Origin of the sequence: Paenibacillus lactis (assembly GCF_017873605.1) — a bacterium.
Taxonomy (GTDB): domain Bacteria; phylum Bacillota; class Bacilli; order Paenibacillales; family Paenibacillaceae; genus Paenibacillus_AQ; species Paenibacillus_AQ lactis.
This window is the reverse complement of the sequence record NZ_JAGGKI010000007.1, coordinates 115,343-230,685: the sequence shown is the minus strand read 5'-3', so window position 1 is coordinate 230,685 and position 115,343 is coordinate 115,343. Positions and strand designations below refer to the sequence as shown.

Sequence of the window (115,343 nt, the reverse complement as noted above, 5' to 3'; positions counted from 1 at the left end):
AACAACGATACTGAAAGTAAGAATGAGCGACATCATGCCAAGCGTGACGAGTAACCACCCATCATCAAGAAATCGAAGCCATACGGTTTGCCCTGTCGCCCCCAGTTTCCAAAAGCCGAGAGGGGTCATGGCATCCCGGATTAAAATGAATCCCAATACGAGAATGAAAAGCCTTGCCTCTACTGTCTGCTTTGGCAACAACAAATACGCCATGATTAACAACAGGATCCCCGGCATAATTCGCAATGAATAGTCCATGAATTGTTCTAACAAGCAGGACAACTTCCTTTCTGTGTGATTTTTACTAAACGTTGAGCTCTATCAGGATTGGGATCCAATCCAGTATAAAATGCGCAGCTATCCCCCTTTACCGATTGTTGCGCTTTCGCCTCCCCATAACAGTTCCCATCATACAATGTAAAAAACTGGTGGGTCTAGAGAAACAGTTTTGTTATGATCTCTAAAATTAGGGTGTTGGAAAAGATGGTGCCTTCCTAGAAAATAGATAGCTTCAATGAACAATTTTGTAGGAGTGCACAAAACCAATGAAGAACCCTCTCTTCAATGTCATGAGATATTTCAACATTGTCTTCCTGATCAAAAGCACACAAAAACGCATTGTCCCATACAATGCGTTTTTGTGTGAATTCTTATTCAATTGAGTTTGCTCCAAGTTCTCATTGGCCTTGTCAATCGTTCAAATCTGCGATGTCGAGCTAATTAAGTTAAGTGCAACAGATGGATTATGATAAGCTGCCTTCATTCCTATGGACCGAACATGTAACGGTTAACCTAGTGTTTTTGGAACATGTCAATTAGGCTCGTGAAGCTATCACCAGCGTGTCCTCTAGCAACACCGCGTTTGAAGACATCCAGGACAGCGGCCGGCAGCGAAGCATCGATTCCTGCTTCATTTGATGTTTGAACGACGTGTTCGACGCTCGCCAGCCCCATCGCAAGTTTCTCCACATCACCGCTGTGTGTCCCAGCGTCAATCCTGGGAGCGTAGAATTCCAGTAACTTCGGCATAGTGGATAGAATGTCCGAAACATAAGCCAGGAGCTGTTCAGCCGTGATTCCGTTTGCTCTCGCCACCGCAACTGCATGCAGGTTGCTGAGCATAGCGGTCCAGAAGACATCGATTTGCAACTGGTAGTACAACATGGCAAGTCCCGGGTCCTCGCCCTTATAGCTAGTACTGGTCAGCACCTCCAGGATATTTTGGTGATCGTCGAAGGTTTTCCTAGGGCCGCTATATAGAGTGACGGATTCTTTATTACCGATACCCGGAGGCGAGGCCAACACTCCGCCGGTGAGCTGTACGGCGTTGCGTTCGGCTAACCATTCTGACGCTTCTCGTACTTTTTCAGGGGTATCCGAGCTCAGGTTTACGATAACTTTTCCGGTTAATTGCTCCGAGATCGGTTCGAAAATAGCATACATCGCACGGTAATCCGTTAAGCTGAGAACGATCAAATCATTGGACGTAATCGCTTCGCTGACCGTGGATGCCTTCATCGCACCTTTAGCCATCAAATCATCGGCTTTACTTAACGTGCGATTCCACACAGTCACCTCATAGCCCTTATCCAAGAAAGCGCCGACGATCGCCTTCCCCATGGGGCCTAGACCGATAACCGTAACCGATAAACGACTCCCAACTTTTTCAGTTCCATGACTGGCAGACTTGTTTATGTTTTCAATATGATCACTTTTCATTGGAATAACTCCTTTCATGGGATTGTCACTAATTACGACGGTTTAGTCTTAAACGCCTATAAAGATGCACAGAAATAATCAAGTTCACGTGTTTTGGTGCTTTGCTTGTTTAAAAAGCTCGGTAACAGCGGAGAAGTCGTCATCGGGGAACCCGGCAGCGACACGCCGGTCCATAAGAGATTGGATCGGGTCGAGCAGCTCTGTACTAATCCCTTGGTCCTTGCTGGCTTGCCGAATATTTCTGAAACCCACCTGCTGCATGGCAAGTTTGGCCGAGACGCCAACCGTAAATTCTTTCGTGTCGAACTGGCGGGCTAGATTAGGTATGATGCCGGTAATTGCAGTGAGGTAGGGAATCAAGAGTTCTGACGAGAAAGCCTGTGCCTTGATCCCTTCTGTGGCAACTACCGAGATAGCGTGCATGGCACCGGCGAGCATCCCATACATCGCACCATTCATCGCTAGATCCAGCAAGGATGCTAAACCGGCATCTTCGCCTAAGTAGGTGGACGCGCCCATTACATCCAACAATTCCTTATTGGAATCGAAGGAGTTCTTGTTTCCTCCACTGTAGAGGATAAAAGCATCCTCGGTTCCGATGATTTGCGGAACGGCCATGATACCGGCATCGATATAATCGTAACCTCGATCCTTAGCCCATTGTGCGGTATCACGTGCCTGCTTAGGAGTTCCGTTCGTTAGGTTGAACAGAACACGACCCTTAAGTGCATCACCGAGTGGATCAAGGATTTCATGTACGGCATCGTAATCCAGAACGCACAGGATCACGACCGGGCTTGCCTGTATGGCTTCACGAGGTGTGGCAGCAAGCACAGCTCCCTGCTTCACCAAGGCTTCTGCCTTCGCTGCCGTCCGGTTCCAAACCGTCGTAGGATATCCGTTTTGCAAAAATACATTTGCTAATGCCTGCCCCATCTCGCCAAGACCGATGATGGTCACTGGAGAGAGAGCTTCGTTCTTGCTTTGATCGGTACTCACTTTGATTTCCCCTTTCCCTTGTCGAAAGAAATATCGAACCATATAGAACCGTCTCCTGTTGGCCGCGTTCGTCCTTTATTCTAGACCTTGACACTAGTGTCAAGGTCAAACAAAAAACCACTGATGCTTGATCAGTGGCTTTGTAGAACTGAGATACTCGGTCGAAACGATGGTGCTTCGAAATATATTACCGTTGGTAATGGGACTTTTATTTAAGCCGGGCGGGGATTTCAAGCGTTACCTCAGCCCCGCCTTGAGGCCGATTGGAAAGCTGTAAAGAGCCATGATGGAGCCGTGCTACATTATTGGCAAATGTTAATCCGATGCCGTAGTGACCTTTCGCTGAACGGCTCTTGTCTCCCATATAAAACAGCTGGGTAGCCTGCTCCAAACCTTCAGTCGTAAAACCGCGCCCGCTGTCCGTCACTCGAAATTGCACGTGCTGGCCCGATGAGGAGACCGCCATTCGAACTTCTCCACCGTCCGGCGTATGATCCGCTGCATTCGTCAAAATATTCATAACAGCACGATGGATCAGTTCATGATCAAATGCCGGCTCCAGCGTCACTGTCTCTTCCAGGTCGAGTGCAATCTCGATCCTGCGCTGCCCGATATAACCCGAGAAGTCTTGTATCAGCCCAACTGCAAAATCCCTCAGACAGGTGGGCTTGAGCGTTATGTTCATGTCCTGTTCCGTCTTTGAGATATGGATGAGCAGGCTGACATACTCTTCGATCCTGCTGCTCGCATTTAAGATATATTCGGTATATCCTGCATGCTCCTCGCTTTGCTCATCAAGGCTCAGCAGTTCGGCATTTCCTTTGATAATCGTGACGGGGATCTTGATGTCGTGAGCCAACGCACTAATCTGCTCCCGCTTCCGGGTTTCCGTTCTCCACTGGGCTTGAAGCGAAGCTTCCAGCGCTTTGGCCATTTCCTGAAGCGAGGACAAAACATCATCGAATTCCTTAATCGGTGACCTCTCCGCCTCCATACTCAAATCCCGATTCCGAATCCGCATGGTCAGCTGCTGAATGCGATCAAATTGCCGCTGTAATCGCCTGGCAAAGATCGTGGTCACCGCAAATACGATGCCAATGATCGCTATTATGCCGATGATGAGCGTCGTAAGCTCATAATCCGGAAAATGCGCTCTTAACCATGGCAATGTAAAGCGGGAACGGACCTTATAGTGGAGAACCACATATTCTTGCTCTCTTTCGACCACACGGTAAACGGCCTGCCCCTGATAGGCTGTTCTGTTCTGAATCGCTCGAATGGCCGCCTCCTCCCCGGAAGGATCCAGCGTGCCTTCAACCACCTGAAGCGTGCGTTTATCCACCACAACATAAGGAATGTCTTCAGGAATCAGTTCATGGGAAAACAATCTTGCCTCCTGTATACCCGGCTCCGCATCCAGAACCCGCCGTTCGTCATAATTGGCATGGACGACGAGACCTGCATTTATCGCCAGTCTGTTTAGGAGAACACCCAGCAGGACCAATACAATAAGGCAAACGGATAAGAGGATGACGTAATGCAGCAGTTCCCGCCTAAGGCTGGATTGTCTTAATCGTTGTCCCATCGGTAGCCCACTCCCCACACCGTTGAGATGGGAGAGACCCCACACGCCTTGAACTTACTGCGAATCGACCGGATAAACTCCGTAATCGTCGTAAATAAGGCATCTCCATCAATCCCGTAAACCTCCTCATGGATTTCTTCACGGGTGAATACCCGCTCTCTTCGTCGAACGAGCAGCTCACAGATTTTGTATTCATTCGGAGTCAGCCGAACCTGATGATCCCCTACCCATACTTCCTTCGCGTCAAAATCAAAGCTGACTCCCGAAACGGTAAGCCTGGACAAGCTTTTCTCCCGTGATTCTCTCCGCAAATGGGCATTCACCCGCGCACTAAGCTCTTTAACGCCGAACGGTTTTGCGATATAGTCGTCCCCTCCATGCATCAGCCCGTTCACCACGTCCTCCTCGTCCGACTTGGCCGTGAGAAAAAGAATCGGGCAGCTGACATACCCTCGAATCTTCCTGCACAATTCGAAACCGTCCACGTGAGGCATCATGACGTCCAACAGGATCAGATCGTATCCTTGAAATGCTTCAGGCTGGATCTCCGTCACTTCCGATCGGGTAATCACCTCATGACGGTCACGTCGCAGAATATTTGCTATCAATGCCAAAATGTCCATTTCGTCGTCGATTGCCAGTATTTTTGCCATCCTTACACCTCTTTCTATGTACAAGCGCCTTATTCATGCGCAGTCTTTCCTTCCCATCGGCGAAACCAGGCGATGCTTACCGCAAGACCGACCGCAGTCAACGAGACGGCAAATCCCATGCCCTGCGCCATCTTGTCTTGCACGTAGTTCGCCATTTCCGGAGCCAAGGAGCCGTCCAATACCATGCCGGTTAAACCACTGAATCGAACTCCCCACGCCCAAGGCACGTACATCCATACCTGATCGCCAAGACCGGTCGCCATGAGCGCAGTCATCAGCAATCCGGCTCCTCCCATAAGGATCGATGCGCCCATCCCGAACACAAACGCAATAAATAAATGCATCATCAGCAGCATGAAATTGGAACATGTAAGCCAGAACCACCCACAAACGTAACTCCAAATAGGAATATCGGTCAAGCCCATCCCCCATTTCATACCCCCGATCCAAAGGATTACGGCAAAGAATATCAATAATCCTTGCAATAAGAGCAACAAAAGCAGTTTGCTCATATATCCGCTAATCCTGGATGTCGTTCCCCCGAGCAGCACTTGGAAATGGCCGGCTTGCCTTTCCTGGTCAATCATGAAGCCAGCCGCAAGTCCTATGAAAAAGGGCAGCGCAACGCCCAAACTCTCCATGTAGAACAAATACATCTGTGAGGAAGATTCTGTCCTGCCGGTAAAATACGCCAGAAAAAGCGCGGCGTAAGCGACGGGAATTGCGGCGAGAATCCACATAAGCTTGGTTCGCTTGAGCTTCATCAGATCGGCTCTAAAACATCCCCATACGTTCATTCCCTGTCAGCGGCCTCCTTTGCCGCTTCGAATTTGCGGACCAAATCGCTGCATCGTCAACATGCTTAGTACCGCCGTAAGTAACAATGACATTCCAACCCCTATCGGCAGAACCTTCATATCCAGCATCGCATGCCCCGGCTCCAGCAATGTCCCATTGGGGTGGACTCCGGCAATCGGAGCCATCAGCCGGATGGACCAGCTCCATGGGCATGCCCACCAGAATGTCCGTGAGGAGAGCGGAATCCCCAGGCCCATTGCACATGCGATGTTGATTCCGATCGCTGTTGCTGCTCCCCATTTTTTGGCGACCCACATGAACAGGGGAATTTCCCAGAGAGTGGTTAGCCACAGCACCAATGCGGACATGAACGTGGCCATCGTAATGATGCTCTCTCCCGTAAAGAGCATGCCGACCGCCCCCAGAACCAAAAGATAGGCCGCGAAGGCTGCAAGAGAGTAGATGCTAATCACGATCAGCTTGGCTAGCCAGATATTTCGGAGCGAAACCGGAAGCAGATAGACCCCTTGATAACGTGAAGCAAGCTGTTCCTTCTGATGGGTCTGGACGGCCCATAGAGCGAGCATCAGCGGCAGGAACAGAATAGACCACCAATTAATGGTATTGGATACAAAATACATCGGATTCATAAGCAACGAAAACGCCACATTTGCGATGGGTACCAGAAAGAAAAGCTTGGTTGAAAACGTACGTTTGAGCTTTAGGCGTTCCGATCGTAGATAAGGAATCATCTGTACCCCCCCTTTCGTCTTGCAGGAGTTGTAGCGACATCCATAAATAGTTGCTCTAAATTTTGTCCGGATTGAACTTCCCCTTCATATAGCAGCTCGCCGTGGTTAATAATACCGATTCGGTCGGCTGTTTGTTCCACCTCGGACAACAAATGACTGGAAAGGATGACGGTCACCCCTTGACGGGGAAAAGAACGGATCAGCTCACGGAGCTCATGGATACCGACCGGATCCAGCCCGTTCGTAGGCTCATCGAGGATGAGCAAACGGGGGCGGTTGAGCAGTGCAATCGCTATTCCTAAACGCTGCTTCATCCCCATTGAAAAATTCCTTGCTGTTTTTTTGCCGGTCGTTGACAAATTCACCAAATCCAATACTTCTTGAATTCGCGAATCCGGAAGCCCGAGCAGCAGGCTGCGAACCTTCAGGTTTTCGAAAGCCGTTAAATTTCCGTAAATCGGCGGAGATTCGATCAACGCTCCGATTTGCTTCAAATCCTGCCTGCTCCAGCGGTGACCGTCAAACCAGATGCTGCCGGATGACGGCGCAATGATGCCGGTCAGCATCTTAAGCGTCGTCGACTTGCCCGCTCCGTTAGGGCCGAGAAGTCCATAAATGCAGTTTGCAGGCACCTGCATGGAGAGCTCCTTGATGACGTTTTCCTTGCCAAAGCGCTTGGAAACCTTCTTCATTTCTAATAAAGGGCCGTTAACCATTTTCATCATTCCTATCCTTTGTAATATGTTGAATTGATGCAGTTCTTTACTCTTCACGGACCAGCTCTGCTTCCAGAACCTTCCGGTTAAGCTCAATGATGATCCGGTTGGAGCTCCCCTTGGGCTCTCCTTTATGTCGATAGACGGAACCATACGTCATGGGATTTTTCTCCCGAATTTCATTCGGATCAAGGTATAGGTAGGGCTTCTTCAGTTCATCCTCGGTCCACCTCTTCCCCTCCTGATCCACATAATACGTTTCGCCGATAAAACCTATACGGCCGCCTTTAGACTCCGGATCGGCTTCCCCTTGCAGCTCATACAGTCTTCCGTCGAACACCAGACGGTCCAGTCGCCCTTCATCGATAAGCTGCTCGATCGTAAGGTCCGTTTCCTCGTCGAGTTCCAATGTATAGTGGGCTGTTTTTTGCGTTTCCTCAACCACCTTTTGCGTGAACTGTTCCAGCCTTTCGCATCCTGTTAGTAGGAGCAGCGCGCTAACCGTAAAGAGGATCCAGCCTTTGGACGTTATCTTCATGTAACAAGCCTCCTTATATCCTGCATGTCAAAGATGATGTGGTAACAACAACGGTAATCGGGAAATATCAGAGAACCATCAAGATTCGAAGATTTTCTTCATGCCATGCAAAAAAGCCGCCTTCAAGGCGACTACTTTTAGTTTACATAATATTTATTATGTTTCTTTGGAAAATCCTACATATTTATAACTGACTTAACACAAGGTTAATCCATCGATAATAAAGCGATTATACAATTGGGTTGGCTTTCAAGGCCGAGGTCAGCCCGTGTCTTGAGAATCACTATTATAATCAGGGGGACTTATGTTGAAGAAAAAAATGACGCTTGTATCCGTATTCGCTTTGGTTATCGCGCTGCTTGCCGGCTGCGGCTCCAGCTCCAGCTCCGGCTCGGGCAATTCAACGCCTGATGCCCCATCATCGCCGACTTCGACTTCCCAATCCACAGGCGGTTCGGGCACAGCGGCTCAGACAATCGAAGCGCTGAAAATCAGCTTCGTCCCGTCCAAGGATCCGGATCAAATCATTACGGCAACGGATCCGCTCAAGGAATTGCTGAAGAGCCAGCTAGCATCCGAGGGATTTGATGTCGGAAAAGTCAGCATTGATGTAGGAACCACCTATGAAGCCGTCGGCGAAGCACTGACTGCCGGTACAACGGATGTCGGTTTTATACCGGGCGGCACATATGCTCTGTACGATGACGGAGCCGACGTCATTTTGACCGCCACCCGTGCTGGATTATCCAATGACTCCGACCAGGCTAAGGACTGGAACGATAATAAGCCGACCCAGCCGACAAGCGATCAGGCAACGTATTATCGGGCTCTGTTCATTGCAGGTCCATCCGATAAAGGTCAAACATTGGCTGCCAAAATCAACAACGGAGAAGAACTGACATGGGAAGAGTTGAACGATGCGAACTGGGCTGTGATGTCCACCTCTTCTTCCGCCGGATACATTTACCCTACGCTGTGGCTGCAAGACAACTATAACAAAAGCATTACCGACCTTTCCCACGTCGTAACATCCGACTCTTACGGCAGTTCCTTCGCCCGACTGGCGGCCGGACAAGTCGACATTATCGTTGCTTTCGCGGACGCAAGACGCGACTATGAAGAGCAATGGACAAATGAATTCGGCCGTAAACAATCGATTTGGGACGAAACGAATATTATCGGGGTCACTCAAGGCATTTACAATGACACCATTAGCGTCAGCAAGAACAGCCCAACCATGAACGACGAGCTGAAGGCCGCGCTTCAAAAAGCCTTTATCGCCATCGCCCAGACGGAGGAAGGGAAGAACGTGATCGCGGTATACAGCCACGAAGGCTACAAGGAAGCACAGCCTTCCGATTACGACGGCGAGCGCAAAGCGCAGGAGATAATTAAAAACTTGAAAAAATAATAAACACCGCATGATCGTCCAACGACTTTATTCTTTTATTAAAAGTGAGAGCATCAAGCCTTTAACCGATGTTCTCCTTTTTTTCTGTTCAGCAGCTGAATATGCGAGGATTGGAGTTTAGCCATGATTGAGTTTAACCACGTAAACAAGACGTATCACAACGGCACGAATGCACTCAAAAATATCAATCTGAAGATCGAACAAGGAGAGTTTGTGGCCGTAATCGGTTTATCCGGTGCAGGCAAGTCTACGCTGATCCGCTGCATTAATCGCATGCACGATATCACCAGCGGCCACCTTTACGTGAATCATGTCGATGTGTCCAAATTGAAAGGAAAACAAATTCGCCGTTTCCGAAGACGGATCGGGATGATCTTCCAGTCCTTCAATTTGGTCACTCGAATGAGCGTCATCAAGAATGTTCTGGTTTCCTTCGTGCCTGACCTTCCGATGTGGCGCAAGCTGACCGGTGTATTTACCAAGGAACATAAGCTCAAAGCATTGGAGGCTCTCGATAAAGTCGGCATTCTGGATAAAGCATACGTGCGAGTAGACCAGCTCTCGGGCGGGCAGCAGCAGCGTGTAGCGCTGGCGCGAACACTCGCCCAGAATCCGGATATCCTGTTGGCGGACGAGCCGATTGCTTCACTGGACCCGGTAACGTCGAAATTGGTTATGGACGATTTCAAAACCATCAATCAGACCATGAAGATTTCTGTGATCATGAACATTCATCATGTGGAGATCGCGCTGGAGTATGCCGATCGCATTATCGGAGTGCGCGAAGGCGAAATCGTCTTCGACGGAGCAGCCGATCAGGTGACCAAGGAAACCCTCGATAACATTTACGGCAGCAAGTCCAATGAAACTCCATTTTTGGCGGAGGCGAATTAGGCGCATGTTTGATAAATGGTTTCCTCCCAAAAAGATGGTTCTTCCAAACGGTAAAATTGTCCTGGAAAAAAGATCGCGGCTTCCCCTTACCTTGCTCACGCTCGCAGCCGTGACCGCGTTATCCGTCAATTTGACGGGGTTCAGCCTACATGTTCTGTTCACGAGGATCCGCCAGTTTTTTATCATTCTAGGCGAGATGATCCCCCCCAAATGGAGTTATACGCCACAGCTGTGGGGAGCCTTGCTGGATACGCTGCAGATGTCCGTGCTTGGGTCGATGATCGGCGCCCTTCTGGCTCTACCGTTCGCCCTGCTTGCTTCGTTCAACGTCATTCGCAACAAAGCGGTCGTGACCATTTTTAAAGTTATGCTTAGCCTGCTCCGAACATTGCCGACGCTGGTGACAGCGCTGATTGCAACCTTCGTTTTCGGATTGGGACCGACGGCGGGCCTGGTGGCCATCCTGCTCTTTACCCTATCGTACGTCGGGAAGCTTCTGTACGAGCAGATCGAAAACGTCGATATGGGCTCCTTCGAAGCCATGGAGTCCATTGGCATGACCCGTGTTCAAGCCTTTCGCTACGCTATTTTTCCAGAAGTGCTCCCGCGTTATCTGTCCACCACTTTGTTTTGCTTTGAGGGGAACGTGCGCTATGCAGCCATTCTCGGTTATGTAGGGGCAGGCGGAATCGGACTCTTGATCAACGAAAATCTCGGATGGCGCGACTATCCGCGCGTAGGTATGATCATTTTGTCGCTGGGAGTCACCGTATACGTGATTGAAACGATCAGCGAGCATTTTCGAAAAAAGTTAAATTGAGGAGATCCATGCTATGACGACAATTGAGAAGCAGCTGCTTGCATCCCCCCGCAATCATCGCTATGTGTTGACCGTGGCGGCAATCGTTCTGATTTTGCTCGCCTGGTCATTAAGCGCTGTAAGCTTTAAAGACGTGAACCAAAACGGACTGGCAATCGCCCTTAACATATTGAAAGGCATTGTCCATCCGGATTTGGACCTGCTGTTCAGCGTCTCGAAGCAGAGTGTTCTCTACCTGCTCGTTCAAACGACGGCCATTGCATTTCTGGGTACGCTGGTGGGTGCCGTGCTGTCTGTTCCGCTCGCCTTTTTGGCCGCCTCCAATATCATGCCGAAGCCGATCGCTTGGCTTACAAGAATGCTGCTTATTATGATCCGAACGATCCCTGCCCTCGTCTATGGGCTGATGTTCATCCGGGTATCAGGTCCGGGACCGTTTGCCGGGGTGCTCACGATCGGGCTGACCTCGATCGGTATGCTGTCCAAGCTTTACGTGGATGCGATCGAGGAGCTGGACAAGAAAGTCCTGGAGTCGATGACATCCATCGGCTGTACCACTTTTGAGAAGATCCGCTATGGAATTATTCCGCAGTTGTTCTCGCTGTTCCTGTCCGTTACCATTTATCGGTTCGACATGAACATGCGTGAGGCTTCAATTCTAGGACTCGTGGGAGCCGGCGGGATCGGAGCGCCGCTGATCTTTGCCATGAACAGCTATAAGTGGAATCAGGTCGGCTCCATCTTAATCGGCCTTGTCATCCTTATCCTCCTTATCGAATGGTTCTCGAACAAGCTTCGATCCAAACTGGTCCAAGGATAACAAGCTTATCTGACGGTCCTAATATGACGCTCCGTTCATCCGTAAACGCATAAACCTCCAACCCTGATGCAGCGCAGGATTGGAGGTTTTTTTCATAGGATGTCATACAAATGGTTGGTTTTGTTATGTGCGGATCTATTTAGTAGACGACCTTCCAGTTGTGATCGCAGACGGCATGGATGACCTGATGCTTCAAAATATAATCGGCCAAAATCTCCGTCATGTCCGTCGGAATCTCCCTGACGACAGGCTTGTTCATCAGCATCCGGAAGTTTCCGCCGCCTCCCGCCCGATAGCTGTTCATCACCACTTCGAACGTAGCGTCGGGATCCAAGGGGCGTCCGTTCCGCTGCAGCTTAATAACCCGTTCGCCTTCGGATCTTGAAATGTCAAGCTCATAGTCAATCCCCTCCCACATGTCGTAGTTGAAGTGCTGCGGCTTCGGCTCCAGGTAACTCTCTGACACTTGCAATTGCCCCAGCTCGTCCAGAGTAAAATAACGGGCGTTCTGCTCCAACGCGTCCCGGATATCGCGTCCGGTTAGGAGAATCACCTTCAACGTATTGGGGTAGATATAGTTGGACACCACATCCCGCATCGTAATTTCCCCAAGGAAGCCCCGGGCTTCATTCGTAAAGATCGCGGCGCAGGATATACTTGCTCCCGTAACTTCCATTTGCACCCGATTGACGAACTCCGTGAATGCGTGATCCCCCAGTCTTGCCTCGAAGGGGTCCATGATGGACATATCGCCCTCGGCCCTGCCGATCGGCTGATCCAGCCAGGCTTGCGTTTTCCTTTCTTGCTCGGCAAACATCGCAAGCACGACATGATCCGCCTCTGCTTGCTCCGCTGGCAGCAGCTGGGCGCTCTTGCCGCGGATCGACCATCTGCCTTCCTTCTCCCGCTCGAATGTCAGCTGAACCTTGGCGATTGCCTGTCCTGCGGAACCGGGCTGAGCAAATACAACGCCGTTCAGCTCGCCGGCAAGCAACCGATGTTGGTGCCCGGTCAGCAACACGTCGAGGCCTTGTAGGCGCATGCACATCTCGTAGCCTTGATTTTCTCCCGTCTGCGGTTCGGTAGGGTCTCCGGTAGCAGGATCCCGCTCGAAACCGCCATGATAGCATACAACAACAGCGTCGGGACGTTCGTTTTCTCGAATATGGTTGATCCATCGCTGTCCGGACTCAAGGGCATCCTCAAAGGTTAAGCCGTGAATGTGCTTAGGCTCTTCCCAGTGTGGGATATGATGGGTGGTGACGCCAAGCACCGCGACCCGAATCCCCTCTTTCATCTCAAACATCCGGTAAGGCTGCCCGAACGCCGGACGACCGCCTTGTTCGTTCATAATATTCGCGCACAGATAGGGACAGGTTGCGTCCTCGATCGCTTGATTCAACAGCTCCTGCCCGTAATTGAACTCATGATTGCCGATCACCGCCGCATCGTACTGGAGTGCGTTCAGCGCGCTTGCAGCGGGGTGCGTGCCGGTTCTGTCGTACTTGGCGTAATGATACATAAACGGCGTACCCTGCAGAAGGTCCCCGTTGTCCAGCAGTATAAGCTGCGGGGCTTCCAGCCGTTCTCTGTGAATGATCTCAGCCAGCTTGGCGAGCCCAATGGGCTTGTCCCCGGGCCCCCGATAGTCCGTCGGATAAATATGGCCATGAACATCGCTGGTTTCCAATATCGTAACGACTACTTTTTCTTTCGGCTCCACTCCGCGTGTCCTCCTATCGTCTCCGTGTTCAGACCTTACAGTCTTCTATTATACGGGTGGAGTATTATGGATATATAAAAAAACAACAGGATAAGGATTATCCATAGCGCATCGCTTCATCGGCAGCTTGTTTGGCGCTCGCCATCCCAGCGTCGGCAAGCCGTCCTTCTGTTCCTACCCAATCACCTGCGACGAATAGACCATGAACATCGGGAACGACAGGGCTTGGAGTCAGCCCATTCCCATTTTGATGGATCGTGCGCGAATCGTGGCCTACGAGGACGTTCGGAGAAAATCGGATTGCAACGACTTCCTTCTCCCAGCCTGGCTCCAGAAGATCCAGAAGATCGGTCAACGCTTTCTTGTCCGCTTGCGCATCTCTCCTGTTATCGTTGCCGTTATACCTCATCGCGTGCAAGACGAGCGCACCGTTGTCGCTCAGCTTGACGGGTCCTGAATGTTTGGAGAAGTATAGTGGTGCATCCAATCCAAGCGCAAACACACGCTCTGGATATGGGAAATGTCTCAAAGCCACGTCCAGACATGCGGCATACAGCGGACGCGCTTGTGCTTTCCATCTGCTGATCGATAGCCCATCCGCTCCCGGCAAGAGTCGGCAAAGTTCATGCGGCCCTATTGCCGCGATGACGACGGATACTTTCACTTCTTTACCGTCTGATAGCTCGACGCCATGTACGAGGCCGTTCTTAATCTGTATTTGCTGGGCGCCATTACCCGTAACGAAGGAAGCTCCGGCATGGATCGCTGCATCGCGCAAATTGTTTACGACGCTCTGCCAGCCTCCCTCTACATACCGGACACCATTACCGGCAAGCTGCCCTTGCCGGATTGCAAATCCCGCGCTCATCAAGTCCATCGCATCGCAATAGGTCCACTGCCGACACATGGCGAGGAAGAGGAGACGAACGCGCTCGTGAAGAATGTTATCGTCCGCCCACTGTTGCAGGCTGATCGACCGGATTGATTCAGCATTGATTTGTCCGATGCCGCCCATCAGGGAGCTCCACTCCCGGCTTTCTGCCGAGGTCAAATCCTTCGGTACCTCTACGATCTTTTCCCGTATGATCCCGATCATGCTGCCCTTGGACGCATAGCCGCCCTCAGGCAGGCAGCCAAGCTCGTTTAAGATCCGAAGTGCCGCTCCCCCCTCATACATCGCATGGGGACCCAGGTTGAATAGCGCTCCGTTTAACTTAACCGTTTGGGCAAGTCCTCCAAGCTGGTTTTCCTTTTCCAGCACGATGACGGATTTCCCTGCTCTCGCCAAATAAACGGCTGCCGTCAATCCTGTAAGTCCACCGCCGATCACGGCAATATCGAAAGATTTATTATGGAAAGTCATCTCGTTCACCTCAATTGTTTATCCTTTTGCAGTCTAACGATGAAAGCTACCGTCACTCTATTACAGTGCTAATTTTTCCGTTGTTTTTAACAAGGTTACATTTACTTGAACTTTCGAAGCTGCCGCCAATCGGGCTTCAATATTCGGGGTTTCGTTGTAGATTGGCGGATATTGCATGGTTCCATAGTGAATAGGCACAAGTGTTTTGGCACCGAGAACTGTGGCTGCCGCGATTGCCTGCTCCGGAGTCAGGCAGATGGGTTGCCCGCTGGGCATCATCCCCGGCAATTCAAGCACTGCACCGTTGACAGGTAAAAATGCTGCGTCGAACGGCCCGTAATTTTGAGCAAAGCTCCACCAGTATCCATGCCAGAGAGTATCCCCGCAATGGATAACCTTACGTCCTGATCCTTCGACCAACCAAGCCACTTGGATGTCGCCAAGACCATCTACGGATGGTAGAGCTGTCGCCTTCACATCGCTACTAAGCTCGAAGGATGAGCGGACTGCGACGCCGTTTACGTTCGTCAATCCTAAAGCCCTAGCTGCACCTTCCAATCCGGCTGGCACATAGACCGGAATCGCAGCCCCGTAAGCCTCAATAATCCCAGCCGGATCGAAATGATCCTCATGCAGATGAGTAATTAATACGGCATCTGCTTTGCCGAAATAGCTGATCGGATACATGGGCTCACGAGCGCCCCCAAACTCTTCTAGAATGCGAGTAATTGGGTCGATTACAATCGCGATGTCGTCTGTTTCGATACGGATACCTGCCCAAGGCAATTTTTGAATGTTCACTTACAGTCCTCCTCTTTTATAACTGAATATCATTGTTTTTCCGGCTATCCTATCATCGTGTATCTTTGTTATAACCTGAATTAATATTTTTAGAGGTTATACGCAGCATCAAGCCGCCTTCGATGTTCATGCATGTTTAGTCAATTTATTCGTTTATTAGCTCCTAGTACATTTTTGCAGATATCGCCTCATCAAAGCATATGCAGACGGCCTCACACTCTGCACTTTCCATTATCTTAATGGCTTCATATGTGCTTTCGCTCAAGTCAAAGAATGGAAACAAACTTGAAATTTGTACTCATCCCAATCAACCCCCATGTATGAATTTATAAGCCAGCAGGCTATTTATAGTTTAGAAGCAATGCGATTTGCGGTCTTGTAAGATACAAACATCTTTTTGTATGATTTGCCCATCTGAAGATTTGCCGTAAAAAAGAAAAAACCACAACGAATTGTGGTAAGAGATTGGTTCATCATTTCCAACTATCAAGTTGACATCATGTATTCCTTGGGAGATAATCCAGTGATTCGTTTAAAATGGCGATTCATGTGACTTTGGTCGGTAAACCCGAGGATCGCTGCAATTTCCCCAATCGTATATTCGCGGTTCATCATTAGCATCTTGGCTTTCTCAATCCTGAGGTGAATGAAATATTGATATGGACTCAGTCCCGTCTTCTGTTTAAACATTCGAACCAAATGGGTCTGACTTAGATTGGCCACCGCAGCCAATTGTTCCAGAGAAATATCCTGATTATAATGGGTATGCATGTACTCTATAACTTTTGATAGTTGCTGATCCGATAATTTCCTGGAAACATAAAACTGTTGTTTGGGCTGAGCGAATATCTCCAACAGATGAAGGGCCAGCAGGTTGGATAGTGATTCTATGTATAACGTTCCCCTGGCTCCGTTACTATTGATTTCATCCACCAACCATTGACTCAACTGAACGAGCTTGGAGTCGTAAATAGATAGCTTATTGGTAAACTCATTCTGACCTTTAAATGTCATATCCGCTTGGGATGCAACTTGATGCACCAAAGAAGGAGACAACATCATGCCAATATAAGAAGCCTCTATTTTCTCCCATCGAAAGTAATCAAAATTGCCCGGTACGTAACAAGAGATTTCACCGGTTTTCATCACCCTCTCGTATTCACGCCCTTCGAAGAGCGTTAGAGTCTTTAGCGGCTGGGGTGATGTGTGCATGGTGATCAGATAATTCGGCATCGATTCTACATAGGCTTCCTGAGGAGCAACTTTATCCCATTTAGAAAGTTGGATGTTCTTCCACCCAAGATGTTCACTATTTAAAACAGGTTTGCTGTTAAACATATATCGAACCTTCATGGTATCCATCCACGTCCAAACCGTGCCGTCGCTATTCAATGCCATAGCATCCCCCTTTTTTTAACCTCTGAAGGCCATCCCTGATATTTAAATTATATCGTATCACTCGTAATGTGGATACTCAGTAACCGCATTGAACTCCTCGAAACATCCATTTCACCAAACAAAAAGTGTTTTCTGACAATTCGCTGAAATCTATGACCTGGGGCGCTTGATGCAGAGCTTAATCGGTGTTTTAGAGCTGCGAGAGTTGACTTATTTTAAAGTTGCAAATCACACAATTTCAACTGGAAATCTTCAGCGTTATCTCGACTGGAATAACATAAAGGATCCTTTCAATGTGATTTTAGGAATTACCAAATCTACTTTCCACAAAAGTGCTATTCGATGATAATCGCTCCTCCCTTCTCCTCATACCAACGGATCATTTTCCAGGAGCCGCTGATTCTAGCGATTTAATGATGTTCGGAATTTCTATTATATCATCGCAAATTGCATCGGGCAGCGTCGAGAGAGCATCCTTTGCTTTAAGAATGGTGAACATTCCAAGTTCTTTGGCAGGAATGATATCTGCTTCGATGCTATCACCAACGAATACAGTACGTCTTCCGATTGATCTCAAATGCTTCAGAGCGATTTGAAAGATGGCATGATCAGGCTTCTTGATATTCACAGAACCGGAAGTAACAATGTCCGTGAAATAGTCATGAATGCCTAATGCGGATATTTTGTTTCGTTGGTAAAAATCTCGGCCGTTCGTGACGATTCCTAACTTATAGCCTTCCCTCTTTAACAAACTGAGCATTTCATGCAGCCCAGCATATCCAACACTATAATGATGAAACTTGTGGTTCAGATCCGCAAGCAGCTCATGATATAAGTTCCTCTGTCCAACTTGAAGAGCTCTGCTAACTTACGGTACACCTCTTCCTTCGGTATGATCATATGATTAAGCTCAGAGAAATTTACGATAAATTCATTCCTATCCGGAATGAACATGTCCAAAGAATATTGCTCATATTGATAAGCAGCAAATTGAACGGACGACTGGTATTTATCTAGCAATGTTTGGTCAAGGTCAAAAACAACCGTATCAATGTTCCTCAACATGCGCCTCCCTTGCACTATACCCTTGCACTATACCCTTGCACTATAATCTCATATTAATATACCACATTTTGGAATCCCCCCCTTCCATCCATCTTAAAACCATGAAAAAGGCCACCCAGAAATCAAATCTCTGGCTGACCTATATAATATTACTGGTTTGAAACCAGTCCATTTATTCTACTCGAATTGTTTGAAACGGCTTGCCGATCTGCCTTCACTATCTGCACGCTAGCCGCGAAGATACCGCCCTGTCAGCGAATGCTCTTCGCGCAACAGCTGCTCGGGAGTGCCTTCGAAAACACTGTTCCCCCCCTTCTTTCCTCCTTCTGGACCCATGTCGATAATCCAGTCCGCCCTACGGATGACGTCAAGGTTGTGTTCGATTGCGATAACGGTGTTCCCGGCGTCCACTAACTGGTTCATGATCGCCAGCAGGTGGCTGATGTCCGACATATGCAGCCCGGTCGTCGGTTCATCCATCACATAGATGCTTCCCTGCTTATGTAGCTCACCAGCCAGTTTGATGCGCTGGCATTCGCCGCCGGACAGCGTACTGAGCGGCTGACCAAGCGTCAGATAGTCGAGGCCGACGTCGCTCATTGCCTGAAGCTTGCACACGATGTCAGCGTGGTTCTGATCGAAGAAGCATAGCGCCTCGCGTACCGTCATTGCCAATACTTCGGCGATCGATCGACCGTTCAGCATGTACTCCAACACTTCATCCTTGAAACGTTGACCGCCGCATGCTTCGCAAGGCAGTTTCACGTCATCAAGGTAAGCCAGATCTGTGTATACAACGCCGAGCCCCTGACAGTTTTCGCAGGCACCCTTGGAATTGAAGCTAAACAGTCCGGCGTTCACTTTGTTCGCGGCGGCGAAGGCTTTGCGTATATCATCCATAATTCCTATATAGGTAGCCGGAACCGATCGGGTCGAGACACCGACTGCGGACTGATCGATCAAGATCGCGTCAGGATACTTTTGCATGAACACCCGATTGATCAACGTACTCTTTCCCGAGCCTGCGACGCCAGTAACGACGGTAACGACCCCTGTCGGGATGTCGACATTTACATTTTTCAGATTATGCAGCGTGGCGTCACGAATCGGCAATTGGCCTGTCGGCAGGCGCACATCGGTTTTGATCGGCAATGCCTGACTTAGGTGTTTGCCGGTTAGTGTATCCGCCTGCAACAAACCTGCATAGCTGCCTTCATAGACGATCGTCCCACCCCCGGAGCCAGCATGCGGACCGACATCGACAATGTGATCGGCGATCTTGATTACATCGGGATCGTGTTCGACGACAATCACCGTGTTCCCCTTGTCGCGCAGCTTACAGAGCAAGTCGTTAAGCCGATGAACGTCGCGGGGATGCAAGCCGACGCTTGGCTCGTCAAGTATATACATCACATCAACGAGGCTGCCGCCGAGATGCTTGACCATCTTAACACGCTGCGATTCCCCGCCTGACAGCGTGTCAGTCGGGCGGTCAAGCGTCAGGTAATCCAGGCCAATATCCACCAAATACTGCAGCCGCTGCGTCAAGGTTCTCACGATGGGCAACGCGACAGGATCATCGATTTGCTGCAGCACGCCGATTAGTTGGCCGGCCTCCATCGCCGACAGCTCGGCAATATTGTACCCGCCGATCCGGCAGGCGAGCGCTTCTTGACTTAGGCGGGCGCCGCGGCAAAGATGGCATGGACCTTCCGAGATGAACGGAGCCACCATCTTCTGAGTGCGCTCGGACATCGTTTTTACATCGCGTTTAATATACTTGCGGGTGAACTTCTCAAAGATACCTTCGTAAGAGAAGTTCATCGCTTTTCCGCCGACGTTCATTTCAATCTTACGTGACTTGCTGTACAGCAACTCCTCCATCTCGGCGTCACTAAAGTCGCTCAGCTTCTTATCCAAATCGAAGCTGCCGGTCTGCGCGATAATCGTCCATTCGTAGCTGTCGACGGCATATTCCGGCAGCCGAATCGCCCCTCCGCGAAGCGTCTTACTTCTGTCCAGTGCGGCGTCCGAATCAACAACGACCATCCTGCCCATCCCGTTACAGCTCGGGCACATCCCATGCGGATCATTGAAGGAGAACCGATTGACGTTGCCGATATGGGGACGGCCGACACGCGAGAATAAGAGCCGCAGTACCGGAGAGATGTCCGTCACCGTACCAAGCGTCGAATGCGAGCCTCCACCGAGCCGCTTCTGGTCAACGATGACCGCCATGTTTAGATTTTCTATCGCATCGGCTACCGGTTGAGGATAGCGTGGCAGAAAATTGCGTACGAAGAGGCTGAAATTCTCATTCAGGAGCCGCTGCGCTTCGCCGGCCAGTGTGTCGAATACAATCGACGACTTACCAGAGCCGGACACCCCTGTGAAGACCGATATTTTGCGTTTGGGAATGCGAAGCGACACATTCTTCAGATTGTTCTCTCGCGCACCGCTTATCTCTATATACTCCTGCTTCATGGCAGCCTCCTATTTTGATTTCATGAGATTGGGAGTACGTCCCTACAACGAGGAGTGGTTGAAGGAAGAGGAGCAATTCCCATTCCTGCTACCGTATTTGCCTCCTTAAATAAACATTGATCGTCAGCGGAGCAAAAATAGCAATCAACAGCAGGACGACACCGATGCCTGCCGCCAGTTGAGCTGCATTCGCCGTTCCGTGTAGCAGTCCTCGTATGAGCGTAACAGCGATGCTGATTGGGTTCAAGTCGATCGCCACCTGCAACCAGCGCGGCATTGTCGAAGTATCGACAAGCACGTTGCTGGCAAATAGAAGCGGGTAAACAATCATCATGCTCGTACCCGACACGGTCTCTGGCCGCTTGGCCGCATTGCCGATGAGTGCAAAGACCCAACTAGTACCGAATGCAAATAAGAGGACATAAAGTGCAGCTGCCATGGTACCTTCGAGGCCGCCGTCCGGCCGAAATCCAAGCCCAAACCCCATCGTCAAGACAACGAGTAGTGCCACTGCATAGCGCAAGCTGTCTGCGATGATCGAGCCGAAAATGGCTGCGGGCTGCCAGAAAGGCAACGTACGAAACCGGTGGTAGACGCCTTTGGCGATATCCGTGCAGATTGTCGTACCACTGTACACCGTCATCGGCACCACCGTCAGCACCAGGATGCCAGGCAACAAATACTGAATATATTCCCGAGCGGAACCGGCAATCGCTCCGCCGAACAGAAAGGTGAATATGAGCAGCATAATGATTGGAGACAACACCGCTTCAACGGCAAGGCCGAAGATGTTATTACGCATGTGATGCAGCGTTCGCCGCATGAACAGTCCTGTCGCGGTCAAGCCGCCTGGACTTTGGCCTGGCTTTCGGGCACGAGATGCTTGTATGGAACTCATCGCGTCGCCTCCTTTCCGGTTGTGGCGGTCAAAGCGAAAAATACGTCGTCAAGGCTTGGATCACTCAAGGCGAAATCCTTGATCGCCGTTTGGTGCTCCATAAGCGTACCGATCGCAGCGTGTGCCAGCGAAGCTTCCCGAACCGCCGCTTTTACGGTCACCCCGTCTTCATCCGTATGGGCACTTAGCCCATGTTCGTCTGCAAACAGACGACAGATCTCATACGGGTCGGTTGCTGCTGACAGACGGATCGTCAGTGTTTTGCCGCCGGTCGATGCTTTGAGCTGCTCGGGCGTGCCGGTCGCGATAACCCTTCCGTCTGCGATGAAACCGATCCGATCGGCCAACTGGTCTGCCTCTTCGAGATACTGCGTCGTTAACAGCACGGTTGTCCCCTTCTTCACCAGCAGGCGAATCGCCTCCCACAGCTCGCGCCGGCTCTGCGGATCGAGTCCGGTGGTTGGCTCGTCGAGGAACATCACCTCGGGCTGCGAGAGAATGCCGGCGGCGAGGTCCAGGCGCCGGCGCATGCCGCCGGAGTAGGTTCCGACGGTTCGATCACCTGCATCCCCCAGCCCGAATGATTCCAGCAACTCAGACGCCAGTACGACGGCTTCTTTATGCGAAAAACCGTGGAGCCCGGCGAACAGCCTCAAGTTTTGCCGGCCGGTCAACGATTCGTCCAGCGCCGCATACTGGCCAGTAACGCTGATTCGCCTGCGTACATCGGCTGCTTCGGCGACAACATCGCTGCCGCAGATGTACGCCGTTCCCCCATCCGGACGCAGCAGGGTGGTTAACATGTGCAGCGTTGTTGTCTTCCCTGCTCCGTTTGGTCCAAGAAGCGCGAACAGCTCTCCTTGCCGAATCGCCAAATCCACCCCGCGCACAGCCTCATGCCCCCGGAATGATTTGCGTAAGCCTTTCGCTTCAATGGCGTACGTCATGGGCCCTCCTCCAATCTCTTATAGAAACTCCCGTTTATGCTCGGCTGCCCAATCGGCGAACGTACGCGCCGGCCGCCCGAGCACCTGCTGGACCGTCGACAGCACCGTATATCCAGCCTCCGGCGGATTTTTTGCGATCTGCACGAAAAATTCGACGCTCTCCTCGTCATACCCCTGCTGCCGCCACTGCTGCCTTGCTTCTTCCTCTGTCAGTTCGACGAACGGGATTTCCTTGCCAATCGCTGCAGCGATGGTCCGTACTGCTTCCTTACGCGTAAGCGCTTCGGGTCCGGTGAGCGGATAGCTGCGTCCGTGATGTCCATCCTCAAGCAGGGCCAGGACCGCAACCTCCGCAATGTCTTCTTCGTGCACGCGCGCGCTGAGAGCATCTCCATAAAACTCCCGGACAACGCCTTCCGAACGGATCGTATCGCGCCAATCCACCAAGGCATTGGCCATAAATTCCGCAGGCTTCACCAGCGTCCATTGCATGCCGCTTGTTCTAAGTGCTGCCTCGACCGGCCCCTCTTCATAGCCGACCAGAACGATAACGCGCTTTACACCAGCCTCTTTCGCGAGCGCCACCATCTCCGGGTCCGTGTTAAGATCCGCGTTCGGTTCGTCACTTGAAGTGATCAGGAAGATTGCCTCTACCCCCTGCAATGCATCCTTCAGCGTACCCGGCTTCATCAAATCGCCTTCGGCGATCTGCACGCCGTCCGGCAGCTTCTTTCTCGCCCGCTCCGCATTTCTCGTTAATGCGCGCACGGATGCGCCTTGTTTCAACAGCAGCTCCGTCACATGCTGTCCAACCGTACCTGTTGCCCCTGTTACCAGAATCGTCATATCCGATCTCCTCCTCGTGGTTTCGCGTAGTGTTGGCGAATGGCTTCGATATGCGCGATGACGTCGCGCCGAAGGTCTTCCGGCGATATGATGTCAACATTTGTCCCGTAGCTCGTGATGACCGACAATGCATACTCTTTTTTATAAAAGATCGTGCGAACTTCAACGCAATCGCCCTGATACGTGCATTCTCCCGGGAATTGCTCCAGTACGCGAGTACGTACCGCTAGGTCGAACCGAAGATGCGCATGAATCCCATGCACTTCTTCCTGTTCCGGCTCATCAAGTAGGGGCTGCGGTATAAACGTTTCTTCCATCACCTGGAGTTCCGTAATCCGCGAGATGCGGAAATACCTTTTCCCTCGGCGTGACCTGCAGTACCCTTCCAAATACCAGACACCTTTCTCCCAGAGCAATTTTCCCGGCTCCACGCTGCGCTCGGACGGTGTGCCGGATGCGCTCGTGTATGCCAGTCGAACGATGCGCGATTGCCGGATTGCCTGAAACAGCTGCCGAATCCTATCACGTTCGCTCTCCGATGCGCTCATGCTCAAAATAACCGCCTCGCGGTTGCTTTCGTTCGCCAGGCCCGGATGCAGGCTGACCAGCTTCCGCATCGCAGGCGCTACGGCGCCTCCCATCGAACCTTCCATCGCCTTCAAGAGCGTGTAGATGACCGACAGATCGTCGACTGAGAAGTGCTGCCTTGTCAAAAAATATCCGTCCATCAGCTCGAATCCGCCGTCTGCGCCGGTGAACGATGCGACCGGAATTCCGGCCAGATTGATTAACTCGACGTCACGATAAACCGTGCGCACCGATACTTCAAACTTGGCGGCTAGCTCCGTTGCGGTCACTCTTTTTTTGGCCATCAGCTCAAGCGTCATTCCAAGCAAACGCTCCAGTCTCACGGTGATCCTCTCCTCTGTCGATGAACTATTTCGGATCATCTAGCTATGATCCTACTTGACGAATTCTGACAACATGGTTGTCAGGATTAAATCGGCCGCAATTATTTTTGCTTCAAGCGGCACCCGGATTATTGTTCTACCTCTCGGATCAAACGAATGTTGCAGGTAAAAGTTGAACAGCGGCAGTCACTAACTTCAGACTGCCGCTGCGGTATAAAACTAGTTATGATTGGATTCTAATATAAATTGGATAACATCCATCGCAAATCTTTCCGGTTCCTCAAAGTGAAGCAAATGACCACTTTCTTCATATACCTTTAAATGCCCGTTTCTGACGTCATTCACAAATGAATCAGTCTGCTCTTCGCAAATAATGGGGTCATGCCGGCCTTTGATCAAGAGTACAGGCAATGTCAGTTCTTTAAGCTTGGGAAGTAATGAATCGAATATCCGTCCTTCGGCAAAAATTTTCGAAACATGAATATTCGTCCTTCTTCCAAACTCTTCCCTCTCACGTTCCGAATATATCATCTTGGTGTAGTTGCTGCCACCGTTCGGAGTATAAACCTTCATTCTTAAATCTCCCAGTCCCTGACCTAGCTCAATAAAAGCATCCAAGATTTCTGGCGGCGTTTGAGCTCCGTTGGCGATGTCAATACAGGCTGCCATTTTTTCAGCATCGCCAATGCTTTCATACAGGCTTGCAGCTTTGCGCAGCCAGTTTCTGATTGATTTTATTAAATCAAATGATGGGCCTTCCAAGATCAAGGACGATACAGAGTTTGGATAATGGATAGCATAAAGCACCCCCAATAATCCGCCGAATGAATGCCCAAGAACCGCCCATTTTTGTATCCCCAGTTGTCTACGAAGCTGCTCGCAATCCTCCACCAAATCATAAATGGTTAAGGGTTCGTCTTCCTCGATTGCTTCGGATCGCCAAACGCCGCGTTGGTCCATACTAATTAGCCGAAGTTTTTCCGAGAGACGATCTGCCTGATGTATCATGAATTCATAACAGCTTTCTCCTGGTCCTCCGTGGAGGTACAAAAGCGGGGGAGCTTCCTCGTTCCCGTGAATTTCGACATACAAGCTTTTCCCACGTATTTTGATGAAGGTACCCTTCAATGAAACCCCCTCTTCCTTCTATATAATGACCACCTGGCTGCTAGGACTGATCATTTTTATGCGAAGTTAAATCAGCTTCACCATTTTTTTACGGTGATGTGCTCTATCGGCAGCTACGGCAAGCTTCTTGAGGTTAGCTTTGCGCGTGTACTATTCTCGAAAGCCGCTTGAAAAAGTAGACTTTTCGATTTAATCCAACTCCGCAGCGGCAAACACCAGCACTCTCCCGTCGGTATTGATCACCTGCGTGCCGTTGTCCAGCTCCGCCATTGGCCTGTCCCAATGGACATGCCCGCAGCAAAGAAGCAACGGAGGCCCGGCCGAAAGCTCTCGCCGGATTCCGGCATGGCCGGGAAGCCCGAATGCAGGCACATCCGGACCCTGATGCAGCATAAGCACATCCGGATTGCGTCGGAGCAGTTTTTGTAGCTCGCCTATGTACTCTTCCTCCGGCATCCGATTCGGCTTGCCCGCTCTTCCTGTCACACCGCCCAGCCCGGCAATATTCAACCCGCTATGCTGCGCCGTTCTAGGCTCGCCATAAAAATCAATACCCGGGGCGGCCGCAAGCCTTGCTTTCCCTTCTGCCGTAACCATATCGTGATTCCCCGCTACGCCAAGCACGGTGCCGAAATGCGAGCGAAAGGCTTCCCACACCGGAAGCGGATCGCCGCTTGAACCTCTTTGAGCCGGGTCGCCGTACAGGTCACCACACAGAAGCACGACGATACGTTCAGGATCACACCGGGGACAATAGCTTTCCAGCAGCAAGGCCAGCATTTCGGGCAGCTCCTCGCCGATCAGCCGCGGGCTATGCATTTCATCAGCAGATAAGTGTCCTGCGACGCCTTGCAGGTCTGAAGCTAGGATTAGTGCGTCTACTTCATCCGGAAGCCCAAGCATCTCTCCAAAATAAACCGGTAAATATTCATAGGTGACCCCTCTGCTCCCTGGAGCGGCTGCCGTATAAGGCAGCTGCTCGATCGGCTCCTCCGCGATGCTGACCACGTTCAGCCGAGCCTCCCCTTTGCGACGTGATTTCATTGCAGCCTCAACTCCTGATTTTACGCTTTACCCAATGGTGGAAACGACGTTACCATCTTGGTCCTTGATATGGGTTTTAACGACTTGAATGATACATCCTTTATAAGCAGTCAACTCGATTCTGTCTTCCTTCGGAAGCAGTTTTCGCGAGAGCTCGTCCGCAGTCGCTTCATCCAGCCTGAGCCGTACTTCTTGCTCTCCTGCTTCGTAGCCGGTTTCCGCACCAGGCTCCAACACAACTCTCAAGTCTTGGCTTGCCAATGTCAAGTCCTTTCCTTTCAGAAGCCTTCCGCGAAGCAGCTTGCCGACCGTTCCCGCTTGCTTTGCCCCCAAGGTGAGCACGGTCGGCGTCTTGCTAAACAGCCGGCTTTTGCCGGGCTCCCAAGCCAATTGATCCACAAATAAAAATCCGGTATTCGAACCTTCCTGCTCCAAACCTCTTTGGACGGTTTCCGCTATGGAAGGGATCCGCAAGAGGGAGTCTCTGGACAAATCGGTGATATACCCGGGAAGGTTCGTTTGGCTGGCACCCAATACGCCCGAAGTACTCCACGTTTTCATCGCCTCGAGCTCATCCTCCGTAATTCCAACCATTTGCAAAAACTCAACTTTTCCGTTAGGCGTAACGACGCTAGGGAGCTCAGGATCTTCTACGAAGGCAAGCGCGGTTAACTGAGTATCGGTTCCTAAACAAATCGGACCGTTGGCATCCAAGTAATCGCCGGAAGCGAAAACGTTCCCGCTGCTAAAAACATACCGTCCCATGTTCTGAAGCAGGTTCAGCGCCCACATCGGCGGCTCTTCCTCGTCTTCCGTGCGCGCCACCCGAAACGTAAGTTCAAATCCATATCCGCTATACTCCTTATTTTCCGACTCTTTCTCATAAAGCTCGGAAAAGCCGAACGTGACGATATGCCAATGCGGCAGCGGGTTCTCCGCTTTGTAGGCGCTCAGACCGTCCAGCGGATCCTTACCACCCAACATATAAGGAATCACCGTACCGTAGTGCTTAGGCTCCTGGGCCCCATATAGCTTTTTCATTTGCTCTTCAATTGCATCCCAGCCGGTTGTAACTGCTTCTTCGTTCATCTTGTTCCCTCCATTTTGTATTTACCCTGGTCAGGGCAGCTTTCGTTGCGGCTTCTTCAGTGGTCGAGGCTTCCAGGCCACCAGAAATCCAGCTTCTCCGCATAATTGATTTATCTGGTCAAGATGCGTTGTCTCCACTTCCCACAGCCAATGTTCCTTTCCGATATTCGTTAGCTTGCCATGTTCCCGACTGCCCGTAATCCATTCTCCCAGCTTTACTCCGCCGATTTCGATATGTAAATGGCGACTGTTCACCAGGTTGCATGGGTAAACCATCCGCAGCAATTCCCCTGAATACCGCCCCTTACCCTTATACAGTCCCGGAGTCTCTTTGCTAAATGCGAAACCGTTCTCGTAGGGGAACAGCGTCACCCCGCTATTCCCTGCCGCATAAAGATATGCGTTAGTCATTTTTTCCGTGGAATAGACAATCCCGTAAGCAAAGCGGGGAAACCGCTTCGCCAAGCTTTTAAGCCACGCTGTGAGCGAGGCGTAAGCTTCTTCAAGTGAACATTCACAAAATGCGGTAAGATGAGGAAAACTTCCGAATTCACCGGTTTGCCTGCTGAATGCGGCATGCCAAGGAACCGAGCCTTTTCGCTCGTGATAGAGCCAGAACGCATCGCATTCTCCTCTTAACACGTTCTCTCTTAAACGATCCGGGGAAATCTCGAACAGATCGTGATCTCCTTCATGATCACCGTTGCTTAAAAGTCTATAATACGTGGCAGAGTTCACGCTGACGCCGATTGCCTCAAAAAAAGACAGCCCGATCTCGAGTGCCTCGGGCGCTGTTATTTTCTCCGTATCGTAAATCGCGATGCCCGTACTCAAAGCAACCACCTCCGTATTTGCCGCAATTGTGAAAAGTTATGTAGTATGTATTTCGATATAAGGCTCTATGCAGCCCATAGTTTCTCATTGATAAACGTGCAAAGGCAATTGTCATTATCTTTATGTATGTCGGATTCAACGAATTGACCCATGATCGAATAATCATTAGGAATTCCGAGCGAATTACATGATAAACCCTCCTCATCCGTTTTGGTTATTGCTGTCTTCGTGCTTATTCTCTTTCGTTCACACCCTAGGCCAAAACATTAGGCTCAACTGGCTTGCTGAGCCAGTGCTCGTCGGTTTGCACATGATTTTTCCGGACAAACTTGGCGACCGAGCGCTTGAAGTCCTCATAAGGAAATTCTGAGGCGAGCCGTACCACGTAGCCCTCCTGCTCTCCGCCGCATCGGGACTGCTTCGTGTAGCACTGCTTGGCGGCTTCCTCGCTCCACACTCCGCGGTACAGAACCGGAACAAGCGGAATCCCCAATTTCTCCGCCCATGCTTCGGTTTCATCCCAGGAAAGACAGATATTGCGGTCGTTCCAAACCGAGAAGAGCATGAAATAGCCGGGCAAGGATGTATACAGCAGCGAATGCTTGGCATATACGTTCTCCCCGCAAAGCCGGTACCCTTCCGGAATCATATACCGGATTCCTCCGTGCAGCGTCTTCACATAGTGCCGGGAAGAGTGGTCTTTACTGTCGAGTGACCTCGCGTGAATGAAGTCCGAGTACATCGTTGTGTTCTCTCCATCCATTTTCTCGGTTATGACAACCTCTTGTCCGGCAAAATGGTCCGTGCTCCGCAAAATTTTATCATCGTCCGTATAGCTTCTGGACCACGGCAAATGCATCGTTTTCGGATATTTCACTTTATTCATCTCATCACCTCTATTTGGCGAACGTGTCCGCTTCCGCGAAGAAATACAGCTCTGCCAGCATCCGGCCGCCAAGCAGATGGTAGATCTTGGAGGCCCCGGCATCACCGCCGTGCAGAATCTCCATATGGAAGCTCACCATGTTCACCACATGTAAAATAAAATCATCGCCATCCCCCAGTTCCTTCAGAACATGGCAGGTGATCCCTGCGGATACATGCTCGTGTCCAAAATATGAGTAATATCCCCGGTTCGGCTTCCATACCTTGCAAAGGGGTTTGCCTGTATCGTGAAACAAAGCCGCCAGCTGCATCTCAAGCATATGCTCCCCTTCGTAAAACGCATGGATATACTCCAGAACGGCATGCGTATGCTCGGACAAGGTTTTGGAATGATAGGGATTTTCCTGGTCATATCCCAGCATCACGCTGAAATAAGGAGAATGGCGCAAGTAAGCAAACAGCTCGTCATGACCCGGCTTCCGTTCAAGAAGCTGCTCCAGCTCGGCCCGCTCAAGTCCGACATCTGCCGGCGTATGGACGATATGCAGCTGATTGAAGCCTTCGGCAAGCAAGGGAAACTCGAAGTTTTTGGCATACTTCTCAAGGACCTTGTCCTCGATTTTACGCTGTCTCGCCTGCACCCGTTCCCTGGCCAATTCGTAGGGCGTGTTACAGACATGGCATTCCACCGGAACCTTGTTAAATCGCTTCAGGAATTGAACTCTTCGGTTGCGGGCAACATTGGTAGCGTCAAACACGACGTTTCTCCCGGACGCAAGCGCCTGCTCAATCTCGGCAAAAGCTTCGTCAAAAATCCGGTAGGTGTTCTTCTGCCTTGTCTCGCTTCCGAACAGCTTTTCCCGGATGGCGTCCGTCGCTACAAGTACGGCTCTTTCCCGTTTGCAGCATTCTTTCGCGTATTGGCTTTTACCGCTGCCGGGAATGCCGGCCAGCATATGAATGGTGTTCATCTTCATCACCTCCTTTCCGTGTGCTGAATGATAGTAAATCAACCATTTCCGCCCAAAAATACAGGCAGCCCTCCACATAAAAACAAAAAAAATCGGCGAATGAAAGGATACAACACATTCATTCGCCGATTGAACAAAAATAGAGGGGCTTGCTATCCCGCAAAATTTACGTGTCTATTCCTTCTGCATTGGTGCAGTTTTCATTTCATTCAATTGTTATCGCACTCCGGACCAAATTGAATCTTCTTACCAGCGCAATGGCTCCTGATCCCGCCACAGCACCCAGCGCCCCGTCTCTATAACATTTGCGGTTCCAATGCTGTATTCGCTTTTTTGGCCGCTATCCAGCTTCAGTAGATGGAGCATGCCCCCATATGTGCCGACAGCCAGCATCGATTCATCCGCGAAAGCAGTCATGCCAAATATGGTGCTGCCGACGAAATACCGCCAGATCTCTCGGCCATCTCTATCGATATACTTAAGATAGCCGTAGGCATCTCCGAGGATGAATCCATCTTTCAGCGAGGCAGCCGCGTACACCCGCATTTCTTCATTCATCATAGGCCATTCCTTCTCGATATCGCCGTAGCTCTCCTGTCCGTCCTCCGTCAGCGGCACTTTGAACGTCGCCCCGTTGTAAAAATGGCACGCATTATACCATACCTCGCGGCTATCCTTCGAAAACCGCGCGAAGTGCGGATAGCTTGACGCCGGTTCAAATGCATGTACCTCTCCGCTTTGCAGGTCCTTCAAAAAATGCGAACTGGATTGCGAGCCGTAAGCCAGCCACCGGCCATCAGGAGAAACATCTCCGTGAGCCATATCCACAATTGTATCCTCTTCCTCGTACTCGATGAGATCCGCATGTTCAGGATTAAGCAGTTCGACCCCGCCCTCGTGATCTAGCAAATAAATGCCGTATCCGCAAACGAGCAGCAGCTTTCTTCCCCCGTCAAAAGGGATCAGCTCATCGACCACATTTTCGGGGTGCTCCACATCGGCAAGGGATTCGAGGTTCGGAAGCGCCAATTTCAGCTTGCTCTGCACTTCCTCCCACGGATACACGGCAACCTGCGCTCCATCCGAATCGGCGGTCATCCCTTCGACAACCCGAATGCCTTCTTCATTGACAAGCGCCACATATGCGCCATCCCGTGAGCCTCCGGCAAAGTTTGCATCCGGTACCGTGGTCAGCTGCTCCCCATGCGCCAAATAAAGCGTCCCGTGTGTTCTCTGGCCGCCGGCATGGACCAGCAAGCTCCCATCCCGTAAAAAGGTCAACGGGTTTATCGGCTGCAGCCGATCTCCAAACTCGGACGTGATCGGCCAGGATGCCGGCGGAATTTCCTCGCGCAGCCTCTTTGTTTCCCCAGCCTGATTGGCGCCCTGGATCATGCGAAGAATATCCCCGGCAATGCTTCTGCGCTGATCATCCTCAGGGGGCTGCAGCTCTTCTGGCCAACCGTTCTCCATGCCGATGCGCACATATTCGTTGATCTCGGAAGCGTATCTCTTTCCTTCTGTCCGCCAACGCTGTGCTATCTCTGTGTTCAACCAATTCATATCCAATCGTCTCCCTATGTACATCATGAAGCTGTGTTCATGCCGCAGCATTATGACCATCTTTTCATGATACACTGGAAAAGCAAGGAAGCGGTAGGTACAAAGTATTCAGAATGGCGGGAGATCCTACATACGCACGAACGGAGAAGGAATGGGTCGATCGGGTAAGTCAGCGCCTAAGGGGAATCCCTTGTATTTTTGTGACTGTACTCTAACAATTCCTCCTCCAACCCTCCATCTGTGAGAAGCATTAAACACGGCCACCCAATTGATAATTGAGTATAAAGTCCTAAGAATGAAATGCTCTCCAGAACTCACCCTCGGTATTGATGATGTTCATGATCTGAGTGAATGGAATCGTGAATGTCGGAAAACCAGCGGCATAAGGAGCGATCTCATAGGGGGCAAACACAAGATGCAGCGCGTCCTCGGTTACGTTAAAGGGCTGATTCGGCGCAATTCCCTTATAGCTATCCGGAAATACATACGAATACTGCGGATCCTCTTGAATCTGCTTGCCAACGATGCGGCTGAGCTCCTTCACATAATCGCTGCCCGCTTTAAACAAATCCTTCAATTCATAGATCCTCCCATTGTCAAGATTGATCGCGGCAAACACTTTGGAAGGCATGCCATGAGCGGCACCGAAGGGATAGTTATATCCGGTGAGCTCCAGTTCAAGAAGCTGGTGCTTGTAGAAAATAACGTCAAAATCACCCGTGTACGAGTAATCCAGCTGTTGGTTCGGAGGAATGTACTTCACCTGCGACATTTCTTTAAGCTTCGTATTCAACGTTTGCTGAGCTGCTTGATCCCTCATTCCCGCGAGCTGTGGATAATAGACTAAGTAATCCGGATTGGGTTTATACTTCTCTTCGATTACCTGATAAGGCGGGTTCAGCGGAATTACCGTGTTTTGCCTCCATATGACGTGACCTGACCGGTCCAGGTAAGACAAGCGCTGATCGACCAATGCCTTAATTAGCCCTCCGGGTTCCAGCGTGAGCGAACCGCTGCCGTCCACTCGAGGATATCCTGGGGCGGGGTGTCCTGTACGGTCAATGAAATACGTCTGCTTCCCGTCATAAACCGAAGCCAAGCCGTGCTGGTAGTCCGAGACATCACGATACATAAATTCAGAAAGTCTCTTCCCTTCCCAATCTGCAATGGCATAGATCGAACCAATATACGGCTGTTCGGGATCAACTGCACGCCCAAGCGCAAACCGTTCTTCATTCAAATCCCGAATATCGTTATACTCCGGCTGGATGATCCATTTACCTTGTGAATCAATGACCCCGTACTTCCACCTGTAATCCTCCGCCGTGTTCACGATCGCTCTGCCTTGATGAAACGGGAATGCCGAGGTGTACGTCGGCGATATAACGATATTCCCCTGCTCGTTGATGTAACCATATTTGCCATTTGGATCCTGCTGAAAAGCCAGCAGCCCATCGCCAAGCGGTCCGACATAGGCAAATGGATAGTCGGCCAATCGCCGGCCATGGGGATCTATGAGGGCGTAATGGTTGTCTTTTATCTTCACAACGGCTTTCCCATCGGCAAAATCATTTGCTTCCTCGAATTGGGCAGGTATCACCTCCCGACCTTCTGCATCAAGATATCCGTATCGGCTGGCCGCTCCATTACCGCTGCCCTGATCGGTTACATAATAAACCGCCCTGCCTTCCTTCAGTACCGAAATGTACGGATATGCTCGTCGTGTCAGCACATTTCCCTGTTCGTCAATCATTTTAAATCCCTGATGATCGATCACAATCGCCCGATGCTCCGAGAACGGACTAATGGACTGATATATGGGTGCCACTACATAACGTTCAGATCTGTCAATAAGACCATAATTGCCGTGCATCCCTACGATGGCAAGTCCATTATCCTGAAAATCCTGTGCATCCTCATACTTTGGTTGTATGATTAATTTTCCGCTGCGATCAATATATCCCCACTTGGTTCCACTCGTGGTCTTTACGGAAGCCGGAAATAATCCGACCGGCTGCCGGGGCTCCCACCTGCCGGCCAGCATTTGCTTGATCCGGCTCTCAAGCTCTAACAGCGTTTCGCGCATAGGGTAAGGCTCCGGGAAACGGAGTGCCATGCGAACCGACGCCAAAGCTGCCTCGGGCATCCCCGCCCGATATTGGGCATCCGCCAAGTAATACCAATAGAAGGAATAATCCGGATGTTTTTGCGTCAGCCTCTCGTAGTATCTTACGACAACAGGAAAGTAATGAGGGTAAACATCCGGCGCGGTCACAAACCTTCCTTGGCTCCACCTGACGACTTCGACTCGATAGGCTTCGCCCGTATCGTGTATCCATAACACAATTTCAGCTTGGCCGTCAGGTCCCGAACCTCCCGGGATATCCAACACATCGATATAGCTGTAACTCATTTCAGGAGGTGCGATATCCTTAAGTCCCTCCGATGTCCAGTCGTAAATTGATAATTTGGACCAGATGGAGCCAACCTGCCAGCCAACGATAATTTGGTTCTTGCCGGGAGCCATCACAGGGACCGCACCTAATAAAGTGACCGCATACCCCTGCCCCATGATATTGGCCATGACCTCATAGCCGCCATTGCGGTATTGCAGCACAAACAGATAAAGCTCATCATTCCATCGATATACACCGGCTATTTCGGGAATCCGATCTCCCGTGATGTCGGCAGCGATAACTGCCGCATGCTCCATAGGCTTTCCAATGGTGACAAGCTCAGCACCGTGGGGCAGATAGGCTTTAGCGATTTGCGCCAGCTGCTGATCGTTAACGGTCATTTGGGTATCCTCCCTTGCTCAGAAGCAGTCTCGCCTAATCGTATGCTGACGATGGTCAAATATGCCCTCATGGGAGTAGTGACATAATCCCAGTTCTTTCTTAGTTTGCAGCCGACCCTTTTCTGCGATAGTTCGCCGGGCCGACGCCGTAACGTTTGCGGAACAGTGCGGCAAAATGATTGTAACTCTGAAAGCCAACATCGACTGCCGCCTCACTTGCCGTGCGGCCGGCGTGGGTCATGAGCAGCGCAGCTTGCTCAAGACGCATGCCATTCAACGTTTCCAGGATCGTCTGTCCGGTCTCTGCTTTGAACAAGTGAGATAGCCTAGAAGCTGACAACCTCACCGCAGCTGCGAGCTCATCGATGGTCAGAGGCTCCTGCATCCGAACGGATAGAATGCGCAGCACCTGGCTAACCCTTGGGTCATGCCGATCTGCAAGCTGCTCGGCGACAAGCAGGAGCACGCTGCTCAGTTGATTCTCGCACAGCTCCTGCCACAGCTTCCCGCGATCGCGGAAATCATGCAGCAGCGTCCGGAATATCCGCAGCACGCGTCGCTGCATGGTGCCGTTCGGCATTTTGCAGACCGATACTTCGTCATCGGGCAGCAGCGTTGTCTCCGGCAGCCGCTGGAAGTGCGCCCACATGAAATGCCATATCCCGCCCGACGTCGTCCCGTACGTGTGGGGCACTCCTCTGCGTATGACTGCGACATCACCCGGGCCGCATGTTTTCTCACCCGCGGGGGTTCGCACATACCCTCCCCCTTCGATCGTGTAAAAGATGAGCCAGTCATCGATTCCGTTCGAGCGCGTCATCGAATATTCTTCGTTCTCCCGGAAATGACCAATCAATATCCCCCCGTCTTTAGCTCCATTTTGCTGTTGGTTTTCAACCAATGCGTTCTCCTCCCATAAGAATATTCCTTGATTCCTTCTCCTGATAAAATAAGGTGTTCTGCACATTCTGTCCAGCAGGATAGCAGAATCCAACCTGTTATGAGCATGAATGCGACTTCAAGCCTGCGTTCTCTTCCATTAAACTGTAGATAATTCATCTCGGAGAGGAGCAGTCAATATGTCAAAGGTGTTAAAAACGTTGTCCACAGAGCAAATGAAGCAATTTGAAACGGAAGGTTATCTAATCGTTAAAGAGGTTTTTCATCCGGGAGAGGTCAATGAGATCCGCTTGACTTTCGATGAGATCGGACAAACAACGATCTCGGGCCATTTCGAACCGGATCTGAATGCGGACCGGTCCGACCCGCTGAAGCGGTTCCCCCGTGTCATGCATCCGCACCGGTTCAATCCGGTGGCCATGAAGTATATGCTACATCCCGGCGTCATGGCGATTCTCGAGGACCTGTACGGCGAGGAAGCCTACGCAGCACAGAGCATGTTCTACTACAAGCCTCCGGGTTCCAGAGGACAGGCGCTGCATCAGGACAACTTCTATCTGAAGGTTGAGCCGGGCAACTGCATCGCCGCTTGGACGGCGATCGACCGGTGCGACGAGGAGAACGGCTGCATGCTGCTTGTGCCGAAAACGAACACGTACGAGATCGTCTGTCCCGATGTGTCGGATTCTAAGGAATCGTTCACAACGCACTATGTTAAACCGCCAAAAGACGAGAAGCCGGTGCCGGCCGTCATGGATCCAGGTGATGTGCTGTTCTTCAACGGAAATCTGATACACGGCTCATACCGCAACAAATCAAAGGACCGATTCCGCCGGGCGTTCATTTGTCACTACGCCAACTCCAGTGCCGACAAAATTTCGCGCTGGTATAATCCGCTCTACCGTGCCGACGGGACTACGCTTGAGCTCGAAGGCAATCCTGACGGAGGCCCCTGCGGCATCGAAACGCCGGCCTATCACTGAGTCAGTAATGAAGCCCGCTAATGCCTGAGCATTTGCGGGCTTCATATTAGAATGGATATCCGATACTTACTCAGGGGCGTTTGCGACCACAAGCGGCTTCCCCGCTTCGACCAATCGCTTGTTGCGGGCGAAGAATACAGTCAGCACGAGCATAAGCAATCCGGTACCGATCAACAGCCATTCGACTTTGACCACATCGGCAAGCGGTCCAAAGATCAACATCCCGATCGGCATCATGGAAGTCGAGATCATTCCAAAGACGCCAAAGATCCGTCCTAAATAGTTTTCATCCACCTTCTCCTGCAGCATGACGGTCGTCGGCGTATTGAAGACAGGCATGGCTACCCCGAATACAGCCATAATGGCTAGATACAACCAGAAGACTGGGACGATGCCAAGCGCGAATGTGGACAATGCCATCACGAGGCTGGCAATCGCCATCGTGTAGACTTTATTTTTGAAGCCGCCCCAAGACGCAATAATCCCCCCACCTGCCATCATGCCTACCGAAAACGCGATTTCGATCGCGGTCAAGCGCCATACATCGTCTCCGAAAGTTCGTGTGACTTGCAGCGGAGTCAAAAATGCCGCAGGTGCCATAAGCACGAAAAAGATGGCAAAAAAGATAAAGAATGATTTGAGAAAGGCATGTTGTCCAATATACACCAAGCCCTGTTTGAAGTCGTCGAGATAGCCTGTGTTTTGCGTGTCAGCTGCCTTTTTATGCAACGGGATTTTAAGGAAAAAGAACAAGATAAAGATCGCGATCGCCGCTGTAACGACATCGATGAAAAAAATCATTTCGATCGTAGCCATCGTTAGCAAAGCAGCGCTGACAATAGGCGCAACGAACATCATGAGCGCTTGCAAGCTTCCGTTAATGCCGTTCACCTTGGTTAGCTTATCCTGAGGTACGATTTGAGGCAATATCGCTCCGACAGCGGGTGTTTGAATACCTCCACCAAGTGCGCGTACCGCGGCGATAACAAACAGCAGCCATACGGCTTGGTAACCGAGCAAAAACGTGATGGCCAAGATGAGCGTTACCACCGCGATCATGGCATCCGCAATGATAATGAGCGATTTTCGATTGAACCGGTCCGCCCATACGCCTGCGAACGGCGATAGTAGAAACGTCGGTATAAAACCGCAAATAATGAACAGCGTCATCATAATGCCTGACTGTGTCGTCAGCGTAATATGCCACATAATGGCGTACTGCACCAAGGCAGAACCGAACAGCGAGAGCGTCTGGCTGCTTAAAAAGAGAATGATGTTTCTTTTCCAATGGATTTTCTGAGCATCTTCGGTTTCCGACATCGTCCCACCCTTTCATATGATTTCTCTCTCGGAAATTACACTTATTATAGCGTGTATCGAGAGGAGACATTTCTTCTTGATTGCTCAATATTGCCACCTGCGATCCATACCCATACATCCTACAGATTATTTCTAAGTTATTATCTTATAACCTCTTGTTAAAAACATGCATCGCTTTTTATTTGCGGTCTTGCCGCACCCTTCGTTCCGTCAAAAAGTATAGCATTGCCAAAGCCGGGAAAAAGACGCCAAGCCACATCGCCGCCTTCCACCCGCCCATAGCGTAGGCCCATCCCCCGGCAGCAGAGCCTATGGCCCCCCCGGCAAAAAAGATCGCCATATACAAGCCGTTCAGCCGGCTCCGCACCTCGGCTCCCAACGAGAAGATCGCGCGTTGTCCCAACACCATATTGGCAGACACGCCCATATCCAGCAGGATGGCGGCAAGCACCAGGATCACGATCGAGAGCAAAGAACCGCCAGGAAAGACAATCGGCAGAAGTCCGGATAGTAGCACCAGCGCGATGGATATTCCGGTTGCAGGCCGGATCAGGCCCTTATCCGCAAAGCGGCCGGCCAGAGGCGCTGCGACCGCGCCTGATACCCCTGCCAAAGCGAACAACGCAACGCCTGCAGAGGAAAAATGATATAGCGGACTTGTTAAGACAAGCGGAACCGTTGTCCAGAACAGGCTGAACATCCCGAACAAACAAGCGTGATACAGCGCCCTGCGACGAAGAATCGGCGTCGTTTTGAGCAGCCGCAGCATGGATGAGATGATTGCCGGATAGCGTTCGGTCGTTTGCGGCTTCCTTGCCGGCAGTGCTTTGATCAAAACCAGAGCGAGTAGGAAGAGTAAGGCGGAAGACATCATAAAGATCGCGTGCCAGCCGAAATAATTTTCCACCAAGCTCGATACCGGCCGGGCCAGCATGATTCCTAACAGCAGCCCGCTCATGACATTACCGACATTACGTCCTCTCGTCTCCTCCGGGGAGAGATGAGCTGCATAAGGGACCAGGATCTGAGCCGCGACGGACCCCACACCGATAAATAAAGAGGCGGTTAGAAACAGAGCGGCATTTCGGGCAGCGGCTGCAATGATTAAAACGATGGCCGTCAGCATCAGCAGCGCAACCACCAGTTTGCGGTTTTCAAGCAGATCTCCCAAAGGAACGATAAACAGCAAGCCGATCCCGTAGCCGATTTGGGTCAGCGTGACAATGACCCCTGCTGCTCCTGAAGATAATCCTATAGATGAGCTAATGGACTCAACTAATGGCTGCGTGTAGTAAAGATTTGCTGCAATCAAGCCGCATGCAACAGCAAGAATCAGCATAATCCAGGGCGATGGCGAATTCGCCAGCTTTCCTTTTGCGTATCCATTTTCATTCATGTGAAACACTCCTTATAAGATGATCGTGCAAGAATATTGGAACAACCATTCCAGTTTGAGAAGAAGTTCCCCTTCTATGCTTAAGCAAGAGGGAGACCCTTTCGGAATGATTGTTCCAGTATGGTGAAAAAAAAGCTCTACAGCGACTCGATCACGGCGTTCATCATGCCGCGGACCTTTTCGCTGTCGCTTTGGATCCTGGCCATCACGTTGATGCTATGGTTGAGATTAAGCAGCAGGAACGATAACATTTTTATATCTTTATGAGGAGAAATTTCGCCCGTTTCCTGGCCCTCTTTTAATTTCTCATAGAACAGCTGCTCCAGCTCCGTAAAGCTTTGGCGAATCGTATTCTGCAAGGGCTCATCCATGGCATCCAGACCCACGGAAGCGTTCGTAATCAAACATCCGTGCGGATAAGCTTCACCGTGCGTCGCAAATGCGTTCGTAATATGCAGCTCAAAATATTGGCGGATCCCGGTGATCGCAGAAGGAGCATGGATCATCAGATCGCGTTTTTTTTGCGACATTTTTTTGTATTGCTGGATGGCCTCGTAATAAAGCGTCTGTTTATCCTGAAACGTTTCGTACATGCTGGATCTGCTTATTCCCATGGATTGCAATAAATCCGGGATGCTTGCCCCCTCGTATCCTTTCTCCCAAAAAACGATCATCGCCTTGCGAAGCACCTGCTCACGGTCAAATTCTTTGGTCCGTCCCATTCATACCTCCTCCTTCTCAACACGAGTATAAACTAATCGGAACGAACAAAACATCCGCTTTCCGCATACTTTGGCTCATTGAGTTTCTTTATCCTTAAATACTAAGAAGCCGTGGAGATCACGGCTTCTTGTTCATGTACGTTCTTGGCTTCCGTCATTTCTTTGGTGTGGAAAGATTATCTGGCTCCATCGTTTTCCACAAGATCGTGTCGGTTGTTATATATGTGGCTCCCGCTTCTTCAAACTGCCGAGATATCTCTCTTTCGTTAACGGTCCAGATCGAGACGTCAATTCCAGCCCTGATGCAGTTGCGTACGTCATCGGGCGTCGTTGTCCGGTAGTCGTAATCTAGAAAAGCTGGCTGCAATCGGCCAATAAGCTGCAGGTCTTCAGCAGCAGGTGGTTTGGCTGACAAAAAGCCAAGCGGCACCGTTTCATCAATCGCCCGCACCTTGAACAGATCATCGGCATTGAAACATATGAAACTGCTTTGATCCGCCATGCCCGCGGTGCGCACAAGCTCTACCAGCACCTCCAGATCACCGTCTTGATGATATTCCTCGATCTCGATGAAAGCGTGCATGCCAAAGAATAAACAGACAGACATCACTTCCTCAAGCGTTGGAATGTACAAGCCATTGTAGTCGTCAATTCCGTTGCCTGCAACGATATCCAATTTGCGAATTTCCTCAAATGAGAAGTCCTTTGTCCTCCCCGTCCCGTTCGTCATTCGGTCGACGGTCCGATCATGATGGACAACCCAGCGACCATCCGTCGTGCAGTAAGTATGGCATTCAATCCCCCAGAAGCCCGATTTGCCCGCCAATTCAAATGCTGCAATGGTGTTCTCAGGTGCGAACATGCTTAATCCGCGATGGGCTACATATTTCGGTTTACTAATCATGTTATTACTCACCTCGTATCGATATTAATTTAATCTGCTACTTATCCTTTAACCGATCCAAGCATTACTCCTTTATTGAAGTGCTTTTGCAAGATCGGAAAGATCACCAGCAGCGGCAAGGCTGTTAAAATAATCGCCGCCATTTTGGCTGCAGGCGTGTACTTATACATGACGTTGGACGCATTGGATATTGTAGGATCGTCCTCAACCAGCATCTGTCTTAGGAATACTTGAAGCGGCATTAAGTCAGCATCGTTTAAATAAAGAATCGCAGTAAAATACGTATTCCAATTGGTTACCAAATAAAACAACGTAAACGTAGCGATCACGGGTTTGGAGAGCGGGACGATAATCGACAAAAACAAACGCCATTCCCCGCTTCCGTCGATTTTGGCCGATTCTTCAAGCTCGGAAGGCATGGACTGGAAGAAGCTTCGCATCACAATAACATTGAACGGCGCTATTGCGGTGCTTAACCAAATCGCCCAGAAGCTGTCTAAAAGATGGAGAGACCGCACGACCAGATAGGTTGGGATCATTCCGCCCGAGAATAACAATGTGAAGAACACCATAAAATTCAAGGAACTGCGAAATCTAAGCCACCGCTTGGACAATCCGTATGCCATGAGGGAGGTCAGCACAATATTCAGCGCCGTTCCAACCGCGCTAAGAATAACCGCATTTCGAAATGCGGAGGTAAACCCGGGATGTCCCAATAAATACATGTATCCTTCCAGGGTGAACTGCTTCGGGATCACGAAGAACCCGCGCGTTAAATACTCAATTTCTGTTGAGAAGGAAACGGAGAGCACGTAAAACAAGGGAAAGATCGCCATGGCTGCCGCAAGGATAAGTATGAAATACACAAGAATCGTAAATAACCGGTCAAGGCCTTTTTCATGCCGCATCTTAAAAAACTCCCTCCTGCCCCATTCGTTTGGCCAGCCGGTTAACGAACCATACCATCACCAATCCGACAACGGATTTAAATAAACCGACAGCCGTTGAGTAACTGTAATCACCTTGGATCAGGCCCGTTTTGTAAATAAACGTCTCAAATACCTTGGAAACGTCTTGATTCATCGGATTCTGGAGCAAGAAAATATGCTCGAAGCCGAGATCCATGATATGGCCGAACCGTAATATAAACATGATGACAATTACGTTTCGCAAGCCGGGAAGCGTAATATGCCAGACCTGGCGCCAGCGGTTCGCGCCATCCATCGTGGACGCCTCATACAAGGTGGGGTCAATGGTAGACAAAGCAGCGAGAAAAATGATCGCTCCCCAGCCCGCGCCTTGCCAAATATTCTGCAGCAGCCACACCCACCGAAAGTATTGGGGATCCGTCATCAGTTCCAGCGGGCCAAGCCCCCAATTGTCCAGAATCTGATTGATCCCTCCGGAGCCGGTTGCGAATAGCAGAATGGTAATGCCGACGATGACGACCCAGGAAATAAAATTAGGGGCATACAGAATGGTTTGAACCGCCGTCTTGAAGCGCTTCGCTCTAACTTCATTAAGGAGCAAGGCGACTAGAATGGGAGCAGGAAAAAAGAACACAACGTCAAGCAGATTTAGCAGCAGCGTATTTTTGAGCAGCACGAGGAAATCGCCTTCAGCAAATAATCTGCGAAAATAATGAAGTCCTACCCACTCGCTTCCCGTTATCCCTTTGAAGGGGCTATAATCTATAAATGCAATGGAGATCCCGATCATCGGGATATACTTGAAAATGATAAAAAAGAGAAAACCAGGCAAGATCATGAAATAGATCGGAAATGCTCTCTTCCAGTACGCATTCATTACTGCACTCCTCCATTTAAGCCTGTCTGGAAAATAACACTCCCGAAAGGTTGCTGCCGCTCGGGAGCTTCAGACGAACGTTATTTATTCGCCGTAAACGCGGCATTCACTTCCTCTATGATCTTATCCCCGCCGTTACTCTTCCACTCCGTAATCGCATGATCGATACTTTCAATCGGCTTCTTCCCTGCGATGATTTCGATCACGGTTTTGTGGAAGCTTTCATTCAATGCCGACCCCTTCTCCAGATAGGTTCTTGACGAGAAGATGTAGGCGTCCGACGCGTTCTTATATGGATATTTGCCAGCATTAGCAATGGACTGCTCCATTTCCTTTGCCCAAGTAGGATCGCTCCATTTATACGTGTTAAACGTATTGTTGTTGTTCCGTAGCACCCAGTTCCATAAGAGGCTTTGGCGCCCCTCGCCTTCAGCCTTCAACTCGCCGGTCATCTCATAGGCTCCGCTGCTGTTTTTCTTGTAATGAATATTTTCAATTCCATTCTTTAGGATGTCTTCGCCTTCTGGAGATACCCACCAATCAAACAGCTGCAAAATGCGATCCCGCTTCTGGTCATCCACGTCCTTGCTTAACACGACCTTTATCGTTCCACTCGTCGGCGTTGAGTTGCCCCTTGACCCGTTATTTCCCATCGGCGGGCTGAGTTCCACAAAATCGGCACCAGGGGAAATGGTCTGCAGCTGTTGGTTCGTTTGCTGGCTGAACTGATAATGCATGTCGGCAAAACCTACTTTACCTTGCGCATATTTCTCATTGAAATTTGTGTTGGTAATGAAGTCTTTGTCAAGGACTCCTTCCTTATATGCACGACTCATAAAGGTCAGGAATGCTTTCCATTCATCCGACTGTACTTGCATTGGAATCAACTGGCCGCCCTCTTCCTTCCAGCCATTCGCCAATCCGAAGGCTGCGAACAACTCCGGAATGCCAAAGAGACTCGAATTGCCGAGCGCTGAAAACCCAAAGGTATCATTCTTTCCGTTGCCGTCCGGATCTTGAGTGGTGAACGCCTTGGCAATTTCATAAAATTTATCGATCGTAAATTCTTCCGCGGTCGGTATAGGGATGTCCAGTTTAGCAAGCCAGTCCTCCCTTACATAAATGGTATTTTGAGCTGTGGCGTATATCGGAATGCCGAAAATCTGATCTTTCGGGTTCAGCAATGCCCATTCCTCAGGTTTAGCGATGTTTTGCAAGCTTGAATACTCGGCTAAATGGGGCTTTAAATCCAGGAATACTCCCTGTTCTACCCATTTTAAATAGAGGCTTGGACTATCCATCCTTATGACGTCCGGCAGCTTGCCGGATGCAGCGATCACGTTCAGCTTCTCGGCAAAATTTGCATTCGGTACCCACTGAATTTGCAAATCCACATTAAATTTTTCATTAATGTGCTTGATAATCGGATGGTTGTTGTCCGGCCAGCCCCCTCCCTTCCAAGAGGCGATCATCATATCAATTTTGATTTTCTTCTTCTCCTTGTCCCCGTTATCTCCGGAAGCCGTGCCGGCATCCTGTTGTCCCGTCGATGTACATCCTACGATCGACAATAATACGACGCTCACAATCATGATCATGGAAAGCATTCTTTTCACTTCGGGTGACCTCCATTACACAATTTTTGATTTGCCCTTATGCCATTTAATATATCTTGTTGCCGGGGGTCATTTTTTCACAAATGGATGATCTTTTTATCCGATTTTCTGATCATGAATTTATCTTATTTGGGAATCGAAGCGACACTTTGCTTCCTCTTCCCGGTAATGAATGCACACTAACGCCGTATGGCGGGCCATATCTTAATGCCATTCTGGAATGGACATTGATGAGTCCAACCGATTCCTCGTGGGAGGCAGGCTCCGGCTGTTGCTCCACAAGTTTCATTCGATGACGAATCCGGGCAAGGTCCTCTTCAGGAAACCCATTCCCGTTATCCGATATATCAATGATGAGGTCACCGTCGCTCTCATATGCCGTAACCGTGATTTGGGCATTTCCGTTTTTGGGTTCTACGGCATACTTTACGCTGTTCTCTACGATCGGCTGCAGGGATAGCTTGATCACGCGGCAATCCAAACAAGATTCATGCACCGATATGCGGCTTTGAAAATGCTCAAAACGAATATGTATGATTTCTAAATAATGCTGCAGATTTTTCAGCTCATCCCTTAGCAGCACTTCAGCCCCGGGCATTTTTGATGAATACCGGTATACGGCTGCGAGACTGGTCACCATTTTCTCAATCGTCGGAACCTTTTCTATAAAAGCAATGCTTTTGATAATTTCCAGTGTATTGTAGAGTAAATGAGGGTTGATTTGATTCAGTAATGCCTGAATATGCGCATCTCTTTGCCTGAGCTGAAGCTGCATCTCGTTGATCTCCAGACGATGAACCGTGTGTATGAGTTCATTCAGCCTGGTCGTCATTTGATTAAAGCTTCCGTTAAGCTGCTGAATCTCGTCCTTCCCGGCAATCACCTCCGCGTAGACGCTTGTGTCCCCCTGCTCCACTTGTTTCATCAGATTTCGCAGGCGAAGAATGGGACGTACTACTTGGTCGACCATCCTTGGGATAAAGAGCAGGGATATAACAATAATGCCGCTCATGACAAACAACGTTGCTTTTCGCGCGAAGTCCAGACCGCTCGCCATCTCGTGCATAGGGACGGAAGCAACCAGATTCCAGCCTGTCAGCTCCGACCGGTTGCCGGACATCAGAATTTTCTCCCCATTTCGTTTGATAACAGCCCCCTGCCCTCCAAGCGGGAGAGCTCTAATTGCGGTGTCTTCAACACGACGACCAGCTAAGTTGACGTCCGGATGATAAACGATCTCCCCTGAGGAATCGACAATAAAGAAGAATCCGGTTCTCCCGAGTCGCGTCTGTCCAAGAATATCCTCGATTTCGGTCATGGATAAGGCGATATTCAAATTGCCGACGAGCTTAAGTGAATTTGGATCAAAGACGGGAACGATCAGAGTAATATAGGGGTATGCCGCCATGAGGGTATTTTGCGGACGATAATGGGAGGGAACGATGGTTAATGTGTCGGCCAACGTATCGTTAATCCAAGGTGAGGATCTAATCATGGGATGACTTAAAGAATGGTCTTTCGAATAAATCAGCCGGTTGTCGTGTGAACGGAGCACAAGCCCCAGGACGTTGGAGTAGTTAATTGCAATATACTTCGACATGATCCCTTCAACCAGTGCCTCCTGCTCCCGACTGAACAATTGACCACGAATAAGCCATTTCTGCAGCAGCCCGCTTTCCGGATTGTCGCCGAGCATGGAATTCGAGGGCAATGGACCGGCAATGGATGCATATGTCGATTGGGCCATTTGCGTGAAATACCGGTCAAGCTGATGGTTCATTCTCGCCGTAGAATCCTGGGCAATCATGTAGAAATCATTTTTAGCTGATTCGGTATAGTAATACGATGTGAACACCGCCATCAGCGAAACGGAAATCATGCTAACGGAGAATACCAGCCCGAGGATTTTCGTTTTGAATGAGAATCGATAATGCCAGTTCCGCCATTTCATGAACCCATCCTCCTTCTGTATTCGAGGGGCGACACGCCGGTATGTGCTTTGAACACTCGCGTAAAATACGGACCGGAAGCGTATCCGACGATGTCCGCAATTTCGGATACAGCGTAGGAGCTTGTCCTCAGCAGCTTTTTGGCTTCATCAACACGCAATCGGTTCACATAGCTGACGAACGAACTGCCCGTATGTTCTTTAAACAACATACTGAAATGGGAAATGCTGAAATTCGTTAGGTTCGCCATTTCCGCGAGCGATAGGTTCGTTTTAAAATTGGTCTCAATGTAGCGACATGATTGGGCGATGGCCTCAGGCATGCTTGATTTCACCATTCGGGGATACTCGAGATACCATTTTTCCAGCATCGCCATGTAGTATTTCAAGATGGAGGTCTCATCCTGGTGCTTGGATTTCGGGATATCCCTAAACTCAATGCCAAAATCATTAAGCAGGGTCTTCAATTTGTTGTCCAATATATTCAGCAGCCCGACCCGGGCATTGTTGTTCAGACCATGTAACCTTAAGATCGACTGAATCAATTGGTTTTGCTTCTGCATGATGGTATCGAGCGCCAAACCCTGACTGTTTTCCAATAAACACTGGAACCTGACGATATAGTTGTTCAGATCCTTTAGCGACTCCAGCTTATCCTTGGATCGCTTTAATGCTTCAGTCAGTATTTCATATTCCAGCGGCTTCAGTAAATATTCGGATACACCATAGCTCATGGCTTTTTGTGCATATTGAAAATTGTCATAGCCGCTGATAATGACGGATACCATGGGAATTCGCTGCTCGGCGATTCGTTTAATCAAAGATAACCCATCCAGCTCAGGCATCATGATATCCGTGATCAAGAGCATGGGCCACACTTCTTGTATCATGTTCCATGCTTCATTTCCATTGCTGCATTCTCCAACAACCTGGAATTCCATCCCGGCAGCTTTCACCATCTGGACGATTCCTTTCAATACCCATGGTTCATTCTCGGCGATCAGAACGGTGTACATTTAGCGACATACCTCCATCGATTTGCTTTTATTCAAGATGTTCCGTTTATTGAAAGAGCATTTCGTTAATGAATAGGGTTTTCCTGCTTTTTTCATCGCGTAAAAATACGCCTTTTAATCATTTTGTTATAAAAAAATTCTATTCATTGTATACCTACTTCCCCAGTCCAATCATATAAGATCTATGTTAATTTTGATCAAAGATTTTTAGAAATCCCAATATGGTAAACACATAAATTGATGTTCAGCACAACACAAATAAGCCCCATCCGTATTGGAAGGAGCACAGAACATGTTTGGAATGATTTATAGGGCTATCAAATGTTCAGGCTGTCATTATCTCTTAACCTGATGAGTTTTTCACTGTGTCGGGTTAATTTAGCTTCAAAATGGCTTCGGTTCCTCTCAAAATCCTCCGTCCACTTGTACATCATCATTAACATTGTTCGGTCTGGCTTATAATGACACTTCTCAATGCCAAGGTTTTGCTTTAGGAATCGCGTCAATATCCTAATTCTACGCTTCCATAATGGAGTGTCCAAGAATATGATGGTATCCGCCATTTGATATAAACATTGGTATGATTCTCGATCCGTGCCTTCTAATATCCACGGACCATTCCGGTCGATTTCCAACAGAACTTCAATTTGCTCTTCCTCTGTTCGTTTATATCGTCCAGTCGATGTTTGATGATGGACAATGGTATCAAGTTCTAACCAAGGAATATGCAGCTGTTCGGATAATCGTCTTGCCAATGTTGTCTTACCACTGGCAACACTACCTATGATGAGGATTTTGTTCATAACCGAAACATCACTCCCAATCTGCACATGTTCATATTGGTTTCGGTAGAAAAGTTACAAATCCTCTTTATCTTTCCGGTATGCGATAAGATCGTGTCCTCGGTTCTAGACATGATTCTGCATCGTTGCAGCAAGAAAAGCCGCCAGTTCGGCGACTTTCATGCGGAAAAGTGTTTGACCTCCAACAGGCCGTATGGACATCTTGTTATACGATACGCAATTATATCATCGATTTTCGTTCAATAGTCTAATCGCTATCACTGCTCATTTGCTTCCTGAATACAAAGATCGCAATAATCAGGATGGCAACGGCATACCCGATCACCCACCAAAGATGAGGTAAAATCGATGTGTAATCTCCCGAAATGGCTGCCCTTCCCGCGTCAACCGCATGGGCAAAAGGAAGCATGTAGGCAATCCCCTTAAACCAACCGCCCACCAGATGAAGATCAAACCATGTCCCGCTCAGCCATGCGCTGAGATTCGTCAATAAAGCTCCGCATACGCCCCCGACGACCTTATCGTTAAACATGCTTCCTGCAAGCAGACCAATGCCGATAAATAAAATGGCTACCGGAATCAGCACCACGATGGACAGCAGAACATTGAAATGGAGGACCAGTCCCAAGAAGGCTGCCGCGATAAAGGTTATCGTTATTTGAAGAACCGCCATCGGAATTAAAGGTAACGTGTATCCCAGGATATAGTCCGGAGCCGTTAATGGAGCCGTAAATAATCGCATTAAAAATGAAGTGCTTCTGTCCTTAGCAATGAGCATCCCTGAAAAAAGCGAGATGAACGATAATCCGAATACGGCGACTCCCGGAACCAGCTGATCGATAGCAAACAATTCAACTTGAATATTCGATTGCAGCGCCGTTAAGAGCAGCAAAATGACCAGTGGAAAACCAATACCGAAAGCCATATTCAACGGATCCCGAATCATTTCCTTCCGGTTTCGTGCGGAAAATGCTGCCGTCTTCATCCAGTTGCCTCCTCTAGTGTTGCCAAAGATACGAATGCATCCTCTAGCGATCCCGTGCTAGTCTTTGCCGTCAATTCAGCCGTCGTACCGACAGCCCTCAGTTTACCTTTCGACATGACTCCGATGCGATCCGAGAGCGCTTCCGCCTCCTCCATGTAATGTGTTGTTAAAATGATGGTAATATTGCCTTTTAGTTTTTCAATGGCTGACCACAACTGCCTTCTAGCGATAACATCCAAGCCCAAGGTAGGCTCATCGAGAAACAGGATTTGGGGATCAGAAATCAGCGCCATTGCAATGCTAAGCCGTCTTTGCATACCACCTGATAACGTTTTTGCTTTGTTTGGGGACACCTCTGCAAGACTGAAGGTGTCGAGCATTTCCTGTACTTTCAAGGCTGTTTCTTTCCGGTCGAATCCATAGATTTTTGCAGTAAACTCGAGGTTTTCCTTGACGGACAAGTTGCGAGCGACTGCCGTTTCCTGCGGCGAAATGTTAATCTTCTCCTTCACCGCAAAGGGATTGGAGATAATGCTGTCTCCCAATAGAATCGCATCGCCGCTGGTAGGTTTGCTCAGACAAGTCAGCATCTTGATGGTCGTTGTTTTTCCTGCGCCGTTCACGCCAAGCAGCGTGAACAACTCGCCCTGCTTTATCGAGAGATTGAGCGAATCGACGGCCGTTTTGGTTTTGTATCTCTTGGATAAATTCTTCGTTTCAATAGCTAACACTCATCTTCCTCCTCGTCGTTCTGCGATTGAAGGATCTCCTCGGCAAACTGCAGCAAGCCTTCGCTCTTCAAAATGGCGATTCCCTGCGCTTCATCCCCCAGAACCACAAGCCTGTCCCCAGGACGGATATCGAATATGTCTCTTGCCTTTTTGGGTATCACGATCTGTCCCCGGTCTCCAACCTTTACCATCCCGAACATGTGCTTTCCCTTCGGCCGAATCCCTATTTTGACATGCTTATCGGAATTTTTGACCAAGTCATCCAATACAACATCGTAAAGTTCCGCCAACGCCAAGCAATTTTGAATATCCGGCACGGTCTCTCCATTTTCCCATTTAGCTACAGCTTGCCTGGACACGCCGATCTTTTCAGCCACTTCTTCTTGAGTCAATCGGTGCAGCTTGCGCATGGTTTTTAAATTCATACTAATCATATTTTTCACATCCCTTGTCTTCATTATATCGATCTGAATGGAATGCACCACCAATGCTCATTAACATGAAATGTTGTTCTCGGTTGCCTTTTACGGTGATGTTCAAAGGGTGCTTTATGCCATAGCGGTATTGTTCGGCCGTAAAAAAGAAGCCGCGTTATCCGCGGCCCCTCTCCTTGCTCTCAATATTACTGCGTTTTTTAATGGGAAATGGTCACTTCCGTATCTGCATTTTTCGATACCTTAGGCTGTTTAAGCACCAAGAAAGCTACTACGATGCCAAGCACCGTAGTGACAGCCGCAATTTGAAACGCAGTCCGGATCGCTTGGTTAAGCTCCGTCGCCATCATGGTTTCGAGACTTTCGTTCGTACCCATACCAGCCGAAATCATGGCCATGATCACGGCCAAGCCTACTGCACCTCCAATTTGCTGGCCGGTCGAAATGAGCGCGGAAGCAACGCCCTGTACTTTAGGATCCACTCCCGTGCTTCCGGCGATAAACATCGTTGTAAACACAAGCGCTTGGCCGAGGCCGATAATAACCGTGCCTGGTATGATCCCCCACGCCGTCCCTGTTTCCGACAGTCTTGTCAGAAGTAAAAAACCGATCGTTCCCAGACCCATGCCGGCAGCGATTGTACCTGCTACGCCGATCCTAGTGAGTATTCTGTTAATGAACCGGGCACCAAGTAAAGCGCTAAGCGTAAGCGGCAGGAAGCTAAGGCCGGATTGAATGGCCGAATAGTGCAAGACACCCTGCGTATACAGCGTCAGAAAGTAGTACAGTGACCCGAACGAGGCCGACAACAGAAATGCAGTGAGTGCTGCTCCGGTCAAATTGCGATTACGGAACAATCCGAAGGAAATCAATGGCTCTTTCGTACGCCGCTCAATGATTATGAAAGCGAGAAACAGCACCGCTCCAAGCAGCACATAAGGAAGTGTCGATGCACTGAACCAGCCTTCCACCGGTGACTGTATTAGATAATATACGACGAGCATTAACCCAGCAGTAACGGAGATCGTTCCGGCAGCATCATAGTGCCTGGTTGCCGTGGATACCTTGCTCTCGGCAAGTACAATGGGTGCAAGAATAATGACGATAAGCGCGATTGGCACGTTAACGAAGAAGGTTGCTTCCCATCCGATATAGCTGGTGAGCACACCGCCAAGGAGTAATCCAAGCGACAAGCCTACACCGCCCATGGAAGCCCATATGCCCATTGCACGGTTACGTTCCGCTCCTTCGTTAAAGTTAGACACAATCAATGACAACGTTGCGGGAGAGAGCAGAGCTCCTCCAAGACCCTGCACCCCTCTTGCGACGATGAGCATCAGCTGCGATTCAGATAATCCTCCAAGCAGCGAACCTAGGCCAAAGAGTGCCATAGCGATTATAAACATGCGCCGTCTGCCAAGAAGATCCGATAAGCGCCCGCCAAGCAGCAAGAAACCGCCGTAAGCGAGTGAAAATGCACTGACGACCCATTGCAGATGGTTTGCCGAAAACCCGAGTTCGTTGCCGAGAGACGGCATCGCTACAAAAATTATGGTGTAATCGAGTGCCATAACGAGCTGGGAGATGGCTAGAATGAAAAGTGCCAAGCCTTTGAATTTACTTGAACTCATATACAATTTCCCCTTCCATTTTATAGACTAAACGATCTAATATAAACATAATTAGGAACCAATCGATCTAATATGCGCAATATTATAGACCAATCGATCTAATATATGCGCGATTGTAGACTTGAATGATCCAAAATGATCGCCATTACGGACTGATCATTCTATTATTCGCATGAAAAAATGAAGCGCGAAAAAGGACGCTTCATTTATGATCAAGTACAGATAGAGTAACTGAAGCAACTTGTTCGATGACGAGAGGGTCGTCCGTTAATTTTGCTACTTGCGTCAGTGCATAACGCGAATGGTATAAATATCGTGCCAGCGAGCGAAGATCCTGATTCAATCCTAACTCTCCCTGCTCTTGGCCACGGGCTAGTGCCTCGTATAGCGCTTGCTCCAAACGAATCTTATCTTGCTCGAAAATCTGTGCAATCTCGGGATCATGAGGTACCTGATCAATTGCGCTATGCAGAATTAGGCACTCCTTGCGGCGCTGCTCATCCTTCAAAGTATCGACGATAATCGCAAAGATTTCGGCAATCGTACCCTTGACAGAGCCTGGTTGAGCCAAATGGGCGATGACGGCAGATGATTTCTCGTCCAGGTAATACTTAACCGCTTTGATAAAGAGATCTCGCTTCGTTCCGTAGGTGTCATACAAGCTTTGTCTCGCTATACCCAATCCTTCGAGCAAAAGCTGCAGTGACGTGCCTTCATAACCGTAATGACCGAATACTTCCATAGCCTTATGTAGGACCAGTGTCGTGTCAAATTCTTTGTTCCTTGCCAATTTTCGTCTGCCTCCTTCACTCCCATAATACTATCGTTATCGGATTATTCAGTCAAGAATGAGGGTTCAAGAAATCGACTTTCCAGACCGTTCGGTCTATATTGATTAAAAAAATACAGTGCTTCAACTACATTGTCTTATTAGCACCTCCTTTTGATGGCTTCATCATATCAATTATAGATCGTTCAGTCAATAATAAACCATAAAATTTTCTTCTCGAACTTTGCCGTTCAGTGCTTAAGCATAGGACGGGATGCTGCAAGAAATAAAGCTCTCCCTGCCCAGGTTACTGGACAAGAAGAGCCGAAGTACAACGTGCTATTGTTTCATGTTCATCCGTTTGCGACCTAACCATACACCGAAAGCGATCAGCCCGAGACCCGCTAAATAGAACGGATAAGGACTCGATTCACCCGTTTTTGGAAGCATCGGAACCGTTGGCTGCGGTGTCGAAGCGTTCTCAGACGGAGTTGGTGCATCCGGCTTTTGAGGCTCAGGCTCGACGCCTCCTCGCGGAATATCCTCTTCGTCAATATCGACGGCAGGTGTTTCCGGTTCTGTCGGAGGTGTCTCAGGCGTTTGAGGCGTTGTTGGTTCACCTCTTGGAACATCCTCGTCCGGCACCTCTACCTCACCGGTCGGATTGCCCGGATTACCTGGGTCTGTCGGATTGCCAGGATTCGTTGGGGTCCCCGGGTTACCTGGATCTGTCGGATTGCCTGGATCCGTTGGGTTCCCCGGATTTCCTGGGTTCGTCGGATTGCCCGGATCGGTTGGGCTCCCCGGGTAGCCTGGATCGGTCGGATTGCCAGGATCCGTTGGGTTCTCCGGATCTGTTGGATCTGTTGGATCCGTAGGCTCGCCAGGTATAACCGGCTCTTCCTTGCGGTTTGTAACGATCATTTTCTTAACATGATCTTGATTCTTGATGCTGGAGTCAATCGTTACGTCCCACTTCGCTTGCTCGATCTTATATCCTTCAGGAGCGGCCAGCTCTTCCAAAATATACTCGTCGTACAGCAGCTTTGTAAACAGGATCTTGCCTTCATCATCCGAGGATTTTACGATCGGCGCACGTTTGCCAGCTTTGTCGTAAAGCGCAAACTTGGCTCCCGCCAGCGGCTTCGTCTGTTCGTCCTGATCCACCTTCGTTACTTCCAGGCTTCCCGTTACGCCGCCTCCCGAACCTGAACCGGAGGAAGTACGGACAATAACCTCTTCCGTCGTTTCCCGGATCTCCGTCTTCAGCTGATCTCCTTCAAGAGCCACCTTATTCTGTACTGCCTCTTTATCTTCAGCAATAATGAACGACTGATATTCCAAAATATAGGCCGTAGAGATGTCATTTGTGAATTTCAACTCGAATGTCTCTTTATCACCATCAAGCCTATGGATGGTTAAGGTATAATCCTTCCCTTTAGTCAGTTCTTGGGCTTTTTCCGCTTTTCCGTTTGCATTGATCTTGGTCGCATACAAGCGGAAGGAATCCTCGATCAAGATCTGGTTCGGACTTGGATTATCGATAATTTTTGCGTTGGAAATATGCGACTGACCTTCGTTGATGCGAATTTCCCAGTCGATTTTGTTTCCGTTCTGGGAGCCGCTCTTCTTCACATATTCCCCGCCGTGAGGAATCGTTACGCTGGCGTTCCATGTTGCCTTTTTCGCGCTGCCATCGGACAGCTCCGCAGTATTATCGATTTTGTTGACAATCAATGTACCTTCCAGCGATGTTTTGAATTCAATCCAGTATGCGGATGAGATCGGGCCGACAAAGCGAATGGACAGCTTGTTGCCATTAGTTTCTGATGGTCCTGTCACTTCATATTGAGAAGCGGGAACTAGCGAGCCCTTCTGAACGCCATTCCGTCCTCCAGTCAGCTTCATTTCATAGACCTTGACCGAACCCGGAACAAGCTTCTGATCCTGCTGCAGCACATCGGTAACGATCGCTTCCTGAAGCGAATCAAGATTATAGTTCATCTTGACGTTCCACGTAATTTCTTTGCTGATCGGATTGTAGCTGCCGTCTTTACCGCCGTTATTTTTCGTATAACCATCAGCGGAGAAGCTTGCATCCCGCACAATCGGGCCTTTCACCTTGCCTTCCTCGACCCATGTCATCGAGGCTCTGTTTAAAAAGTCCCATTTGCGATCCTTCAGCCAGTTGATGTTAAACTTCGTTTCATATTCGATCGTATAGGTGGTGTCAATCTTGGAGAACTCGATGATAAAGCCTTCGCGTAAATCATTGTACTTCACCGTGTACTCGCTCGCTGGAACGACTTTACCGTCCGCTTTTACGATTACCGAATCCGGAACGAATTCAAGTCCGCCTTGCGGGAACGTATCCGTGATGACTACATTCTCCATGATGTATTTGGTGCCGTCCGGCTTTTTATCGCCATTGACGGTAATTATCCACTTCGCGGCTTTTGTGTCAAAATTGACGTTCGAGGATCCTTTTACCAGGGCACGGCTTCCGTAGCCCGGAGCCGTTACTTCCTTAGACGCTTCACCCGATACGACTTTGTTCTTGACTGCGTTCCCCTCGGAGCTCAAGCGATCGACCGGCTCCGTCTGGTAAACAATCGTATAAGGCGAATCGATATCCTTCTTGAATTGAAGCTCGAATCCGTGCTTACCTTTAGCTACAGCGGTGTATTCATCCGCTGATACCAAAGCGCTGGCATCCTTCGAATCCCCGTTATACACCTTCAGCGAATCGGCAATCCAGGAATGGTTCTCGCTAACTTGGTCTGTAATGATGGCTTGAGCGCTCGGAATCTTCTTCTCGTTGAAATTGTATTTCACCGTCCAAGTGATGATCCCTGTGTCCTTGTCCTGGCTATATGTCTTATCCAAGAAACTGCCGCGATCTACTGTTACTGTAGCCGTCGATTGGGCATTTTCCATCCCGTCGCCAGTTAGAACAGCGGTGTTCTCAAAACGGGACTGTTCGCCGACAAGCTTCGTCGAAAAGCGAATTTCGTAGGCTTTGCTGATCGTCTCGTCCAAGAATGCAAGCTCCAGTTTGCCGCCACCGCCTGTTTGGACGGTGTACTTGCCGGCATCCAGCTGATCGCCAAGAACCGCTGAGCCGTCACCGTTAACCTGCAGGTTGTATACCTCTACGGAATCCGCGATGAGCTCCAAGCCTTCAGGCATTTCATCGGTGATGACTGCGTGCTTGATTTTATTTAACGATTTGTTGATCTGAACCGACCAATCGATCCGATCTTTGCCAATCGCTTTCCCTTGCTTCTCGATCAGCTTTCCGCCTTGCGGCTTCAGGTTCACGATGACGGTCTGAACCCCGCCCTTTATCGGAATAGCAATAATGATTTCGGTGCTTCCTTTTAGAACTTCCTTCTTGAATTCAGTGCGAATTTCCAGCTTGCCGCTGATGTTGGAATGGCTCTCCACGTAATCATTGAAGGTCATCACAACCTTGCCGTTTCGGTCCACCGTAAAACGGCCAACTTCACCTTGACCGGTAACGAGCGGTGAGTCAATCTCCGTGAAGATTTCAAACTGCTGCGGCAGCTCGAAGGTAAATGAGTCTCCATTTTTGTAGTTGTGACCGTTCGGCAGCTCCCATTCGTAGCCTAGATTAACGGCTGCACCGATATCCAGGCTGCTGTCCGGATTATAAACGGCATCAATGACGGTGCCATCCATGTCGGTTAACACAACTTTGGTTAAAATGCTATCATTATTGATTTCTGATTCGGACGGGCCATAAACATCATCCGTCACTCCATACACTGAATCCTGCACGCTTACCGGTTCTGGAACATTAGTCGATGCATTGACCGTCCAGTCCGATCCTCCAAACCACGTTTGGATCATAAGCAGCAGAGCCAATACGATTCCACTTACTTTTTTCTTCATGATCTCTCCCTCAGCCTCTCCATTACCCTCAATATATTTGGTTCCGATGTCGCTTTCGCGTGCGCAAATCGAGCCAACCATCTCTCGGATCATATGCCGATAAGAGATTTGTTCGTCCATCACCTCCGCATACTTTTATTTGGCGCACGATACATTGGTGCCTGTATTTTCCTTAAGAACCAATTGAGCTTCTAGCATTGTAACGCCCGATTCTGAATATTTTCTGAATAAAAACCCGAATAAGCCTTGGACAATGGTCCAAAGCTTAAGGTTTTAGCTATAAAATTATTTTAATAATACTTGGCTGCAGAATAGCGAGATGCCTCTTTAATCATTTTGAAACCGGCACCCTTGCTCTTCCATCCCGCATCAACGGTCGTGTCGATCGTTACCCACCGCCCGTTCAGGTAAACCTCATTCCAAGCGTGGTAAACGTCAACATAATCCGTTGTCCCCATTACAAGCTTAGTCGGAATGTCCACGCTCCGCAGCATGGATGCGAACAGAGAGGCGTAATCATAACACATGCCTTTTTTCCCTGACAGCGTGCGGTCAATATCGGGAAGATAGTCCGTCAGCTCACTGGATGCGAGTGCTTTGTCGTACCGGATCGTATCGACGATATATTCGTGGATCAACTTTACTTTTTCCTCGTCGGTGTCTGCGGACCGAGTTAGCTTCTTTGCAAGCTGAGCCGCCTTGTCGCTTGAACGCCAATCGATGTTTTGTACCGAGTTCAAAAATACCTTGCTGCTATTGGTCAGTTGAAGCTTAACTTCCGCTTCTTGAACGATCTTATACTTGGTACCGTTGACCTGCTCCAGCACTGTTATGGTATAACGACCGTTTCCCATTTGCAGCGGAAAGGTCTCCTGCTGCTTGTCCGCTAAAAGCGTATATGTATACTTGTTTTGCCCTTTTGCAATCATAAGCTTCGTCTTCACGTCCGCTTTCACGTCATAGCGAACGGCGATGACTCCGCGATCAAGCTGCTCCAGATCCAGCCAATCTCCCGTTTGGGAAGCATGTACAACCGGAGCCAATACGAATAACGCAATAAACCCTACAATAGCCAACACCATGTTGCGCATACTGTAAACTCCCTTCGGTAGCCAGGCTGCCATTGACGGTTCATCAAGAAGGCCCTGTGGCTTTGCGTCCTTATCTTTCGACAAGTTTGCCGTTATCGTAGTAGAGTTTTCAAAGAATTAATTGAATAAAAATCTCATATAAAAAACAAAAAAAGCATCTTCGTTCGGTAGCTGGCTGCCATTGATGGTTTATCAAGAAGGCCCTATAGCTTTGCGTCCTTGCCTTTCGACAAGTTTGCCATTTATCGTGAGTAGCTTTATGTGAGTTCATCATACCAAATATCTCTAATTCTATCAAGCAAATTTTGAGATTCATAGACGAGGATCGACAACAAAAAAACGTCTCCACTGAGACGCTCTTTTGTCAATTCCGCTTGATCATCAATCCATTAGGGGAGTCCTTAGAGGGACAGCTCCTTTTTTAACCGATCGAGAGGGGAGTCCTTAGAGGGACAGCTCCTTTTTTAACCGATCGAGCTGCAGCAGGTGGTGCCTGTAATGCATCTCTACCAGCAGAAACCACTCTTTGGCGTTTAAGGCTCCGAATCCGGGATGAGGAATCGTGATGCTGCTGTCTGCTTGACGCACAACCGGTTCCGTTCGCTTCATCCGCTCCACTACGCCCTGAAGACCTTCAACTAACTGCTCTTTGCTCGTCGGCTGCTGCGGCGTGTACTGCGGAGACGCCGGAATTCGTATCCTGACAGGAGGAAAACTTCCAAGCTCGAATACCGCCTTGCCTCTCTCCGTTTTTTCCCCAGGGGATTCGACGGCCGTTTCGTTTCCGGCCAAACATTGGTCGACATTGCGCAGATGCATATATTGAGCCGATTGAATCAAATGCATGTACATTTGCCCAATGGACCATTCCTCTTCGTTCGGCTTGATATGCAGCTCCTCCAGCTCCAGGTGTCCCAGCTCGTTTAAATACACCGCTACTGTTGTTTCAAACGCCTGCAAAGCTTCTACTGTATTTCTCATCATGATATCTCCTCTTCCATCTGGTATATACCCAATATAAAAAAACGCTCCTGACAACAGCGTGTCAGTAGCGTTTTCGTATTTTTTCAGCTTCTTCTCGAATCCGGTTACGAAAGGAATCAGGTTCCAGCACCTCCACGTCCCCACCCCAGCTGAGAATATAGGGGAGCAATTCTTCCGGCTGTCTGACTCGAAAGCGGACCAGAAGACCGTGTTCCCTTTGCTCAGAAGCTTCGATATAGAAGCTCGCGGTCTCGGTGATTTTATCGGCAATTTCCGGATTTACTTGAATCGTCACATGAACGTTACGATCGTCAGGCGGACGATATTGACTCAGCTTAAATCCTTGGGGAAGGTTAAACCTTTCCTCTAAGACCGTAACATCCCTCATGCGCGATAATCGAAAATGACGGATCTCCTGACGCAGCTCGCAGCGTGCGATCATGATCCAATTCCCTTGGACGAGCACAAGGCCATATGGAGCAACGATCCGGTCGCTCATCCGTTTTCCATCCGAATCCGGTATTTTTTTCAGGTAACGCATCCTTATCTTCCGCCGCTCCAAAATGGCACCCCGAACCTGTCCAAGCTCGTTCTCCCCCTGTCCGCCGGGATGAAGAAACTGCATCGTTTCCCGGACATCCGCTGAGGCCTCACGAATGGGTTCAGGAAGTATCGCTTCAATCTTGCTTCGAGCTGCCCTCGCAGCTGCTTTGTAGTCGCCATCCAGCCGCTGCTCAATCATATCCGTCCCCATGAGCAATGCCACCGCCTCTTCCGCAGTAAAACCAACCGGCGGCAAAAAGTAACCTTCCATTAGGGAGTACCCGTATCCTGGAGACCCAAGTATCGGAACCCCGGCTTCGCTGAGCGCTTGCATGTCTCGATATATCGTCCGCACGCTTGTCTCGAAATGGGCAGCCAAATCTTCCGCCCGCAGCACCTTGCTCCGCTGCAATTCAAGCATGATGGCGAACTGGCGCTCGGTTTTGTTCATCGTTTCTCCCCTCCGCTAGTACATAAAAACCCGGAAAACGGACAACCAACATTGTCTGTCTTCCGGGATCATAAATGGGACCTGGTCAATCATCCATATTACGGACCATTGCTTTATGAGATGAAGCTTAATTCAGCTTTGACCGATTCTGTTGCTGGGTTATTCTCAATTTTTCAGGGGTAACATCGTCACCATTCGGGTCTACAACCTTCAGGGTAGACATCGTGGAGAGAACCTGGCCCCGGATGTCTTTCAAGTATTCCTGGCGAAGCTTTTGCTGTTCGGTATATTCTTCTTGGGTCAAGCCTTCGGATTTCTGCTTGCGGCTCAGTTCATTGATTCTATGCAATGAAGGAATGGTCATCGTTATCGTTCATCCTTCCATATAATTAAGATGTAATTGTTAGTTTACTGTAAAAGGATTGAACTTGCAATAGAACCAGTCCCGGCCTTCCTGGGATGAAGATATTTTATTCTAGGTGGTTGGGTAAGCGAAAAACACATCGAACAAATTGGATTCGATGTGTTTTTCAATTGATCTCAATGTAAATATCTTATTCATCACTTTGGATTACCTATTTCATTTTCCATGGAACCTGGTCTTTGATTGATTGTCTTCTATTGATTGCGAAGAGCCTTTGCATCGCGAAGTAAATAACCCGCAGCCTCGGCAGCTATATGTTTTCTTTTCTGTGCACGTACTTCTTGAATGAAACTGCTAAGGTTTTGCTTTTGTAATTTCTTCAGCAAACTGTTGGCAATGCCTTGGTTGTCAATCCACCCCACGTCTGCGAAACGGTGAACTAACTCCTCAAGCGTCTCGTAACTTGTGTTGACTTGAAACTCAATAGACTTTGTTGCGGTATTCCCTGCCAAATCAAAGGCCGTTACTGTAAAGGTATGTGTTCCAAGATCAAGCTTGTACATTGGGATATCACTTACAGTGTTTAGCACTTTCCCGTCCAGCATTACTTCTGTTTTCTTATTGTCGATTCCGGTCAGGCTGTCGGAGAGCTCAAATTTCGGTTGAAATATACCTGTGTTGTATTTAGATGTGACAACGCGATGGATCGTAATTTCAGGAGCCGTCCAATCGACGGTAACGCTGCTGGCAGCCTTATAGTTCCCGTCCTCCGTCGCTGCCGTAATGACTGCTTTCCCTTCCCCTACTGCTGTCACCAATCCGTTATCGTCAACCGTAACGACCTGAGCTTGATCCGTACTCCATGAAATCTTTTTATTGCTCGCGTTGTCAGGCTCAATCGTGGCGAGTAACTTAGTTGTGCGATCCGACAAAGAATTAAAGGTCAACGCTGGTCTATCGAGCGAAATTCCTGTGACGGGTACGGATTCAGAGGAATAGCTAACAATAAGCTCATTAAGCGCAATGTTTCCCCATATCCGATTCGCATCGTTAACCTTCAATCGAAGTTTATAGGCGTTAACCGTTGGAAAAGTAACCGTATGCCGTTCTTTGGTGCTGTCGTTCAGCTTCCATTCAATCCTTGCATTGGATAAAGCCGTGTTCCAGCTGCTGCCATCGTAATACTCAACATCGAAATGAGTAATCCCTTGGCCAATGCCGAAGAAGGTAACCAAAGTGACTTCGTTGACGGGCACAGCATTTTCGCCATAGTCTAGCGTGATATAACCTGGAAAGCTCACATCGCCCGTACTCCCCCACGCCGAGTTTAAATTATTGTCGATAATATTGGCAATTGTGCCTGCTCCTGTAGCAAAGGTCGTGCTCACCATGTCCTTGGATAAATCCGGATTGTTGTACAGTTCTAGCTCGTTCAGCGCAATACGTCCCGATTGGCGGTTCCCCTCATTTACTTTCAATCTTATTTTAGAAAATCGAGTGAGCGGGAATTCCACGGTTTTGATCTCGTCCGATCCATCATTCATATCCCAAGTCAGGTGAATATTCGTCCGAGCTGGAATCCATGCAGAACCGTTACTATATTCAAGATCAAAATTCGTGATTCCCATTTCTGTACCGAATCTTGTATTTAACTTCAATTGGTTAGCAGAAATCGTTTGATCACCGAAATCGAGCGTAATATAGTTCGGGAATGAAGGCGAAGGATCGGTAGACCAAGCCATGTCATAATAGTTATCGTTGATGTTTTCTATGGGCTGCGAAGTTGATGTTGCAAAGGTCGTACTTGCAGCTGCCTGTGTAGCTAGATTGTCAACTGGCGTGCTATCGGGCCGTTTCGGAACAATGACGATCGGATCCGGCATATCTCCCGCTGGAGGAACGGTACCGCCGTATTCGTGGGCACCAATATCGGGAGCCCCATTGTATAATGGATTGCCGAAATAATCCCGCCCCCCATTATCGTGAATGCGAATACCTGCGCCGATTAGAGGCGAATTCGGTTGCAATTGGTACCCATCTACGGTGTCCATACCGTTGCCGCCGCTTCCGGGATCCACGAACCGTGGATCGCCAGTTACCGCATGCGCATCGGCCTGAACCAGCGTGTTCCCACCGTAATAAGCGTTATAGTCAAACGTTTGGCCCGTTAAATCCCATCCTTTATCACCGACACTGTAATACACATTGTTATAATTATGAATGTTGCGTGGAGCACCTGAAGCCTTGGTGAAATAATCGCTCATGACCGGATTGCCTGATGATTCTCCTACGTAAACGGTATTGTTGTAGTTGTAGACATGATCAATTGAACCGCTGTACCTGAAGATACTTTTTCTATCGTTTTGACTGATGTTATACCTAACGATCGTATTGATCGTGTAATAGGTATCGTTAACAAAAAGCATAAAGCCGCCGGCGTTATCATGGCTGTAATTATATTGGACGAGCGAATTGATGTTCCCTGCATCCACGTCGAAGCCATGGCCGTCTTCTGCACCGTTAACGCTTGCAAAAGATTCGTTGAATTGAACGAGATTATTGTCCGCATAAGCCCACCAAATCGAAGCATTCGTGGCCAGGTAAGTGGCTTGCTGTACCGTGTTATGCTCGACAATCGCTCCATCGGTAACATTCCAAGCAATCCCGCCCGTGGCGGCTCTAATGACGGTATTGTTGGCAATTTTCACTTGGGTAGACGGCGTCCACGGCCCGTAAGGCTTCGGTACCCAAGGCCATAAATCGCCCATCCCATAGCGCAAAATGCAGTTAGAACCTATGAAAATCCCATAGGCATCCACATCCGTTAATGTATTTCCGTCAATGAGAATATCGTTAAACGCACTTGGCGTATTCGACCCGACTGAATCGAAAATAATTCCGCCGGAACGTGTGGTATAGGAACCATCGACATCATGGATGTTCATATTTTTAATATGAATATGATTCAGTATGCCCGCTTCCTCATTTAAGATATAGACACCTCGCCTTTGTCCCCGCGGATTCTCCCAATCCCGATCAAAAGGCAATGGCGAGCTGTTGGTCACCTCCAAATTGTTGATTTCCCAATATTGCTGGTTTTTCAAAAAGACGGCTTCAAGTTCGGTCGTTACACCGGCGATTAACGGCTTACTGCCGGTTCCGTACATATCAATAATGATTGGCCGTCCGTTCTCGCCGGAACCTTTTGGCCACAGTCTGCCGTTCCAGCTCTCCCCGGCTTTAAACAAAATCTTGTCGCCTGGAGAAAAAGTAGTCGCATTGACCTTATCCAGCGATTTCCATGCAGCGTCTTGGGTTGTGCCGCTATTCTTGTCGTCTCCTCCGGTGCTGTCCACATAATACGTTGTTCCGGCAGCATTCGCTGGTTCAGGCAAAGCGGTGAAGAACGTACAGAACAAGGAGAAAATCGAAACCATGCAAATCACTTTTTTCATATACCTTGGCCTCAAAGCATATCATCCCTTCATTTTTTATTTATGTAAAATCAACTATATAAGTTGAACAAATGAATGGATCGATGTCAGGGCATGTACGTAAAATGTTCCTGCAATCGCTGTTGGTTCCAGATTTCTTGATTGTATATAAGCGAGTACAGTAGAAATCTGAAACCAAAGGCGACCGTTCCACTTTTTCGGAATCATTTTACTCCCTTGCCTGAGTCGTATTCTTATAATCAACTTATATAGGACGTTACATCTTGAAGTTTTGGTAGGACTCTTCGTTCACAACAACCTGCACATCTGCAATTCGTGTGCGCACATACTCTTCATATCTGTGATCAATGTAATCTCTTAGCACCTGTTCCTTGATCTCATCAAATGACAGGAAATTCGAGCCAGCCTTCTCATTTTCAATACATTGAATTAAATGAAAATGGCCGTTTTCTTCAATAATTCCGCTAACTTCACCTATTTGAAGCTTTTCGGCTGCTTGAGCAACCGGACTCCTAGCGTTATGTCTGTAACTATCCAGATTGTATGATTGCTCCGTAACTTTCCCCTCATGACCGAGTTCTTTGGCTGCTTGCTCAAATGACAATCCCGATGCAATTTTCCCCAGAACCGCATTCATTCTCTTCTTTTTCTGACGTTTGAGCTCCTCATCGGTACTCAGGTTAGCATCAAGAAAAGACAAGGATATTTGCTGCACCTTCACAGTTGCCGGCGCTCTGTACAACTTATCTTTTTTGGTCTCGTAGAACGTTCTCATTTGCTGTTCAGTCGGCTTCCATTCCTGATCCATCAGGCGGTTTTTGACGGATAAAATGGAATTTCCCATCACATATTCTAAATAAGCCTCCTCGGTGTATTGGGCGGGTCCGAAAACCACTTGGTTATTTTTGATGGCTTTTCGTCTTCTCTCGTTTTCATGATTGAGATTATGTATGAAACTGTCGTAACTGATTTCAGACAGCACTCCCTGCTCCTTGGCGATGATTTGCTGAATTTTTAGACTCACGCTATTTTCCAGTGCCTTCTCTTTTAACAACTCTAGCGGAATTTCTCCTCCGTAAGAAGTGGTCCAAAATGTGGCCGACTGCCCAGCATCATATTTCTCGTGGAAATAATGGATGTTCCCGGATTTATTGGCATGAATCGCTCTTTGAAATTCATTTGCATGGATCGGAAAACCATCGACTGTTGCGATAAAATCGTCTTCTTGATCAGCATTTGAAGGTTTCGGCTTCGCGATGATCGCGACACTCAGGAAAACCAAGATTAAAATTCCGGCCGTGAACAGCCATACTAGGCTGCTTTTATTAGGTGTCAAAATACTCATAAGCATCCATCACCTTTCACGTACTTGAATCTGGTCCTCGAATAACCACGCTGATGCATCCAAGCACCTCCAAGTTGATTTGTTAAGCGCAAAGTGTTACTTATGCTTCATGTGGTTTCATTATAGGCCCAAAAAGAAAGCGCTATCAATTTCGTGTTTTTTACAATAGTTTCACTTTTTTTACTTATTTGGTGTTTTGGAAGCTCTTCGAGCCAAGTATGCCTCTTTATAGTTTTATATTAAAAATAGAATAACCCTAAAGGGCAGCCATTCTCTTTAGGAAGTGACTAGCCTCTAGGGTTACAAACGTTATCCTCAAACCAAAGATGTTATAAAAACGTATAATCTTATTTTTTGCTATCTACAGGAATAGTTATCTTTTTATTATAGGTTTTTATATATTTGAATCCATCCAACAACAGGCGTTCCGGCTTATCCGATGTGTAAAATGAATACGTTTGCTCCCACAGAATGTTACCGTTGTTCAGATCCCAAGGCCGTGCAGCGGAAATTGATGATACGGGAACAACGTTCGACCCCACTTGTATGGATAAACTGTCCGTTTCCAAAATGATAAATTGCTTTCTGGCAATCACGATGTCATAACCACTGTCGGTTTTTGTTACACTGCGAATCCATAATTTTTCGTTGCCTATTCGGATGGATTGATCAGATGGAGAGACTAGCGAAATAGGTTCCTCCACTTTTTGATATCCATCGAAATTTTCGAGGATAAGCTCGATGGTTTCTATCTTGTCGGTTGGAAGGACATCGAATTCCAGATCAAAGCCAGGGAATCCCGTGTTGGTGTAATTGCTCGATCTTCCTCCCCAGTACTCCACTTCGGTTCCATTCACCAATAGCTTTGTTTTAGCAAAAAACCATGGGTGTCCCTTATTCTCCAGTTCATAATGCCCTCTCACGATGGTTGAGGATGGCGAGGCCGTAATGGTGTCATAGTGAACAGTTCCCTGATCGACAGCAACGGATTTTGAAATTTTCTGATTTATAATACTCTTCATTGCTTTATTTGCTTCAAATTTGAAGGAGATCGCAGAAGATGCCTGTTCCCCGTTATCCTGCCATTTACTGAAAGTCGCCGTTAATGTTCTGGAGAATGGACTAACTGGCTCGAATTTATACACTCCTTTGTATTGCGAGCCGTCATGGTTATAATTCCCATACCCCTCTTTCGGATCCGAATCCGTCAAAAATCCGTGTAAATTATCCACGTTGTAATGAGATGAACGATCACCTGGACCAAATTTGGATCCTGCTGGAAAATCAATGGTGTAATACATTAAGAATGCATTATCGTCCGCAATGACACCATTAATAGTAATGACCGAGCCGTCGTCAAACTTTTTGCTTTTATTAACCGTTTGCCCGTAGCCTTGTTCCGCCACTTCTGAAAAGCTGAACGAGATCAACTCGTTTCGATCAAGCAGCTTCGCACCGTAATAAGCGAATGCAGGATATTGATACATTCCAGCAATCAAAATGAGTGCTGCAGCAGCTGATGCAACCCATAGCAGAGCTTTATTCTTTTTTCTCGGTTTAGCGGGAACTTTCTGAAGTGCATTCCGAAGTCTTCCCTCAAGTTCTGATGGAGCTTGTATCCTTTTAAAACTTTGCTTATGCTCTAGTAATTTCTCCTTGATCGTTCTCATAACGATCACCTCCAATCAAGACTTTAAGCTTTTGGATTCCTTGTGACATTCTTGATTTAATCGTGCCAAGGGGTGCACCGGTCATGTCCGCAATTGTCTGATACGGCAAATCGTGAACATAACGAAGCTCGATCACTTCCCGCTGCTTTGGATTCAGACGGGATAAGAGCTCATGCATGTCTATTGCAGACTCTGTATAGCGAAATGGATTATCGTCAGTTAATTCGGCATGTGATGGTTCATGCATTTCTTCCATAGGTAAATACCGCTTCTTTTTGCGAAGCAATGTTTTGCACCGATTGACGAGAATGGTTTTGCTCCAGCTGTAGAAAGCTTCAATATTATGTAGCTGATCGATCTTTTCATAAATGGATACAATCATGTCTTCCATGGCATCCATCGCATCATGCTCGTTTCCCATATATGAATAAGCAAGACGATAATAAGCGTCCTGATCGGCCATGATGAGTTGCAATAAAGCTTCCTTGTTGCCATTTTTGGCTTGTTTGACAAGACGGCTTATTCTCATGTTCCCCCTCCTTCCATAGATAAGAGTTGGCAAAGGCAATAAAAGTTCATTTTGCACAAAAAAACTCCACAACCAGGTCACAGGATAGATCTTTCATCCCGAGAGAGGTTGCGGAGAGCGATTATCTGGTAACTGATTCGATGCATAATCGCAGTATACGAAAATCCGCCTAAGTCTTCATCGCTAGATATCCCCCACCTGATTCACTTTGGCAACCGACAAGTACACACTGGCCACGCCGATTAGACTCAGCACGCCATATAGCATATCCGTATTTAACGTAATATGAAGCAGTCCGGTGAAGTTAGAGAACTGCGCAAGAAACACGGCGCAAATCACGGTCGGAATCACTGCCCGCTTCCATATTCCGAACAAAAACAGCGGAACAAAGCTGATCAGGGCGACAACGACGGAATGAACAATCGATCTGACCGTAAAGGCCATGAAGTCCTCCAGCGTTGGCTGTCCATGTATCACATCGAATATCTGATCAATCACATAGGTGGTGATCCCGGACAGGACAAAGGATACAAGCGTGCACAGGAAAACCGCCAGGAAGATAAAACACACTTTTGCCATAACCAGCTTCTTTCGGCTGATCGGATATCCAAAAGATAAAGACATCGTTTTATTCTTATATTCTTCGATAAACACATGATTAATCATGGAAGCGCCAAACAGAAGAAGTCCCATTTGAATCGGCAGCATCAGCTCTAACGCATTTGCATAGCTTTTTGAGAAATCCACAAAAGCCATATCAGCAAAGATAACTTTTATAAAGAAGGTTGGTAAAAACATAATAATTACCCAGTAGACAATCACTTCACCAATAACTTTTTTTTGATCTAATTTTCTCCACTCGAGCTCAATCAGTTTAGCCAACCTTACCGCCCCCTTGGATTTGATGATAAAAATAGTCCTCCAGCGTACTCGTATGCTTCTGGATCTCCTCGATTTCAATATCGTTCGATATCAACGTCTTTGAAATGTCGCTTGTGGACCTTTTCATATCATATATGCGGATCCTTGTGTCCTTTACGATTTTGATATTGGAAATTTGAAGATCATGCTCAAGCAAGTAGACCGTTTTCTGTACATTCGAGGTTACCAGTTCGATATAATCGGTACGCAGCTTCTGTATGTCCGCCAGTGCCACTTCATTTACCAGTTTCCCTTGCTGGATCATCCCGATTCGGTCAGCCATCTGCTCAATCTCGCCCAGGATGTGACTGGAAAGAAGAAACGTGATGCCGTATTCCTTGTTTAACATCCGGATCAATTCCCGCATATCTTTGATCCCGATGGGATCCAGCCCATTGGTGGGTTCATCCAGGACAATCAGCTCTGGCTTCGTAATCATAGCGCGGACGATCCCGAGCCGCTGCTTCATGCCCAGCGAGAAATCCTTCACTTTCTTGTCATCAATCCCGTGTAAATTGACCATATCCAGCGCTTGGGAGATTGCCTTTCGATCATAAAAGCCCAGATATTCGCAGTGGATCCGCAGGTTCTCCATCGCCGTTAAATGCTCGAAAAAAATCGGATACTCGATGATGCTTCCTACTCGCTTTAACCCGTCCTTTGCTGATTCCGTAAGCTTCTTGCCAAATAGCATAATCTCTCCGGATGTAGGGATGATGAGCCCGGTGAGCATTTTCATAATCGTCGTTTTACCGGCACCGTTCGGTCCGAGTAAACCGTAGGTTTCTCCTTTTTTTACCGTGAGATTAACGTTCGAGGTAATCGTTTTGCCTTTTACCGTTTTGGTGAGCTCATGGGTTCGAATGACTTCATTCATGCGAGCTTGATCCTCCCGTCTATAATCGTTCTTTGGATTACTTCTATCCTAAAGCAGAGAATGGATGATTTTTCTTACTCATTCCTTACAAGTTTCTTAAGTGAGGCTGAAATCAATTGTTGCATTCTGTAGTTCGTAAAAAAGAGGCGTTCAGACCGAACACCTCTCTTGGGAAGGACTAATATGACACTTGTTTAAAAACGCACGTAAACATCGTTTTCTCAAACGGTGTACTCGTTAACTGAATCGAACCCTTCATGGCCTCCGTTAAACGTTTCGAGATGCTTAAACCCAGCCCGCTTCCCTGGAATTGCGGATTTCGGGCATCATCTAGTGTGTAGAGTCTTTCAAACACGCGGTCCTGGTGGACTTCCGTGATCCCTTTTCCGCGATCCCACACATCGACAGCAACCGAATCTCCATCTTCCCGAAGAGTTAAACCAAACACGCCTCCGTCACTCCCATACCGGATCGAATTGGATATTAAATTGCTCAATATTCGATGCAGCGCTTGCTCATTGCCAAGTATGTAAAGGGGACGCTCCGGAATATCAAGCTCCACCCGAAGACCTTGGGATATCAACAGCTCATAAAACTCAAGCACGCTTTGGCGGCAAATCTCATTGAGGGAAATTTTGCTGAGCGGGATTTCATAGTCTTCCGATTCGATTTTTACAAGATCAAAAAATTGGTTAAGCAATGCAACCAGACTGTTCACCTTATCGTTGAGCCGCTGGATCATCTGCTTCCGTTCTTCTTCGGTGATCGATTCGTCATGGTTTAGCTTCTCGGCATACCCCAGAATTACCGTCAGGGGCGTCTTCAAATCATGGGACATGTTGGATATCATTTTCTTCAGGCTATCCTTGGTTCTGGCGTAATCCGCAATCACTCTTTGGTTGTAATCCAGAAGACGGTTCATTTGGATGAGCAAATGTTGAACCGCTGGCTGGTCGGTTTGGAGCAGCACCTTCTCGGCGGTTTGGTGTTCGATGATGTCCGCCATTTTGTTCGATATTTCCTGGATGTGCCTATTCCAGTTTCTTCGGGAAACATACTGCCAAATATTCATCAGGAGCAGAACAGCAATCAATGCGCTTAGAAAGATAATCATGGTTACCCACCCAATTTATATCCGATTCCCCAAACAGTGCGAATAAATTGCGGGTTTGACGGATCGTCCTCGATTTTTTCACGAAGCCTGCGGATATGAACGTTAATCACATTTTCATTCCCGTAATAATCATCTTGCCAGACAAATTGATAGATTTGCTCTTTCGTGAACACCCTGCTCTGATTTGTTAAGAACAATTTCAAAATATGAAATTCCTTGAGGGTGAGTGTTATGTTCTGACCTCGGACCTGTGCTGTAAACGTACTTAAATCAAGGATGAGGTCCCTAAAATGAATCCGATCCTCTATTGGCTGACTTTCGGTCCGTATATATTGGGTTGCCCTGCGAATGGCAGCCTGCACTCTGGCGGTCAGCTCGATCATGGAGAACGGCTTGCTTAGATAATCATCCGCGCCAAATCCAAGTCCAAGCGCCTTATCGAGGTCGCTTCCCTTTGCGGAAATAATCACCACGGGAACGACGCTTTTTTCCCGGATCCGCTTTAGAACGTCCATGCCATTAACTTTAGGGAGCATTAAATCCAGCAAGACCAGGTCAAACTCTTCCTTGTCAATACAGGATTCCGCTTCCTCTCCGTCCATTGCAATAAGCACTTCATAGCTTTCCTGTTTTAAATGGCTTTCAATCAGCTGGCTGATTTCCCTATCGTCTTCGATAAGCAGAATTCGCTTCGGCATGTTACTCCCCCCAGGCACCTCTATACATCAATCGATCTTTGGGAACCCGCCGTAAAGCCCGGATTCGCTGCTCCCTCATCATTTAGCAAAAGCCATCCTGAAGGGATGGCCTTTAAATCCTGAAATATAAATTGAAATCAAATAACGATGTAAATAGCTAAGTCTTTCCAAATGATATCAAAATGGAAAAAGTAAGTCTAGATTAGTTATGTTTATTCCATGAATTCGTTATTTCAGGGCTGCATAAGATCTCGCAATTTGGTGCAATGTAGTCATGCAGAGATTATAAAGATACAACTTGGAGGGAACCTAATGGCTACAAGCAGACAGCATCAAGAAGCGCATGGAATCGGACAAATCGAAGACCAGTTAAATGATCAAATGGAAGCAGCTGAAGAAATCCAAGGACAATCGAAGCTGGACCGAGAAATCGATAAAGCCGCTCGCCGTGATTCGGATCCATTGAAAGACGTTTCGAAGTAAACAGAGTCAGTCTGCAAATCCAACCCTATTCATTGAAATAAAAAATCCCGTCATGAAGTTCTTGATGGGATTTTTTTAGAGCTAAATTTCGAGATAAAAGTACAAATCCCGACTTCACGTGGGGGATGTACTTCCTATGAGCAATCTTTTAGATCTTAAGGCATCTATCAAAAAAAATTCAACCGTATTTGCTACAGAAGGTCAATAATATTTGAGGCTTCAACCTTCTTAACGCTTCCGGCAGACACAAACCATAAGCGGACTATCGGCTTGGAATACACTTTTATCAAAATTTCCGTACATCTCTTCAAGCTTAAATCCGTTATAATATAATAAACTTTCAAGTTCTTGTGGATAAAAGTAACGAAGTGCAAAATTTTCTTCGGTTACCGTGACATCAGTCCCGGCCTTCCATCTCCGATTTGTAAACTTATAAAATTCCAACTGTTTTCTATGATCATACTTGCGAAGGTACGTACTGCTGCATTGAAATCCTTCCTTATCCTCCCATGAACCTGAATCCCTTTCCGAATCATCGTCCACTGCTAAGCGCGAAAGAATGGGGTTGCGCGTTTCGAATGCAAATACGCCGTTTTCATCCAGATGTCTATGAATGCTTCTAAGCAAACCATCCACCGATTCTCTATCAAGAAAATGCTGGAATGAGTTACCGGTTGTGAAAATAAACCGGTACGTTCTACCCAATTCAAATTGTCTTGCATCAGCGTGGACCCAATTTATTGAGACATTTAGTTCGGCTGCCTTTCGTTTTGCAGCTTCTAACATTTCATCCGTAATATCTATCCCTGTCGTATCATGGCCTTGTTGAGCCAAAGGGATTGTCAGCCTCCCTGTCCCGCATGCAACATCCAATACAGGGCCGCCGGAAAGATTGCCTAGGTCCAAGAAAAACTTGCCTTCCATGGTCTCATCCAAATCATTCAGCGCATCATAAGCTTCCGCGTCGCGATAGCCTTCTAAATTATCGAATGGTAACAAAGAGCCGCTCTCCTTCCCCGATGGTTCAGCTGATCAAGGATTGATTCCATGACCCCATCCCCCCTCTCGGATTGCTTTACTAATTTTATTGCATACACATAGAATAGGCGGTTTCCTTGAGGGTTTAAAGGAATAGAATGTATTTAATGGTTCTATCCACCCAGACCTGCATAGACAAATTGGGGAAGATCTAGTCCACTCGGGTTAACGCCGACAGAAGGCATGTGTTACCTTATCTCTTTAAGAATATATGCCGATATCGTTCGCGACCTCGATTACGGTGTTGTGCGATATCCTCATTTCCAGTCCCTGTCATAAAGTGTCTAAACGATCATTTTTACATGGCTTCTCTTTGTTTATCTCAGCGATGCTGGTACTTTTACACCGAGGAGCTTGCCCTCCGCCTGGATAATGATCATACCGTTTGTCATTAGGGTGGATTCGTGTAAATCCGCACCCGTCTTTACTCTAAAAACCGGCTTAGCCGTCAACAAATTGATGCCAAGTAAAGTACCATTACGTTGAGCCCGATATATTCCTTTCCCATACACGTCAATCTGGGCAGCTGGTGCATCGCTGTTCCATCCAATCACTCTGCCATTCACAAGTTTGGAACCGGCCAATCCGCCGGTATTTCTGTTCTGGAAAATCAGCCGTTCCTGCAAGAGCCCGATCAGCTCCCATTCTTCCCCATAGGGACGTTGAAACGTCCGTAGAGGAGCTAAGCCTGTTTTATAGGTATCAAAATGGTATTCGGCCACTTTATCGCCTTGATCGACATATAACTTCCCTCCGGTCATAAACGAGCTACCTCCACCATACTGATATGGCGGTTCTCCCGACAGTTTCCAGTTATATTCGCGAGTACCCTTCTTTTCACCGGTTTTCAGGTTAAACACATTGACGATCAATTTGCGGTCCGGCAGCGACTGATAATCAAACAACAGTGGCGAGTAATAATCAACCGAATAGACAAGACCGTCTTTGATTTGAAGCGCTGCTCCCTGACCGAAATCCTCCCATAGCTTCTTCCCCGTCTTCTTGTCATAAGCATTCAGTTGGATGGACGTGAGCGCGCCTTGGACAAGGAAAGTCCGAAGGACGACGCCATCCGCCTCATGTAAGTAATCTGTTCCGTTACCTTCTCCCGCCGGCTCGTTCATTTTCCAATGCAGCTTACCCGTTGCCTTATCCAATGCAAAGGTCATGCTCCCTTTGATCGCATACAGCGTGTCGGATGTCGGCACCAATGCCTCTGTTCCGTAACGTGCATCAATCAAGATGGATGTCTTCGACTGCCACTTCAATTTTCCAGTTTTCGCATTTACGGCGTAGGGCCTTTGATCTGCAGTTAGACCATAAATAACGCCATGATCATATACAAGATAAGGTTTCAGGTCTTTGCCGTAGCTCCAAAGCCTTTTACCTGTCTTCGCATCGATTGCAATCAGCCTGCTCCCGGCAAATGTGAACACCTTGCCCTCTTTGGCAACGGCATGGCGTCCTGAATAGGCCTCGTCCATTTTGAGATAGTTGTCCACCTGAGCCGTCCAGGAAGGTTTCAGCTCGGGAACAGTGAGCACGGAAGAAGGATGCCAATTACGGATCGAAATATCAGCACTTTCTGCGTTCGCCTGCGAAGGTAGTATGGACATTGCGCCATGGATTGTAAGGGCTCCAGCGGCAATAACCGCGATTAGTCGCCGGAGCCGTTGAGGGCTTTTTTTGTTCGTTAATCGGTTGTTCTTCATTTTACGCATACGTGTCCTCCCATAGGTAACAGTTTCTTGTCACTAGACAATAAAACGCTTCATTAAAGGGAAAGGTTACATCCGAGTACCTTGATTTTATCTTCTATCGAACACTTACGATCTTCATCCCATACAACTGATATCTCGAAGGTTCCTTTTTCAAAGAAGAGAGGCAGTCTACCACAGATATTTTGAGCCGCCATTTGGTTTACCTCCATCATCTCGTTGACCTCTTATTTCGATAACGGGACGATATCTCCTGCAGTCCAGGTCTTGTAACTCTATGAGAGGATGTTTTGGGGTTTTGAGTTGATGATATCTCCGTCTATAAAAGGATGAACAAGTCCTTGAGGGGGTGTTGCCTCAGCGTTATTTATAGAAGACTTAAAGACGTTGACTTTATATATGGCCCCACCTATAATCTACTTAAATTTTTTCCCACGATGGAACCGGAAAGGAGAGAACAATCAACAACAATCAAATGGCTTCTCGAAATTGTCCATATAAAAGGAGGAAGTTCATGAATTCCTGGATAAAAAAAACGGCCATCCTGTTCGTTTATTCCATGAGTGTAAGCTCGCTTGCGCCTCTTGGCTCTGGATTCGCCCAGAGCACCCCCGAGATGGTCTCCAATTACTCACCCGTCATTAACAACGCGGGCTTTGAAGACTTGGGAAATGGCAGTGAAATTCCGGGCTGGACCTATTATTGGTCACCACTGACGGACGAATATTCCATCTCGGTCACGGACTCCAAAAGCTACGAAGGCAACTATGCTTTAAAGATGGTCGACGGAGGACCAAAATCACTGGGATTAATCAGTTCTTCCTTTCCGGTCACGGAAGGAACCAGCTATGTCTCCTCGGTGAAAACCTTGCTGGAACAGGGCTCGGTGGCGATGATTGTATACTACTACGATGCTAATCATAAGGAAATCAGCAACAGCCGCGCCTCCCTATCCTCCGTAAGCAGCGATTGGTTGGATCTTACGCATGAAGGCGTCGCTCCTCCCGGTGCCGTTACAGCCAAGATCATGCTGTACTCCGGAACTGCCGGGTACAGTACCGCCTATTTCGACCATATGACGGTGTCTGCAGCCACAGCAGCAGATGTACCCGTTGCCTTCGGAGATCCGATTGATCTGGGAGCAGCGACGAAAACGGTCAAAACCAGCGGGGCTGCGATGGCCAATGGTGAGGTTTACTTCGCAACCAACGGAACGCCTTCGACCTTTTACGCACTGGATGCCGCAACCGGCCAAGTCCTCTATTCCTCTCCGGTTCAAGGTGTGAACACGGTGTATGGTGTAGTATCCGGTTCCGACGGCAATGTATATCTATCCGGCGTGGAGAACGGCATGCTGTATCGTTATTCCCCTGCTGCGAAAACGTTGGAATCTGTAGGCGTCAATCCGTCGGAAAAGCTGGTCTGGGATTTGGCGGCCACCTCGGACGGCAAAATTTACGGTGCAACGTACCCAAACTCCAAAATCTTCGAGTATGATATTGCCTCCAATCAATTCCGTGATCTCGGAAGCGTTCGAGAGGATGTCATGTACGCCCGCGGTATTGGGGTGACAGACCGTTATATCTATGTCGGGGTGGGAAACCCTGCTTATTTATACAAGATTGATCGACAAACAGGTGAAAAATCTGAAGTGAAGCTTCCGAACTCCGGAGCCAATGACATGATCGCCGACATCTGGTCGTATAATGGAAAGCTGTTCGTACGTTCCGGCGCTACTACCCTGTTTATTTTGGATGAAGAGAGCGAAGAAGTGCTTCAATCTCTCCCTTGGCCTTCACCAACCCGTTTTGACAGCATGATCTCTCCTCCTTCGCCACTAGACCGTGATCTGGTGTATTTCCGGAACGTGGTGAACAGTGAACTGGTGACCTATAATACGGCGACCAATGAAATTATCCCTTTAGAGGGTGTCGTTTTGCCAAATTCAACGGTCCGGGCCTATGATTGGGTCACTCCGCAAACCGGGCATAAAGCCGGCAAAACCTTGCTGGCCATGGTAACAGAAAAGCTGGAATACGTGTTGTTTGATCCTGAAGATCAGTCGGTGGAGACGATCATGCCTGAAATTGAAGCCGAAGGCATTGATATTCAGAGCCTGGAGATGGGGCCGGACGGGAAACTGTATATGGGAGGCTTCCATACAGCCTTATCCATATTTGATCCAAAATCCAATGCCTATGAGCTGCAGGAACGTGTCTTTCCACAAATCGAAGGGATCGGATCTTTAAACGATAAAATATATTTCGGCACCTATGGAGGTGCTGTCATCTACAAATACGATCCATCCCAGCCGTACAAGAAAGACGTCAATCCTTCGCTCGCATTCAATATTGAGGATGGTCAGAGCAGGCCGTTCGCTTTCGCAACTGGCGAGGACCAGCTGTTCATCGGAACAATCGCCGACTATGGTCTCGTTAAAGGGGCATTGACTATGTACGATGAACCAACCGATACCTGGACCACCATTCCGGATATTGTGGAGAATCAAAGCGTGATGTCCGTTGCCTATAAAGACGGACTGGTCTATGGAGGAACAACGATCCATGGAGGCGGTGGCTCTACCCCCGCGGCTTCGGAAGCCAAAATGTTCATTTTTGATCCTAAAACCAAAAGCAAAGTCAAGGAATTCTCTCCTGCGATCCCCGGCATGGCATCACATCAGTTGATCGGTGACCTGAAGGAAGGGCCAGACGGCCGCTTGTGGGGTGTGACTTGGGGGAAAACAGCGTCAGGAACCGCCGTATATTCCGTGTTCGCTATGGACGCAGCTTCACAGGTGATCGAAAAGAGCAAGCTGCTATATCCGAATACTCCGTCCGGAAGTACATGGAGACCTTATTTTCTCCGTTTTGGCGACGATGGTCTGCTCTACACCACGGTCGGACGTACACTAACGGTTATCAATCCGGAAACGATGGAATCCAAAAAAATAGCCGACAACGTCCATCTCATGACCTTGGCAGAGGATGGCGGAATCTATTATGCGGAAGGCTCCCATCTCAAGAAGCTCCCTGTTGCATTGAAAGAAGTCGCATTGAAGCTGGATACGTCGGTACTCACTGCTGGAGAGCAGGCACAGCTTACAATGAGCGGAACCCTGTTTAATGGAAAACCCGCAGACTTGGCTCAAGCTTCGATCAACTATACGAGCTCTGACGAAAGCATCATCACCGTGTCCGATTCCGGTTCCATTCAAGCGATCCGTGCAGGAAGGGCTGAAGTTCAAGCCGCGGTTGTTCTGAACGGTGTCAGCGTCCGTTCCAACTCGGTAGTGGTGGAAGTCCGTGCAACAGCGGAACAAGTGATGGAACAGCTTCAACAGGAATTCAATCTTCGCGCCGCTTCGGGAGAGATTCTAAAACCGCTTGAGAATCAATTGGCGAACAGCCTGAAGCAGACCGAACATCATTTACTCAAAAGACAAGTAGCCCAGGCCATTCACCATCTTGAGAAATTCACCCGAGATCTTGAGGATCCGAAAATGAATGCGTATATCACTCCGGCCGCAAAGGAGGCATTAGAGCTCCAGGCAGCCGAGCTGCTGGATACTTTAAATCAACAGCTGGACAGCTGAGAATTGGTGCTAAAAATAAGCCTAAACAGCGTGTACCGCAAGGTACACGCTGTTTGCGTTTCGTTTCGAAATCCGTATAGGCTTCATGCCTCGTTCACCGATCAGCTTGTAACAAGGGCCGTTATAAATGCTTAATCCGCGAGCGGTATCGATCAATATATGCCTGATTGTGTTCAAAGCCGCCCGAGATATTGCCGCTTACATATATTGGCGGTTCAATCCCACGATCGATCAGCTTCTCGGCAACGCTAGTCATCACCATATTCAGGATAATACTGCCAATGGCCGTTGACCCCGACGCCATTTTAACCCCTGATGATGGCAGCTCGACCAGCGCATCTCCATGCGGCATATGATTGTCAATGACCAGATCGGCTATATCCCGAAGCCGATGACCCGAATGGTGGCGGGTTTCATCGCCGGAATAAGCGGATGAGCATAAGGCAACAACTTTCAGTCCCTTTGCCTTGGCTGCCATTGCCATTTCTACTGGCAGACTGTTTATTCCGGAATTGGAAATCACAATAATAACTTCTCCGGGATGAACGATATAGTTATCCAGAATATGTTCGGCATAACCGGACATCCGCTCCACCTTAGAGCTTTTAACTGCCCCCTCATGCAGCATGATGCTAGTTTCGAGGATGGCATTTACCGGCACCATTCCTCCGGCTCTATAAAAGAAATCCTCTACCAGCAAATGTGAATGACCACAGCCAAACAGGTGCAGCAGCCCATCCTTTGCTATGGAATCGGCAATCCATTCTGCAGCCTTGTTTATGGACTCGCTTTCTTCACGCGTAATAAGTTCAATATGATCCATCATGGTCGAGACAAATTTGTAGGCAAGCATATGGTTTTCCCCTCCCTGGTCACATTTCTTATTGATGATCAATCGTTGAAGGTTACCCGAATAGATGTCAGGAAGTTCCGGGTTTATAGATTCATTTCGATCTTGAATTTGTATCGGTCACCCCTGTATAGAGATCGGACAAATTCCAGAGGCTTGTCTGCACCCTCCGTGTACGTGATTCTTTCAATCAGCATTGCAGGCTCATGAGGTCCGATCTCCAATATGCCCGCCTCATCGGGGTAAACGCTTGCAACTTCGATCGTTTGGATCGCCTTTACCAGCCTGATTCCGCAAACCTCCTCCAGCTTCTGATAGAGCGATACGTTCTCCATATCCATACCATAAAGCGGCTTTACTTGATCGTATCGCAGGTAGGAACGTTCAAGCGCCATCGGCTCTCCGTCTGCGGTGCGTACCCTTACCAACTCGAGCACTTCCTCATCAGCTTCCATCTGCAGCCGGGAAGCAACCTGCTTGGTTGCCGGGATCACCTTCATCGACACCACCAGTGCTCCCGGAACGATTCCCCGATTCTCCATATCCTTACTGAAGCTTGTCAGCGAAGTCAAAGGCTGTTCAATTTTCGGCTGTGATACAAACGTGCCTACGCCACGCTGCCTGTATAGAAGCCCTTCCTGGACCAACTCGTTGATCGCTTGGCGAACCGTCAGTCGGTTGATCTCAAACTCTTCTGCCAGTTCCCGTTCCGACGGTATTAATTGCTCGGGTATATAATGCCCGGTTGCGATTTCGTTTCGCAAATACTCCTTCACTTGAAAGTAGAGTGGTATCACGCTGTTCTTATCAATCGCACTCTTCTTTTCTTTCATCGCATCATCCACCTCCAAACATCTAGAGATATAGTTGTCTATACCAGTTGTTATGGAGAATTATAAATATGGTTGTTTATGCTGTCAATACATTCTTTGAAAAAAACAAAAGCCGCCTACCTGGCGACTCATGACACATGTATGATTTTGTATCGAAAACCGTGATGATTAGTCTTGCAAAAATGTTACTATTGTTGTTATCGTCTTCAGTCAGCGGAGCCAGTAGAAATTACTTCCCACTCTTCAAACCGTGTCCCCCCGCTGCTAAGGGAGCTCAACTTAATAGTCCAGCAGCCGACCATGATCATGCCATGAACCGTACATTTTGTTTTCTCTCGTGTTTTCTATGAATTTTTCTAGTCTGTTGCCAAATAATTCCGGCTGATTTTTGACGCTTTGGATCGTATCGATCCGAACTCTTTTATATAATTCTGGGAATGCCATAAAGTTCTCATAGACTAACTTCTCCTCTTGTATCCTTTGCTCAATAACCTCATCTATTTTAAAAGAATCGGGGTCCATATCGGGAAGTACCCGTCTTCCTTCCTCTCTCATGAATCCCAGCTTTTCGAGTCGGCGGACTCGTTCTTTATTCAATTCCGTCCAGGAGCTTTTTTTACTTCGGGGTGACAATCTCTGCGCTAGCCCAGTTTCAGAAATTTTCTTCTTGACGCTATCGATCCATCCAAAGCACAAAGCTTCTTCGACCGCATCCAAATACAGCAGCGTTTCGGGATTAGGTTTCATACCAACGATGACCCAACAGCATTTCTCTGTCTTGCTATGTGCCAGCAGCCATGCCCTCAATTCTTCTCTCGAATTTCCCGAAATCAGATTTTCTATTTCCATCAACCCTTCTCCTTTCTAAGCATGATTAGCATAAAACTGGTCGCGTCTCTACTCTTAGAATTATCGGTCTTTTCAGATAAATTAAATCCATCCATGTATGGTAGTTATGCAGTTCTACGGGATGGTCCATCGTTTCCCTTCCTCTCCTTTTACCTTCTTTCGTTGTGGTTGTCTTCCTAGTTCTAGAATAAAAAAAGATATATGACAGCTTACCGTCATATATCTTCATAAAATTTGAGAACATTGGGAAACCGTTCTTTCAATCCGGCTTCCATCAACCAGAAACACGGGGCTTAGTCGGGTCGCAGTTCGGGCTCTTTATTTCACCCAAATCGGCCAGCTTGGACAGATAGTAGCATTCTTCACGATACATATGGTCAGGCATTAACGGGTTAATCCGATCCAGCACCTCCCCGGTTAATTCAAGCTCCTCAAGCTCCGATAGGAAGTGCATGAACACCTTCATTTCCAGGTCAATATCCGCATGGAATTTGTGCATAGCCGGAAATTCCTTAAGATGGGTCCGTAAATAACCGACCATTTCAACGGCTTTCAGATAAAAGCCTTCAAAATCCTTCTGGAACGCCATGCTTTTCGCAATCAAGGACTTCTCCGCAAAATCCAAATCGGCCGCGATGCTTGCCGCATGACCAAAGGCATCCTGAAGCCAGAGCAGATCGTGATGCAAGGCATGAAAACGGGGAACGCCGCGTCCTTCAAGAAGCGATTCCAGAATTCGCTGGTACTCCTCCAATTCGTTCACCATATGATTCACGAAAGATGGAGTCAGAAGCAGGTCTATCTTGCCTGCGAGCTGACGTTCCAGCAGATTCAGCTTGAACTCGCGCAGTTCATGCACAGCATGACTGGCCTCTTGCGTCAGTTTGTCGATGAACGCAGATGCATCCGGTCGCCTAGCCTCGCCGAGCAGGGCATCGAAGTTGTCTCTTAACCGTTCAGCAATCGCAACATCCGTTTTTTCCTTCGGTGAAAGTGCAGTAAAAATAAACCGGCAGTGGTCGCCAAGAATCTGCAGCCAAAACCGGTGTTCATACAAGGGGTCACTCATCCGCCTTGCCTCCTCCCGCAGCCTTTATTCTCCAGAAATATATGCAGCTGCAGGCGGAGTAGACCAGAGAGTGCCGAAACATATGGAAAAAGCTCTTCCAACGTACCGCAATATTGCATATTCTTATGCAGGGTAATTTGTCATTTGGATTTTCTAGTGAGGACTAGCATTAATATATAGATATAATAGATTTCACTTAAAGCAAGTATGCTGTAAAACAATGCGGTGACCGACGCTGGTGCCCACACTTTAATAAATCCCCAAGTCACCCCTCCAAGCAGCATTTTCGGAGCCTTGATCAAGAGCAGGATAACAATGGTTACGAATAATGTGTGCAAGTTTATCCATAAAGCTCTTTTTAAATTGAAAGGCCTATAGATTCGTTGTTTTCGGATTGTCATTAAAATAACTCTAACCGATAGAAACAGGAGCAAAACTCCTATAGCCGCAATAGCAGCCAAAATATAGGTTAATATCTGATCCAATTGCTGATAGCTGTCGGCATGGCGGTACGCTACTTCTCTGCCTTCCCATATATCCATAACTCCCTGTCCAATGGCTGTTGTATAGCTTGTTTTCATATTGGCCAGGATCGCCACACCTACTTGTTCGTCAGGCTTCAATATGAAATAGGAGCTGAACGTCGGATTTTCGCCGGCATGAAGGAGATATGTTTGTCCTGAGCCATGTTCAACTCCCCATCCTGCAGCATAATGCGTATTCTGGTCGAAGGGCTCAACGGAAAGATCGGGCTCGTGCGATTTTTGAATGAGGTGCTGGTCCATCTCGCTTGTTGAAATATGCCCTAATTGGAGATGTAACCATTTTGCGATATCGTTTGAATTGCTGATGATATAACCGGCAGGGATGTTTCCTCTGTATACAGGTGCGGTGTAAGCTTGTTCCTTCATAAATCCTAGTTTATAACCGGTAGCGATTACCTCGGATTGAAGCTGATGCAGCCCTACGTAGGAGTCCTTCATCCCAATCGGATCAAGAACATGCTGCTTTATGTACATGTCAAAAGGCTGTTTAGTAACGCGCTCAATTACATATCCCAGCACATCGTAATTGATGGTCGCATACTCAAATGAGCTGCCCGGTTTTCGGTTTAGCGGCTGATCCACCAAGGTTCTAACCGTGAGCTCAAGCGCGTTATCGGCTTTGCTTGCAGGAATCTTGACGATGGTGTTTGAAGCAATCCCGCTTGTATGATGCATCAACTGATCTATTGTGATCGTTTGAGGCTCTCCATTATATTTTAACTCTAACCAGGGAATATAGGTCCGAACATCATCGGTTCGCTTTAATTGTCCCTTCTGTTCCAGCTGTAAGATAGCGAGTGCCGTAAAGGCTTTGGTCGTGGAGCCGATTTCAAACAATGTATCGGGTGTGACTTCGCTTTTGGTTTTTACGTCTGCATAGCCAAATCCTTTTTGATATACGGTTTTTCCCTTCTCTACAATGACAACCGAGAGTCCTGGAATTTTACTTAGATCGTGTTGTTCTTGAATAAAACGCTCGATTTGATGAATCCGATCATTGGCTTCGGCACGAGCGATGCTGGGGATTGCTGCGGACAAGAGCAGACAGACAACAAGAAAAAACATACAGCTTTTAGGAAGGGATGATCTACGGGCTAGTTCTTTTCCTTTAGGATTTTCCAAATGGCTTTCTCCTCGCTTTATATTTAATAAGCTTAATATAAAGCGAGATTCCAATACCGTGCCATCGATTGACATGACAATCTTCGGGTGGAGCATGACAAATCTGTCACTTCCTCTACCAGCTTTCCCTCCGAGCTAGCTTGTGTTAGTAGACTGATAAATTGTATATGAAATAATTAAGCCACCTGGCTCCTTTCCAAGTGGCTCCATTAACCTTGCTACATATTTGATTTTCTTCGATTTATTCTTTGGAAAAAGAGCCTAAACGTCATTATGAAGAATAAAGTATTGACTCAACTTTTAGGCTGAAAAGTTATAATTTACACCCAAAATATTTATATATTTCATGAGTTAACAGGCACAGGAGGATTCATCGGGAATTTCAAGCAATCGTTTACCTCACCTTATTCTGCTGTCTATATTCGCTCGGCAGCATGCCTGTCTGCTCTCGAAAAGTTCTGCTGAAATATTTCTCATCCTCGTATCCGGTTTGCTTGGCAATCCAGACAATTGGCCTGGACGTCTGCTCCAGATATTCCCGCGCTTTATCGATTCGTACCTTGCGCAGATATTCATTGAAGGAATAGCCTACGATTTCTTTGAAACATTGATAGAAGTAGCTTCGGCTCAAATTGACCCGCTTCGCTACATCGATGGCGAATAACGGAGTATCAAGTTCGTCGTGTACGATCTTGACCGCGTTCATAATGCTGCCGCTCACTTCCGGGCTCAGCTGCAGGCTGCCTGACAGCGTTATCCCCATTTCCCTGAAATGTTTCAGCCAGTCCACCACCTCCCGCCAGCACGTAAATGTGTCAGGCATCTTGATCTCATCAGGTTGTATCGCTCTAAATAGCCGGTTCCAGTCAACCATAAAACCGTAGATCCATTGCATTAATTTGGAGACAGGTATACGCAGTTCTTTGAATCGGCTACAAAGCTTATCAAAAGCCTCGTCGTCATGGACCCATGTGAAGGCATGCAGTAATTCCTTCACAGTCTCCGTCTCTTCTTCTCCCGGTTCAGGTTGTTCCACCAGCAGGTCCATGACAGACTTCTCAATCGGATAGGGCTCATGGCCGTCGCAGTCGTAGAAAAAATCTCTTCTTCTGTAGGCGCGGATCCGTTGAAACAGATCGGAGGGAGATAAACCGGCAGTATGCCGCAGCCGTACCAAATGCCATCCGGTGCTTCCCACTCCGTTTGGAAGCGGCGGCAACGGGGCATCTTCATAGGGACTTTGAGGCTGAACCTCCCTGGTAAGATCGGTCAACCACAACAGAATAGAGCCTTCCGTTTCGGCTATCCAGCCCAAGGATACGCAATCCGCAACCATTCTGCTTGTTAATGGCTCATCCGGATACGTCAATAGCGCATAGGCCGTTTCGCAAGAATTAACTTCTACGATCGAATCCGCCTCGTTCTTGTGCTTCTGCTTCTCTGCCATAATGCGCGAGTGAATGCGCTGAAATACTTCTTCGAACTGTTCTTTTTCAAGCTCTACCTTGGCAATGTAATCAATGGCGCCCAGGCGCAGCGCTTCCTGGATGTATTCAAAATCCTGATGAAGCGTCAGCACGGCGATCGCGATATCCGGATATAACTTGCGTACAATCCGAATTAATTCGATGCCCGACATCACGGGCATGGCCAGATCGGTCATTAACAGATCTACCCGATTCGCCTTCAGAAAATCAAGCGCCTTCTCCCCGTTGGCAGCTTCGCCTACAACTCTCATTCCGAACGATTCCCAAGGCAAAAAGGACATCAGTCCCTTACGTACAAGCTTGTCGTCGTCTACGATGAGAACATGGATCATTTTGTTGATTTCCCCTCCCCGATTTGTATCGAAATGATGATGCGGGTACCTTTGCCAAGCTCGCTTGTTACCGAAAGACTCGCTTTCCCTTCGTAATGAAAGGCTAACATTCGTTTGACATAATTCAGCCCGATTCCCATTCCCACTCGATGGTGCTCGGTCTGTTCCTGCTCAAGCAATGCCTCAATCGTTTCCTCAGAGATCCCCCCACCGTTATCCCGAATTTCGATCTCAAGTCTGTCATTCTTTCTAACCACCACCTCGATTCTGCCGTTGTCATCCAGCCCGTGATAGAGTGAATTTTCAACCAACGGCTGCAGAATGAATCTGGGAACCGTCACTTCGAGCAATGCGTCGTCCACGTAAATTTTGACATCGAACTGAAAATTGTATCGAATTTGCTGGAGAATGAGATATTGTTTCAGTGAATCAATCTCATCCCTGATCGTCGCGACACTGTTGCCTTTGCGGAGATTGTAGTAGAGCAGTTTGTTCAACGAAGTGACAAGCCTGTCGATCTCCTCCTGACCGTTCATAACGGCAAGCCAGTGAGCAGTATCCAGCGTGTTCATCAAGAAATGCGGATTGATCTGATACTGAAGCTTCTCAATCTCCAGATCCGCTCTGCGCTTCTCCTTGGCCTTGATTTCAGAATACAGCTGCGTAATCTGAACCTTCATATGTTGAAATTGGTTTAACAACATCTCGAATTCCGGTATGCTCGATTGCGTGGCTGCCGCATTAAAATTGCTGCCCGCAATCGATTTGATCTCCTTATGGAAGCGCGACAGCGGCCGGTACACCATTTTCCATAGAAGCCAGCCAATCGTCAGACTGACTACGGCGAACAGCAGCGCCAGCCCCAGCATCTGCATCATCCAGCGGTTCTTCTCGCGGTTGTAGTCGGATTTCGCAATAAGCGAGACCACGCTCCAGCCCTGATTGCTGACTTGTCGATACCAATAATAGTCGGACGTAATACCTGTTACCAGGGATGGCGATAGTGTGTCCGAAAAAAATGAATTTTCAGGGAAGATATCTTGAAGTTCGCTGTAAGAAATTCTTCCGTTGTTGTCCAGAATTAAATGATTGGTATGCTTGCTGACTTCATCCAAATCAAGAATGCTCTGCGTCAGCTTGAAACCGGACTCAATGTAGACATAGGCATCCTCCCTCTCCGGCAAATCCACCTTTCGCAACGCGGAAAGCACATATTGATTGTTGAATCGGTCTTGACTGATATGCGGTCCAAAATAGGTGATGCCATAATACTCAGCGAGGATTGGAAGATTATCGATATGGAATGCCTGCTTCATGCCGGTATTCTCAAAAAGAGTGGTCTGATCGTCGCGTAAATAATACAACGTTAATCCTACATTGGGATTAGTGAACGTGATGAGATTCAGCTGACTTTTGATCTCGTCCGTCAGATAACTCCGGTCATATGGCTGCTTCGCTGTCAAAAACTTTTCAAGCTGCCTACCGACATTCCCCTTGAAGGTCAGTTGTTGGGAAACGTGGTTCAGATTGTTCAGCGTGTTCTCAAGCGACAATCTGACCTGCTTTAAATTGCTTTGAATGCCGGATTGCAGCTTCGTATTCAGAATGGATGTAATGGTGTTGTAGGAAAGATAACAGGTGCAGATGAACGGGATCAATGTTGCTGCGGCGAACAGTAAAAGAATTCTATTTTTCAAGGTCAATCGCTTCAGGCCGGATTTCCAATCCTTTTCCGGTTCCATCGTCTCACCCCCATCCATACTTTCTCAGTAAGAATGACTGCAGATTCGAGTGCTCTCCTGGGTCCTGCTCCATTTTATTGGGTCTTCCAATTGAACTAGACTCCTCCTCTCTTTGAATGGTATTGCTTATGACGTGCATAAACAGAAACAGGTGAAAAATCTTTCTAGAATATAACACAAATAAAAATGATTATTGAGCAAAGATTTCAATAAATCAGATGCCTAAGCTGTTATCTTTCCAATGAAAAAATCACGGGTAGACAAATGTCTTCTCCTTAGTAGGTGAAATGTCCAACCATCCGGAGCAGCCGTAAATTTTTGTACAAATGACCCCCTCATTTAGAAACCACCTTCTATCCTTGAAGGCGGTTTCATTGTGTTACAGTTAAATGGTCCATAAGGATAGTTATTCCATTCAATCTGGTAGAAGGGGTGTAATTATGAAAAACAAGTCAAAACCGTTAGCGCTTTTACTGGCCTGCTTTCTCGTGCTAGGTGCTTGCAGCAACACAACTAATAACACGCCGGCTGCACCGGAGAAAAGCGCGGAGTCAAGCGAACCCGCTGATCCATTTGGCCGCTACGAAGAGCCTGTCCAGATCAGCATCAGTATTGAAATCGATCCCACCGATAATGAGCTGCCGCCTGGCGACACGCCGCTGGACAATCAATACACTCGTCAGATTAAGGAAGCGCTTAATGTGGACGTCGATCATCAATTTGCTGCCACCGGCCAGAATCTTCGCCAGAGAATTAGTCTCGCTATTGCAAGTAACGATTTGCCGGATGCTATGGTCGTTAATGCCGTTGAGCTGCGCCAATTGGTCGAAGCCGACCAGATTGCCGATTTAACGGAGGTGTATGAGCGATATGCATCCCCGGATATAAAGAGCATCATTGAAAACACCAACGGTGCTGCCTTGGATGCAGTAACCTTCGATGGCAAAATCATGGCCCTTCCGGGTGTTCAAGCCAATGCCGATGGCATTCACCTCTTGTGGATCCGGCAAGACTGGCTGGATAAGCTGAACCTTGAACCGCCAACCACGATGGCAGAACTTGAGGACGTCGCCCGTGCTTTCGTCGAAGATGATCCGGATGGCAACGGTAAGCGCGACACGATTGGGATTACCGGACCGGAGAGCGGCGGTAAGCTGTATGCGAACTTCCTTGAGTCGAAGAACAATTTGTACGGTTTTGACCCCATTTTCTCCGCGCATGACGCGTTCCCTGGATACTGGCTCGAGGGCGAGGATGGCAGCCCTGTGTACGGGTCGATCCTGCCGGAGACTCGCGAGGCGTTAGCTAATTTGAGAGATTTGTATTCCAAGGGACTTATTGATCCAGAGATGGGTGTTCGTAACAAAGCGGATGAACCCATTATCGCTGGAAAATCCGGAATGTTCTTTGCGCCTTGGTGGATGGCTTACGGCCCGCTAACCAATGCCGTAAAAAACGATCCCGAAGCCAACTGGCAAGCTTACGCCCTGCCTTTAAATCAAAATGGCGAATTTAGACCACATGCTGCCACGCCTTCAACTGAGTTTGTGGTGGTTCGGAAAAATTACGAGCATCCGGAAGTTCCTATGAAATTACTAAACAATTTGTTTAAAAACGAGCAGGAGAACACCTTTGACCCGAGCAAAGGCGGGCCTGGTTATTATCCGCTCCGCGTGGTGTACGCTCCATCCGATGAAATTGAATTTACGGTCAAAGCCCTCCGTGATGTGCTGGCAGGCAATAAAACCGCAGAGGATTTTGCGAATGACAAAGCCTACAAACTGCTGCCTTCGGACATCGCAAGTATCAAGACGATCAAAAAGGAGCCTTACGATTCTATGGATATATCAACATGGAACCCGGAAGCGAATTGGGGAGCATGGACTCGAGCGTACTCCATCATGGTGGGCGGCAGGCCGCTGGTTGATACCGAGTTTGAGGCGGTGTCCAGTCTTCTGTATGAGCAAACGCCACTAATGGAGAGCCGTTGGGTGAATCTGCGCAAGTTAGAGGATGAGACCTTTCTGCGCATCATCATGGGTGCGGCTCCATTAGAGACATTCGACACCTTCGTCGAAAACTGGAAGCGTCAAGGCGGCGACCAGATTACCCAAGAGGTTAAGGATGCGCTTGCGCAGTAATCATCTTAAGGCTTCATAACGAATCATATAGCCAGAGCTTGAGGCACCTGTCAGGAGCTCTGGAACACTCGATGCAGGATGCGGGGAAAGGAGTGCTGTCATGCGAATGAAAGGCTTCGCCAAACATTATTATCTGATGCTGATTCCGGGATTTCTATGGCTGTTCGTCTTCAGCATCGTTCCGATGTTCGGCATCATCATTTCGTTCCAATATTTTAATCCAGGCAAAGGAATACTGGGCTCGGATTGGGCGGGGCTTGAACACTTCAAGTATATGTTTTTGCTGAAGGATACACAGGAAGTCTTCAGCAATACGCTAGTCATCGCGTCCATGAAGATTGTCGCCAACCTGATTGCGCCCCTGCTGTTTGCACTGATGCTCAATGAGCTGCGTCTAATGATTCTCAGGCGCTGGATTCAGACCATTGTCTATCTGCCTCACTTTTTATCCTGGGTTATTCTGGGGGGCATTGTACTCGATCTGTTCTCCTATAACGGACCCGTTAATCAACTGACAGCTTTGTTCGGATTCCAGCCCAAACTGTTCTTTGCCGATGCCCAGCTGTTTCCGTTCCTTGTAGTCGGCAGTGACGTCTGGAAGGAATTCGGTTTTGGTACCATTATCTATCTTGCTGCGCTTACCGGAATCAACCCGGCAATGTACGAGGCTGCTAACATCGATGGCGCAGGACGCTGGAGAAGTCTCTGGCATATTACGCTGCCCGGGATCCGCACTACAGCCGTATTGCTTACGGTACTTAGCTTGGGTAATGTGCTTAACGCGGGCTTCGACCAAATTTTCAATCTGTATAACCCGCTCGTCTATTCGACAGGTGATATTATTGACACCTGGGTCTATCGTACAGGTTTGCTCAACCTGCAATATGAACTTGCGACCGCCGTCGGCCTGCTAAAGTCCGTTGTAGGCTTCCTGCTGATATCCGTCTCGTATTATCTGGCTTACCGTTTTGTTAACTATCGCATATTCTAAGGATTCATCCTGATGCAAAGCTATACAAACGCATCCCATTCCAACTAGAGTAGGAGGTGCTGACCGTGGTCAGAGATCGGACGTTCGGCAACCGCGTGACGGATATTATACTGATTGTTGTCCTGATAGGCATAACTTTGTCTTGCATCCTGCCGATCTGGTACACGCTCTCCCTTTCGCTTAGCTCCAACTCAGCCGCTGCGGCCGGCAAGGTCTGGCTATGGCCGGTCGATTTCAATCTTAACGCATATGCCCAGATTCTCAATGACAATCAGTTCTTCCGGTCCTTCTGGATCTCGACCCAGCGAGTGCTGCTGGGGGTTACGCTCAACTTTATCATGGTTGTGCTCATGTCTTATCCGCTCTCGCGGACAGCGAAAGAGCTCAAGGGGCGCAATGTGTTCATGTGGATTCTCATTTTCACGATGTTATTCAACGGCGGCCTGATCCCGCTTTATCTGACGGTCAAAGAGCTCAACATGCTGAACAGCATCTGGGCACTTGTCCTGGTCGGCGGTGCGCAGACCCTCGTCTTCAACGTCATCCTCACGATGAACTTCTTTCGCAACCTGCCCAAGGAGCTGGATGAAGCCGCCCTGGTCGACGGCGCGGGACCATGGTACATCCTGTTCAAGATCTACATCCCGCTGGCCGTGCCGGTGCTGGCGACCGTCTCGCTGTTCAGTATCGTGTATCACTGGAATGAATTTTTGTACGGTCTGATCTTCATGTCCCGTGAACAATTCTATCCACTCCAGACGTATATCCAGCAGCTTGTCGTCTCGGTCGATCCATCGACGATGTCTGAGGACCAGTACCGCCGCTTGTCGGAGTTGTCCAACCGGACACTCGATGCCGCCAAGATCTTCATCGCGATGCTGCCCGTCCTCATCGTCTATCCGTTCCTCCAGCGCTTCTTCATTCACGGGATTACGCTGGGTTCGGTTAAAGAGTAGCTTACCCACCCAGGACAACAGATTATAGAGATCTATGCCATTCTCTTTACGTTTTATAGTAAAACATACTGAAAATAGGGGCCGTTCCACATGATCTTAGATCTTGAGAAACGGCCCCTTTTTGCGGCTATGATGCGCCGGGTAGACAATTCATTCCCGTATAATCGCTTCGGTTATTGGAAACGGAGTCCTCCCATCCATCATTGGAGCTGACTGTACATAAAGGATCGACGGATTTGGTCAAATATGCGGTCTCGATTTGCTCGGCATCCTTGTCCAGCCAAATCTTATTAAGCATTTGCTTTCGATTCATTTATCGCTTCGTGTCAGTTAACGAGCATCGGACGAAGAAAATCAGGGTCCGGCAGAGCTTTTTTATCGACTTTCCCGTTAGGGGTGAGCGGCAAGCTTTCCACTTGTACTACAAGAGAGGGCAGGAAATATTCAGGTAAATTTCGGGCTAAATACGCCATCACTTCCGTTTCGGACAACATCTGTTTCGCAACAAAATACGCACATATTATCGGATTTCCACTTCTGTCGGCTTTGATGGCTACCGCGGCTTTCGAGATTCCATTGTGTTCCAATAGCCGAGTCTCGATTTCTCCCGGTTCCACTCGATACCCTCGGATCTTCACTTGATCGTCGATTCGCCCGATCATTTCGATATTGCCATCCGGCAGCCACATGGCCAAATCCCCCGTTCGATATAACCGTTCCCCAAGGAGCGGATGTTCCACAAACTTGGCTTCTGTCAATTCCAGCCGGTTCACATACCCCCGTGCGATACCGTCTCCTCCGACGCAAAGCTCTCCCACTACTCCGATCGGCTGAAGATTTAACTGTTTATCAAGAATATAAGCGGAGGAATTGCATATTGGTCTGCCAATTGGAATGGCGGATTCGAATTCACGTTCGATCGGGAAATAAGTGGAGAACGTCGTGTTTTCCGTCGGACCGTACATATTGATCATCCGCAGATCAGGGCACCTCTTCCTTACGGCATTTACGTACTTCGGCGATAACGCTTCTCCGCCGATTAGCAAGGTGTCTACCGTACGAAAGATGCCCGGATCCAGTTCGGCCAGATTATGGAACTGAGCCGTAGTCAGGAACCAAGCCGTAATAAAGTGGTCGATGATGGTTTCCTTCAATTTGCGAATGTCAAATGAGTCCGTGTCATTCATCAAATACAAGGTAGATCCGTTCAAAAGGGATCCCCAAATTTCAAAGGTCGACGCATCGGATGCAATTTTACCGGTTTGCAAAATTCGATGCTCCTTGGAAAAGTTGAAATAATTGGTATTCTTGACCAGGCTTACGATGTTGCGATGCTCAACCATGACCCCTGTCGGTGTCCCCGTTGATCCGGAAGTATAGATGATATACGCTAAACTTTGCGAGGTTACAGCAGATATCGTATGGGAACCGTTGTCGAGGTTTTGCTGCGCGTTGTCCCAATAAATTACTTTTCCTTTAAATGCAATGTCAGGCTTCCAACTGGAAGGGGCCAGCAAAAATCCCGCCTGACTGTCCTCGAGCATATATTCGATTCTTTCACGCGGAGAATCGGCTTCGATGAGCATATATGCGCCGCCCGCTTTCAATATGGCTGTAAGCCCGACAATCATGCTGACAGACCGGTCCGCGATAATGCCAACGACGCTCTCCGGCCTAACGCCGTGACACTGCAGTGCTTTTGCAAGCTGATTCGCGTGTTCGTTCAATTCCCGATAGGACATCCGATGCTCCTCGGTCATGACCGCCGGGCGATCGGGGTTTAAGCGCACCTGCTCCTCAAACAAGTAATGGACCGTTTGGCCGGAAGGATAGTCCGTCTTAGTTCTGCTGAAAGCCTGAATCTGTCTCTCCTCTACTTCCGACATCATGCGTATGTCGGCAATCGCATTCTCGGGGAAATTAAACACTTCATGCACAATTCGGCTCAAATGGCCGCCCATCTGCTCGATCGTTTCTTTTCTGTACAACCGGGCCGAATATTCAATGTGCATCATGATAGATTCCTTCTTAAAAGCCGTCAAAGCAAGCTCAAACGTCCCCAACTGATCGGATTCATCTGGAGTGGTATTGGCACTTTGCCAAGTAAAGGCCGCTTTGATGAACGGATTGCCGTTCAGATTCTTTCGCATATTCCGATCCTCGAGTGCTTGCATCGTGGTATGCTTGACCTCTAACAGAAACTTACCTAATGGCTTATGTACAGTAGGAGAGTAACGTATAGGAAACATCTGTCTTTCCAACAGATACCCGATTACAGGATCATCCTCGCCGGTATATTTGGCAAGCAGAATCGCATAACAAGCCATAAGTGCCATATCCACAGTTATTCCGAAATTGAACGCCAGTTCATGGAGTTTTCGGGTCGTTGCAAAATCAAGGGAAAAACTAACCCGGTTTCTTTCATCGTTGGTCCATCCCCCTCCTGGCAATTCCTCAATTGTTACTTCACTTGTCGTTTGTTCCATGACCATCTACCTCCCGGATTATCGATTCATTAATGTCTGATTGTTAACGAACAGAAAAATCCTCTTAGCATTCTGTAATGAAATAGCGTCCCCCTTCAACACCAGACTAGTTTTTTTGTTATAGCGAAGCTGCCGTTGTTTTTTGGAACGTCAAAAAAACCCCTTTCATCAATTCAAAATAATGAATAAAACGGAGGTTTCCCGTTGTATTCGGCAACTGGCTGGCATTGCGGTTGCAGTAGGTCCCGCATTAGCCCCTATAGCTTTGCGTCGCCACCTTTCGGTGGGTTTGCTATTGTCGTACAAAAATAGTATTTAATTTGTAAACCATGATTATATTATGTATTCGATTTACATTTACTGTATCTTGTTTCCAATTGAAAATCGATAGGTCTTTTGTTCAATATTGTGTTTCAAGAATGGTTTTGATGATATTGATAACCATCATATAACTCTAGGTCGCGATAGTTAATTTTTACTAATTTTATCTGTGCACCGTTTTCACTAAACTTCACCTAACTATGTATTATCACTATTTTTAACAGAAGACAGGGATACGTTATTACTAATAAAATCGATTAAGAACAGAGGCTTACACACGTTTTTTGTCCCTCGGCATAATTCCACAAATTACGCCATTACCCTAATAGAATCGGTATTCATTGTCCTAAATCCCTGTGTATTCTTCTGTTGTTACTTGGATATTGGACGATGGTTAATCAAGACAATAGTTCTATTTTTCAATGTCGAACCTATATCCATTGCCCTAATTACGACAACGGAAATCATTAGAGTCAATAACTTTTGTCGCTTGTCCTCCGGGACTAAAATACCGTTTTATAACTAATAAGGACAACTCCCATCCGACGCGAAAACTTCCATAATTTCAACTCGTTTGGTAATTCCATTCTTCAAGTTCGCTGTCTAATGGATCACTGGGATCACTGGACAATAAAGCAAAGAGCCGTTGTCCAGGACAACGGCCTCATATTGCTATCTGTCATGAACAGTTTTAAAAAGGTCCGGTTATTTTCACCTTGATTTTATTAGATTCAACGGTTACCCCGTTTAATGTAATACGGATCGACAACTCGGCTTGCCCCGGTTGCTTGGCGATAATCTTTCCTTTTGGGTCGATCTCCGCCTTATCCGGACGGCTGCTCACATACTCAATGTGAGCGCCGGATAACTCCTTAGTCTTTCTTCCTCTCTCAAGAAAGACTTCGTAGGAATAACGGACTTCATCTCCAGGGTGAAGCTGGAGCGATTCGGCCTCAAGCTGCACTTTGTCTAGTTGTACGACTAAATTAGGGTCGCTGTACTTCATCAGCTCGCTGCCGTATTTGAAATACAAGTTGCCAAAGTCGTCCTGTGCCAGCTTTTCCGCATTGCTTTCCAACAAGATGGAAAGTGCTTTGCTTGCTGCATCGATTTTGAAGAGATTGCTCGTGTACGTACGGTCGGCAACATATCCCGTAAAAATAGTCCCATACACGTTGCCGTCGGTTCCAACGGTCAAGCGGGGATTGCTGTGCGTATAATCCGCGGCTGGAAACAGGTCGTTGCTGTAAATAACTTCTCGGCGCTCCGGATCATAAATGAACAGAGCCCCTAATGCCATTCCCCAAACGTTACCGTCCGGCCCCCATATCAAAGACGTTACTGCTTTTTTCCCCGGAACAGGCACCTGTTCCAGTTCTACCCGGCCGGATGCTGTATCGTATATGGCAAGCTTTCCCTCTCCGCCGGTCATGGCGCCTGTGCCCATGAAGAGCTTTCCATTTTTGTAAAGCAGCGAATTGATCGAATGGCCAGCAATGATGTCCCGTTTCACATCAAACTTCCCGGTATCCGGGTTGTACACGGTTAGAGCACCGCCTGTTTTGCCTGCAATTGGATAGGAACCGATGTATAGCAGGTTTTCTTCCTCAACCCCGAGCATTGCTACAGGCCGGTCTTGCTCCAAACCCAACTGACCAAGCCGCAGCGGGTTATTCGGTACCGAAGGATCCGTCCGGTTCCAAGGTTTGGCCGGATCGTATTCAAAGATGGTCGCTCTAGGATAAACGCCAAAATACATTTTTTCGTTCAAAGAGCCGAATCCCTCGACTTGGCCGATTTGAGGATAGTGTTTGGTTTCGTTGCGGGTCGGCGAGTAGATCCCCATGCCCCCGCCGGAGATGAAGCCGGCAGACAAGATCTGCCCGTCTATGCTCTTCCCGATGTTAAACAATTCTACGAATTGTGGCGGGAACGGGAGCTCAGGCGTCTCAATCATACCGGTTTCCAGATTGTAATAAAATGCCCTGCCGCTATTTCCGGCCAACCCGACCAAGGTCCAGCCCGGATATTTGGACTGATCCAGCTGTACATAACCAAAAGCGACGCCTGCTCCTTTGACATCCACACCCAGCGAGCCGTAAGCTCCCGTATTCACGTCGTATGAATAAAGGGACCACTGCTGCGCGCCTCCCGGAAGAGTCTCGTAATAGGTGTAGAATACCGTTTTGCCGTCAGGCGCTAACGGTGAGAATCCTCTGGCGTTATAGGCCGTATTTTTATTTACGATCCAGCTGGCAGCATCAGGATCATAGACGAACATAACGGGTCCCGGATCCACGCGTACGAATAATTTGCCCCCTGCATACTGGAGGTCATAAACCGAGGTCATGCCATTAAACTCAGGCGGATGAAGCGCGGTGGATGTTCCGCTTGCGAGATCGTATTTATAAAGCTTGGCGACATCGGCGCCCCCCACATAGATCGCTTGGTGATCGGAATCGTAAGCAAGGCTGCGGATATGCGACTCTTTCGATGATGACTTGAAGGATTTAAGAATTCGAGTCTGGTCGGAAGCGGGATCATATTCAAACAGCGTTTGGGAATATCCCGTTCCTCCATATACTTTGCCATCTTCCCCGGCTACAAGCGTCCAGATTACGGTATCGGTAGGTACCGGTTTGCCGATCACCCGCATTGTGTCCTCAGCAGGATCATATTGAAACAACGTCCCGTTCGGTGTACTGCCGATGTATACCTTTCCGTCGGATGCTGTCACAATCGCCCAAGCTGCCGATACGTTGCTACCGTCAAGTGCTACAAGCGGGTGTGTAGCCTTCACTTCTCTGGAAGCAACATCCATTACGATGAATTGTGCCGGATCACCCTGTGCGACCGTGAACAAAGCATCCTGGCCATTCTTGTCTTTACCGAAGGCTGCGGTCATCAGGGTTAGACTCGACGATTGCGGCCCCAAATTCGTTAAGTACGGTGAGGACGCATGCGTTTGCAATGCGACGCTGTCAACGAAATACCTGCCGGTTTGATCGCCATTAAAATTGAAGGCGACTTTGACCTCTGCAGCATTTTTAGGCGCCGCAGCAGCTACGCGTAAACTCTGCCATTTCTCAGAGGGTTCTCCGACCAGACCGCTGACTATGGAGACAAGCTTACCGTCTGCATCATAAAACCTGAGGTCGGCCTTGCCTCCCTTGCCTTCATCCGAAAGCACACTTGCCGTCATGACGACATTTCCGAATGGCTCGATCGCGTAGGCATCGCTCACCGCTCCGGAGCCTGCAGTTGGTAACAGGCGCTCCACTTGAAGACTTCGTTCCCCGTCCGCATATACGGACTCGCTTACGGTAAGGGCAGCTGCATCTTCTTCGGGCTGCCAGCCCGGCACGCGCCCATCTTGCTCCGGCTCCTCAAAGCTGCCATTGATCATAACGTTGGTCGAGTCAACATTTGCAGCATACGTTACCGGCATTGCCCACGCGAAACTTGCAAACATCATGATAAACGTTACGGCTGCGGCAACCCGACTCCTCCACTTGCTTCTCACTAAACTCTCTCCTTTGCGATTGGATTTTCCCTTTCCAAAGACAGTAAACGCTTTCAATACGCTATCATCTTATCATATCCCGTTAATTGTATACAAGTAAAATACATGTAAGCGAACTCTTTCAAACTATAGACGACCAGCAGTTCGTTTCGTTCTTATTGAATAACAAGCTAAAAATCCGGGGAATATTAGGAGCAAAATATAACCTGAGGAGATTTAATTATGAAATTACGGTGGTTTCTGCCGCTATTGATAATCCTCATATGCTCTGGATGCGGCAGCCGAGCCCAACCTGTCCCCCAACAGCGACAAAATACGGTTGCCAACAACCTGACACAGTCATCCAATACTCCAAATTTATTAGATGGTTCTGAAAAGGCTGTTCGGACCACGAAACCCATGTCTCTTGCGGACTTAAGGGCAAAGTACCAAAGCACGTTCTGGCTTCATGGCCCGTCTTCCAAGCGCGAGGTCGCTTTAACTTTTGACGATGCGCCTGATGACGTATATACCCCTCAGATTTTGGATGCTTTAAAACGAGAAGGCGTCAGAGCAACGTTCTTTGTCGTTGGCAATCGGATTGAGGCTCACCCCGAAATCGTACAGCGTATGGTTGAAGAAGGTCATATTTTAGGAAACCATTCGTATAATCATGCGAATTTGCCCAAATTAAGTGATGAAGATTTCCGGAGTCAAATTAACAGGACAGACAAATTGATTCAGTCGTTTACGGGCTATCGGCCAACCTTCGTTCGACCTCCATACGGAAACATCAATGAGCCACAAATTCAATGGCTGGCAAGCCAACACAAAATCATCGTGAACTGGAATGTCGACTCATTGGACTGGAAAGGATTAAACGCGGAGCAAGTCAAAAGCAACATTCTGGCCCACACTATGCCAGGGTCCATTATTTTGCAGCATGCTGCCGGAGGAGTTGGCGAGGATTTATCCGGGACCGTTCAAGCGTTACCGGACATCATCAGAAGCCTTCGAAATCAAAATGTTACGTTGGTTACCATCCCGGAACTGCTCGATGAATCGATTCGCCGCTAATCCGATATAAAAATACACTGACGAGCTTAGAGAATCCCTCTATAGGCTCGCCAGTGTTAAAATTATGGTATCCCGTTTCTAATAACCAATCTAATCGGCAAAAAGCATCTCCTCAAATTTCAGGTGAACCCCTTTCACACCGCGATCCACATCGTAATTCGACAATACAGCGAGCGTATAACCGGTATTTAAGTACGTAACCGATCATCCTCCGAAAGTTTCTGCATAAATGAGACAAAGGCTTCCAAGTCCATTTCCTTCAGTCGCAAGTTCATCATTGAATATCGCTCCTATTATAAATTCAAATGGTTCTAACGAACTTTAACCACGGGAATCCATAACTCGACCTCGATTTCTTCCGTAAACACCTGTTTTTCCAAACCAGCTTCGATTTCAGGACCGACTTGGATCATGGGTCCCTCAACTTGCTCATATCCCGAGGAAGGAAACCATTCGCCATAAATCCGGTGCCACTTTTCTTGTTCCCATGGAATTTCCACTTCAAATATGGCCCAAGTCATTGCAGGCACAATAAAGTGTGTAAAGTGTTCAGGACAAGATGCTGTTGAAGCAACAGCCATATAATAATCAAAATCTTGCTTCCCAAACAGTCCTCCTTCTCCGAGATGAACATGCGATATTCCGTAAGGTGCTTGGTTGTTTAGCGATTTCAGCTTGGCATACCGTTCATGGTCTGTCGATTTCCAAACCTGCACTACACCAGGATGTTCACCCGAGGCGATGGGTGTGACTCTATTTCTTATCCCGATCACTTGAAATGCGTCCTTTTGCTCGATTCTATACTTCATGGGCTCACTACCTCCTATGGATAATCGAAAGGTCATGGGAGGATATGCTTTTAAGGAATGCCCGGCAGTTCTCGCCTCAGTCGGTGTAATTCCATGTAATGCCTGAAAAGCTCGGGTGAATGCATCGGCCGATTGATAACCGTACTTCATGGCGGTGTCGATGACTTTGACTGATCTGTCCTGCAGATCAATCGCTGCAAGCGTAAGACGTCTGCGACGAATATATTCTTGTAGAGGAATACCTGCCAAGTATGAAAACATCCTTTTGAAGTGAAAAATGGAGCAGCAGGCTCGTTTAGCGATCTCACGTTCATCCATTTGGTTCTCAAGATTCTGTTCAATATAGTCTAATGCTTCATTCAAATGTTCAAGCACATTCATCCAATGACCCTCCTTTCCTCCATAGGATAACAGGGAATAACTGCATGCATCCGATACATCCTGTTCAACTTCTGCAGGGAGGCCGGGAATTAACTCATCTGCTGCTGAAGCAGTAATATCAATTAGTTATATTTAGCCAAGAGGGAACGGTCTTTTCAATCAACGCATGTAGCCCCCTATAGCCATAATTACTTAAGCAGCCCCTCAAGGACACTCCGATCGAAATCGTTTACGATTCGATAAGTCCAGCCATATCTTTTATGTCTGACTGCGCTGTTGTAAATTCGAATGTGATCGGGGCCATAAAAGAATACTCCGAACGTCCTGTAATTTGACGTGTACAACCGTATTTCATACTCGTCGTTATCGTAATTCCAGACATCACTCTTTCGCAGCTTAATTTCGGAAAGGCTGTCCATAAACCTGTCAATCGTGGCTTGATCTGTAATCTTAGTCAGCGATTCGTCCGAACGGAAGCGATTCTTACCGACATTCATCTCGATGATCTTCTCGGACTCCTTCAAATGATCGAGCAATAGCTCCTTGAACGAAGCTTTGGATTGATACGCATCGTAAACTATCCCGCTAATGACGATCAACGCGCACAGCGTCAAAAACACATACCATGAGCGCTTGCTCACGGAGCATCCCCCCTTTGTTTTATTTTGCTGCATCTGTGGTTTCCCAGAAGCATCAAACAACAATTAACAAGACAAATTCAATTGTAACATAAGGATTTGCAGGAAAATGCTGATAAATAAGTTTCGTAAATACTCTTGTTAATCTGAATAAAAAATAACCATCAATCTAAGACGGTTATTTGTACTCTTCTATTTTTTAATCTTGCAAATGAAAAAAGGGTACTCCGGGAACTCATCGTATACATTCTTTTGTTCTATCTGAAACGCAGTTCCCTTTATGTAAAATTCCAGCTTTTCCAGGAAGGAGTATTTAAGGCTTGCCATAAACATAAGGTATCCTCCTTGCTTCAGTAAGCTGAAACAAGAATCCAAGCATCTGTTGAAGTCGCCGGTCTCGTTGATCGCAGAACCTATTAAAGTTACAATGTCAAACTCCCCTCTAGGCAAGTCGGAATCAAAAATGCTTTTACATAAAACCTTAGAAGGATTGCGATGCCCTTCGCGTTTTTGCCTATAGGCAAATATCTCACATATATCATTGTCGATATCAATACTTGTTAATACTCCTTTTCCTTTAAGCCAGTATCCAAGGTAATCATCCCAATCCCCAGTACCAATTCCAACATTGCATACCTGAATACCTCAGTAGGCTTGAACGATTTTCGCACATAATCTCTTGTCACCACTTCTGTATACAGACATGGCGGAGAAGAATTCCATTCGCCGGCTTCGGGACTTTTTAACTCAAGATAATAACGAAATAACTTTTCGTCCATGTTCATCGAGAACTCCTCCAAGTATCTATAATGCTCGGATGGCTAACCCCGCTTATAGCGGATGGATATCTGCCGAGCGCTCGTGTCGACGGTTCAATAGAACGTTCAACCGTTCGGAGAACAACATCATGGCTGCTGCCGAAACGGCGATATAGATCGGAAAGACTCCGATCGTTGCGAACCCGGCCAGCAGTCCCAGAAGCGGCGGAAGCAACGTGCTGCCTGTGTAGGCAACGGCCATCTGGTAACCCATGATTTTTCCGGCATGCTCTTGGCCGAATCGAACCGGCGTCTCATGCAGCATGCATGGATAGATTGGCGCGAGTCCCAGTCCCATGATCAGCAATCCGGCCAGCGCACAACCGGTCGGAAGCGGCAGCAGCAGGAGCAGCACCCCGGTAAGCGTCAGGATCTGTCCGCCTCGAATGAGCAGCCGATTGCTTAATTTGAATGTAATGAATCCGGTGATGAATCTTCCGATCGTAATGCCTGCAAAATAAATCGAACCCCACAGCGCGGCTTCGTCAGCGGCCAGTCCCCGCTCTTTCACCAAATAGCTGCTGCCCCATAAGCCCACTGTCATTTCAACCCCGCAGTAGAATAAGAACGATGCCAATGCGAGCTTGACGCCTTTCACTTGAAGCGGTTTGGACGCCACCTCCCTGCCCGAAGGAGATGCCGTCTCCGAATGCTCCACTTCCGAACGCGTACTCGCTTTCCCGGCCCGCGCCCTCCATAAAGGAAGCGTAAAGACCAGGATAATCACAAGTGCAAATTGAATGCCTGCCACGGCCAGATAGCCGTCTCTCCAGGATGCATTTCCCGATAAGAACGCGCCCATGATCATCGGCCCCGCTGTCGCGCCGACACCCCAAAAACAATGCAGCCAGCTCATGTGATGTGCCTTGTATCGTGCTGCAACGTAATGGTTGAGCGCTGCATCGACCGCACCTCCGCCAAGTCCGAGCGGAATGGCGCTGACGATTAACCACACGACAGATGGCGCATATGAAAATCCGATGAGTGCGCTGGCCGTCATCACACAGCTTGCAAGTGTCACGGTCCCCGTACCGAAACGCCGCACAACGACTCCGCTTAACAGGCTCGATACGATCGTCCCGACCGTAACGGTCATCGATAACAGCCCCGCTATCCCAAGCGGCGCGTTCAAGTCCAGCCGCATGACCGGCCATGAAGCGCCCAGCATGGAATCCGGCAGCCCGAGGCTGATAAACGCCAAATAAATAACTAGAAGCAATATAGTCCCCATTCATGTACTCTCCCGTTTTCAATTTCAATGGTCTGCAGAAATAAGCAGATTCAGCCCCAGCCTCTTTAATCCGTTCAAATAGTCTTCCTGCCAATCGCTGGCCGTAAGCTTCGGCAGATGCTCCTTCGAAATATAAGAAGCGCTTCTTGCCGAGATCGCGGTAAGAAGTCGATCGTTTACCTCATCACGGTTAAAGATGACGGCATTCGGGTTCAGAATCGCCGTTAATGAAGCAATCAGGCGGCTCACGGCATCAATCCTGTCAGCCTCATTGATGGCAGCATTCGTTCCTTCGACGTAAGTGATCGCTTGTTGGAAATTGCGCCTGTCATACAGGGGCACGAATGAGACTTCACCCGAGAAGGACGTGCTTCCCCGAACGACGTTTCCGTTGACCAGGATCCCTGCTCCCGGCCCGTTCTGGCCGAAATACAAATAGACGAGCGAAGGATTGTCTTGAACGTCCATTTTGTCGTAATAGCCCAATACAGCTGCGTTCATATCGTTCTCCACGACGACGGGAAGCTTAAAACGGGTCTCAAAATGATCCTTCAAGTCAAAATCATGATATTTCTCATAGCCCGGAATATATATGATCCGCCCGCCGTTCACTGATCCCGGGACGCCAAAAGCCAGCGAACCGATCCTAGGAAACCGCTTGATCAAGGATTCGATTTGCTCTGCCAACGTCTCAATACCGTCTAGCAGAAAGCCGGGAGAGATCCCTTTTTCCTTCACTTCGCCCATGCTGTTGTATATTGTGTATTGCGTTTCCGTTCTCTCAAGAAAAAGGGCGACGCTGAGCTGATAATCAGGATTATATGCGTAACGTTGAGCTCTTCTGCCGCCGCTGGATTCGTCGAGACCAAGCGTCAGCAGTTCGCCTGCCTCCTCCATCTGGTGGATAAACTTCGTGATCGTCGGAAAGCTGATTCCTAGCTTTTCGCTCAGCTCGACCTTCGTTGCACTGCCGCATGATAGAAGCGTGGCTCGAATGCCCCGGAGTATTTCCTTCTTCATGTCTTTCGGCGTTGATATCTTCTCGCTCACGGTAAGATCACCTCCGTTACCAATACTTATTAAACTACTTTAATAAGTATGCTTATCATAGCATGGAAACTGAGCAAGCGGAAGCCTCCATACGGAAAATACCAAGCAAACAAGCTGGAGATGGCGCTGAATATGGAGATAAGCATTTCTCCAGGAAGGAGCATTTTTCATCTTAAGCGCAGCCATACGGTGTGCGTAATAGGACGGGGAAGTCCGTAATAAATACAAAAAAAGCCGCGATATTCGCGACTTTTATCCATGAAGGATCAAGCTTTTGTTCGTAACCAAGCTTCGAACTCATCCGGCGTACGTACATCATCCTCTAAGACTGCTGTGTAAATATCGTAGCTCTTTACCTCTTTTCCGTACTCCTGACGTGCTGCCCAGCTGCTTTTAATCTGCAGGATTGCATGACGCAGCTCCGGTGTTAGACGAGCAGGCATCGTTGCCACATGCTTAAGATCAGGCTGCTGATCCGGTTCATCGACAAACCATAGGTCCATTGCCCAGTCCTTTCCTTTTGACGAGGTATACTTTACCCCAAGATATAGACCATCAGGGTAACTAGCATCTGTCCTAAAATCGCCCGAATCATTGAGGAATCGAAGCTCTCGCACACCGTTACTCGTCATCAGCCTGGAAGCAATTCGGGCAATTTCATCAACCTGGAGCTTCGAGCAGACCACGGTAATGTCAAGGTCTCTCCACACCATTAATCCGAGCGCGGAGCTGCCTACTCGTACCGGGGTTCCTGCTGTTGCCAGAAGCTCTTCCAGCCTCAGTTCCTTGACGACCTCATCCGCCTCATGTTGAAGCGCATCCTGCTGATTTAATAATTGGATATCATTCATTCACAACACCTCCTTGCTATGCTAGCATACTTTCATCCAAGTAGGCATTACAAACTTCCGATTATACTAATCTAGATAATCTAATGATCTGCTCATTCAGCCTTATCGGGATGCCCCCGCATTTTGAAGCACACGCTCTTCCCAGTCAATCCGATAATCGTACATCCAGCCATGCGAATCTTTATTGGCGGATTTCAAGAACAGGGGCATCATCGTGTCCCGAAAAAAGGCCTGTACCCGGTTGGATGCATATTTACGCTGTCCTAAGGTGCGAGAATATCGCACGATTCGCTCTACGCGTTCATGCCTGAGCGACCGGAACGTGGTGAACGCAAGTTCAAGATCGTCGATATCCCGTATGCATTTCGTCAGCATCATCGCATCCTCCAATGCCATCGAAGCGCCTTGACCGGCATTCGGAGATGTCGCATGAACGGCATCCCCGATGAATACGGCCGGACCTTTGTGCCACGTCGGCTGCGGCGGCATATCGTAGATTGGAAACGCACCGATATCTCCCTGTGTTGATCGAATGATGTCCAGGATCAGCGGATCATCGCCCTTATATAATTCCGTGGTTCTGCGGTGCCATTCCGACTGAGAGATTGCTAACATGTCTCTGCGGGTCGGTATTCCCTTAACCTCCTCGTTTCCAAACCAGAATACCTCACCTGATGGCTGAACAATATATCCGAAAAATGCTCGGTTGCCGAACACCATCTGTTGTACGCCCGGCACAAACGGTACTTTTACCCCTTTGGAGAATCCCCCAATGCTTATGAGTCCCGTGAATTGGGGCTGCGGCGCATCCGGCAGCAGGCTTTTGCGCAAGGAGGAATGAATGCCGTCACAACCGACGACGAATCTCACGGTTTCCGTCATCCCATTTTCAAACTCCAGCTCCGCTTCCGCGTTTCCGCTCTTCATACGCACAAGCTTGGCTCCAAGCACAAGGGGAATTTGTTGTCGGATGACTTCATCCCGCAGGACGCGGTGCAGGAATCCGCGCTTTACGGTGTATCCTTGCGGCTCTCCTTCCATATGACCGACCTCACCGAGCGGCTTGCCCTTCCCGTTACGAAACCGCATCACTCGCATTTCAAAGCCTTCGCTGCGAATCGGTTGATCGATGCCTAATTCCTTCAGGACACGCAAGCCGTTGCGGCCCACGTTTAGAAATAAGCCTGCATAGTCGTCGTGCGTCGTGGCTGCCTCATAGATGACAGGATTCCAGCCGATTCGCTTTAGAAATAATGCCATTGCCGGTCCTGCAATTCCGCACCCGATCACCGCTACCTTGTTATTGTTCGTATTCATATTCCTTCCATCTCCTTTATCTTAATCATTAAGATATATTACGTGAATTTATCTTGAATCCTATCGTTCAACCCATCGTTCATAAATGCTTATTCAGGATGATTGCCCGTATCGCTGCCTATTGCGAATGGCATGTAGACATTCTCATATGCCACATGCATGGTCATTCCTTTTTGTGCATGATCCAGATTATGGCAGTGATCCATCCATAGGCCGGGATTATTTGCCAAGAATGCGACTTCGAACGACTCGCCAGGTTCAATATTTAACGTATCCAGGACGAGCGGGCTTCCGCTGATCGGTTCGCCGTTCCTGCTTAGGACCTGGATATGATGCCCATGTAGGTGCATAGGATGGTCGGCAAAGCTCCGATTGACGAAGGTCGTTTTTACGATATCTCCCTCCCTGACCATGAGAGTTGGGGTTTCCGGAAACGCCTTTCCGTTGATTACCCATTGCTGTCCCGCTTCTCCGTTATAAGTGCCAAAGTACGTCTGATCTAAAATCACCGTAAACGATCGGTCGAAGTCGGTCGAAGGATTGAACGGAGTGTCTGCTGGCGATCCATACGCTGTGATGTCTAACACCGTGCCTTTCTGGAGTATGTCCGGTTCACCTTGCCCATCCTGACTGTATACAATGCCGATCGGATCTGGTTCCGAGATCATTGTCAAAGTGACCGGCGTCTTTGGCATGGTGAAAATGACATCATAGCGCCCTCCCCCACCGATCCGCAATAAGCTGTCCGTCAGCGTTCCCGGCTCATTGAGCTCATAGCCGTCGACGGCGGCTACCTTATAAGATACGCCGTTCAATGTGAAGGTCTGCGTCAAGTTCCCCGCATTAACGAGCCGAAGCCGTACGGGTGTTCCCGGTTTTACCTTCTGCCGCTGGAACGTATCGGCCAAACCGAGCGCTGCAATTTCCCTGCCGCCCGGCGTCACCCAATGATGGGCCATCACGGTCGCATCCATCGTTTCCGAATCTTGCTGATTGGACGGACGAATGACGAATGAACCGAACAGTCCCTTTTGCACTTGAATGGAAGATTGCTGGTGGGAGTGATACCAGTGGGTTCCCGTTTCATTGACGACAAAACGGTAGGTATACGACTCGCCGGGCATCACGGCATCCTGGGTCATTCCGGCAACGCCATCCTCGCCATTCGGAACATCAACGCCGTGCCAGTGAAGCGTAACGCCGCTCGCAATGTTTTTGTTCACTAACCGTACTTCGACCAGATCACCCTCATCCGCTTCAAGCGCGGGTCCCGGGATCTGCCCGTTGAACGTCCACGCTTCGATGGCTTCGCCGGAAGCCAGACGGAGCGTCTTCGTCTCGGCGCTCAATACATACTTTTTGTCGGGAATACCTGTTTGGGGACCTTTGAGCTCCGTGACGCTCACTGGATTTCCACTCGTCCCGGTAACTTGCCCCTGGTGGTGGGCGTGCATATGATCGTCTTCAAGGATATCACCTCCCCCAAAATCGGCGGTGCGATGGTGAACCATGGGCATCGTGCCGGGTAATTCACTCATTCTCATGGATATCACCAATCCGGCGAGCGCGGTTCCAAGCACAAGAATGGAATACAATGCGCCCCTAGCAATTCTTTGGATACGTTTGGGCGGGCGGTTATCTACAATTCTTAATCTCCTGCCGTGATGAAGGCTAAGCAATAGTGCTGAAAGGATTAAGGCCCCGCCGTATATCAATAAATCCCTCAGGTTAGGGATAGCCGGGATGTCAATCGCCACAAGCCACAATGCAATTACAGCTCCAACGAACATAACATGAACGGTGACTATGACCGATTGCTTGGCGTGACGATCCATCGATTCCCGCGACAGCTTCGGCCGCGCAACCATCCGTACGGCAGCCAACGGCAGGCCAAGCAGCGGTAAAACGACGATGACTCGGTCCATGACGTACAGCCAGCCGAACTGAAGCATAATGATCAGGATGACGGCTGCCCACAGGATGATCAGGCTGCTGCCGATGGCCACACCGAGTTGCGCCGCCCTTACCCAACGCCGGTAGCTCGGGTCGCGTCCTCTAACATATTTAAGATGATTTACTACAAATCCAGTTCCCCCCCAGACCGCAATGGAACACAGTAATAGCAGAAATTCAAATCCCATTAGTGATTCGAACAAGACTGTTCCCCCCATCTAATTATCTTAATCATTAAGATATATGATGATCAAAATCATTATGTTCATTTTACAATAATGAGGGGATGCCGCATTGGTCTCAAGACTGATTCTTCACCTGGACTCTGGATGGAGATGTTGATACCAGCGGTGTTTTTTTAATGCAAGATAGCTGTTATGGTATACTTCATGTATCGCTATGTTTAAAGGTGGTATCGTATGAAACCGACACAACAAGATCTGCAGCAGTCGCTTACCGAGGCTTCCAAACAATTATCTACGCAAACCGTCATGTTCCATCAAGCGGTCGCGGCGCATCTGGGTCTTAACATTACGGATCATAAATGTATGGATCTGATCCTGAGCAAAGGAAGGGTCACGGCGGGACAGCTCGCCGAATGGACCGGCCTAACCACGGGGGCGATAACAAGCGTCCTCAACCGATTGGAGAAGGCAGGCTTCATCCGCAGAGCCAAGGATCCCGGCGATCTCAGGGTGGTTTATGCCGAGCCCGTCTATTCGCAACTGCATGCGATTAAAGAGGTTTTCGCTCCATTAAACGATGCCATGCTTGACTTATATTCGAAGTACGATCAAGATCAGCTGGAGACCATACTCGATTACATCCTTCATTCCAATCAAATTCTGCGTGGCCTCATCGAACAGCTTCGCAAGACCACGAAGGAATAGAAAATAACCGCGATTTTGCATCTATTAACTTGTGTACGCCTTTACTCTATATAGATGTTTAATGAAAAAAAGACAGCCGATCACACGATCGCCTGTCTCTGTATGTGTATGAGAAAATCTTCAATCTATTAACAAGTAGAATGGTAAGACAATACCTCTTGTAATGTTGGAATTGCATCCTGACCGCCGGATCGGGAAACCTTGATGCCTGCCGCAACGCTAGCAAATTTTACGGCCTCAACCAGATCGTTCGTTTCAAGCAGCGAACTGGCAAGCGCTCCCGCAAAGCAATCTCCCGCCCCTACCGTGTCGACGGCATGGACTTTGATGGCCTCGATATACGTCGGTGTGTCATTGTGGTAGACGAGGCTTCCGTTTTCCGCCATTTTCACGACCGATTGCGGGATTCCCATCTCCTTGAGCTTGATGGCAGCTTGCAGCGCAGTTTCTTGATCGACTACATCGATTCCGGTAATGGCTTTGGTCTCTTGTTTATTCGGTAAAATGAGGTCTGCGTATTGAAATGCCTCCTCGAATATACCCTCAGCCGGAGCCGGGTCCAAAATGACGAACATCTTTCTTTTGCGGGCTTCCTGCATGGCGGCAAGTATGGATTCCTTACTGGTTTCCATTTGGACCAGCAGGATCTTGGCATCGAGCTGATCAAAAATCTGCTCAATGTCTTTTCTTAAAATGTGGTCGTTCGCCCCTTTGGTCCCTACCATCGTATTCTCGCCGCGCACATCAATCATCGCAACAAATGTACCCGTTCCGCTTGTTTCCACTTCGAGAACATGGCTGACATCTACATTCTTGACCTCCAGGTTTCTCAGCAGCTGACTGCCTGCGCTATCTTTGCCGACTGCGCCGATCAAAGCTGTTTTTTTATTCAACTGAGCAGCCGTCACCGCCTGATTCGCACCTTTTCCCCCCGGCGTCATATTGATCGAGTTACAAAACACGGTATCTCCATAGGCAGGATACTTGTCCGTATTCACGATGACGTCCATATTGATGCTGCCAACAACCAAAATATCATAGTTCTTCTTCATGGTGATTTCCCCTATCTCGGATTTTCGTTTAGTTGAAAAGCTTGCGTGTATTTGCGACATTATCCTGAATGGAGCCGGCATCATTGAATACGGCGCTTGTTCCCAGCACATACATGGAAGCTCCGGCCTCCCTGCATTTCGGAATCGTTCCGGCGCCGATATTGCCATCGACTTGGATCTCGATGTCCATGCCTGTGCTTTGAATGAATGCATGAAGCTCAGCGATTTTGTCATACATCGCGGGAATAAACGTTTGTCCTGCAAATCCGGGATTCACGGTCATGAGAACTACGTAATCGGTTACGTTATAGACATACTTAAGAAAATCGAGCGAGGTTGCAGGATTTATTGCCACCCCAGCCCGAATTCCCAAGCTTTTGATTTTGGTTAAAGAGCTTTGCAGATGTGCGGTCGCTTCTTCATGAATGGAGATCATGTCCGCTCCGCAATCGGCGAATAACTCGATATAATTCTCCGGTTTGTTAACCATCAAGTGAATATCAAGCGGCTTGTCCGTCAATTTGCGGACCGTCCGGACAAAGTCGGGGCCGAGCGTGAAGTTCGGAACGAAATTCCCGTCCATAATATCGATATGGTAAAAATCGACGCCCGCCTTGTCCAGCTCCGAAATCTGGGACTCCAGGTTGCCAAGATCCGCACACATTAATGATGGACCTAATTTATACATGGTTTACTGCTCCTTTACGTCGTAGCGGAGGAGTTCCTTATGATTAAATCAGGTTCCAGGTTATATTGTTTCGATTGCCCGTTCTTGTCCTGAATCAGCCGTAACAGCTCCTGAACAGCGATTTTTCCGATCTCTGATTTTTTCTGATCCACTGTCGTAAGCGTAGGCGTAATAAAGGAACCGGAACTGATGTTATCATAACCAACGATTTTTACTTGTTCAGGCAAGCGTATATTAAATTCATTGCAAGCGTGAATCGCTCCGATGGCCATGGCATCATTTGAACTGACGATGCTATCAAACGGCTTGCCAGACGAAATGTATTGCTTGATCTGGTGATAACCGCTTTCCATGCTGAAGTCACCGTAAACGATGCTTGTATGTACAGGATGCGGCGCATGCTCCACCGCTTTCCGGAACCCGGCAAAGCGATCATTGGAGCTCTTCTCGTCTTTCGGACCGGATAAAAATACGATATTGCTGCATCCGGAATCACAGATAAGATGATTCGCCGCCTTCCATGCACCAAGCTGATGATCCACCGTGACAGCCGAATAGGCATGCTCGAAATTTGCCCGGTCGATCGTAATCGTCCGAATGCCTCGCGCCTCTAGCATGGCCAAGTCATCGGCATTGACATGCAGCGAGTTGATGATAGCACCGCTTACATAATGGTCCACCATCGAGTCCAAGTAATATTTGACCTTGGAGCGTTGATCGTCGCTGTTGCACAAGAAAATATTATACCCTTCCGCGTTAGCCGCCGTCTCGATCTCCTTCACCAGCTCCGGAAAAAACGGGTTATTGAGCGTAGGCACCAATAGGCCGATCAAATCCGAAGTTCGCTTGGAAAGGCTTTTCGCAAGCAGGTTAGGCTTGTAATTCAATCGTTTAATGACTTGTTCTACACGGGCAATCGTTTCGGGGCTAGCTTCTCCCTTATTGTTGATAATCCTGGAAACTGTCGCTACAGAAACCCCTGCTTCTCTTGCTACATCTCGAATTGTTGTCATAAATTAGTATCCCTCATTTACGTAACCGGTTACTGACTAGTTAAGCATGGATCATTTTTTCTGTCAAATTTAATTTTAACCCCTTGCATAATTTTTTTGCATGTGCTAGATTTCAACTATCCCTCAAGTCACGTAACCGGTTACGACCTTGTTGAGGAAGTGACCTGATGTTTATTGATACGATGAATAATCTATTTAACGGCTTCATCAATCTCGGCGGACCCGCCATGATGTTTGTCATTATTACTGTGCTTTCGCTGCTAGTCGGCGTATCCATCTCGAAGTCTTTGGAAGGCGGCCTTCGGATGGCGGTTGCGCTGACCGGTATGGGCGCGGTCATTTCACTGTTGACCAGCTCCTTTGCTCCTGCGCTCGAGCAGTTTGTTGAATCTACGGGCGTATCCTTGTCGATTACGGACCTTGGCTGGGCACCGCTCGCCGTTATTACTTGGGGCTCCGTGTATACGCTTTACTTTGCCTTTGTCTGCCTGGTTGTCAATTTTATTATGCTGATTACCAAAATGACGACCACGTTGAACGTTGACTTATTTAATATCTGGAATTTATCGGTCATCGGGCTGTTAACGCTGTATTACTCGAATCAAAATTTCATTCTGACGACCTTGTTTGTCATGATGATCTATGCACTGATGCTGATCAATGCCGATGTCATGAAGCCGACGATCAATAAGCTCCTTGATTACGATGATACGAATATCACCACGACAGCGCATCCGAGCTTGTTGATTGCTCCTGTTGTGATGATTTTTAATAAAATCATTGACGTGTGCCTTCCATTCATCGATAAGTATGATTTCAATGCCGAGGTTCTGAATAAGAAAATCGGTTTCTGGGGAAGCAAATTTGCCATTGGCGCTTATTTAGGCATCTTTATCGGACTTCTTGGCCAGCAGTCGGCTGCCGAGATCTTCACCTTGGCATTTACCGGAGGCGTTGCGCTTGAGTTGTTCGCGCTGGTAGGCGGATGGTTCGGCCCTGCCATTGAACCGCTTTCAAACGGCATTACGAAGCAAATGAGCAAGCGCTTAAAAGGCAGAACATTGCTCGTTGGCATCGATTGGCCGATCCTTGCGCCAAGAGCCGAGCTGTGGGCGGTTGCGAACATTCTGGCACCGATCCTGCTTATTATTTCGATCTTTTTGCCGGGCAACAAAGTGCTTCCGCTTGGAGGTATTCTGTTAACCGTACTGGCCCCTGCCCTGTTGATTATAACGAAAGGCCGGGTACTGCGAATGACCATCATTGGAACCGTTCTTATTCCTTTGTTCCTATGGGGCGCAACGTTTATCGCGGAATTTGTGACGGAGACGTCCAGAGCCATGAACAGCATTCCGGCGGGCCTGTCTGCAAACGCTCTATTCTCGTCCATTGACTCGGACCCGATTGAGAAAATGCTAGCCATCTTGATGGGAAGCGCCGTGAAGACCATGGATATGAAATGGATTGGACTTAGCATCGTTGCGGTAGCCCTCTATCTTCTCATGTTTTTCTGGTATTTCAAACAAATGCGCAAGGATCATGCTTAAAAAAGGAAACTCCTCCGTGTTTAATTCTCGGGGGAGTTTTCTGCTTTCTTCTAATATATCGCCCGCCCATTCCAGTGTCTGTTAAGATCGCCGAAACGGCATCCGAGTTCTCTCTTGCCTCGTTGCCCGTGGTTAACCAATTGCGAGCGGGCTGTTCTGAACGGCGTTCAGCCATTCACGTGCAATCAATCGATGGCCCGCTGTCGTCGGATGGATCCCGTCCCAGATCCAATAATCCGCTCCTGTTCGAGCTGCGGCATCGTCGAAGGCTTTCTGCAACGGAACAAACAAAGCATCATAATTCTGTGCCAATTGCCTAACAACACTGCTGTATTCTTGGATCATTTGACGCCATCTTTCCCAGCATTGCACGGTAGCCCCTGTCTTCAGCACAAACGGCTCGCATAACACGAGTCCCGTTCCAGGAAGAAGTTCTTTTGTCTCCTCAAGAATATGACGGTATGCCCTCTCGAATCGATCGCTGGCTCCTTCCGGAGCTCCTTCAATCACCCTTCCTGCATCGTTGACGCCGACCAATATGCTGATCAGGTCTGGCTGAAGAAAAATGGCATCCTCATTCCATCTCGCATACAAATCTGATGCACGATTGCCGCTAACCCCCCGATTAATAAACCGCGGCCGGGAATCCGCCAGTTCAAATCCAAGCTCAGCAGCAATAAGATACACGTAACCGTGCCCATGAATATGATTCGGATCGCCGTCGCGCCCGCGATTTCCATCCGTGATGGAATCGCCCTGAAACAATACGGTTTTGCCTGATGCTGTCATCCTCCCACTCCACCCCTTATGTTAGTAAGAACAGTATTACATTGTATCCAACGCCCGTCCCTTATGATGATAAATGAAGCACGGGATCAAGGGTACCCTGAGGATTGGTTTGAAAATCATATATATTTTTGATCCGTTCCCGATCGAGCTCACGCTCTGGGCTAAGATTGAAATTCTCCGTTACCTGCTTGTAAGGCTTTGGTATAATTAGGAAGAGTTTTATAGAGAGGTGATCATTTCATGGATAATACATTGTCCTCGTATCGCTTGCGCCCCTTTAAGAACCAAGACCACGAGGCCTGCTTAGCCGTATTTGACAGTAACGTGCCCAAGTACTTTGCGGCTGAGGAACGACAAGACTATGCATTGTTCTTAGAGAAACTTCCAGGGCCATACTTTGTCTTGGAGAATGAGCGGGGTTCCGTCATTGCCTGCGGTGGATATGCGACAGGCAGAGATGATGAAAGCATTGCTGTACTTTGCTGGGGCATGGTGGATCGGAGTCTGCACCGCTCGGGAGTCGGGACAAAGCTTCTTACGGAACGGCTGCGCCGCATCAGCGCTGAACCGCATTTTTCCATCGTAAAGATTGAGACATCTCCCCATAGTCGAGGCTTCTTTGAGCGGTTTGGGTTTACCGAGCTTGGAACGATTCCGGACGGCTTTGCGCCCGGGCTGGACCTTGTAAGAATGGAGCTAGACCTAGCGCTGGCATCCATCCGCCGTGCTTGTCCTGAACTGGAGATTCATTCGGTGGAGCCCATCGGTTCCGGACAAAACAATGTCCTCAAGCTCGTCAACTCGGAGCTTATCTTCCGTTTCCCCAAGTATAAAGAAGGAACAACCCGTTTGAAGCATGAAGCCGACCTTTTGAGCTTCATTGCCGATCGCCTCCCGCTGGATGTACCGCAGCCCGTGTTATGCTGCTTGGACGATGAAGCCATTTACCGGCCCTTCATCAGTTATCGGAAGCTGAACGGGGAACCTTTGGAAGCGGAACGACTGCAGCAGATCGGGGATGACGCCGTACGCCGGCGGCTGGCCGGGCAATTGGCGGGTTTCTTGCGCCACCTTCATAACATGAACCTTGACGGCCTTTATAAAGGGGAGCTTCGAACGTTTGATCCATATGCCGAATGGGCGGACTTATACGAGCGAATCCAAACCAAGCTGTACCCTTATTTGAAGCCAGAAGCGAGACAATGGACGGATCGGCATTTCGGGAAGTTTCTTCATGCGAAGTCCGATTCGCCAATCGCTCCGGCTTTGATTCACGGCGATTTTGGCACTTCAAACCTACTGTATGATCCGGATGAAATGCGAATTTGCGGCATATTGGATTTTGATGAAGCCGGTATCGGCGACCCGGCCGTTGATTATGCGGCGCTGCGCGCATCATATGGAGAGTCCTTTTTCAAGCTTGTGCTCGACGTATATCCGGAGGTTCATCAGCTTATGGACCGCGTTCTCTTTTACCAGGGCACTTTCGCGTTGCAGGAGGCGTTATTCGGCTTGGAAAACGGTGATTCGGAAGCGTTTCATGCCGGGATTGAGACGGTAAACGCGGGGGGTTAAACCATCGAGTCACCCTAAAGGAATCGAGCAGCTCGAATCGGTAATGAGCTGCTCTTTTTCTTATGGAATAAGACTTCTTCCGAGATGAGAAGAGTTTGCATCGACGATTCGTGCAGGGATACGATTACTAATGGACTCTGCTGCTTCAGGTCCTTGCCGTCAGCAGTTTCAACGCTTCGCGTCTGCTGAGCGGCTGAAGGAATTCATTTGCTGCGAACGCAAGCACGTCGTCAGGATTTACTTTCGCGTATTGGCGAAGCGCCCATCCGATCGCTTTGGCGATAAAAAACTCCTTTTCGTGACAACATATGCGGATATACTGAAATAACCGCTCCTTGTCGGTCCGGTCCTTGTAATGAAGCTGGAAGAGAATTGCTGAACGGCGAAGCCAGAGATTGTCCGACCGGATCCACCGATCCGGGTAACCCTCGATCTGCTCCGGGTAATGGGTCAGATAGCTTCCGGACAAGTTTCCGGCAAGAAAATCTACCGTATCCCACCAGGACTTATCAATGATCAACGATTCCAGAAGCTTGATTCGTGACTCTTCGGTCCGCTTCCCGCGGGCATCCAACAATGTCATCGCCACATTTTGAAATTCTCGCTCGGGCTGTGCCCACAGCAGCTTTACAATCTGTTCCAGCTGTTGTTCGTTTCCCGGTCTTCCATGCGCTTGAAGAAAGGTCTTCAATAGAGCGTTCCGCTCCGGCGTCTGGATACCTAAGAATGCGTACCGATTCTTCATATAGGCGGACATTGCAACGGCCTTATCCGGATGAGCATGGGTGCGGAACCATGAGGTAAGTTCAGCAACAAATCCTTCAACATTCATACGTATATCCTCCCTATTCATTTAGAAAATCATATCACAAGTCCATCGAGAGGAACATACGTTTTCGTTATTGCCGCTTCCAAACCTCGGATAACTCCTATGTGGCCTCCTTCAGCGCCTCCCTTCAAATCCACATCCGGAGGTTCAAATATGTTTTCCTGGCCCAGCCGGTATCCGCAACGTCCGCCTCGGTCGAGGAGCATGCCCGCATAATTCAGGCGCTTGAGAACAAGGATAGAGCGCTGGCCTCTTCGGTGATGAAGCAGAATCTGATTCGACCGATGAAGGAACTGTATGCTTTCATCCAAAATACCAAGGAAGGTGAGATGTAACAATGACGCATGCCAATCAGCGAGATTTGCGCATTCGCAGCAAGGTCATCAGCGAAGGCGTGAACCG

At 48.4% G+C, this 115,343-nt stretch carries 98 protein-coding genes and 3 riboswitches (2 of these 101 running past the window's edge); of the genes, 16 read left to right on the top strand and 82 right to left on the bottom strand.

Annotated features, from left to right (window positions below; all coding sequences use genetic code 11):
• The 9 genes from J2Z18_RS15485 to J2Z18_RS15445 all read right to left on the bottom strand — a co-directional run.
• Nucleotides 1-273 carry the beginning of a CPBP family intramembrane glutamic endopeptidase gene (locus tag J2Z18_RS15485; RefSeq protein ID WP_007131317.1) on the bottom strand. 468 nt of this gene lie to the left of the window's left edge, so only the first 273 of its 741 coding nucleotides appear in the window; the start codon lies at nucleotides 271-273; its stop codon lies beyond the left edge, outside the window.
• A 519-nt stretch (nucleotides 274-792) separates the two neighbouring features.
• Entirely contained in the window at nucleotides 793-1,719 is a 927-nt protein-coding gene (locus J2Z18_RS15480) for an NAD(P)-dependent oxidoreductase (protein WP_007131315.1), read from the bottom strand.
• A gap of 84 nt (nucleotides 1,720-1,803) precedes the next feature.
• Nucleotides 1,804-2,760: an NAD(P)-dependent oxidoreductase gene (locus J2Z18_RS15475; protein WP_007131314.1), complete on the bottom strand. Its 957-nt coding sequence runs from the start codon at nucleotides 2,758-2,760 to the stop codon at nucleotides 1,804-1,806.
• 166 nt (nucleotides 2,761-2,926) lie between these two features.
• Nucleotides 2,927-4,303, bottom strand: a complete 1,377-nt coding sequence (locus J2Z18_RS15470; RefSeq protein ID WP_007131313.1) for a sensor histidine kinase — start codon at nucleotides 4,301-4,303, stop codon at nucleotides 2,927-2,929.
• The gene (locus J2Z18_RS15465) at nucleotides 4,288-4,956 is read right to left on the bottom strand and encodes a response regulator transcription factor (protein WP_007131312.1); all 669 of its coding nucleotides are present in this window, start codon (nucleotides 4,954-4,956) and stop codon (nucleotides 4,288-4,290) included. The genes J2Z18_RS15470 and J2Z18_RS15465 overlap by 16 nt, the downstream gene beginning before the upstream one ends.
• 29 nt (nucleotides 4,957-4,985) lie before the next feature.
• A complete protein-coding gene (locus J2Z18_RS15460; protein ID WP_007131311.1) occupies nucleotides 4,986-5,753 on the bottom strand; it encodes a lantibiotic immunity ABC transporter MutG family permease subunit in 768 nt (255 codons plus the stop codon).
• Nucleotides 5,754-5,759: 6 nt separating this feature from the next.
• On the bottom strand, nucleotides 5,760-6,506 hold the full coding sequence (locus tag J2Z18_RS15455; protein WP_007131310.1) for a lantibiotic immunity ABC transporter MutE/EpiE family permease subunit: 747 nt from the start codon (nucleotides 6,504-6,506) through the stop codon (nucleotides 5,760-5,762).
• Nucleotides 6,503-7,231 (bottom strand): lantibiotic protection ABC transporter ATP-binding protein, encoded by a 729-nt coding sequence (locus J2Z18_RS15450; RefSeq protein WP_007131309.1) that lies wholly within the window; start codon nucleotides 7,229-7,231, stop codon nucleotides 6,503-6,505. The genes J2Z18_RS15455 and J2Z18_RS15450 overlap by 4 nt, the downstream gene beginning before the upstream one ends.
• Before the next feature lie 37 nt (nucleotides 7,232-7,268).
• A complete protein-coding gene (locus J2Z18_RS15445) occupies nucleotides 7,269-7,760 on the bottom strand; it encodes a NisI/SpaI family lantibiotic immunity lipoprotein (RefSeq protein ID WP_007131308.1) in 492 nt (163 codons plus the stop codon).
• 304 nt (nucleotides 7,761-8,064) lie between these two features.
• Between J2Z18_RS15445 and J2Z18_RS15440 the strand changes: the two genes are divergently transcribed.
• From J2Z18_RS15440 to phnE (J2Z18_RS15425), 4 genes are all read left to right on the top strand, one after another.
• Complete coding sequence (locus J2Z18_RS15440; protein ID WP_007131307.1) at nucleotides 8,065-9,171, top strand: phosphate/phosphite/phosphonate ABC transporter substrate-binding protein; 1,107 nt, start codon at nucleotides 8,065-8,067, stop codon at nucleotides 9,169-9,171.
• A gap of 123 nt (nucleotides 9,172-9,294) precedes the next feature.
• Nucleotides 9,295-10,065, top strand: a complete 771-nt coding sequence (gene phnC / locus J2Z18_RS15435; protein ID WP_007131306.1) for a phosphonate ABC transporter ATP-binding protein — start codon at nucleotides 9,295-9,297, stop codon at nucleotides 10,063-10,065.
• Between the two features lie 4 nt (nucleotides 10,066-10,069).
• Nucleotides 10,070-10,885, top strand: a complete 816-nt coding sequence (gene phnE / locus J2Z18_RS15430; protein ID WP_007131305.1) for a phosphonate ABC transporter, permease protein PhnE — start codon at nucleotides 10,070-10,072, stop codon at nucleotides 10,883-10,885.
• A gap of 13 nt (nucleotides 10,886-10,898) precedes the next feature.
• Entirely contained in the window at nucleotides 10,899-11,705 is an 807-nt protein-coding gene (phnE, locus tag J2Z18_RS15425; RefSeq protein ID WP_007131304.1) for a phosphonate ABC transporter, permease protein PhnE, read from the top strand.
• A gap of 139 nt (nucleotides 11,706-11,844) precedes the next feature.
• Here the strand turns inward: phnE (J2Z18_RS15425) and J2Z18_RS15420 are convergent, their stop codons facing one another.
• The 19 genes from J2Z18_RS15420 to J2Z18_RS15330 all read right to left on the bottom strand — a co-directional run bounded on the left by J2Z18_RS15420 (nucleotide 11,845) and on the right by J2Z18_RS15330 (nucleotide 35,353).
• Nucleotides 11,845-13,428: a bifunctional metallophosphatase/5'-nucleotidase gene (locus J2Z18_RS15420; protein WP_210094967.1), complete on the bottom strand. Its 1,584-nt coding sequence runs from the start codon at nucleotides 13,426-13,428 to the stop codon at nucleotides 11,845-11,847.
• A gap of 97 nt (nucleotides 13,429-13,525) precedes the next feature.
• Nucleotides 13,526-14,791 carry a phytoene desaturase family protein gene (locus J2Z18_RS15415; protein ID WP_028404245.1) on the bottom strand — a complete coding sequence of 422 codons (1,266 nt, stop codon included), beginning with the start codon at nucleotides 14,789-14,791 and terminating at the stop codon, nucleotides 13,526-13,528.
• A 60-nt stretch (nucleotides 14,792-14,851) separates the two neighbouring features.
• Nucleotides 14,852-15,592, bottom strand: a complete 741-nt coding sequence (locus tag J2Z18_RS15410; protein WP_028404244.1) for an MBL fold metallo-hydrolase — start codon at nucleotides 15,590-15,592, stop codon at nucleotides 14,852-14,854.
• A gap of 486 nt (nucleotides 15,593-16,078) precedes the next feature.
• Nucleotides 16,079-16,990, bottom strand: coding sequence for a helix-turn-helix domain-containing protein (locus J2Z18_RS15405; RefSeq protein WP_210094966.1), 912 nt, complete (start codon nucleotides 16,988-16,990; stop codon nucleotides 16,079-16,081).
• A gap of 379 nt (nucleotides 16,991-17,369) precedes the next feature.
• Entirely contained in the window at nucleotides 17,370-17,801 is a 432-nt protein-coding gene (locus J2Z18_RS30485) for an HAD family hydrolase (RefSeq protein ID WP_232239248.1), read from the bottom strand.
• Nucleotides 17,802-18,283: 482 nt separating this feature from the next.
• Nucleotides 18,284-20,539 carry an ATP-binding cassette domain-containing protein gene (locus J2Z18_RS15395; RefSeq protein ID WP_210094965.1) on the bottom strand — a complete coding sequence of 752 codons (2,256 nt, stop codon included), beginning with the start codon at nucleotides 20,537-20,539 and terminating at the stop codon, nucleotides 18,284-18,286.
• A gap of 88 nt (nucleotides 20,540-20,627) precedes the next feature.
• The gene (locus tag J2Z18_RS15390; RefSeq protein WP_028404242.1) at nucleotides 20,628-21,437 is read right to left on the bottom strand and encodes an ABC transporter permease; all 810 of its coding nucleotides are present in this window, start codon (nucleotides 21,435-21,437) and stop codon (nucleotides 20,628-20,630) included.
• Nucleotides 21,434-22,384, bottom strand: coding sequence for an efflux ABC transporter ATPase subunit, DrrA-related (locus J2Z18_RS15385; protein WP_144878932.1), 951 nt, complete (start codon nucleotides 22,382-22,384; stop codon nucleotides 21,434-21,436). Before J2Z18_RS15385 ends, J2Z18_RS15390 begins: the two co-directional genes overlap by 4 nt.
• Before the next feature lie 18 nt (nucleotides 22,385-22,402).
• Entirely contained in the window at nucleotides 22,403-23,230 is an 828-nt protein-coding gene (locus tag J2Z18_RS15380; RefSeq protein ID WP_028404240.1) for an NAD(P)H-binding protein, read from the bottom strand.
• A complete protein-coding gene (locus tag J2Z18_RS15375; RefSeq protein ID WP_028404239.1) occupies nucleotides 23,227-24,141 on the bottom strand; it encodes a helix-turn-helix transcriptional regulator in 915 nt (304 codons plus the stop codon). Before J2Z18_RS15375 ends, J2Z18_RS15380 begins: the two co-directional genes overlap by 4 nt.
• Before the next feature lie 219 nt (nucleotides 24,142-24,360).
• On the bottom strand, nucleotides 24,361-25,269 hold the full coding sequence (locus tag J2Z18_RS15370) for an alpha/beta fold hydrolase (RefSeq protein ID WP_028404238.1): 909 nt from the start codon (nucleotides 25,267-25,269) through the stop codon (nucleotides 24,361-24,363).
• Nucleotides 25,270-25,458: 189 nt separating this feature from the next.
• The gene (locus J2Z18_RS15365) at nucleotides 25,459-26,313 is read right to left on the bottom strand and encodes a metallophosphoesterase family protein (RefSeq protein ID WP_007131296.1); all 855 of its coding nucleotides are present in this window, start codon (nucleotides 26,311-26,313) and stop codon (nucleotides 25,459-25,461) included.
• A 27-nt stretch (nucleotides 26,314-26,340) separates the two neighbouring features.
• Nucleotides 26,341-27,402 (bottom strand): suppressor of fused domain protein, encoded by a 1,062-nt coding sequence (locus tag J2Z18_RS15360; protein ID WP_007131295.1) that lies wholly within the window; start codon nucleotides 27,400-27,402, stop codon nucleotides 26,341-26,343.
• 30 nt (nucleotides 27,403-27,432) lie between these two features.
• Nucleotides 27,433-28,236 carry a hypothetical protein gene (locus J2Z18_RS15355; RefSeq protein ID WP_007131294.1) on the bottom strand — a complete coding sequence of 268 codons (804 nt, stop codon included), beginning with the start codon at nucleotides 28,234-28,236 and terminating at the stop codon, nucleotides 27,433-27,435.
• A 253-nt stretch (nucleotides 28,237-28,489) separates the two neighbouring features.
• Nucleotides 28,490-29,122, bottom strand: a complete 633-nt coding sequence (locus J2Z18_RS15350; RefSeq protein WP_007131293.1) for an RNA ligase family protein — start codon at nucleotides 29,120-29,122, stop codon at nucleotides 28,490-28,492.
• A 10-nt stretch (nucleotides 29,123-29,132) separates the two neighbouring features.
• Nucleotides 29,133-30,092: an AAA family ATPase gene (locus J2Z18_RS15345; RefSeq protein ID WP_210094964.1), complete on the bottom strand. Its 960-nt coding sequence runs from the start codon at nucleotides 30,090-30,092 to the stop codon at nucleotides 29,133-29,135.
• A 246-nt stretch (nucleotides 30,093-30,338) separates the two neighbouring features.
• Nucleotides 30,339-31,655 (bottom strand): WD40 repeat domain-containing protein, encoded by a 1,317-nt coding sequence (locus J2Z18_RS15340; protein WP_210094963.1) that lies wholly within the window; start codon nucleotides 31,653-31,655, stop codon nucleotides 30,339-30,341.
• Nucleotides 31,656-31,944: 289 nt separating this feature from the next.
• Nucleotides 31,945-34,452 carry a WG repeat-containing protein gene (locus J2Z18_RS15335; RefSeq protein WP_007131290.1) on the bottom strand — a complete coding sequence of 836 codons (2,508 nt, stop codon included), beginning with the start codon at nucleotides 34,450-34,452 and terminating at the stop codon, nucleotides 31,945-31,947.
• Between the two features lie 100 nt (nucleotides 34,453-34,552).
• Nucleotides 34,553-35,353 carry a helix-turn-helix domain-containing protein gene (locus J2Z18_RS15330; protein ID WP_144868452.1) on the bottom strand — a complete coding sequence of 267 codons (801 nt, stop codon included), beginning with the start codon at nucleotides 35,351-35,353 and terminating at the stop codon, nucleotides 34,553-34,555.
• 178 nt (nucleotides 35,354-35,531) lie between these two features.
• Between J2Z18_RS15330 and J2Z18_RS15325 the strand changes: the two genes are divergently transcribed.
• A complete protein-coding gene (locus tag J2Z18_RS15325) occupies nucleotides 35,532-36,335 on the top strand; it encodes a phytanoyl-CoA dioxygenase family protein (RefSeq protein WP_210094962.1) in 804 nt (267 codons plus the stop codon).
• A 66-nt stretch (nucleotides 36,336-36,401) separates the two neighbouring features.
• Here J2Z18_RS15325 and J2Z18_RS15320 read toward each other — a convergent pair whose 3' ends face one another.
• The 28 genes from J2Z18_RS15320 to J2Z18_RS15185 all read right to left on the bottom strand — a co-directional run bounded on the left by J2Z18_RS15320 (nucleotide 36,402) and on the right by J2Z18_RS15185 (nucleotide 70,373).
• Nucleotides 36,402-37,655 (bottom strand): MFS transporter, encoded by a 1,254-nt coding sequence (locus J2Z18_RS15320; RefSeq protein ID WP_007131287.1) that lies wholly within the window; start codon nucleotides 37,653-37,655, stop codon nucleotides 36,402-36,404.
• A 178-nt stretch (nucleotides 37,656-37,833) separates the two neighbouring features.
• On the bottom strand, nucleotides 37,834-39,051 hold the full coding sequence (locus J2Z18_RS15315; protein ID WP_210094961.1) for an MFS transporter: 1,218 nt from the start codon (nucleotides 39,049-39,051) through the stop codon (nucleotides 37,834-37,836).
• A 137-nt stretch (nucleotides 39,052-39,188) separates the two neighbouring features.
• Nucleotides 39,189-39,773, bottom strand: a complete 585-nt coding sequence (locus J2Z18_RS15310; RefSeq protein WP_210094960.1) for a TetR/AcrR family transcriptional regulator — start codon at nucleotides 39,771-39,773, stop codon at nucleotides 39,189-39,191.
• A 154-nt stretch (nucleotides 39,774-39,927) separates the two neighbouring features.
• Nucleotides 39,928-40,677: a glycerophosphodiester phosphodiesterase gene (locus J2Z18_RS15305; protein WP_210094959.1), complete on the bottom strand. Its 750-nt coding sequence runs from the start codon at nucleotides 40,675-40,677 to the stop codon at nucleotides 39,928-39,930.
• A 41-nt stretch (nucleotides 40,678-40,718) separates the two neighbouring features.
• Nucleotides 40,719-41,585 (bottom strand): carbohydrate ABC transporter permease, encoded by an 867-nt coding sequence (locus tag J2Z18_RS15300; protein WP_210094958.1) that lies wholly within the window; start codon nucleotides 41,583-41,585, stop codon nucleotides 40,719-40,721.
• Nucleotide 41,586: 1 nt separating this feature from the next.
• Nucleotides 41,587-42,483, bottom strand: a complete 897-nt coding sequence (locus tag J2Z18_RS15295; RefSeq protein WP_210094957.1) for an ABC transporter permease — start codon at nucleotides 42,481-42,483, stop codon at nucleotides 41,587-41,589.
• A gap of 80 nt (nucleotides 42,484-42,563) precedes the next feature.
• Nucleotides 42,564-44,090 carry an extracellular solute-binding protein gene (locus J2Z18_RS15290; RefSeq protein ID WP_245256025.1) on the bottom strand — a complete coding sequence of 509 codons (1,527 nt, stop codon included), beginning with the start codon at nucleotides 44,088-44,090 and terminating at the stop codon, nucleotides 42,564-42,566.
• 121 nt (nucleotides 44,091-44,211) lie between these two features.
• Nucleotides 44,212-46,050: a cache domain-containing sensor histidine kinase gene (locus tag J2Z18_RS15285; protein WP_210094955.1), complete on the bottom strand. Its 1,839-nt coding sequence runs from the start codon at nucleotides 46,048-46,050 to the stop codon at nucleotides 44,212-44,214.
• On the bottom strand, nucleotides 46,047-47,063 hold the full coding sequence (locus tag J2Z18_RS15280; protein ID WP_144878919.1) for a response regulator: 1,017 nt from the start codon (nucleotides 47,061-47,063) through the stop codon (nucleotides 46,047-46,049). The genes J2Z18_RS15285 and J2Z18_RS15280 overlap by 4 nt, the downstream gene beginning before the upstream one ends.
• Before the next feature lie 317 nt (nucleotides 47,064-47,380).
• On the bottom strand, nucleotides 47,381-47,866 hold the full coding sequence (locus tag J2Z18_RS15275) for a EutP/PduV family microcompartment system protein (RefSeq protein ID WP_007131278.1): 486 nt from the start codon (nucleotides 47,864-47,866) through the stop codon (nucleotides 47,381-47,383).
• A 247-nt stretch (nucleotides 47,867-48,113) separates the two neighbouring features.
• A complete protein-coding gene (locus J2Z18_RS15270; protein WP_007131277.1) occupies nucleotides 48,114-48,851 on the bottom strand; it encodes an ABC transporter permease in 738 nt (245 codons plus the stop codon).
• Complete coding sequence (locus J2Z18_RS15265; RefSeq protein ID WP_007131276.1) at nucleotides 48,848-49,582, bottom strand: ABC transporter ATP-binding protein; 735 nt, start codon at nucleotides 49,580-49,582, stop codon at nucleotides 48,848-48,850. Before J2Z18_RS15265 ends, J2Z18_RS15270 begins: the two co-directional genes overlap by 4 nt.
• Nucleotides 49,576-50,016: a type II toxin-antitoxin system RelB family anti-toxin gene (relB, locus tag J2Z18_RS15260; protein ID WP_040739603.1), complete on the bottom strand. Its 441-nt coding sequence runs from the start codon at nucleotides 50,014-50,016 to the stop codon at nucleotides 49,576-49,578. Before relB ends, J2Z18_RS15265 begins: the two co-directional genes overlap by 7 nt.
• A 200-nt stretch (nucleotides 50,017-50,216) precedes the next feature.
• A complete protein-coding gene (locus J2Z18_RS15255) occupies nucleotides 50,217-51,647 on the bottom strand; it encodes an MFS transporter (RefSeq protein WP_007131274.1) in 1,431 nt (476 codons plus the stop codon).
• Between the two features lie 202 nt (nucleotides 51,648-51,849).
• A complete protein-coding gene (locus J2Z18_RS15250; protein WP_028407022.1) occupies nucleotides 51,850-52,437 on the bottom strand; it encodes a TetR/AcrR family transcriptional regulator in 588 nt (195 codons plus the stop codon).
• Between the two features lie 318 nt (nucleotides 52,438-52,755).
• Nucleotides 52,756-56,331, bottom strand: coding sequence for a collagen binding domain-containing protein (locus J2Z18_RS15245; RefSeq protein WP_210094954.1), 3,576 nt, complete (start codon nucleotides 56,329-56,331; stop codon nucleotides 52,756-52,758).
• A 290-nt stretch (nucleotides 56,332-56,621) separates the two neighbouring features.
• Nucleotides 56,622-57,422 carry a transglutaminase-like domain-containing protein gene (locus J2Z18_RS15240; RefSeq protein WP_210094953.1) on the bottom strand — a complete coding sequence of 267 codons (801 nt, stop codon included), beginning with the start codon at nucleotides 57,420-57,422 and terminating at the stop codon, nucleotides 56,622-56,624.
• 13 nt (nucleotides 57,423-57,435) lie between these two features.
• A riboswitch (cyclic di-GMP riboswitch) is annotated at nucleotides 57,436-57,523 on the bottom strand.
• Nucleotides 57,524-57,585: 62 nt separating this feature from the next.
• Nucleotides 57,586-57,672: riboswitch (cyclic di-GMP riboswitch) on the bottom strand.
• A 194-nt stretch (nucleotides 57,673-57,866) separates the two neighbouring features.
• Nucleotides 57,867-58,403 (bottom strand): DinB family protein, encoded by a 537-nt coding sequence (locus tag J2Z18_RS15235; protein WP_210094985.1) that lies wholly within the window; start codon nucleotides 58,401-58,403, stop codon nucleotides 57,867-57,869.
• A 64-nt stretch (nucleotides 58,404-58,467) separates the two neighbouring features.
• Complete coding sequence (locus J2Z18_RS15230; protein ID WP_210094952.1) at nucleotides 58,468-59,400, bottom strand: helix-turn-helix transcriptional regulator; 933 nt, start codon at nucleotides 59,398-59,400, stop codon at nucleotides 58,468-58,470.
• 127 nt (nucleotides 59,401-59,527) lie between these two features.
• Nucleotides 59,528-59,764: a DUF896 domain-containing protein gene (locus J2Z18_RS15225; RefSeq protein WP_007131928.1), complete on the bottom strand. Its 237-nt coding sequence runs from the start codon at nucleotides 59,762-59,764 to the stop codon at nucleotides 59,528-59,530.
• A 254-nt stretch (nucleotides 59,765-60,018) separates the two neighbouring features.
• Nucleotides 60,019-63,219: a discoidin domain-containing protein gene (locus J2Z18_RS15220; protein ID WP_210094951.1), complete on the bottom strand. Its 3,201-nt coding sequence runs from the start codon at nucleotides 63,217-63,219 to the stop codon at nucleotides 60,019-60,021.
• Nucleotides 63,220-63,475: 256 nt separating this feature from the next.
• Nucleotides 63,476-64,564 (bottom strand): peptidylprolyl isomerase, encoded by a 1,089-nt coding sequence (locus J2Z18_RS15215; protein WP_210094950.1) that lies wholly within the window; start codon nucleotides 64,562-64,564, stop codon nucleotides 63,476-63,478.
• A gap of 347 nt (nucleotides 64,565-64,911) precedes the next feature.
• Nucleotides 64,912-66,234 carry a DUF4179 domain-containing protein gene (locus tag J2Z18_RS15210; RefSeq protein ID WP_007131925.1) on the bottom strand — a complete coding sequence of 441 codons (1,323 nt, stop codon included), beginning with the start codon at nucleotides 66,232-66,234 and terminating at the stop codon, nucleotides 64,912-64,914.
• Complete coding sequence (locus J2Z18_RS15205; RefSeq protein ID WP_007131924.1) at nucleotides 66,200-66,763, bottom strand: RNA polymerase sigma factor; 564 nt, start codon at nucleotides 66,761-66,763, stop codon at nucleotides 66,200-66,202. Before J2Z18_RS15205 ends, J2Z18_RS15210 begins: the two co-directional genes overlap by 35 nt.
• A 183-nt stretch (nucleotides 66,764-66,946) precedes the next feature.
• Nucleotides 66,947-67,645, bottom strand: coding sequence for an ABC transporter permease (locus J2Z18_RS15200; protein ID WP_210094949.1), 699 nt, complete (start codon nucleotides 67,643-67,645; stop codon nucleotides 66,947-66,949).
• Entirely contained in the window at nucleotides 67,638-68,561 is a 924-nt protein-coding gene (locus J2Z18_RS15195; RefSeq protein WP_210094948.1) for an ABC transporter ATP-binding protein, read from the bottom strand. Before J2Z18_RS15195 ends, J2Z18_RS15200 begins: the two co-directional genes overlap by 8 nt.
• A 178-nt stretch (nucleotides 68,562-68,739) precedes the next feature.
• Nucleotides 68,740-69,675: a sensor histidine kinase gene (locus tag J2Z18_RS15190; protein WP_007131921.1), complete on the bottom strand. Its 936-nt coding sequence runs from the start codon at nucleotides 69,673-69,675 to the stop codon at nucleotides 68,740-68,742.
• A 2-nt stretch (nucleotides 69,676-69,677) separates the two neighbouring features.
• Nucleotides 69,678-70,373, bottom strand: coding sequence for a response regulator transcription factor (locus tag J2Z18_RS15185; protein ID WP_007131920.1), 696 nt, complete (start codon nucleotides 70,371-70,373; stop codon nucleotides 69,678-69,680).
• Between the two features lie 312 nt (nucleotides 70,374-70,685).
• On the opposite strand from J2Z18_RS15185, the gene J2Z18_RS15180 reads away from it, so the two are divergent.
• On the top strand, nucleotides 70,686-70,856 hold the full coding sequence (locus J2Z18_RS15180; RefSeq protein ID WP_007131919.1) for a hypothetical protein: 171 nt from the start codon (nucleotides 70,686-70,688) through the stop codon (nucleotides 70,854-70,856).
• Between the two features lie 228 nt (nucleotides 70,857-71,084).
• On the opposite strand, the gene J2Z18_RS15175 is transcribed toward J2Z18_RS15180, so the two are convergent.
• Both J2Z18_RS15175 and J2Z18_RS15170 read right to left on the bottom strand, forming a co-directional pair.
• Nucleotides 71,085-71,855, bottom strand: coding sequence for a class I SAM-dependent methyltransferase (locus J2Z18_RS15175; RefSeq protein WP_210094947.1), 771 nt, complete (start codon nucleotides 71,853-71,855; stop codon nucleotides 71,085-71,087).
• A gap of 356 nt (nucleotides 71,856-72,211) precedes the next feature.
• Entirely contained in the window at nucleotides 72,212-73,615 is a 1,404-nt protein-coding gene (locus J2Z18_RS15170) for an outer membrane protein assembly factor BamB family protein (protein ID WP_210094946.1), read from the bottom strand.
• Nucleotides 73,616-74,126: 511 nt separating this feature from the next.
• Between J2Z18_RS15170 and J2Z18_RS15165 the strand changes: the two genes are divergently transcribed.
• Nucleotides 74,127-77,207: an FIMAH domain-containing protein gene (locus J2Z18_RS15165; protein WP_210094945.1), complete on the top strand. Its 3,081-nt coding sequence runs from the start codon at nucleotides 74,127-74,129 to the stop codon at nucleotides 77,205-77,207.
• Between the two features lie 121 nt (nucleotides 77,208-77,328).
• On the opposite strand, the gene J2Z18_RS15160 is transcribed toward J2Z18_RS15165, so the two are convergent.
• From J2Z18_RS15160 to J2Z18_RS15130, 7 genes are all read right to left on the bottom strand, one after another.
• A complete protein-coding gene (locus J2Z18_RS15160) occupies nucleotides 77,329-78,060 on the bottom strand; it encodes a sugar isomerase domain-containing protein (RefSeq protein WP_007131914.1) in 732 nt (243 codons plus the stop codon).
• Nucleotides 78,061-78,143: 83 nt separating this feature from the next.
• Nucleotides 78,144-78,890 (bottom strand): GntR family transcriptional regulator, encoded by a 747-nt coding sequence (locus tag J2Z18_RS15155; protein WP_210094944.1) that lies wholly within the window; start codon nucleotides 78,888-78,890, stop codon nucleotides 78,144-78,146.
• Between the two features lie 279 nt (nucleotides 78,891-79,169).
• Nucleotides 79,170-79,739 (bottom strand): YdeI/OmpD-associated family protein, encoded by a 570-nt coding sequence (locus J2Z18_RS15150; RefSeq protein WP_210094943.1) that lies wholly within the window; start codon nucleotides 79,737-79,739, stop codon nucleotides 79,170-79,172.
• A 274-nt stretch (nucleotides 79,740-80,013) separates the two neighbouring features.
• On the bottom strand, nucleotides 80,014-80,808 hold the full coding sequence (locus J2Z18_RS15145; RefSeq protein ID WP_007131911.1) for a DUF2935 domain-containing protein: 795 nt from the start codon (nucleotides 80,806-80,808) through the stop codon (nucleotides 80,014-80,016).
• A 140-nt stretch (nucleotides 80,809-80,948) separates the two neighbouring features.
• The gene (locus tag J2Z18_RS15140) at nucleotides 80,949-82,418 is read right to left on the bottom strand and encodes a serine hydrolase domain-containing protein (RefSeq protein ID WP_210094984.1); all 1,470 of its coding nucleotides are present in this window, start codon (nucleotides 82,416-82,418) and stop codon (nucleotides 80,949-80,951) included.
• A gap of 451 nt (nucleotides 82,419-82,869) precedes the next feature.
• Nucleotides 82,870-84,294, bottom strand: coding sequence for a response regulator transcription factor (locus J2Z18_RS15135; protein ID WP_210094942.1), 1,425 nt, complete (start codon nucleotides 84,292-84,294; stop codon nucleotides 82,870-82,872).
• A complete protein-coding gene (locus J2Z18_RS15130; RefSeq protein WP_210094941.1) occupies nucleotides 84,291-86,036 on the bottom strand; it encodes a sensor histidine kinase in 1,746 nt (581 codons plus the stop codon). The genes J2Z18_RS15135 and J2Z18_RS15130 overlap by 4 nt, the downstream gene beginning before the upstream one ends.
• 440 nt (nucleotides 86,037-86,476) lie before the next feature.
• On the opposite strand from J2Z18_RS15130, the gene J2Z18_RS15125 reads away from it, so the two are divergent.
• From J2Z18_RS15125 to J2Z18_RS15115, 3 genes are all read left to right on the top strand, one after another.
• Nucleotides 86,477-88,177 carry an extracellular solute-binding protein gene (locus J2Z18_RS15125; protein ID WP_210094940.1) on the top strand — a complete coding sequence of 567 codons (1,701 nt, stop codon included), beginning with the start codon at nucleotides 86,477-86,479 and terminating at the stop codon, nucleotides 88,175-88,177.
• Between the two features lie 100 nt (nucleotides 88,178-88,277).
• Nucleotides 88,278-89,168 carry an ABC transporter permease gene (locus J2Z18_RS15120; protein WP_210094939.1) on the top strand — a complete coding sequence of 297 codons (891 nt, stop codon included), beginning with the start codon at nucleotides 88,278-88,280 and terminating at the stop codon, nucleotides 89,166-89,168.
• 65 nt (nucleotides 89,169-89,233) lie between these two features.
• The gene (locus J2Z18_RS15115; RefSeq protein ID WP_210094938.1) at nucleotides 89,234-90,124 is read left to right on the top strand and encodes a carbohydrate ABC transporter permease; all 891 of its coding nucleotides are present in this window, start codon (nucleotides 89,234-89,236) and stop codon (nucleotides 90,122-90,124) included.
• 127 nt (nucleotides 90,125-90,251) lie between these two features.
• Here J2Z18_RS15115 and J2Z18_RS15110 read toward each other — a convergent pair whose 3' ends face one another.
• From J2Z18_RS15110 to J2Z18_RS15100, 3 genes are all read right to left on the bottom strand, one after another.
• The gene (locus J2Z18_RS15110) at nucleotides 90,252-90,437 is read right to left on the bottom strand and encodes a hypothetical protein (protein WP_210094937.1); all 186 of its coding nucleotides are present in this window, start codon (nucleotides 90,435-90,437) and stop codon (nucleotides 90,252-90,254) included.
• Nucleotides 90,438-90,450: 13 nt separating this feature from the next.
• Nucleotides 90,451-92,610, bottom strand: a complete 2,160-nt coding sequence (locus J2Z18_RS15105) for a non-ribosomal peptide synthetase (protein WP_210094936.1) — start codon at nucleotides 92,608-92,610, stop codon at nucleotides 90,451-90,453.
• A 209-nt stretch (nucleotides 92,611-92,819) separates the two neighbouring features.
• Nucleotides 92,820-92,914: riboswitch (cyclic di-GMP riboswitch) on the bottom strand.
• A 708-nt stretch (nucleotides 92,915-93,622) separates the two neighbouring features.
• On the bottom strand, nucleotides 93,623-96,454 hold the full coding sequence (locus tag J2Z18_RS15100) for a ligand-binding sensor domain-containing protein (RefSeq protein ID WP_210094935.1): 2,832 nt from the start codon (nucleotides 96,452-96,454) through the stop codon (nucleotides 93,623-93,625).
• Nucleotides 96,455-96,676: 222 nt separating this feature from the next.
• Between J2Z18_RS15100 and J2Z18_RS15095 the strand changes: the two genes are divergently transcribed.
• Nucleotides 96,677-97,510 (top strand): polysaccharide deacetylase family protein, encoded by an 834-nt coding sequence (locus J2Z18_RS15095; RefSeq protein ID WP_210094934.1) that lies wholly within the window; start codon nucleotides 96,677-96,679, stop codon nucleotides 97,508-97,510.
• A 311-nt stretch (nucleotides 97,511-97,821) separates the two neighbouring features.
• Here the strand turns inward: J2Z18_RS15095 and J2Z18_RS15090 are convergent, their stop codons facing one another.
• The 9 genes from J2Z18_RS15090 to J2Z18_RS15055 form a co-directional block, all read right to left on the bottom strand.
• Nucleotides 97,822-98,700 (bottom strand): AraC family transcriptional regulator, encoded by an 879-nt coding sequence (locus tag J2Z18_RS15090; protein WP_210094933.1) that lies wholly within the window; start codon nucleotides 98,698-98,700, stop codon nucleotides 97,822-97,824.
• Between the two features lie 188 nt (nucleotides 98,701-98,888).
• On the bottom strand, nucleotides 98,889-99,341 hold the full coding sequence (locus J2Z18_RS15085) for a hypothetical protein (RefSeq protein ID WP_210094932.1): 453 nt from the start codon (nucleotides 99,339-99,341) through the stop codon (nucleotides 98,889-98,891).
• A 189-nt stretch (nucleotides 99,342-99,530) separates the two neighbouring features.
• Entirely contained in the window at nucleotides 99,531-99,959 is a 429-nt protein-coding gene (locus J2Z18_RS30480; protein ID WP_244869122.1) for a methyltransferase domain-containing protein, read from the bottom strand.
• Nucleotides 99,899-100,123 carry a hypothetical protein gene (locus tag J2Z18_RS30475; RefSeq protein ID WP_244869101.1) on the bottom strand — a complete coding sequence of 75 codons (225 nt, stop codon included), beginning with the start codon at nucleotides 100,121-100,123 and terminating at the stop codon, nucleotides 99,899-99,901. Before J2Z18_RS30475 ends, J2Z18_RS30480 begins: the two co-directional genes overlap by 61 nt.
• Nucleotides 100,124-100,169: 46 nt before the next feature.
• Nucleotides 100,170-101,387, bottom strand: coding sequence for an MFS transporter (locus tag J2Z18_RS15075; protein WP_144867742.1), 1,218 nt, complete (start codon nucleotides 101,385-101,387; stop codon nucleotides 100,170-100,172).
• A 24-nt stretch (nucleotides 101,388-101,411) separates the two neighbouring features.
• Nucleotides 101,412-102,437, bottom strand: a complete 1,026-nt coding sequence (locus tag J2Z18_RS15070; RefSeq protein ID WP_007131897.1) for an ROK family transcriptional regulator — start codon at nucleotides 102,435-102,437, stop codon at nucleotides 101,412-101,414.
• Between the two features lie 266 nt (nucleotides 102,438-102,703).
• Complete coding sequence (locus tag J2Z18_RS15065) at nucleotides 102,704-103,288, bottom strand: hypothetical protein (protein WP_144867744.1); 585 nt, start codon at nucleotides 103,286-103,288, stop codon at nucleotides 102,704-102,706.
• 102 nt (nucleotides 103,289-103,390) lie between these two features.
• Nucleotides 103,391-104,605: an FAD-dependent oxidoreductase gene (locus J2Z18_RS15060; RefSeq protein WP_144867746.1), complete on the bottom strand. Its 1,215-nt coding sequence runs from the start codon at nucleotides 104,603-104,605 to the stop codon at nucleotides 103,391-103,393.
• Between the two features lie 89 nt (nucleotides 104,606-104,694).
• Complete coding sequence (locus tag J2Z18_RS15055; protein WP_210094931.1) at nucleotides 104,695-106,761, bottom strand: multicopper oxidase family protein; 2,067 nt, start codon at nucleotides 106,759-106,761, stop codon at nucleotides 104,695-104,697.
• Between the two features lie 216 nt (nucleotides 106,762-106,977).
• Between J2Z18_RS15055 and J2Z18_RS15050 the strand changes: the two genes are divergently transcribed.
• On the top strand, nucleotides 106,978-107,448 hold the full coding sequence (locus J2Z18_RS15050; protein WP_007131893.1) for a MarR family winged helix-turn-helix transcriptional regulator: 471 nt from the start codon (nucleotides 106,978-106,980) through the stop codon (nucleotides 107,446-107,448).
• Between the two features lie 128 nt (nucleotides 107,449-107,576).
• Here J2Z18_RS15050 and J2Z18_RS15045 read toward each other — a convergent pair whose 3' ends face one another.
• Genes J2Z18_RS15045 through J2Z18_RS15035 form a run of 3 tightly spaced genes read right to left on the bottom strand, consistent with a single transcriptional unit; the run spans nucleotide 107,577 to nucleotide 110,201 of the window.
• Nucleotides 107,577-108,500, bottom strand: a complete 924-nt coding sequence (locus J2Z18_RS15045; protein ID WP_144867750.1) for a ribokinase — start codon at nucleotides 108,498-108,500, stop codon at nucleotides 107,577-107,579.
• A gap of 28 nt (nucleotides 108,501-108,528) precedes the next feature.
• A complete protein-coding gene (gene rpe, locus J2Z18_RS15040) occupies nucleotides 108,529-109,188 on the bottom strand; it encodes a ribulose-phosphate 3-epimerase (protein ID WP_007131891.1) in 660 nt (219 codons plus the stop codon).
• A gap of 14 nt (nucleotides 109,189-109,202) precedes the next feature.
• A complete protein-coding gene (locus J2Z18_RS15035) occupies nucleotides 109,203-110,201 on the bottom strand; it encodes a LacI family DNA-binding transcriptional regulator (RefSeq protein WP_144867752.1) in 999 nt (332 codons plus the stop codon).
• Between the two features lie 167 nt (nucleotides 110,202-110,368).
• On the opposite strand from J2Z18_RS15035, the gene J2Z18_RS15030 reads away from it, so the two are divergent.
• Nucleotides 110,369-111,748 carry a PTS transporter subunit IIC gene (locus tag J2Z18_RS15030; RefSeq protein ID WP_007131889.1) on the top strand — a complete coding sequence of 460 codons (1,380 nt, stop codon included), beginning with the start codon at nucleotides 110,369-110,371 and terminating at the stop codon, nucleotides 111,746-111,748.
• A 132-nt stretch (nucleotides 111,749-111,880) separates the two neighbouring features.
• Here the strand turns inward: J2Z18_RS15030 and J2Z18_RS15025 are convergent, their stop codons facing one another.
• Nucleotides 111,881-112,537 (bottom strand): SGNH/GDSL hydrolase family protein, encoded by a 657-nt coding sequence (locus J2Z18_RS15025; RefSeq protein ID WP_210094930.1) that lies wholly within the window; start codon nucleotides 112,535-112,537, stop codon nucleotides 111,881-111,883.
• Between the two features lie 240 nt (nucleotides 112,538-112,777).
• On the opposite strand from J2Z18_RS15025, the gene J2Z18_RS15020 reads away from it, so the two are divergent.
• Nucleotides 112,778-114,112, top strand: a complete 1,335-nt coding sequence (locus tag J2Z18_RS15020) for a GNAT family N-acetyltransferase (protein ID WP_210094929.1) — start codon at nucleotides 112,778-112,780, stop codon at nucleotides 114,110-114,112.
• Between the two features lie 145 nt (nucleotides 114,113-114,257).
• Here the strand turns inward: J2Z18_RS15020 and J2Z18_RS15015 are convergent, their stop codons facing one another.
• Complete coding sequence (locus J2Z18_RS15015; protein ID WP_210094928.1) at nucleotides 114,258-114,944, bottom strand: DNA alkylation repair protein; 687 nt, start codon at nucleotides 114,942-114,944, stop codon at nucleotides 114,258-114,260.
• On the opposite strand from J2Z18_RS15015, the gene J2Z18_RS15010 reads away from it, so the two are divergent.
• Both J2Z18_RS15010 and ilvD read left to right on the top strand, forming a co-directional pair.
• Nucleotides 114,929-115,276: an FCD domain-containing protein gene (locus J2Z18_RS15010; protein WP_210094983.1), complete on the top strand. Its 348-nt coding sequence runs from the start codon at nucleotides 114,929-114,931 to the stop codon at nucleotides 115,274-115,276. The genes J2Z18_RS15015 and J2Z18_RS15010 overlap by 16 nt on opposite strands.
• 2 nt (nucleotides 115,277-115,278) lie before the next feature.
• Nucleotides 115,279-115,343: the start of a dihydroxy-acid dehydratase gene (gene ilvD / locus J2Z18_RS15005; protein WP_210094927.1), read on the top strand. It continues 1,624 nt past the right edge of the window; the window shows 65 of its 1,689 coding nt (coding positions 1-65); its start codon is at nucleotides 115,279-115,281; its stop codon lies beyond the right edge, outside the window.

Coding starts and splice junctions, on each gene's coding strand:
- J2Z18_RS15210 (WP_007131925.1), bottom strand. CDS start 66,234: ATGAGAACGATCAAGGAGAAATTACTAGAGCATAAGCAAAGTTTTAAA.
- J2Z18_RS15415 (WP_028404245.1), bottom strand. CDS start 14,791: ATGACTTTCCATAATAAATCTTTCGATATTGCCGTGATCGGCGGTGGA.
- J2Z18_RS15460 (WP_007131311.1), bottom strand. CDS start 5,753: ATGAACGTATGGGGATGTTTTAGAGCCGATCTGATGAAGCTCAAGCGA.
- J2Z18_RS15240 (WP_210094953.1), bottom strand. CDS start 57,422: ATGCGCAACATGGTGTTGGCTATTGTAGGGTTTATTGCGTTATTCGTA.
- J2Z18_RS15320 (WP_007131287.1), bottom strand. CDS start 37,655: ATGTCGGAAACCGAAGATGCTCAGAAAATCCATTGGAAAAGAAACATC.
- J2Z18_RS15020 (WP_210094929.1), top strand. CDS start 112,778: ATGGATAATACATTGTCCTCGTATCGCTTGCGCCCCTTTAAGAACCAA.
- J2Z18_RS15300 (WP_210094958.1), bottom strand. CDS start 41,585: ATGCGGCATGAAAAAGGCCTTGACCGGTTATTTACGATTCTTGTGTAT.
- J2Z18_RS15290 (WP_245256025.1), bottom strand. CDS start 44,090: ATGCTTTCCATGATCATGATTGTGAGCGTCGTATTATTGTCGATCGTA.
- J2Z18_RS15130 (WP_210094941.1), bottom strand. CDS start 86,036: ATGGAACCGGAAAAGGATTGGAAATCCGGCCTGAAGCGATTGACCTTG.
- relB (WP_040739603.1), bottom strand. CDS start 50,016: ATGATTAGTATGAATTTAAAAACCATGCGCAAGCTGCACCGATTGACT.
- J2Z18_RS15445 (WP_007131308.1), bottom strand. CDS start 7,760: ATGAAGATAACGTCCAAAGGCTGGATCCTCTTTACGGTTAGCGCGCTG.
- phnE (WP_007131304.1), top strand. CDS start 10,899: ATGACGACAATTGAGAAGCAGCTGCTTGCATCCCCCCGCAATCATCGC.
- J2Z18_RS15450 (WP_007131309.1), bottom strand. CDS start 7,231: ATGATGAAAATGGTTAACGGCCCTTTATTAGAAATGAAGAAGGTTTCC.
- J2Z18_RS15295 (WP_210094957.1), bottom strand. CDS start 42,483: ATGAATGCGTACTGGAAGAGAGCATTTCCGATCTATTTCATGATCTTG.
- J2Z18_RS15335 (WP_007131290.1), bottom strand. CDS start 34,452: ATGACCGTTAACGATCAGCAGCTGGCGCAAATCGCTAAAGCCTATCTG.
- J2Z18_RS15035 (WP_144867752.1), bottom strand. CDS start 110,201: ATGACAACAATTCGAGATGTAGCAAGAGAAGCAGGGGTTTCTGTAGCG.
- phnC (WP_007131306.1), top strand. CDS start 9,295: ATGATTGAGTTTAACCACGTAAACAAGACGTATCACAACGGCACGAAT.
- J2Z18_RS15170 (WP_210094946.1), bottom strand. CDS start 73,615: ATGCGTAAAATGAAGAACAACCGATTAACGAACAAAAAAAGCCCTCAA.
- J2Z18_RS15090 (WP_210094933.1), bottom strand. CDS start 98,700: ATGAATGTGCTTGAACATTTGAATGAAGCATTAGACTATATTGAACAG.
- J2Z18_RS15395 (WP_210094965.1), bottom strand. CDS start 20,539: ATGAAGCAGGAGTATATAGAGATAAGCGGTGCGCGAGAGAACAATCTG.
- J2Z18_RS15195 (WP_210094948.1), bottom strand. CDS start 68,561: ATGAATGAAGTCATTCGAACCCATGAGCTCACCAAAACGGTAAAAGGC.
- J2Z18_RS15310 (WP_210094960.1), bottom strand. CDS start 39,773: ATGGGACGGACCAAAGAATTTGACCGTGAGCAGGTGCTTCGCAAGGCG.
- J2Z18_RS15140 (WP_210094984.1), bottom strand. CDS start 82,418: ATGTTTTTTCTTGTTGTCTGTCTGCTCTTGTCCGCAGCAATCCCCAGC.
- J2Z18_RS15045 (WP_144867750.1), bottom strand. CDS start 108,500: ATGAAGAAGAACTATGATATTTTGGTTGTTGGCAGCATCAATATGGAC.
- J2Z18_RS15225 (WP_007131928.1), bottom strand. CDS start 59,764: ATGACCATTCCTTCATTGCATAGAATCAATGAACTGAGCCGCAAGCAG.
- J2Z18_RS15030 (WP_007131889.1), top strand. CDS start 110,369: ATGTTTATTGATACGATGAATAATCTATTTAACGGCTTCATCAATCTC.
- J2Z18_RS15285 (WP_210094955.1), bottom strand. CDS start 46,050: ATGAAATGGCGGAACTGGCATTATCGATTCTCATTCAAAACGAAAATC.
- J2Z18_RS15015 (WP_210094928.1), bottom strand. CDS start 114,944: ATGAATGTTGAAGGATTTGTTGCTGAACTTACCTCATGGTTCCGCACC.
- J2Z18_RS15185 (WP_007131920.1), bottom strand. CDS start 70,373: ATGCCGAAGCGAATTCTGCTTATCGAAGACGATAGGGAAATCAGCCAG.
- J2Z18_RS15120 (WP_210094939.1), top strand. CDS start 88,278: ATGCGAATGAAAGGCTTCGCCAAACATTATTATCTGATGCTGATTCCG.
- J2Z18_RS15235 (WP_210094985.1), bottom strand. CDS start 58,403: ATGAGAAATACAGTAGAAGCTTTGCAGGCGTTTGAAACAACAGTAGCG.
- J2Z18_RS15095 (WP_210094934.1), top strand. CDS start 96,677: ATGAAATTACGGTGGTTTCTGCCGCTATTGATAATCCTCATATGCTCT.
- J2Z18_RS15270 (WP_007131277.1), bottom strand. CDS start 48,851: ATGAAGACGGCAGCATTTTCCGCACGAAACCGGAAGGAAATGATTCGG.
- J2Z18_RS15365 (WP_007131296.1), bottom strand. CDS start 26,313: ATGAAATCACGTCGCAAAGGGGAGGCTCGGCTGAACGTGGTCAGCATC.
- J2Z18_RS15315 (WP_210094961.1), bottom strand. CDS start 39,051: ATGAATGAAAATGGATACGCAAAAGGAAAGCTGGCGAATTCGCCATCG.
- J2Z18_RS15350 (WP_007131293.1), bottom strand. CDS start 29,122: ATGAATAAAGTGAAATATCCGAAAACGATGCATTTGCCGTGGTCCAGA.
- rpe (WP_007131891.1), bottom strand. CDS start 109,188: ATGTATAAATTAGGTCCATCATTAATGTGTGCGGATCTTGGCAACCTG.
- J2Z18_RS15135 (WP_210094942.1), bottom strand. CDS start 84,294: ATGATCCATGTTCTCATCGTAGACGACGACAAGCTTGTACGTAAGGGA.
- J2Z18_RS15280 (WP_144878919.1), bottom strand. CDS start 47,063: ATGTACACCGTTCTGATCGCCGAGAATGAACCATGGGTATTGAAAGGA.
- J2Z18_RS15220 (WP_210094951.1), bottom strand. CDS start 63,219: ATGAAAAAAGTGATTTGCATGGTTTCGATTTTCTCCTTGTTCTGTACG.
- J2Z18_RS15075 (WP_144867742.1), bottom strand. CDS start 101,387: ATGGGGACTATATTGCTTCTAGTTATTTATTTGGCGTTTATCAGCCTC.
- J2Z18_RS15205 (WP_007131924.1), bottom strand. CDS start 66,763: ATGAGAATAAGCCGTCTTGTCAAACAAGCCAAAAATGGCAACAAGGAA.
- J2Z18_RS15475 (WP_007131314.1), bottom strand. CDS start 2,760: ATGGTTCGATATTTCTTTCGACAAGGGAAAGGGGAAATCAAAGTGAGT.
- J2Z18_RS15125 (WP_210094940.1), top strand. CDS start 86,477: ATGAAAAACAAGTCAAAACCGTTAGCGCTTTTACTGGCCTGCTTTCTC.
- J2Z18_RS15065 (WP_144867744.1), bottom strand. CDS start 103,288: ATGAATGATATCCAATTATTAAATCAGCAGGATGCGCTTCAACATGAG.
- J2Z18_RS15105 (WP_210094936.1), bottom strand. CDS start 92,610: ATGGAACAAACGACAAGTGAAGTAACAATTGAGGAATTGCCAGGAGGG.
- J2Z18_RS15190 (WP_007131921.1), bottom strand. CDS start 69,675: ATGATTATCTTTCTAAGCGCATTGATTGCTGTTCTGCTCCTGATGAAT.
- J2Z18_RS15340 (WP_210094963.1), bottom strand. CDS start 31,655: ATGAATTGGTTGAACACAGAGATAGCACAGCGTTGGCGGACAGAAGGA.
- J2Z18_RS15215 (WP_210094950.1), bottom strand. CDS start 64,564: ATGAGTATTTTGACACCTAATAAAAGCAGCCTAGTATGGCTGTTCACG.
- J2Z18_RS15230 (WP_210094952.1), bottom strand. CDS start 59,400: ATGAACAAAACCGAGCGCCAGTTCGCCATCATGCTTGAATTGCAGCGG.
- J2Z18_RS30475 (WP_244869101.1), bottom strand. CDS start 100,123: ATGAACATGGACGAAAAGTTATTTCGTTATTATCTTGAGTTAAAAAGT.
- J2Z18_RS15455 (WP_007131310.1), bottom strand. CDS start 6,506: ATGATTCCTTATCTACGATCGGAACGCCTAAAGCTCAAACGTACGTTT.
- J2Z18_RS15150 (WP_210094943.1), bottom strand. CDS start 79,739: ATGGAAATAGAAAATCTGATTTCGGGAAATTCGAGAGAAGAATTGAGG.
- J2Z18_RS15360 (WP_007131295.1), bottom strand. CDS start 27,402: ATGAACGAAGAAGCAGTTACAACCGGCTGGGATGCAATTGAAGAGCAA.
- J2Z18_RS15405 (WP_210094966.1), bottom strand. CDS start 16,990: ATGGCATTGAATAGCGACGGCACGGTTTGGACGTGGATGGATACCATG.
- J2Z18_RS15155 (WP_210094944.1), bottom strand. CDS start 78,890: ATGAAAGAAAAGAAGAGTGCGATTGATAAGAACAGCGTGATACCACTC.
- J2Z18_RS15385 (WP_144878932.1), bottom strand. CDS start 22,384: ATGACGTACGCCATTGAAGCGAAAGGCTTACGCAAATCATTCCGGGGG.
- J2Z18_RS15255 (WP_007131274.1), bottom strand. CDS start 51,647: ATGAGTTCAAGTAAATTCAAAGGCTTGGCACTTTTCATTCTAGCCATC.
- J2Z18_RS15165 (WP_210094945.1), top strand. CDS start 74,127: ATGAATTCCTGGATAAAAAAAACGGCCATCCTGTTCGTTTATTCCATG.
- J2Z18_RS15390 (WP_028404242.1), bottom strand. CDS start 21,437: ATGAGTTCCATACAAGCATCTCGTGCCCGAAAGCCAGGCCAAAGTCCA.
- J2Z18_RS15275 (WP_007131278.1), bottom strand. CDS start 47,866: ATGAACAAAATCCTCATCATAGGTAGTGTTGCCAGTGGTAAGACAACA.
- J2Z18_RS15470 (WP_007131313.1), bottom strand. CDS start 4,303: ATGGGACAACGATTAAGACAATCCAGCCTTAGGCGGGAACTGCTGCAT.
- J2Z18_RS15180 (WP_007131919.1), top strand. CDS start 70,686: ATGGCTACAAGCAGACAGCATCAAGAAGCGCATGGAATCGGACAAATC.
- J2Z18_RS15025 (WP_210094930.1), bottom strand. CDS start 112,537: ATGACAGCATCAGGCAAAACCGTATTGTTTCAGGGCGATTCCATCACG.
- J2Z18_RS15325 (WP_210094962.1), top strand. CDS start 35,532: ATGTCAAAGGTGTTAAAAACGTTGTCCACAGAGCAAATGAAGCAATTT.
- J2Z18_RS15050 (WP_007131893.1), top strand. CDS start 106,978: ATGAAACCGACACAACAAGATCTGCAGCAGTCGCTTACCGAGGCTTCC.
- J2Z18_RS15110 (WP_210094937.1), bottom strand. CDS start 90,437: ATGAATCGAAAGCAAATGCTTAATAAGATTTGGCTGGACAAGGATGCC.
- J2Z18_RS15480 (WP_007131315.1), bottom strand. CDS start 1,719: ATGAAAAGTGATCATATTGAAAACATAAACAAGTCTGCCAGTCATGGA.
- J2Z18_RS15465 (WP_007131312.1), bottom strand. CDS start 4,956: ATGGCAAAAATACTGGCAATCGACGACGAAATGGACATTTTGGCATTG.
- J2Z18_RS15145 (WP_007131911.1), bottom strand. CDS start 80,808: ATGAGTGACCCCTTGTATGAACACCGGTTTTGGCTGCAGATTCTTGGC.
- J2Z18_RS15160 (WP_007131914.1), bottom strand. CDS start 78,060: ATGCTTGCCTACAAATTTGTCTCGACCATGATGGATCATATTGAACTT.
- J2Z18_RS15440 (WP_007131307.1), top strand. CDS start 8,065: ATGTTGAAGAAAAAAATGACGCTTGTATCCGTATTCGCTTTGGTTATC.
- J2Z18_RS15305 (WP_210094959.1), bottom strand. CDS start 40,677: ATGATTAGTAAACCGAAATATGTAGCCCATCGCGGATTAAGCATGTTC.
- J2Z18_RS15345 (WP_210094964.1), bottom strand. CDS start 30,092: ATGAACACCATTCATATGCTGGCCGGCATTCCCGGCAGCGGTAAAAGC.
- J2Z18_RS15245 (WP_210094954.1), bottom strand. CDS start 56,331: ATGAAGAAAAAAGTAAGTGGAATCGTATTGGCTCTGCTGCTTATGATC.
- phnE (WP_007131305.1), top strand. CDS start 10,070: ATGTTTGATAAATGGTTTCCTCCCAAAAAGATGGTTCTTCCAAACGGT.
- J2Z18_RS15060 (WP_144867746.1), bottom strand. CDS start 104,605: ATGAATACGAACAATAACAAGGTAGCGGTGATCGGGTGCGGAATTGCA.
- J2Z18_RS15380 (WP_028404240.1), bottom strand. CDS start 23,230: ATGACGATTCTGGTAACAGGGGCAACAGGTACGGTTGGACAGCATGTG.